Annotated in this window: 106 protein-coding genes, 1 tRNA gene, 1 other RNA gene and 2 pseudogenes (2 of these 110 running past the window's edge); 43 read left to right on the top strand and 67 right to left on the bottom strand. The window is 59.4% G+C overall.

Annotation, left to right across the window (positions count from 1 at the left end):
* The 4 genes and pseudogenes from ptsP to treP all read right to left on the bottom strand — a co-directional run.
* Window positions 1-1470, bottom strand: partial view of a phosphoenolpyruvate--protein phosphotransferase gene (gene ptsP, locus M0746_RS02565; protein WP_258448110.1) — the 5' portion only. It extends 1059 nt beyond the left edge of the window; only the first 1470 of its 2529 coding nucleotides appear in the window; it begins with the start codon at window positions 1468-1470; its stop codon lies off the left edge, out of view.
* Between the two features lie 62 nt (window positions 1471-1532).
* Window positions 1533-2755, bottom strand: a pseudogene (locus tag M0746_RS02560) (carbohydrate porin).
* 105 nt (window positions 2756-2860) lie between these two features.
* Complete coding sequence (gene treC / locus M0746_RS02555; RefSeq protein ID WP_258448109.1) at window positions 2861-4510, bottom strand: alpha,alpha-phosphotrehalase; 1650 nt, start codon at window positions 4508-4510, stop codon at window positions 2861-2863.
* Between the two features lie 21 nt (window positions 4511-4531).
* Entirely contained in the window at window positions 4532-5974 is a 1443-nt protein-coding gene (gene treP / locus M0746_RS02550; protein WP_258448108.1) for a PTS system trehalose-specific EIIBC component, read from the bottom strand.
* A gap of 235 nt (window positions 5975-6209) precedes the next feature.
* On the opposite strand from treP, the gene treR reads away from it, so the two are divergent.
* The 3 genes from treR to M0746_RS02535 all read left to right on the top strand — a co-directional run bounded on the left by treR (window position 6210) and on the right by M0746_RS02535 (window position 10161).
* Entirely contained in the window at window positions 6210-6914 is a 705-nt protein-coding gene (gene treR / locus M0746_RS02545) for a trehalose operon repressor (RefSeq protein WP_258448107.1), read from the top strand.
* Window positions 6915-7030: 116 nt separating this feature from the next.
* Window positions 7031-8971 (top strand): dermonecrotic toxin domain-containing protein, encoded by a 1941-nt coding sequence (locus tag M0746_RS02540; protein ID WP_258448106.1) that lies wholly within the window; start codon window positions 7031-7033, stop codon window positions 8969-8971.
* Window positions 8869-10161 (top strand): membrane-targeted effector domain-containing toxin, encoded by a 1293-nt coding sequence (locus M0746_RS02535; RefSeq protein ID WP_258448105.1) that lies wholly within the window; start codon window positions 8869-8871, stop codon window positions 10159-10161. Before M0746_RS02540 ends, M0746_RS02535 begins: the two co-directional genes overlap by 103 nt.
* A gap of 92 nt (window positions 10162-10253) precedes the next feature.
* Here M0746_RS02535 and guaA read toward each other — a convergent pair whose 3' ends face one another.
* The 4 genes from guaA to M0746_RS02515 all read right to left on the bottom strand — a co-directional run bounded on the left by guaA (window position 10254) and on the right by M0746_RS02515 (window position 14942).
* Entirely contained in the window at window positions 10254-11831 is a 1578-nt protein-coding gene (gene guaA, locus M0746_RS02530; protein WP_042608327.1) for a glutamine-hydrolyzing GMP synthase, read from the bottom strand.
* A 125-nt stretch (window positions 11832-11956) separates the two neighbouring features.
* Window positions 11957-13426, bottom strand: a complete 1470-nt coding sequence (gene guaB / locus M0746_RS02525) for an IMP dehydrogenase (RefSeq protein WP_016773343.1) — start codon at window positions 13424-13426, stop codon at window positions 11957-11959.
* Between the two features lie 105 nt (window positions 13427-13531).
* Window positions 13532-14080: a sugar ABC transporter ATPase gene (locus M0746_RS02520; protein ID WP_208939875.1), complete on the bottom strand. Its 549-nt coding sequence runs from the start codon at window positions 14078-14080 to the stop codon at window positions 13532-13534.
* Between the two features lie 94 nt (window positions 14081-14174).
* A complete protein-coding gene (locus M0746_RS02515) occupies window positions 14175-14942 on the bottom strand; it encodes a sulfite exporter TauE/SafE family protein (protein ID WP_258448104.1) in 768 nt (255 codons plus the stop codon).
* Between the two features lie 224 nt (window positions 14943-15166).
* Between M0746_RS02515 and xseA the strand changes: the two genes are divergently transcribed.
* The 3 genes from xseA to leuA all read left to right on the top strand — a co-directional run bounded on the left by xseA (window position 15167) and on the right by leuA (window position 19514).
* On the top strand, window positions 15167-16546 hold the full coding sequence (gene xseA, locus M0746_RS02510) for an exodeoxyribonuclease VII large subunit (protein WP_258448103.1): 1380 nt from the start codon (window positions 15167-15169) through the stop codon (window positions 16544-16546).
* Window positions 16547-16549: 3 nt separating this feature from the next.
* Window positions 16550-17371, top strand: coding sequence for a M23 family metallopeptidase (locus M0746_RS02505; RefSeq protein WP_203419383.1), 822 nt, complete (start codon window positions 16550-16552; stop codon window positions 17369-17371).
* Window positions 17372-17834: 463 nt separating this feature from the next.
* Window positions 17835-19514, top strand: a complete 1680-nt coding sequence (gene leuA / locus M0746_RS02500) for a 2-isopropylmalate synthase (protein WP_090286008.1) — start codon at window positions 17835-17837, stop codon at window positions 19512-19514.
* Between the two features lie 200 nt (window positions 19515-19714).
* Here leuA and M0746_RS02495 read toward each other — a convergent pair whose 3' ends face one another.
* The 21 genes from M0746_RS02495 to trmJ form a co-directional block, all read right to left on the bottom strand.
* The gene (locus tag M0746_RS02495) at window positions 19715-20506 is read right to left on the bottom strand and encodes an amidohydrolase (protein ID WP_258448102.1); all 792 of its coding nucleotides are present in this window, start codon (window positions 20504-20506) and stop codon (window positions 19715-19717) included.
* Entirely contained in the window at window positions 20494-21642 is a 1149-nt protein-coding gene (locus tag M0746_RS02490) for a pyridoxal phosphate-dependent aminotransferase (protein ID WP_258448101.1), read from the bottom strand. Before M0746_RS02490 ends, M0746_RS02495 begins: the two co-directional genes overlap by 13 nt.
* Before the next feature lie 153 nt (window positions 21643-21795).
* The gene (der, locus tag M0746_RS02485) at window positions 21796-23268 is read right to left on the bottom strand and encodes a ribosome biogenesis GTPase Der (RefSeq protein WP_090286015.1); all 1473 of its coding nucleotides are present in this window, start codon (window positions 23266-23268) and stop codon (window positions 21796-21798) included.
* Window positions 23269-23403: 135 nt separating this feature from the next.
* The gene (gene bamB, locus M0746_RS02480; protein WP_208939869.1) at window positions 23404-24555 is read right to left on the bottom strand and encodes an outer membrane protein assembly factor BamB; all 1152 of its coding nucleotides are present in this window, start codon (window positions 24553-24555) and stop codon (window positions 23404-23406) included.
* A complete protein-coding gene (locus M0746_RS02475; RefSeq protein ID WP_090286019.1) occupies window positions 24548-25189 on the bottom strand; it encodes a tetratricopeptide repeat protein in 642 nt (213 codons plus the stop codon). The genes bamB and M0746_RS02475 overlap by 8 nt, the downstream gene beginning before the upstream one ends.
* Window positions 25190-25230: 41 nt before the next feature.
* Complete coding sequence (hisS, locus tag M0746_RS02470) at window positions 25231-26520, bottom strand: histidine--tRNA ligase (protein WP_007964435.1); 1290 nt, start codon at window positions 26518-26520, stop codon at window positions 25231-25233.
* Window positions 26521-26542: 22 nt separating this feature from the next.
* Window positions 26543-27652, bottom strand: a complete 1110-nt coding sequence (gene ispG / locus M0746_RS02465; RefSeq protein WP_090286025.1) for a flavodoxin-dependent (E)-4-hydroxy-3-methylbut-2-enyl-diphosphate synthase — start codon at window positions 27650-27652, stop codon at window positions 26543-26545.
* 3 nt (window positions 27653-27655) lie between these two features.
* A complete protein-coding gene (locus tag M0746_RS02460) occupies window positions 27656-28696 on the bottom strand; it encodes a RodZ domain-containing protein (protein ID WP_258448100.1) in 1041 nt (346 codons plus the stop codon).
* Entirely contained in the window at window positions 28696-29454 is a 759-nt protein-coding gene (gene pilW, locus M0746_RS02455) for a type IV pilus biogenesis/stability protein PilW (RefSeq protein WP_090286029.1), read from the bottom strand. Before pilW ends, M0746_RS02460 begins: the two co-directional genes overlap by 1 nt.
* Window positions 29455-29466: 12 nt before the next feature.
* Window positions 29467-30615 carry a 23S rRNA (adenine(2503)-C(2))-methyltransferase RlmN gene (gene rlmN / locus M0746_RS02450; RefSeq protein WP_258448099.1) on the bottom strand — a complete coding sequence of 383 codons (1149 nt, stop codon included), beginning with the start codon at window positions 30613-30615 and terminating at the stop codon, window positions 29467-29469.
* Window positions 30616-30643: 28 nt separating this feature from the next.
* Window positions 30644-31069 carry a nucleoside-diphosphate kinase gene (ndk, locus tag M0746_RS02445; protein ID WP_024014216.1) on the bottom strand — a complete coding sequence of 142 codons (426 nt, stop codon included), beginning with the start codon at window positions 31067-31069 and terminating at the stop codon, window positions 30644-30646.
* Window positions 31070-31156: 87 nt separating this feature from the next.
* Window positions 31157-31357, bottom strand: coding sequence for a Fe-S cluster assembly protein IscX (gene iscX / locus M0746_RS02440; RefSeq protein WP_258448098.1), 201 nt, complete (start codon window positions 31355-31357; stop codon window positions 31157-31159).
* 14 nt (window positions 31358-31371) lie between these two features.
* Window positions 31372-31713: an ISC system 2Fe-2S type ferredoxin gene (gene fdx / locus M0746_RS02435; protein ID WP_016773327.1), complete on the bottom strand. Its 342-nt coding sequence runs from the start codon at window positions 31711-31713 to the stop codon at window positions 31372-31374.
* Window positions 31713-33578, bottom strand: coding sequence for a Fe-S protein assembly chaperone HscA (gene hscA / locus M0746_RS02430; RefSeq protein WP_258448097.1), 1866 nt, complete (start codon window positions 33576-33578; stop codon window positions 31713-31715). The genes fdx and hscA overlap by 1 nt, the downstream gene beginning before the upstream one ends.
* Window positions 33579-33629: 51 nt before the next feature.
* Window positions 33630-34151 carry a co-chaperone HscB gene (gene hscB / locus M0746_RS02425; RefSeq protein WP_186619860.1) on the bottom strand — a complete coding sequence of 174 codons (522 nt, stop codon included), beginning with the start codon at window positions 34149-34151 and terminating at the stop codon, window positions 33630-33632.
* A gap of 8 nt (window positions 34152-34159) precedes the next feature.
* Complete coding sequence (gene iscA, locus M0746_RS02420) at window positions 34160-34483, bottom strand: iron-sulfur cluster assembly protein IscA (RefSeq protein ID WP_010565230.1); 324 nt, start codon at window positions 34481-34483, stop codon at window positions 34160-34162.
* Window positions 34484-34517: 34 nt separating this feature from the next.
* Window positions 34518-34904 (bottom strand): Fe-S cluster assembly scaffold IscU, encoded by a 387-nt coding sequence (iscU, locus tag M0746_RS02415; protein ID WP_003227907.1) that lies wholly within the window; start codon window positions 34902-34904, stop codon window positions 34518-34520.
* A gap of 101 nt (window positions 34905-35005) precedes the next feature.
* On the bottom strand, window positions 35006-36220 hold the full coding sequence (locus M0746_RS02410; RefSeq protein WP_258448096.1) for an IscS subfamily cysteine desulfurase: 1215 nt from the start codon (window positions 36218-36220) through the stop codon (window positions 35006-35008).
* Between the two features lie 48 nt (window positions 36221-36268).
* Complete coding sequence (gene iscR / locus M0746_RS02405; RefSeq protein ID WP_003227911.1) at window positions 36269-36760, bottom strand: Fe-S cluster assembly transcriptional regulator IscR; 492 nt, start codon at window positions 36758-36760, stop codon at window positions 36269-36271.
* 238 nt (window positions 36761-36998) lie between these two features.
* On the bottom strand, window positions 36999-37775 hold the full coding sequence (cysE, locus tag M0746_RS02400) for a serine O-acetyltransferase (RefSeq protein WP_208939865.1): 777 nt from the start codon (window positions 37773-37775) through the stop codon (window positions 36999-37001).
* Between the two features lie 3 nt (window positions 37776-37778).
* A complete protein-coding gene (gene trmJ, locus M0746_RS02395; RefSeq protein WP_258448095.1) occupies window positions 37779-38549 on the bottom strand; it encodes a tRNA (cytosine(32)/uridine(32)-2'-O)-methyltransferase TrmJ in 771 nt (256 codons plus the stop codon).
* A gap of 145 nt (window positions 38550-38694) precedes the next feature.
* On the opposite strand from trmJ, the gene suhB reads away from it, so the two are divergent.
* Window positions 38695-39513 carry a type III secretion system regulator SuhB gene (gene suhB, locus M0746_RS02390; RefSeq protein WP_203419392.1) on the top strand — a complete coding sequence of 273 codons (819 nt, stop codon included), beginning with the start codon at window positions 38695-38697 and terminating at the stop codon, window positions 39511-39513.
* Between the two features lie 239 nt (window positions 39514-39752).
* Here the strand turns inward: suhB and M0746_RS02385 are convergent, their stop codons facing one another.
* From M0746_RS02385 to queA, 6 genes are all read right to left on the bottom strand, one after another.
* The gene (locus M0746_RS02385) at window positions 39753-40301 is read right to left on the bottom strand and encodes a glycine zipper 2TM domain-containing protein (RefSeq protein WP_007956693.1); all 549 of its coding nucleotides are present in this window, start codon (window positions 40299-40301) and stop codon (window positions 39753-39755) included.
* Between the two features lie 121 nt (window positions 40302-40422).
* Window positions 40423-41337 (bottom strand): protein translocase subunit SecF, encoded by a 915-nt coding sequence (gene secF / locus M0746_RS02380; protein ID WP_258448094.1) that lies wholly within the window; start codon window positions 41335-41337, stop codon window positions 40423-40425.
* 9 nt (window positions 41338-41346) lie between these two features.
* Window positions 41347-43215, bottom strand: coding sequence for a protein translocase subunit SecD (gene secD / locus M0746_RS02375; protein WP_258448093.1), 1869 nt, complete (start codon window positions 43213-43215; stop codon window positions 41347-41349).
* A 65-nt stretch (window positions 43216-43280) separates the two neighbouring features.
* The gene (gene yajC / locus M0746_RS02370; RefSeq protein WP_007916913.1) at window positions 43281-43619 is read right to left on the bottom strand and encodes a preprotein translocase subunit YajC; all 339 of its coding nucleotides are present in this window, start codon (window positions 43617-43619) and stop codon (window positions 43281-43283) included.
* A 43-nt stretch (window positions 43620-43662) separates the two neighbouring features.
* The gene (gene tgt, locus M0746_RS02365; protein WP_160768392.1) at window positions 43663-44778 is read right to left on the bottom strand and encodes a tRNA guanosine(34) transglycosylase Tgt; all 1116 of its coding nucleotides are present in this window, start codon (window positions 44776-44778) and stop codon (window positions 43663-43665) included.
* A gap of 14 nt (window positions 44779-44792) precedes the next feature.
* Window positions 44793-45857, bottom strand: coding sequence for a tRNA preQ1(34) S-adenosylmethionine ribosyltransferase-isomerase QueA (queA, locus tag M0746_RS02360; RefSeq protein ID WP_258448092.1), 1065 nt, complete (start codon window positions 45855-45857; stop codon window positions 44793-44795).
* A gap of 108 nt (window positions 45858-45965) precedes the next feature.
* On the opposite strand from queA, the gene M0746_RS02355 reads away from it, so the two are divergent.
* From M0746_RS02355 to M0746_RS02300, 12 genes are all read left to right on the top strand, one after another.
* Window positions 45966-46050, top strand: a tRNA-Leu gene (locus M0746_RS02355).
* A 164-nt stretch (window positions 46051-46214) separates the two neighbouring features.
* A complete protein-coding gene (locus M0746_RS02350) occupies window positions 46215-47456 on the top strand; it encodes a tyrosine-type recombinase/integrase (protein ID WP_258448091.1) in 1242 nt (413 codons plus the stop codon).
* A gap of 280 nt (window positions 47457-47736) precedes the next feature.
* Window positions 47737-48576 (top strand): hypothetical protein, encoded by an 840-nt coding sequence (locus M0746_RS02345; protein WP_258448090.1) that lies wholly within the window; start codon window positions 47737-47739, stop codon window positions 48574-48576.
* A 215-nt stretch (window positions 48577-48791) separates the two neighbouring features.
* Entirely contained in the window at window positions 48792-48989 is a 198-nt protein-coding gene (locus M0746_RS02340) for a helix-turn-helix transcriptional regulator (protein WP_254846392.1), read from the top strand.
* Complete coding sequence (locus tag M0746_RS02335) at window positions 48986-49594, top strand: hypothetical protein (RefSeq protein WP_258448089.1); 609 nt, start codon at window positions 48986-48988, stop codon at window positions 49592-49594. The genes M0746_RS02340 and M0746_RS02335 overlap by 4 nt, the downstream gene beginning before the upstream one ends.
* On the top strand, window positions 49591-49896 hold the full coding sequence (locus M0746_RS02330; RefSeq protein WP_047599285.1) for a hypothetical protein: 306 nt from the start codon (window positions 49591-49593) through the stop codon (window positions 49894-49896). Before M0746_RS02335 ends, M0746_RS02330 begins: the two co-directional genes overlap by 4 nt.
* A 528-nt stretch (window positions 49897-50424) precedes the next feature.
* On the top strand, window positions 50425-50709 hold the full coding sequence (locus M0746_RS02325; protein WP_073473331.1) for a hypothetical protein: 285 nt from the start codon (window positions 50425-50427) through the stop codon (window positions 50707-50709).
* Window positions 50706-50978, top strand: coding sequence for a DUF3077 domain-containing protein (locus M0746_RS02320; protein ID WP_102901546.1), 273 nt, complete (start codon window positions 50706-50708; stop codon window positions 50976-50978). The genes M0746_RS02325 and M0746_RS02320 overlap by 4 nt, the downstream gene beginning before the upstream one ends.
* The gene (locus tag M0746_RS02315; RefSeq protein ID WP_258448088.1) at window positions 50975-53881 is read left to right on the top strand and encodes a DUF927 domain-containing protein; all 2907 of its coding nucleotides are present in this window, start codon (window positions 50975-50977) and stop codon (window positions 53879-53881) included. The genes M0746_RS02320 and M0746_RS02315 overlap by 4 nt, the downstream gene beginning before the upstream one ends.
* A gap of 93 nt (window positions 53882-53974) precedes the next feature.
* Complete coding sequence (locus M0746_RS02310; protein ID WP_258448087.1) at window positions 53975-54904, top strand: chromosome segregation protein SMC; 930 nt, start codon at window positions 53975-53977, stop codon at window positions 54902-54904.
* Complete coding sequence (locus M0746_RS02305; protein WP_258448086.1) at window positions 54882-55070, top strand: hypothetical protein; 189 nt, start codon at window positions 54882-54884, stop codon at window positions 55068-55070. Before M0746_RS02310 ends, M0746_RS02305 begins: the two co-directional genes overlap by 23 nt.
* 65 nt (window positions 55071-55135) lie before the next feature.
* Window positions 55136-55501 carry a histone-like nucleoid-structuring protein, MvaT/MvaU family gene (locus tag M0746_RS02300; RefSeq protein WP_258448085.1) on the top strand — a complete coding sequence of 122 codons (366 nt, stop codon included), beginning with the start codon at window positions 55136-55138 and terminating at the stop codon, window positions 55499-55501.
* Window positions 55502-55777: 276 nt separating this feature from the next.
* On the opposite strand, the gene M0746_RS29095 is transcribed toward M0746_RS02300, so the two are convergent.
* On the bottom strand, window positions 55778-56710 hold the full coding sequence (locus M0746_RS29095) for a HEPN domain-containing protein (protein WP_258448084.1): 933 nt from the start codon (window positions 56708-56710) through the stop codon (window positions 55778-55780).
* A 284-nt stretch (window positions 56711-56994) separates the two neighbouring features.
* The gene (locus M0746_RS02290; RefSeq protein ID WP_258448083.1) at window positions 56995-58701 is read right to left on the bottom strand and encodes an AIPR family protein; all 1707 of its coding nucleotides are present in this window, start codon (window positions 58699-58701) and stop codon (window positions 56995-56997) included.
* Between the two features lie 1271 nt (window positions 58702-59972).
* Here M0746_RS02290 and M0746_RS02285 point away from each other — a divergent pair.
* From M0746_RS02285 to M0746_RS02275, 3 genes are all read left to right on the top strand, one after another.
* Complete coding sequence (locus M0746_RS02285) at window positions 59973-60617, top strand: hypothetical protein (protein WP_258448082.1); 645 nt, start codon at window positions 59973-59975, stop codon at window positions 60615-60617.
* A gap of 32 nt (window positions 60618-60649) precedes the next feature.
* A complete protein-coding gene (locus M0746_RS02280) occupies window positions 60650-61210 on the top strand; it encodes a hypothetical protein (RefSeq protein WP_258448081.1) in 561 nt (186 codons plus the stop codon).
* Window positions 61211-62091: 881 nt separating this feature from the next.
* Window positions 62092-62502: a response regulator gene (locus tag M0746_RS02275; RefSeq protein WP_122507812.1), complete on the top strand. Its 411-nt coding sequence runs from the start codon at window positions 62092-62094 to the stop codon at window positions 62500-62502.
* A 253-nt stretch (window positions 62503-62755) separates the two neighbouring features.
* Here M0746_RS02275 and M0746_RS02270 read toward each other — a convergent pair whose 3' ends face one another.
* The gene (locus tag M0746_RS02270; RefSeq protein WP_258448080.1) at window positions 62756-63016 is read right to left on the bottom strand and encodes a DUF6429 family protein; all 261 of its coding nucleotides are present in this window, start codon (window positions 63014-63016) and stop codon (window positions 62756-62758) included.
* A gap of 167 nt (window positions 63017-63183) precedes the next feature.
* Between M0746_RS02270 and M0746_RS02265 the strand changes: the two genes are divergently transcribed.
* The 6 genes from M0746_RS02265 to M0746_RS02240 all read left to right on the top strand — a co-directional run bounded on the left by M0746_RS02265 (window position 63184) and on the right by M0746_RS02240 (window position 67231).
* The gene (locus tag M0746_RS02265) at window positions 63184-63513 is read left to right on the top strand and encodes a hypothetical protein (protein WP_258448079.1); all 330 of its coding nucleotides are present in this window, start codon (window positions 63184-63186) and stop codon (window positions 63511-63513) included.
* Between the two features lie 171 nt (window positions 63514-63684).
* Window positions 63685-64050, top strand: a complete 366-nt coding sequence (locus M0746_RS02260; protein WP_258448078.1) for a hypothetical protein — start codon at window positions 63685-63687, stop codon at window positions 64048-64050.
* Window positions 64051-64149: 99 nt separating this feature from the next.
* Entirely contained in the window at window positions 64150-64557 is a 408-nt protein-coding gene (locus tag M0746_RS02255) for a hypothetical protein (RefSeq protein WP_258448077.1), read from the top strand.
* Complete coding sequence (locus M0746_RS02250; protein WP_258448076.1) at window positions 64520-64888, top strand: hypothetical protein; 369 nt, start codon at window positions 64520-64522, stop codon at window positions 64886-64888. The genes M0746_RS02255 and M0746_RS02250 overlap by 38 nt, the downstream gene beginning before the upstream one ends.
* A gap of 72 nt (window positions 64889-64960) precedes the next feature.
* Window positions 64961-66880 carry an alkaline phosphatase D family protein gene (locus M0746_RS02245; RefSeq protein WP_258448075.1) on the top strand — a complete coding sequence of 640 codons (1920 nt, stop codon included), beginning with the start codon at window positions 64961-64963 and terminating at the stop codon, window positions 66878-66880.
* Window positions 66881-67039: 159 nt separating this feature from the next.
* Window positions 67040-67231 (top strand): type II toxin-antitoxin system Phd/YefM family antitoxin, encoded by a 192-nt coding sequence (locus M0746_RS02240; protein WP_258448074.1) that lies wholly within the window; start codon window positions 67040-67042, stop codon window positions 67229-67231.
* On the opposite strand, the gene M0746_RS02235 is transcribed toward M0746_RS02240, so the two are convergent.
* The gene (locus M0746_RS02235; RefSeq protein ID WP_258448073.1) at window positions 67232-68413 is read right to left on the bottom strand and encodes an aspartate aminotransferase family protein; all 1182 of its coding nucleotides are present in this window, start codon (window positions 68411-68413) and stop codon (window positions 67232-67234) included. It lies immediately after the preceding gene.
* A 101-nt stretch (window positions 68414-68514) separates the two neighbouring features.
* On the opposite strand from M0746_RS02235, the gene M0746_RS02230 reads away from it, so the two are divergent.
* The 3 genes from M0746_RS02230 to M0746_RS02220 all read left to right on the top strand — a co-directional run bounded on the left by M0746_RS02230 (window position 68515) and on the right by M0746_RS02220 (window position 70704).
* Window positions 68515-69450 (top strand): LysR family transcriptional regulator, encoded by a 936-nt coding sequence (locus M0746_RS02230; protein ID WP_258448072.1) that lies wholly within the window; start codon window positions 68515-68517, stop codon window positions 69448-69450.
* A gap of 15 nt (window positions 69451-69465) precedes the next feature.
* On the top strand, window positions 69466-69870 hold the full coding sequence (locus M0746_RS02225) for a GNAT family N-acetyltransferase (protein WP_258448071.1): 405 nt from the start codon (window positions 69466-69468) through the stop codon (window positions 69868-69870).
* 132 nt (window positions 69871-70002) lie between these two features.
* Window positions 70003-70704: a hypothetical protein gene (locus M0746_RS02220; RefSeq protein ID WP_258448070.1), complete on the top strand. Its 702-nt coding sequence runs from the start codon at window positions 70003-70005 to the stop codon at window positions 70702-70704.
* 270 nt (window positions 70705-70974) lie between these two features.
* On the opposite strand, the gene M0746_RS02215 is transcribed toward M0746_RS02220, so the two are convergent.
* The 8 genes from M0746_RS02215 to hmpA all read right to left on the bottom strand — a co-directional run bounded on the left by M0746_RS02215 (window position 70975) and on the right by hmpA (window position 79288).
* Window positions 70975-71466: a RidA family protein gene (locus M0746_RS02215; protein WP_090286073.1), complete on the bottom strand. Its 492-nt coding sequence runs from the start codon at window positions 71464-71466 to the stop codon at window positions 70975-70977.
* A gap of 235 nt (window positions 71467-71701) precedes the next feature.
* A complete protein-coding gene (cyoE, locus tag M0746_RS02210; RefSeq protein ID WP_090286075.1) occupies window positions 71702-72589 on the bottom strand; it encodes a heme o synthase in 888 nt (295 codons plus the stop codon).
* Window positions 72590-72599: 10 nt separating this feature from the next.
* The gene (gene cyoD / locus M0746_RS02205) at window positions 72600-72935 is read right to left on the bottom strand and encodes a cytochrome o ubiquinol oxidase subunit IV (RefSeq protein WP_007916940.1); all 336 of its coding nucleotides are present in this window, start codon (window positions 72933-72935) and stop codon (window positions 72600-72602) included.
* Window positions 72935-73558, bottom strand: coding sequence for a cytochrome o ubiquinol oxidase subunit III (gene cyoC / locus M0746_RS02200; RefSeq protein ID WP_090286077.1), 624 nt, complete (start codon window positions 73556-73558; stop codon window positions 72935-72937). Before cyoC ends, cyoD begins: the two co-directional genes overlap by 1 nt.
* Window positions 73559-73561: 3 nt before the next feature.
* Entirely contained in the window at window positions 73562-75592 is a 2031-nt protein-coding gene (gene cyoB, locus M0746_RS02195; RefSeq protein WP_258448069.1) for a cytochrome o ubiquinol oxidase subunit I, read from the bottom strand.
* Window positions 75593-75595: 3 nt separating this feature from the next.
* A complete protein-coding gene (gene cyoA / locus M0746_RS02190) occupies window positions 75596-76537 on the bottom strand; it encodes a ubiquinol oxidase subunit II (protein WP_090286083.1) in 942 nt (313 codons plus the stop codon).
* 827 nt (window positions 76538-77364) lie between these two features.
* Complete coding sequence (locus M0746_RS02185; RefSeq protein ID WP_093098526.1) at window positions 77365-77874, bottom strand: disulfide bond formation protein B; 510 nt, start codon at window positions 77872-77874, stop codon at window positions 77365-77367.
* Window positions 77875-78106: 232 nt separating this feature from the next.
* Entirely contained in the window at window positions 78107-79288 is a 1182-nt protein-coding gene (gene hmpA / locus M0746_RS02180) for an NO-inducible flavohemoprotein (RefSeq protein WP_258448068.1), read from the bottom strand.
* 159 nt (window positions 79289-79447) lie between these two features.
* On the opposite strand from hmpA, the gene norR reads away from it, so the two are divergent.
* From norR to M0746_RS02155, 5 genes are all read left to right on the top strand, one after another.
* Window positions 79448-81004 (top strand): nitric oxide reductase transcriptional regulator NorR, encoded by a 1557-nt coding sequence (gene norR / locus M0746_RS02175; RefSeq protein WP_258448067.1) that lies wholly within the window; start codon window positions 79448-79450, stop codon window positions 81002-81004.
* Window positions 81005-81301: 297 nt separating this feature from the next.
* A complete protein-coding gene (locus M0746_RS02170) occupies window positions 81302-82204 on the top strand; it encodes a chemotaxis protein CheV (protein WP_090286091.1) in 903 nt (300 codons plus the stop codon).
* A 27-nt stretch (window positions 82205-82231) separates the two neighbouring features.
* Window positions 82232-82690 (top strand): GNAT family N-acetyltransferase, encoded by a 459-nt coding sequence (locus M0746_RS02165; protein ID WP_258451425.1) that lies wholly within the window; start codon window positions 82232-82234, stop codon window positions 82688-82690.
* Between the two features lie 144 nt (window positions 82691-82834).
* Window positions 82835-83161, top strand: coding sequence for a hypothetical protein (locus tag M0746_RS02160; RefSeq protein WP_258448066.1), 327 nt, complete (start codon window positions 82835-82837; stop codon window positions 83159-83161).
* An 83-nt stretch (window positions 83162-83244) separates the two neighbouring features.
* Entirely contained in the window at window positions 83245-83994 is a 750-nt protein-coding gene (locus tag M0746_RS02155; RefSeq protein WP_258448065.1) for a YkgJ family cysteine cluster protein, read from the top strand.
* Window positions 83995-84109: 115 nt separating this feature from the next.
* Here the strand turns inward: M0746_RS02155 and M0746_RS02150 are convergent, their stop codons facing one another.
* Both M0746_RS02150 and M0746_RS02145 read right to left on the bottom strand, forming a co-directional pair.
* Window positions 84110-84349 carry a hypothetical protein gene (locus M0746_RS02150; protein ID WP_093098509.1) on the bottom strand — a complete coding sequence of 80 codons (240 nt, stop codon included), beginning with the start codon at window positions 84347-84349 and terminating at the stop codon, window positions 84110-84112.
* 111 nt (window positions 84350-84460) lie between these two features.
* On the bottom strand, window positions 84461-84766 hold the full coding sequence (locus M0746_RS02145) for a type 1 fimbrial protein (RefSeq protein ID WP_208939841.1): 306 nt from the start codon (window positions 84764-84766) through the stop codon (window positions 84461-84463).
* 823 nt (window positions 84767-85589) lie between these two features.
* Between M0746_RS02145 and M0746_RS02140 the strand changes: the two genes are divergently transcribed.
* The 6 genes and pseudogenes from M0746_RS02140 to M0746_RS02115 all read left to right on the top strand — a co-directional run bounded on the left by M0746_RS02140 (window position 85590) and on the right by M0746_RS02115 (window position 94235).
* Window positions 85590-86750, top strand: a complete 1161-nt coding sequence (locus M0746_RS02140) for an efflux RND transporter periplasmic adaptor subunit (RefSeq protein WP_258448064.1) — start codon at window positions 85590-85592, stop codon at window positions 86748-86750.
* A complete protein-coding gene (locus M0746_RS02135; RefSeq protein ID WP_258448063.1) occupies window positions 86747-89848 on the top strand; it encodes a multidrug efflux RND transporter permease subunit in 3102 nt (1033 codons plus the stop codon). Before M0746_RS02140 ends, M0746_RS02135 begins: the two co-directional genes overlap by 4 nt.
* A 7-nt stretch (window positions 89849-89855) precedes the next feature.
* Window positions 89856-90533: a heavy metal response regulator transcription factor gene (locus M0746_RS02130; RefSeq protein WP_208939838.1), complete on the top strand. Its 678-nt coding sequence runs from the start codon at window positions 89856-89858 to the stop codon at window positions 90531-90533.
* Window positions 90523-91886: pseudogene (locus M0746_RS02125) on the top strand (heavy metal sensor histidine kinase). Before M0746_RS02130 ends, M0746_RS02125 begins: the two are co-directional and overlap by 11 nt.
* A 296-nt stretch (window positions 91887-92182) precedes the next feature.
* Window positions 92183-92404 carry a hypothetical protein gene (locus M0746_RS02120; RefSeq protein WP_208939836.1) on the top strand — a complete coding sequence of 74 codons (222 nt, stop codon included), beginning with the start codon at window positions 92183-92185 and terminating at the stop codon, window positions 92402-92404.
* Window positions 92405-92726: 322 nt separating this feature from the next.
* Complete coding sequence (locus M0746_RS02115; RefSeq protein ID WP_258448062.1) at window positions 92727-94235, top strand: sensor domain-containing diguanylate cyclase; 1509 nt, start codon at window positions 92727-92729, stop codon at window positions 94233-94235.
* Window positions 94236-94439: 204 nt separating this feature from the next.
* On the opposite strand, the gene lpxC is transcribed toward M0746_RS02115, so the two are convergent.
* The 18 genes from lpxC to rsmI all read right to left on the bottom strand — a co-directional run bounded on the left by lpxC (window position 94440) and on the right by rsmI (window position 114027).
* Complete coding sequence (lpxC, locus tag M0746_RS02110) at window positions 94440-95351, bottom strand: UDP-3-O-acyl-N-acetylglucosamine deacetylase (RefSeq protein ID WP_007916984.1); 912 nt, start codon at window positions 95349-95351, stop codon at window positions 94440-94442.
* Between the two features lie 112 nt (window positions 95352-95463).
* Window positions 95464-96660 (bottom strand): cell division protein FtsZ, encoded by a 1197-nt coding sequence (gene ftsZ, locus M0746_RS02105; protein ID WP_016986475.1) that lies wholly within the window; start codon window positions 96658-96660, stop codon window positions 95464-95466.
* A 103-nt stretch (window positions 96661-96763) separates the two neighbouring features.
* Entirely contained in the window at window positions 96764-98023 is a 1260-nt protein-coding gene (gene ftsA / locus M0746_RS02100; RefSeq protein WP_208939834.1) for a cell division protein FtsA, read from the bottom strand.
* Between the two features lie 15 nt (window positions 98024-98038).
* The gene (locus M0746_RS02095) at window positions 98039-98905 is read right to left on the bottom strand and encodes a cell division protein FtsQ/DivIB (RefSeq protein ID WP_073473459.1); all 867 of its coding nucleotides are present in this window, start codon (window positions 98903-98905) and stop codon (window positions 98039-98041) included.
* A 4-nt stretch (window positions 98906-98909) separates the two neighbouring features.
* A complete protein-coding gene (locus tag M0746_RS02090; RefSeq protein ID WP_258448061.1) occupies window positions 98910-99884 on the bottom strand; it encodes a D-alanine--D-alanine ligase in 975 nt (324 codons plus the stop codon).
* Entirely contained in the window at window positions 99881-101341 is a 1461-nt protein-coding gene (gene murC, locus M0746_RS02085; protein WP_090286114.1) for a UDP-N-acetylmuramate--L-alanine ligase, read from the bottom strand. Before murC ends, M0746_RS02090 begins: the two co-directional genes overlap by 4 nt.
* Window positions 101334-102404: an undecaprenyldiphospho-muramoylpentapeptide beta-N-acetylglucosaminyltransferase gene (gene murG, locus M0746_RS02080; protein ID WP_258448060.1), complete on the bottom strand. Its 1071-nt coding sequence runs from the start codon at window positions 102402-102404 to the stop codon at window positions 101334-101336. The genes murC and murG overlap by 8 nt, the downstream gene beginning before the upstream one ends.
* The gene (ftsW, locus tag M0746_RS02075) at window positions 102394-103611 is read right to left on the bottom strand and encodes a putative lipid II flippase FtsW (RefSeq protein ID WP_394506811.1); all 1218 of its coding nucleotides are present in this window, start codon (window positions 103609-103611) and stop codon (window positions 102394-102396) included. The genes murG and ftsW overlap by 11 nt, the downstream gene beginning before the upstream one ends.
* A complete protein-coding gene (gene murD / locus M0746_RS02070) occupies window positions 103608-104954 on the bottom strand; it encodes a UDP-N-acetylmuramoyl-L-alanine--D-glutamate ligase (RefSeq protein WP_258448059.1) in 1347 nt (448 codons plus the stop codon). The genes ftsW and murD overlap by 4 nt, the downstream gene beginning before the upstream one ends.
* Window positions 104955-104959: 5 nt before the next feature.
* Complete coding sequence (mraY, locus tag M0746_RS02065; protein ID WP_090286123.1) at window positions 104960-106042, bottom strand: phospho-N-acetylmuramoyl-pentapeptide-transferase; 1083 nt, start codon at window positions 106040-106042, stop codon at window positions 104960-104962.
* Window positions 106042-107409: a UDP-N-acetylmuramoyl-tripeptide--D-alanyl-D-alanine ligase gene (locus M0746_RS02060; protein WP_258448058.1), complete on the bottom strand. Its 1368-nt coding sequence runs from the start codon at window positions 107407-107409 to the stop codon at window positions 106042-106044. The genes mraY and M0746_RS02060 overlap by 1 nt, the downstream gene beginning before the upstream one ends.
* Entirely contained in the window at window positions 107402-108865 is a 1464-nt protein-coding gene (locus tag M0746_RS02055; protein WP_208939828.1) for a UDP-N-acetylmuramoyl-L-alanyl-D-glutamate--2,6-diaminopimelate ligase, read from the bottom strand. Before M0746_RS02055 ends, M0746_RS02060 begins: the two co-directional genes overlap by 8 nt.
* Window positions 108865-110604: a peptidoglycan D,D-transpeptidase FtsI family protein gene (locus tag M0746_RS02050; protein WP_203422138.1), complete on the bottom strand. Its 1740-nt coding sequence runs from the start codon at window positions 110602-110604 to the stop codon at window positions 108865-108867. Before M0746_RS02050 ends, M0746_RS02055 begins: the two co-directional genes overlap by 1 nt.
* Window positions 110604-110897, bottom strand: a complete 294-nt coding sequence (ftsL, locus tag M0746_RS02045; protein WP_016773269.1) for a cell division protein FtsL — start codon at window positions 110895-110897, stop codon at window positions 110604-110606. Before ftsL ends, M0746_RS02050 begins: the two co-directional genes overlap by 1 nt.
* The gene (gene rsmH / locus M0746_RS02040; protein ID WP_414872576.1) at window positions 110894-111841 is read right to left on the bottom strand and encodes a 16S rRNA (cytosine(1402)-N(4))-methyltransferase RsmH; all 948 of its coding nucleotides are present in this window, start codon (window positions 111839-111841) and stop codon (window positions 110894-110896) included. Before rsmH ends, ftsL begins: the two co-directional genes overlap by 4 nt.
* Window positions 111838-112293: a division/cell wall cluster transcriptional repressor MraZ gene (gene mraZ, locus M0746_RS02035; RefSeq protein ID WP_007917012.1), complete on the bottom strand. Its 456-nt coding sequence runs from the start codon at window positions 112291-112293 to the stop codon at window positions 111838-111840. The genes rsmH and mraZ overlap by 4 nt, the downstream gene beginning before the upstream one ends.
* 401 nt (window positions 112294-112694) lie before the next feature.
* Window positions 112695-113048, bottom strand: an RNA gene (gene rnpB / locus M0746_RS02030) — RNase P RNA component class A.
* Between the two features lie 73 nt (window positions 113049-113121).
* Window positions 113122-114027 carry a 16S rRNA (cytidine(1402)-2'-O)-methyltransferase gene (gene rsmI, locus M0746_RS02025; RefSeq protein ID WP_208939827.1) on the bottom strand — a complete coding sequence of 302 codons (906 nt, stop codon included), beginning with the start codon at window positions 114025-114027 and terminating at the stop codon, window positions 113122-113124.
* Window positions 114028-114204: 177 nt separating this feature from the next.
* On the opposite strand from rsmI, the gene M0746_RS02020 reads away from it, so the two are divergent.
* Window positions 114205-115343, top strand: the 5' portion of a protein-coding gene (locus tag M0746_RS02020; RefSeq protein WP_258448057.1) for a penicillin-binding protein activator. It continues 673 nt past the right edge of the window; 1139 of the gene's 1812 nt are visible here — the first part of the coding sequence; the start codon lies at window positions 114205-114207; its stop codon lies off the right edge, out of view.

Raw genomic sequence — 115343 nt, 5'->3', positions numbered from 1 at the left:
ACCTTTGTCGGCATCGAGCAAAACCTCGGTGCCGTTGCGCAAGGCGAGCATTTGCACCGGCACACCGCAGATCGACGGCAGGCCGCATGCCCGCGCGAGAATCGCCACATGGCTGGTCGCACCGCCACCGACCGTGGCGAAACCGAGCACTTTGCGGGTATCGATGCGGGCGGTTTGCGACGGGGTCAGTTGGTCGGCGATCAGAATGCTGCCTTCCGGCAAATCCAGCGTCTGCTCGTCGATGCCCAGCAGGCGCTTGAGCACACGCTGGCCGACATCGGTCAGGTCCGCCGCCCGCTCTGCCAGCAGCGCATTGCCGAGCTGGCGAAACATCGCTGCAGTGGTTTCGGTCGCCGTGCGCCAGGCGAAGGCCGCGCTTTTGCCCGTGTCGATCAGCGCCGCAGCCTGTTCGAGCAGGCCGGGGTCTTCGAGCAATTCCTGATGGGCCTTGAAAATCTCCGCTTCAGCCTCGCCCGCGGCGGTATCGCGCAGATGCTGCAAGGCCAGATCCGCTTCGATCAGGGCATTGGCCAGCGCTTCCCGCTCACTATCGGCATCGCCGCCGAACTCGTCGATGTCGAAGCTCGGTTCGCTGATCTGTACCACATGGCCCAGCGCCGAGCCGGGAGAGGCGCAAACCCCACGCAGCAGGGTCAGTGGCTCGGTGGCGGCGACCGCGACGGGCGCCTGCGCTGTCACCGGTTCACCGCAGCCCTCGGCCAACAAGCGGGTCAGCGTGTCGATGGCTGCCTGCGCATCATCGCCCACCGCACTGACCTGCACGCTGTCGCCAAACGCCGTTTGCAGCGCCATGAGCGCCACCAGCGATTTGCCGTTGGCTTGCGCTTGCTGTTTATGCAGATGAATGGTTGCGGTAAACGCCTTCGCTGCCTGGGCGAACACCGCCGCCGGGCGCGCGTGCAGGCCATTGCGGTTGGGCAGGATCAGCGCAGGCGAAAACAGCGCCTGGCCTTGTGGCGCGCTGGCTGTTTCGCTCAATCCTTGGGCAGCGCTGATTTCGAGCAACGGCTGGCCGCGTTCGACCAGTCCGCTCGGCTCGACCAGCCAGGTGAACGGCTCGCCGCTGACCACCAGCATCAAGGTCAGCAGGCTGCGGGCGTGGCGGGCGATGTAGTCGGCATCGAACTCGATCAGCGCCTGTCCGGCGGCGACCTGCTGCCCTTCTTCGACCAGACGGGTGAACCCCTGTCCGGCGAGGTTCACCGTGTCCAGACCGATGTGCATCAATACCTGCACGCCGTGCTCATCGGTGATGCTCACGGCATGCCCGCTGGCCTGCACGTTGCTGACCACGCCGGCCAGCGGCGCGCACAGGGTCGACGAGGTCGGATCGATGCACAGACCGTCGCCGATCACGCGCCCGGAAAACACCGGATCGGGCACCCGGTCCAGCGCCATCAGCACGCCGGACAAAGGCGCCAGCAGTTGTAAGGGTTGGGGTGTGGCCATGACGTCACCTGCAATTTTCATATTGAAGTACCGACGGAGCGCGACGCTGCCGTCAGCATCGCTTATTTCCACCAGTATTCGACCTGCAATCCGACGTTCGCACCGTGGCGAGCGTTGCCGAAAGCGCCGCTGTCAGACAGTGCCGAGCCTTTCGCCAGTAGATTGGCCGCGCGTTTTGCCGCCTCGTTCCACGTCGCATAGGTGTAGTACAACCGCACCTCGGGGCGCGCCCAGAAGGCCGGGCCTTTCGGCGACCAGGTCGGGGCGACGGTGAATTTGCTCAGCTTGCGTGTTCCCCCGGCGCATCGACCTGATCGTGGCCCAGCTCGGTGACCAGTTTGAACTGCTCGGTGAACGCATAAGCCGGCCGCACGCCCAGCGACAGCCAGTTCTGATCGGCACCCTGCGCACGCATGTCCTTTTGATACACCGCTGCGATCTGTCCGCCAAAACGCGGCGTCAGTTGCCAGTCGAAAAACTCGACGATGCGATAGCTTTTATTGCTGTCGTCGAGTTTCACATCGCCGGTATAACCCAACCCGGTGCCGGGCCCTTCGCCGTATTGCAGGGCCAGTTTGTTCTTGCCGCCGAGGAACTCGCTCTGCACATGTTGCGTGGTGATCGCCCAGCCGCGATGGGCGTCGCGGCTGTCGGGTTTGTCGATGAAGCTCAGTCCGAATTCCAGTTCGCCGCCCGGGTTGCTCTTGAATCCGCCTACGTTGAAATCGTGCCGATTGATGTAGTCCTTCTGGTACAGGTTGTCTTTGCGCGAGAACGCGTAGCTGTACTTCAGATCGCCGATCAACACATCTTCAATGCCGCCGCCGGTGGCGCTCTGGTTCCAGTAATAGAAGTCGGAAATGTGAATGTCGTTACGCTTGTAGTAACGGCGCCCGGCCCACAATGAACCACCGTTGAGCGCGGGCATTGCCGACCATTGCGCGTAGGCCTGGGGCAAGCGGATCGAACCGGTGTGGTCTTTGAATGCAGGTTTGCGGTCGTAGCGGTTGTACAGCGAAGCCATGCCGTCGACGCTCAACACCGAACCGTCCTCCAGCGTGTACAGATCCTGACGCAACTCCAGCTCGCCGTATTGTTCGCATTCGTTGCCCAAGCGATATTTGGTCTGCGCGCCGGGCAATTGAAAGCACGATTGACTACTGCTGTTGACCGACGTACCGACACCGCTGCGCAAGTAACCGCCGAACTCCAGCGCATGTGTCGACGCGGGTAACGCCAGGCAAAAACCTGTCACCGCAAGGCTGCGTTTTATTGTTGTTTTCATGAGCCACCCCATTTTTTTATTGTGTGGTTGCAAAAAATCAGCGCGCAAAGCTCCCCCGCGCAGTGTTCTGCGTGTTTTTTTCAAACGTGGTTTACGGGTTAAGAATCAGGGATCGATCAGGTGCACTACGAACGACTCGTAAGGTCGCAACGTCAGCTGTCGAGTGCGCGGCGCGGCGCCCGGGTAATTGCTGATCACGGTTCGCTGGTGCATGGATTCGTTGATGACGCTTGCGGGCAATTCGATCTCACACGGCGTGCCGTAGAAGTTGTTCACCACCAGCAAGCGCTCGGCGTCGCCCTCTCGCAGATACGCCCAGACTTGCGGATGCTCGGGCAATAACTGTCGGTACAGCCCGTCGGTGATCAATGGCTCGCTGCGACGCAGCGCGATCAGCGTGCGGTAGTGATGCAACACCGAATCCGGGTCATCGAGCTGCCCCGCGACGTTGATCAGCGTGGCATTGGCCGGCACACCGATCCACGGTTCGGCAACACTGAAACCGGCGTTCGGCGTCGCGTCCCAGTGCATTGGCGTACGCCCGTTATCGCGGGACTTCTGCATGATCGCCGCCATGTTGTCGGCATCGCTGCTACCCGCCTCGCGCTTGAGGCGGAAGATGTTCAGAGTCTCCACGTCGCGGTAATGCTCGATCGACTCGAACCCCGGATTGGTCATGCCCAGTTCTTCGCCCTGATACACAAATGGCGTGCCCTGCAGAAAGTGCAGTGCGGTGCCGAGCATCTTCGCCGACAGCTCGCGAAACTCGCCGTCATGGCCAAAGCGGGAGACCACCCGCGGTTGATCGTGGTTACACCAGAACAGCGCGTTCCAGCCGCCACCGGCCTGCATGCCGGTCTGCCAGTCCGAAAGAATCCGCTTGAGCTGAAGGAAATCGAAGTCGGCGCGAACCCACTTCTGCAGGTTCGGATAATCGACTTTCAGGTGATGAAAGTTGAAGGTCATCGACAGCTCTTTCGACTGCGGATTCGAATAGCGAATGCAGTGTTCGAGACTGGTCGATGACATCTCGCCGACGTTGATCAGGTCGTAGCCTTCGAAGACTTCGCGGTGCATCTGCTGCAAGTAGGCATGCACGTTCGGCCCGTCGGTATAGAAGCGCCGGCCATCGCTTTGGTCTTCGGGAAAGTCTTCGGGCTTGGAGATCAGATTGATCACGTCCAGACGGAAACCACCGACACCCTTGTCGCGCCAGAACTGCATCATTTTGAAGACTTCGGCGCGTACCTGCGGATTGTCCCAGTTCAGGTCGGCCTGAGTGTGGTCGAACAGGTGCAGGTAGTACTGACCGGTTTGCGCTTCGTATTCCCAGGCCGAACCGCCGAATTTCGACTCCCAGTTGTTTGGCTGATCGCGCCAGATATAGAAATCACGATAAGGATTGTCGAGACTGCTGCGCGCCTGTTGAAACCAGACGTGTTCGATCGAGGTGTGATTGACCACGATGTCGAGCATCAGCTTGATCCCGCGCTTGCCCGCTTCGGCAAGCAGCAATTCGCAGTCGGCCATGCTGCCGTAGCTCGGATCGATGGCGTAGTAATCGCTGATGTCGTAGCCATTGTCCCGTTGCGGCGAGCGCAGGAACGGCGTGATCCACAGACAGTCGACACCCAGCCAGTGCAGATAATCGAGCTTGGCGACAATCCCCAGCAGATCCCCGGTCGGGTTGCCGGCGTGGCTATGAAAACTTTTCGGATAGATCTGGTAGATCACCGAACGCTGCCAGTCCTGCATGGCACAACTCCTTCAGATATCTCAGGCAACCCGATAACCGGGGCGGACAATCTTCATGCTCAGCGCGCAGGTCAGAACGAACGGCACGAGCATGGCAATCAGCATGCCGACGACGAACATCGGGATGTACTGCGGAATGATCGAAATGAACCCCGGCAGACCACCGACGCCAATCGCCGACGCCTGGATGCGGTTCAACGAAAGGAATATGCAGCCGAGCGCAGAGCCGACCAACGCGGCATAGAACGGGAACTTGTAGCGCAGGTTGACGCCGAACATCGCCGGCTCGGTGATGCCGAAATAAGCGGAAATCGCTGAGGTCGAAGCCATGCTCTTGTCCCGCGCATTGCGCGTCATCCAGAACACCGCCAGCGCCGCACTGCCCTGAGCGAGGTTGGACATGACGATCATCGGCCAGATGAAGGTGCCGCCCTGGTTCGAGATCAATTGCAGGTCCACGGCGAGAAACATGTGGTGCATGCCGGTGATCACCAGCGGCGCATACAGCAGCCCGAAAATCAGACCGCCCACCAACGGCGCCAGATCAAACAGCATCACCAGACCTTCGGTAATGTAGATGCCGATATGCCGCGTCACGGGACCGATGATCGCCAGCGCCAGCACGCCGGTGACGACGATGGTGGTGATCGGCACCACCAGTAATTGAATGGCGTTGGGTACCCGGGCACGCAGCCATTTTTCAATCACACTCATGACATAAGCGGCCAGCAGGATCGGCAGGATTTGCCCTTGATAGCCGACTTTTTCCACCTGAAACAAACCAAGAATGTCGAAGTACGGCAGTTGCTGCCCATCCAGCCCGGCCACTGCTTTGCCGTAGTTCCAGGCGTTGAGCAGGTCCGGGTGCACCAGCATCAGGCCGAGCACGATGCCGAGAATTTCGCTGCCGCCAAAACGCTTGGCCGCCGACCAGCCCACCAGCGCCGGGAGAAACACGAACGAGGTGTTGGCCATCAGGTTGATCAGGCTCCACAGCCCGTCGAGTTTCGGATAGGCATCGAGCAGGGTCTGCCCGTCGATGAACATGCCTTTGGCGCCGAGCAGGTTGTTGATGCCCATCAGCAGGCCGGCAATGATCAGTGCCGGCAGGATCGGCATGAACACGTCGGAGAACACCCGCACCAGCCGTTGCATGGCGTTGATCTTTTCCGCGCTCTTCTGTTTAACGTCGGCAATGGTCGATGCGGCGAGACCGGTCTGCTTGCGCAGTTCGGCGTAAACCTTTTCCACTTCCCCCGGCCCGATCACCACCTGATAGAGGCCACCGGTGAAAAACGAGCCTTTGACCAGATCAATCTGGTTGAGCGTCGCGGTGTCGACCAGGCTCGGATCTTTCAGAGCCAGACGCAAACGCGTGACGCAATGGGCGGCTTGTTCGAGATTGTTGGCGCCCCCGAGGCTTTGCAGCAAGTCCCTGGCGATGTTCGGGTAGTCGTGGCTCATGCTCGTTCTTCCGCTGTGGATTGTTGTTATTGGCAGCACGCCGAAGCGAAAAATACTCGTACAGACGAGTTAATGCAACAACTCGTCTGTACGAGTTTGTTTATGCATATTCCCGCCAGACCAATCGCGAAATTTCCTACTTCTCCCTAAGCCGATTTCTATCGTCCACATGGACAAAGCCCTACCCTGGCCTTAAGGTTCGAAGCTTTGAGCAGCCTCGGCACCGAGCCCATCCATGAGCAAATACAACCAGATCTACAACGATCTGCTGGCCAGTATCACCACTGAACGTCTGGAGCGCGGTGCCCGCCTGCCGTCCGAAACCGAACTCATGGACAGCTATCAGGCCAGCCGCGGCACGGTGCGCAAGGCGATCGAACTGCTGCAGGAACGCGGCTTCGCGCAAAAGGTTCACGGCAAAGGCACCTTTGTGCTTTCGACCAACCCGATCGAGTTTCAGCTCGGCGGCATCGTCAGCTTTCAGGAAACCTACCCGCGCCTGGGCAACGACGTCAGCACCGAAGTGGTCGAACTGAGCCAGTTCGCCCTCGAAGGCGCCCTGCTCGACCACATCCACGCCGAACCCGGCAGCCTGATCACGCGGATCAAGCGCGTGCGGCGGATCGACGGCAAACGGGTGATCCTCGACATCAACCATTTCGTCAGCGACGTGATCCCCGGCCTGTCTCTGGACATCGCCGAGCAGTCGATCTACGCCCATATCGAGCAAACCCTGCAATTACAGATCGCCTATGCCCAGCGCACCATCGAGGCAGTGCCGCGCAGCAAGGACGATCAACTGCATCTGGACCTCGACGGCCAGAGCCACGTCATCGTGGTCAGCAACCAGACCTTCCTGCAGGACGGCCGGCAGTTCGAATACACCGAATCACGGCATACGCTGGACAAGTTCTTTTTTTCAGATGTGGCGCGGCGTTGATACACGCGACTGCATTCGTAGAACATCAACAGAACACCCGGCGATAGCCGGGTAACGCACTCGCCTCGGGCGCATCGGTCATGCTCGATCCTTGTTTTCTCAAGGATGAAAAACCCATGACCGTTCCCGAACGCCGTCTGCTGCCCAACGCCGCAGACAAAACCGCCCTGAAAACCCTCGCCACGACCCTCGTGAAAACCTGCCCGGGTCTGTCTGACGCCGCGCGTCAAGTTGCCAGCGAACTGCTGCTGGCCAAAGGTCTGTCCGGCCTCGATCCCGATCAAGTGTATTTCCATCGATTCAAAACCGCGCAGAGCAGCACGCTGTCGTTTACCGGTTGGGAACATCTGCTGGAAAAGCCCTACGAAACGCTGACCCTCACGCAACTGGTCATTCATCGCTTTCGCGCGACCGATCAAGACAACGCCGACCTGCTCGGTCTCTACTGTGGCTTCTATTCGGAGGGTCCGGACGGCGAAAATTTCAATCAAGGCAATGAAGTGCGCTTGCTGGGCAGCGATGTTCTGAAGGTGTTCTGGGAAGTCGACTTCAGCACGCGCTACAGCGAGCAATTGAGTAACTTCTGGCAAACCTCAGCGGATGATTTTCGTGTTCTGAGCAAGTGCAACTTCCTCAGTCAAGCGGTGCAGGCGCTGCAACAGCACGACCTTGAAGGCGATGATTTTCAGCGCATCATCGCCTCGGTCATCGGACCGATCACCTGGCCCGTTACTCTGCAAATGCTGCGAGCGACCTACCCGGTCGGCGCGCAAGTACGCGCGCTGGATCTCGATGGCCACGTCGCTACCGATGTGCTGCGTCTGGTCGAAGACAGCGGCCGGCAGACCCTTTACTTGCCAGGCGAAGCCCCGGCTTTTCGCTTGATGGAAACCGAGACGGATCTGCACGGGTGGCTGCTTGAGCAGATGAATGGCGAGGACAAACGCAGCGCATTGCTCAAGCATTTCCCGCTCGCCGAGAGTCACCGCATCAGCGAAAACCTCACCGATCTGATGAACCGCCTGGTGAGCACATGGGGACGCAGCGATCACCGAATGATCAATCGCAGCAACGTCGCCGTCGCCGGGGACGCGTTCACCTGGTTAAGCGAATCGACACGCAGCGCCATGGTTGCTGAAGCCCATCTGACGCTGACTTCCAACAGCGACCTGCGCAAAAAACTCTGGATGGGTTATCTAAGCGCGGGCCTGAAAGTCTTCGGCCCGATGGCGGCGGTGGGCTGGCCGGCGGCGTTACCGTTGATCGGCGCCAGCATTGCCAACATGGGACTGAACATCGATCAGGCCGTCAACGGTATCACCCCCGCCGAACGCAAAACGGGACTTACCAATGCGGTGCTAAACGCTATTGAAATCGTCCTGGACGTGCCGTTTCTGATCGGCACAGGCGCGCAACTGGAAGTCGGCCCGCAAGTCGAGTTTGCCGAGGCCGAAGAAATGGCCGGGTTGATCGAGTTCACTTCGTCGGGCACGCCTCTCCTGCCGCCTGTGGAGCCGCCCCCTGCCGCGCTGATTGAAGAAGCCAGCACCGAATTGGCCAACGACATTCCCATCGAAACGCCCTCCACCACATCCGTCCAGTCCTCGACGACTGCCGCTGCACAACAGGGCCCCTCCGCGCCGGGGATTCCCGCCCGCTATCGGTGCAACGAGGTACTTGTATCGGACGCCGTTGAGTCGGCCCCTGGAAATTTGAAGGTATCTACCGTCTCGACAAGGAGCCACGCTACGCGATCAGAATCGGTGACGACGCGTACTACGTGCACTACTTTGCCGATTCCGAGGAGAGCGGCCACTGGGCGGTCGTCAATCCCGAGCGTCCCAATCAGTTCGCTTATTCGCTGCCGGTACGCTTCGGTACTGGCGGCAAGTGGGAGCGCATCCCTGCGTTGCGGCTCAGGGGCGGCGGTCAATGCGTGGGCAAGTCGTGCACAATGGATATCGAAACGACACCCGAGCCGTCGACGACAACGCCCTCGGCGGAGTTGCCGCTGGTTGAACCGGTTCCCGGGTCTGCGCGTCCGCTGCGTCTGGTGACGCCCCTCCACGAGGTCATGGGGATGGACATGGCAGCGCTAAGAAGATGGGCGATGAATCTGCCTGAAACCTTCGCTACGCTGCCCAGCGCCGCTCACGGCAATCGACCGATTGCCGAGGTGTTTGCCGCCTACTTCGGGCAAAGGCGCGCCATTCTGCTCAACGAGGCCAAGGAGTTCTACTCGGAGCTGAACTGGACCAACCTGCCCGCCCGGCCGGTCATTCCGCCAGTTACCTCCACGATGACGATAGACGAACTGATCGACGGTATTTTTGCCAACAGCAGGGGGCTAGTGATTGGCGAGACGCTGGATCGCATCACCAGCATGGGGTTCATGATCGAAAACATGCCGGTGTTCGCACGGCACATCGATACCCTTTACGTGCGTGGATTGCTCAGTGATTTTGCTCAGACTGATCTCAACGACTTTCACGTGTCGGGAGAGATGTCACAGGATCTGCGTACCTATCTGGCCAGCCTTGGCACCGACCCCAATGAACGGTTCAACGTCCTTGAGCTGGTCAGGACCGCGCAGGCCAACGGCGTCCGGGTTCACGGCCTCGACGTGGCGCAAAATTACAAGCCGAAGGTACCGCTCACCTCGATTGAAGAACAGATGATGCACGCTCGCCTGACCACTCGAATCATGTGGGGTGACGAAATCCTCAACAAACCGGGCAAATGGGTTGTATTGAACGAAGCAACGAATACCAATAATTTCAGAAACCTGCCGGGCATCAGCGAACACATGGGCGGCATCGGTTTACGGATCGAAGAGGTTTCGCCTGCAGAGGAGGCAGGCGTCAGTATCGATCCCGGTGTGAAAATCGTGCGTGGCCCGTTTGACAACGGCGCATCGACCCGCGCCTCAGTCGACGTGCTCTACGCTGACCTGCGGTTGCAGATCAAATCAGCTGCGCCGCAATGGACGCCCGCGGCGCAGGAAAAGCTGCTGCATCGCAATGGCATGTTTCTGATCGAAAAGAGCCAAAATGCCTACACACTGGTACGTCGCGACAGCTCAAGCAACATCGTGCGAATTACAGTCAATCAAAGAAGGGATGGCCAGTTTTACATATGGGCGCAGTCGTTGCCTCGAATCAGCGGCATCATGTTTCGTGACATCGCTGCGTTATCCCAGCGGCTGATAGAAATCGGCCTGACCCTGCAAAGTCGCCTGCCTACCTGAGCCGTTTTTCGGGATCATCAAACGAAAAAAACCCTTGGCCTGGGGCCAAGGGTTTTTTGTTTACTCGATGCGCCGATCAGTGTGCAGCAGGATCACTCCCACTCAATCGTCGCCGGCGGCTTGCTCGACACGTCGTAAGTGACGCGCGAGATACCTTCGATTTCATTGATGATGCGGCCGGAGACGGTTTCCAGCAGTTCGTAAGGCAGGTGTGCCCAACGCGCGGTCATGAAGTCGATGGTTTCTACAGCACGCAGGGCCACGACCCAGGCGTAACGACGGCCATCGCCAACTACGCCCACCGATTTCACCGGCTGGAACACTACGAACGCCTGGCTGACCTTGTGGTACCAGTCGGCCTTGCGCAGTTCTTCGATGAAGATGTGGTCAGCGCGACGCAGCAGGTCGGCGTATTCCTTCTTCACTTCACCGAGGATGCGCACACCCAGGCCCGGGCCCGGGAACGGGTGGCGGTAGACCATGTCGTACGGCAGGCCGAGTTCCAGGCCCAGACGACGGACTTCGTCCTTGAACAGTTCGCGCAGGGGCTCGACCAGTTTCAGGTTCATCTCTTCCGGCAGGCCGCCCACGTTGTGGTGCGACTTGATGACGTGGGCCTTGCCGCTTTTCGCGCCAGCCGACTCGATCACGTCCGGGTAAATGGTGCCCTGAGCGAGGTACTTGATGTTTTCCAGCTTGTTGGACTGGGCATCGAACACATCGATGAAGGTGCGGCCGATGATCTTGCGCTTCTTCTCCGGGTCGGCTTCGCCGGCGAGGTTGTTGAGGAACTGCTCTTCGGCGTTGGCGCGGATTACCTTGACGCCCATGTTCTCGGCGAACATGGCCATTACTTGCTCGCCTTCGTGCAGACGCAGCAGACCGTTGTCGACGAACACGCAGGTCAGTTGATCACCGATGGCTTTGTGCAGCAGGGCGGCAACGACCGAGGAGTCGACGCCGCCGGACAGGCCCAGCAAAACGTTGTCGGTGCCGACCTGGGCGCGGATGTTGGCGATCGCGTCTTCAGCGATTTTCGATGGCGTCCACAGGGCTTCGCAGCCGCAGATGTCGAGCACGAAACGCGAGAGGATGCGGCCGCCCTGCTTGGTGTGGGTTACTTCCGGGTGGAATTGCACGCCGTAGTAAGCGCGATCGTCGTTGAACATGCCGGCGATCGGGCAGCTCGGGGTGCTGGCGAGGATGTGGAAGTCTTCCGGCATCTTCGTGACTTTGTCACCGTGGCTCATCCACACGTCGAGGCCGAACAGGCCATCGGCGTCGATGTGGTCTTCGATGCCGTCGAGCAGGCGGCTCTTGCCGACCACGTCAACGCGGGCGTAGCCGAACTCACGCAGCTCGGAACCTTCAACCTTGCCGCCCAGTTGCTCGGCCATGGTCTGCATGCCGTAGCAGATACCGAACACCGGCACGCCCAGATCGAACACGGCCTGCGGGCAGCGCGGGCTGTTGGCTTCGTGCACGGACTCGGGGCCGCCGGCGAGGATGACGCCTTTAGGGGCGAATTCGCGGATCGCATCTTCGTCCATGTCGAACGGGTGCAGTTCGCAGTACACGCCGATCTCGCGCACGCGGCGGGCAATCAGCTGGGTGTATTGCGAACCGAAGTCGAGGATCAGGATGCGGTGAGCGTGAATGTCGAGGGCCATGAAAGAAACTCTGAAAAGCAGTTGCAAGCTTCAAGCTGCAAGCTGCAAGTAATCGGAAGCCGAGCGGCCCTGCACTGATGCAGCACCGCTTGCAGCTTGTAACTTGTGGCTTAGAGCTGTCGGCGTCAGCCGACCCGATAGTTTGGCGCTTCCTTGGTGATCTGCACGTCGTGAACGTGGGATTCGGCCATGCCGGCACCGGTGATCCGCACGAACTCAGGCTTGGTGCGCATTTCTTCGATGTTGGCGCTGCCGGTGTAACCCATCGAAGAACGCAGACCGCCCATCAACTGGTGAATGATCGCGCTCAGGGTGCCTTTGTACGGCACGCGGCCTTCGATGCCTTCCGGTACCAGCTTCTCGGCGCCGGCCGAGGAATCCTGGAAGTAACGGTCGGAAGAACCCTGAGCCTGGGACATGGCGCCCAGCGAACCCATGCCGCGATAAGCCTTGTACGAACGGCCCTGGAACAGTTCGATCTCGCCCGGGGCTTCTTCAGTACCGGCGAACATCGAACCCATCATCACGCAGGACGCACCGGCGACGATGGCCTTGGACAGGTCACCGGAAAAACGGATACCGCCGTCGGCGATCAACGGCACGCCGGTGCCTTCAAGGGCGGCGGCGACGTTGGCGATCGCGCTGATTTGCGGCACGCCGACACCGGCGACGATACGGGTGGTGCAGATCGAGCCAGGGCCGATACCGACCTTGACTGCGTCGGCGCCCGCTTCGGCCAGCGCCTTGGCAGCGGCGCCAGTGGCGATGTTGCCGCCGATCACCTGCACTTCCGGGAAATTCTCTTTGACCCAGCGCACGCGGTCGATCACGCCTTTGGAGTGACCGTGCGCGGTGTCGACCACCACCACGTCCACGCCGGCGTTGACCAATGCGGTCACGCGATCACCGGTGTCTTTACCGGTGCCGACCGCAGCGCCAACGCGCAGACGACCTTGGTCATCCTTGCTGGCCAGCGGGTAGGCTTTGGCTTTTTCGATGTCGTTGACGGTCATCATGCCTTTGAGGGCGAATTTGTCGTCGACGATCAGCACGCGCTCGATGCGGTGCTTGTGCAGCAGCTCACGGACGTCGTTCTTGTCGGCGCCTTCCTTGACCGTGACCAGACGCTCTTTAGGCGTCATCACTTCGCGGACAGTGGCTTCCAGACGGTTTTCGAAACGTACGTCACGGGAAGTGACGATGCCGACCAGGTCGCCATCGTGCAGTACCGGAACGCCGGAAATGTTGTGCAGACGGGTCAGTTCGAACAGATCACGCACCGTGGCATCGGCCTCGATGGTGATGGGATCCTTGACCACACCGGCTTCGAACTTCTTGACCTTGCGCACTTCGGCAGCTTGCTGCTCGATGGTCATGTTCTTGTGGATAATGCCGATGCCACCTTCCTGAGCCATGGCGATTGCCAGACGGGCTTCAGTAACGGTGTCCATGGCGGCAGAAACCAGAGGAATATTCAGTTCGATGCCACGGGTAAGACGGGTCTTGAGACTGACTTCGTTGGGAAGTACCTCGGAATAACCGGGCACTAGGAGAATGTCGTCGAATGTCAGAGCTTCTTGGCTGATACGCAGCATCGCGGGGGCTCCCGAGCGGGAAAATGGAAGCGCGCCATTATAGTCAGACACCCCCTGCTGTTCAATGTAAAACTCAGCCTAATTGATAGAAGGAAAACACCGGCCCTACAGCTCTACCTTGACCCAAGAGACAGGTTGATCGAGCCAGTCGGCGAACTCGTCGATGAAGCTCTGCTTGAACCCGGCCTCCAGCCAGTTATTGAAGATGAAGCCAAGGTTGGAAAACGCGCATTCCTGCAAAAACAGGAACCCGTTGATGTCGTCTTCATGCCCGCATTCGGGGCAGGTGAAATTGTCAGTGCGGCCGGGAAACCAGTCTTCGAGACTTTCGAACAGCGCTTCGCCGACTTCACGGCGGCATTCGGCACAGCCGGCTTCTTCGAGGAAGCCTTTGGCCGGGGTATAGATGCAACGCTTGGTGACGATTTCCAGACCATTGATTGGCTCACCGAACGGCAGCGCCTCGGGGTGCAGCACCACCGCGCGGGCACCGTCGGCGATGGCGTGCGCCATGCGGTTGCCGGTGCGCCCGCAGGTGGTCAGTTGTTCTTCGACGATGTTCTTGCGCACCAGCCAACGCACGATCGCCCGCGCCCGGGGTTCGTGCACCGGCAGGGTGGAGATTTTCGGGACGATGATGCTTTGCGTGTTCATGGTCGAGCCTGCTGAAAATACCGGGACACCCCTGTAGGAGGCAAAGGCCTACAAAGGAAATGCGGCCGGCAGCTTAATCCCTGACAAAATCCGGTCAAGTGCTGAAATAGCGCACGATCAACGCGATGCCGCTGGCCAGCACCAGCCACGTCACCAGCCGCACAAACGCCTCGCGCGACAACTTCATGCTCAGCCGCCGGCCGATCCACAAGCCCAGCGCCATCGCCGGCAACAGGCACAGCGCCAATATCAACAAGGGTAGCTCGGCATACACCCCGGCGATGACGAAAAGACTCAGACGCACCACGGTGCTGCAACTGATCAGCGCACTCTGCGTGGCCCGCGCGGCTTCCTTGGATAAGCGGCTGTTGAGATAGATCGCGTAGAGAAACCCGCCACTGCCAAACAACGCACCGAACAATCCACCCACCGTGCCCATCGGCACGGCCCATGCCGCCGACAACTGCGCCGGCCGCGCTTTTACCCACAGGCTATAGACCGCATAGGCGCTGATAAACAGGCCCATCAATAACAGCAGCACATCGGACTTGAGGTTGAGCAGAAAGATCACCCCCAGCGTGCAGCCGATCGCCATGCACGGCAGCAACCGCAACAACTCGGGCCTGGCCACGTCGCGCCGCGACGGCAGCAGATTGCCGAACGCCGCGACGAAATCCAGCAGCACCAGCAGCGGCACGATTTTCGACAGCGGCATGAACACGATCAGAATCGGCCCCGCGACCAGCGCCGTACCGAACCCGGCGATGCCGAAGACGATGTAGGCCAAAGCAATGGCAAGCCCGATCGCCACCCAACCACCCGCGCCCCACGACCACGCCCCCAACAGCTCCATAATGTCCATCGGCCCGCATCCTTTATAAGACTGCGGTGACTGTAGCCAGTACCGAGGAGCACCACCAGATATCAAATGAACCCCATGTGGGAGCGAGCCTGCTCGCGAAAGCGATATTTCATCCACAGCAGTTGTTGGCTGACCCAACGCCTTCGCGAGCAGGCTCGCTCCCACATGGGGATTTATTGTCGTGTCGTGGTGATTGGCGGGCAAATGCCTTTAAACTGCGCCCTATGATTAAAGATCCCTTTGCAAGACTTGGCCTGGACCGTGAAGTCCTGACCGTCAGCCAGCTCAACGGCCGCGCGCGGGTGTTGCTCGAAGACGTGTTCAGCAACATCTGGGTCGAAGGCGAAATCTCCAACCTCGCCCGTCCGGCGTCCGGCCACGTCTATTTCACCCTCAAGGACAGCGGCGCCCAGGTGCGTTGCGCGTTGTTCCGGCAGAACGCCGCCCGCGTGCGTCAGGCGCTGAAGGATGGCCTGGCGGTGAAAGTGCGCGGCAAGGTCTCGCTGTTCGAAGGCCGTGGCGACTATCAGTTGATCCTCGACACCGTGGAGCCGGCCGGTGACGGCGCGCTGCGTCTGGCCTTCGATGCGCTGAAGGAAAAACTCAGCGCCGAAGGTCTGTTCAGTGCCGAACGCAAAGTGCCGTTGCCGGCGCATCCGCAGCGCATCGGCATCATCAGTTCGCCGACCGGCGCGGTGATCCGCGACATCATCAGTGTGTTCCGCCGCCGCGCGCCGCAAATCCAGTTGACCTTGATTCCCACCGCCGTGCAGGGCCGCGAAGCCACCGGGCAAATCGTCCGCGCATTGAAAATGGCCGACGCCCGCGGTTTCGATGCGCTGATCCTCGCCCGTGGCGGCGGTTCGCTGGAAGACCTCTGGTGCTTCAACGAAGAAGCTGTGGCGCGTGCCGTCGATGCCTGCGTGACGCCGATCGTCAGCGCAGTCGGCCATGAAACCGACGTATCGATCAGCGACTTTGTCGCCGACGTGCGCGCGCCGACGCCATCCGCCGCGGCCGAACTGCTTGCGCCGGATTCGAGCCATCTGATCCGTCAGGTCGAAAGCCTGCATCGCCGTCTGGTGATGCGCATGCGCGATCGCTTGATGCGTGACCGTCTGCGCCTGGAAGGTACGGCCCGGCGCTTGCGGCATCCCGGCGAGCGTTTGCGCCAGCAGGCGCAGCGTCTGGATGATCTGGACATGCGCATGCGCCGGGCATTCGAGCGCCATCTCAATACTCGCCGTGAACGCCTGATCCGTCTGGAAACCCGCCTCGCCGGACAACATCCGGGGCGCCAGTTGGCGATGCTGCGCCAACGCCTCGACAGCCTCGCCGAGCGCCTGCCCCGGGCCATGCGTGAAGGCCTGAAAAACCGTCGTCTGCAACTGCACAGCCAGATGCAGACGCTGCATGTGGTCAGCCCGCTAGCAACCCTCGGTCGTGGCTACAGCATTCTGCTCGACGAGCGCGGCCACGCGATCCGCGATGCCGCACAGACCCACACAGGCCAGCGCCTCAAAGCCAAACTGGGCGAAGGCGAACTGCAAGTGCGTGTCGAGGACAACCACCTGACGCCCGTCACCCTCTCTCTACTGGACTGATCCATGCCGCGCTTTCTCGCTCCGCTGCTGTTGCTGTGCCTGACCTTTAATGCCCACGCCGACAGTTACATCACTCGCCTGTTGAACAAACCGGTGCCGGGCGGCGTCGCGGTGGTGGATCTGGGCGCGGCAGCACAAGCGCCGAAAGCCACGTATCAGGGCAAACCGGTGCTGGTGGTGAAAGAACAGAACAACTGGCTGGCGATCGTCGGCGTACCGCTGACGGTCAAACCCGGTGCGCAGCAGATCAGCAGCGGCGGTCGGACTCTGCCCTTCACCGTGGGCAGCAAGAAATACCCGGAGCAGCGCATCACCCTGAAGAACAAGCAGCAGGTCAACCCGGACCAGTCGAACCTTAAACGCATCGAGGGTGAGCTGGCTGAGCAGATCAAGGCCTATCGCAGTTTCAGCCCGAACACGCCGAGCAACCTGCTGCTGGACAAACCGGTGAACGGGCCGCTGTCGAGCAAGTTCGGCGTGCGCCGCTTTTTCAACGGTGAAGAGCGCAACCCTCACGCCGGTCTCGACTTCGCCGTGCCGGCCGGTACGCCGATCAAGACCCCGGCGGCGGGCAAGGTGATTCTTATCGGTAACTACTTCTTCAATGGCAACACGGTGTTTGTCGACCATGGGCAAGGCTTTATCAGCATGTTCTGCCACATGTCTAAAATCGATGTGAAGAACGGCCAGCAACTGGCCCGTGGCGCGGTGGTCGGTAAGGTCGGCGCTACTGGCCGGGCGACCGGGCCGCACATGCACTGGAATGTCAGCCTGAATGATGCGCGGGTGGATCCGGCGATTTTCATTGGTGCTTTCCAACCTTGAATATGTGTTGAGGCGACCGGCCTCTTCGCGAGCAGGCTCGCTCCCACACTGGATCTTATTCACAACAAAGATCCCCTGTGGGAGCGAGCCTGCTCGCGAAGGCGGCCTATAAAACACCACCATACTCAATGAATTTTCAAAAATTCAATTGCGCCTCAATCTAGCCTCACGCAAACATCGAAAACTTCCTAGGCCTTAAGCGCAATAAATTCCTGCAAAACACGGCTTTCCGAGAATTCCTCTCAATTTTTTTCGACTGCTTGCCATCCTCCCCCCTCGCGGTTAGGGTTGAGGGCATGAAAACCTCTCACACCCTCATTCAGCTTCGCCAGCACCGCAGCCTGTGCCTCGTCAGCGCACGACTGCCAGGCTGAATCGCTGCGCCTCGTCCTACGCTTTTCCAAGAACATTCGTTCAACCGGCAGGCCGCCTCTTTTCGGCCCAGACAACAAGGAATTTCCCGATGAGCATGCTCAAAGACCCGTCTTCGAAATACCGCGCGTTTCCCGTCATCAACCTGCCGGATCGCACCTGGCCGTCGAAGACCATCGACACCGCGCCGATCTGGTGCAGCTCCGACCTGCGTGACGGCAACCAGTCGCTGATCGAACCGATGGACGCGGCGAAGAAGCTGCGCTTCTGGAAAACCCTGGTTCAAGTGGGCGTGAAGGAAATCGAAGCGTCGTTTCCGGCGGCTTCGCAAACCGACTTCGACTTCGTGCGCACCCTGATCGAAGAAGGCCACATCCCGGACGACACCACCATTCAGGTGCTGACTCAGGGCCGTGAAGACCTGATCGAGCGCACCTTCGAATCCCTGCGCGGGGCGAAGAAAGCCATCGTTCACCTGTACAACGCCACCTCGCCGTCCTTCCGCCGTATCGTGTTCAATCAGGACAAGGACGGCATCAAGGCCATCGCGGTCAACGCGGCCAAGCTGTTCGTCAAATACGCAGCGATGCAGCCGGACACCGAGTGGACCTTCGAATACTCCCCGGAAACCTTCAGCGCCACCGAGCTGGAGTTCGCCAAGGAAGTCTGTGACGCGGTGATCGAGGTGTGGAACCCGACGCCTGAGCACAAAATGATCCTCAACCTGCCAGCCACCGTTGAATGCGCGACGCCAAACGTCTACGCCGACCAGATCGAATGGTTCGGCCGCAACATCAACCGTCGTGACAGCGTGATCATCAGCCTGCATACCCACAACGACCGTGGCACGGGCGTCGCGGCCACCGAGCTGGGCCTGATGGCCGGCGCCGATCGTGTCGAAGGCTGCCTGTTCGGCAATGGCGAGCGCACCGGTAACGTCGACCTGGTCACCGTCGCGCTGAACATGTACACCCAGGGCCTCGATCCGCAGCTGGATTTCTCCGACATCGATGGCGTGCGCAAAGTGGTTGAGGAGTGCAACCAGATTCAGGTTCACCCACGTCACCCGTACGTTGGCGACCTGGTCCACACGGCGTTCTCCGGCTCGCACCAGGATGCGATACGCAAAGGCTTCTCCCAGCAGAAACCGGACGCTCTTTGGGAAGTCCCGTACTTGCCGATCGATCCGGCCGACATTGGTCGCAGCTACGAGGCGGTGATTCGCGTCAACAGCCAGTCGGGCAAGGGCGGTATCGCCTACCTGCTGGAGCAGGAATACGGCATCAGCCTGCCGCGTCGCATGCAGATCGAGTTCAGCCAGGTGGTGCAGCGTGAAACTGACCGTCTCGGCCTGGAAATGACCGCCAAGCAGATTCACTCGCTGTTGATCAGCGAATACCTGCAAGCCAACACCCCGTACGCGCTGGTCAGCCATCGCCTGCAGGAAGAAAACGGCAACAGCGCCGTCGAAGTGGAAGTGGCGAGCAAGGGTCAGGGCGAAACCAACCTGCACTGGCGCGGCAAGGGCAACGGTGCGCTGGAAGCACTGGTCGCCGGCCTGCCGGTTCCGGTGGAAATCATGGACTACAACGAACACGCGATTGGCGCCGGCACCAATGCCAAAGCGGCGGCCTACATCGAGCTGCGCGTGAACGGTGAGCGTGCGGTGCACGGCGTGGGTATCGATGAAAACATCACCACTGCCAGCTTCAAGGCACTGTTCAGCGCACTGAACCGCTCGCTGAGCCAGCCAGAGGCAAAAGCGGCGTAATCGACTGCTGAAATGCGAAAGGCCCCGGAGTGTGAGCTCCGGGGCCTTTTTGTTGAAGATAAAAAGATGCGATCGTTCCCATGCTCCGCGTGGGAATGCCTCAAGGGACGCTCTGCGTCCAGTGACGCGGAGCGTCACGGCTGCATTCCCCTGTGGGAGCGAGCCTGCTCGCGAAGCGGCCAGCGCAGGCAATGAATGGCTTAAGTGAACTCGAAGGTATCGGCATCCAGATTCGCCGGAAACCGCTCGCGATACGCCGCCAACGGCGCCGCCTCCAGCACCACCTTGAACACCCCGTCCGCCTCCCCCGCCGCCAGCAACGTCTCGCCCTGGAAATCCAGCACCTGACTGTCACCGGTGTAGGCGAAGCCTTTGCCATCGCTGCCGACCCGATTCACCGCCGCCACATAGCAAAGGTTTTCGATGGCCCGGGCCGGCAACAGACGATTCCAGTGCAGACGCCGCGCGCCAGGCCAATTGGCGGTGTACAGCAGCAGGTCGGTGTCCTGGGCATCGCGGCTCCACACCGGGAAACGCAGGTCGTAACAGATCAGCGGGCGAACGCGCCAACCTTTCAATTCGAACTGCACCTGACGCTCGCCGGGGGTGTAATGGTTGTGTTCGCCGGCCATGCGGAACAAGTGACGCTTGTCGTAATGCAGCACCTCGCCGTCCGGTCGCGCCCACAGCAGGCGGTTGCGGTGGCTGCCGTCGGCGGCCTGGATGATCACGCTGCCGGTGATCACTGCGTCGAGTTTCGCTGCCTGTACCCGTAGCCATTTGCTGGTCGGGCCGTTTTCGGCTTCGGCGAGGGTTTCCGATTCCATCGAGAATCCGGTGGTGAACATCTCCGGCAAGATAATCAGATCGGCGCCACGCGCCTGCTCCAGCAGTCCCTCGAAATGCTCGAGGTTGGCCTGGCGGTCATGCCAGGCCAGGCTGGTCTGGATCAGCGCCAGGGTCAGGTCCGGCAATGCACTCAGATCACGCATAGTTTTGCCGCCGCTTCACGCAGCGTCTCCTCGCGCTTGGCAAAGCACAGGCGCACCAGGCGCTGGCCCTGCGGTGGATTCTGATAGAACACCGACACCGGAATACTTGCCACGCCATGCTCGCGGGTCATCCACAGGGCCATCTCGACATCATTGAGGTCGGGGCGAATCTGCGAATAATCGACCAGTTGGAAATAGGTACCGGTGACCCGAGTGAAGCTGAAGCGCGACGGCGCCAGCAGATCGCAGAACAGGTCGCGCTTGGCCTGATAGAAACCCGGCAATTCTTCGACGTGTTCAGGGTGCTCGGCCATGTAATCGGCCAGTGCGTATTGCAGCGGCGTGACACCGCAGAAACTCACGTATTGATGCACCTTGCGCAGCTCGGCAGTGAGCGCTGGCGGTGCGACGACGTAGCCGGTTTTCCAGCCGGTGACGTGATAGGTCTTGCCGAACGAGCTGACCACGAATGCGCGCTGATACAGCTCCTCATGAGCCAGCACGCTGACATGCGGCACGCCGTCGAATACCAGGTGTTCGTAGACTTCGTCACTGATCACATAGATGTCGCGATCACGAATCAACGCGGCCAGTTGATCCAGTTCGGCACGACTGATCAGCGCGCCGCTCGGGTTGTGCGGGGTGTTGAGAATGATCATTCGTGTGCGCGGAGTCAGGGCTGCGCCGAGCTGATCGAAATCGATGGAAAAATCTTCCAGGCCCAACTGCACGTGGACGCAGCGGCCGCCGGCGAGTTCCACCGCCGGCTCATAGCTGTCGTAAGCCGGGTCGAAAACGATGACTTCGTCGCCGCTGTGGATAACCGCCTGAATGGCGCAGAAGATCGCTTGCGTCGCACCGGGCGTCACGGTCACTTCATGATCGGCATCGACCGTGGCGCCGTAACTGCGGGCGATCTTCGCGGCGATCTGCTGACGCAGCGCCGGCAGGCCGGTCATCGGCGAATACTGGTTATGGCCGCTGGCAATGTGCCGACCGACTGCGTCACGCAGCGACTGCGGGCCGTCGAAATCCGGAAACCCCTGAGACAGGTTGATCGCCCCGGTCTGCGCCGCGAGCTGAGACATCTGCGTAAAAATGGTGATGCCGACATTCGGCAGCTTGCTGGTGATCATCGGAAGCCCCTTGCAGGTGATGTGCAAGTTTCAAGCGTCAAGCTGCAAGCTGCAAGCAAAAACCCTCGCCCACAAAAAAAGGGCTCCTACAGAGCCCTTTTTGCGTTACCGCTTTCACTTGAAGCTTGCAGCTTGAAACTTGAAGCTGCTGTTTTATTTTTTGTCGCGGCGTTTCTTGCTGGCTTTCTTGTTGTGCGACATCAAGCGACGCTTCTTGTTGACCTGGCGGTCGGTCAGCGTGTTCTTGTTGCCTTCGTACGGGTTCTCGCCGCCCTTGAACTCGATGCGGATCGGCGTACCGACGAGCTTCAGCACACGACGGTAAGTGTTCTCCAGATAGCGCACATACGACTTCGGCACTTTCTCGATCTGGTTACCGTGGATCACGATGATCGGCGGGTTGGCACCACCCAAGTGCGCATAACGCAGTTTGATCCGGCGGTTGTTGACCATTGGTGGCGCGTGCTCGCCTACCGCGTCTTCCAGGATCTGGGTCAGACGGTTGGTCGGCCAGCGGGTGACCGCCGACTTGAACGAGTTCTGTACGGAAGCGTAGAGGTTGCCCACGCCCGTGCCGTGCAGTGCCGAGATGAAGTGGATGTCGGCGTAGTCAACGAAGAACAGACGACGTTGCAGCTCGACCTTGACGAAGTCGCGCTCGCTCGGCGTCATGCCGTCCCACTTGTTGATCGCGATGACCAGCGCACGACCCGACTCGATGGCGAAGCCCAGCAGGTTGAGATCGTGATCGACCACGCCTTCGCGGGCGTCCATCACGAAGATCACCACGTTGGCGTCTTTGATCGCCTGCAGGGTTTTGACCACGGAGAACTTTTCAACTTCTTCGTGGATCTTGCCGCGCTTGCGCACACCGGCGGTGTCGATCAGCGTGTACTTTTCTTCGTTGCGTTCGAACGGGATGTAGATACTGTCGCGGGTCGTGCCGGGCTGGTCATAAACGATCACCCGGTCTTCACCGAGCATGCGGTTGACCAGGGTCGATTTACCGACGTTCGGACGGCCGATGATGGCGATCTTGATCCCGTCTTTTTCGCTCGGGCCAGGAATGCGCTTGGCTTCCTCGCCTTCAGCAACGATCTCTTCCTCTTCGCCTTCAGCCGGCTCGTCATCATCACGCGGGAAGTCGCTCAGGGCGGCTTCGAGCAACTGCGTGATACCACGGCCATGGGCACCGGCGATCGGGATCGCGTGGCCCATGCCCAGCGGGGCAAATTCGGCGCGGGCCATCTCCGGGTCGATGTTGTCGACCTTGTTGGCAACCACGTGGGAACGCTTGTTACGTTTGCGCAGGTGTTCGGCGATCATCTGGTCGGCGGCGGTGAAACCGGCCTTGGCATCTACCAGGAACAGCACAACGTCTGCTTCTTCAATGGCCAGCAGCGACTGCTCGGCCATTTTTTCGTCCATACCATGTTCGTCACCGGAGATACCGCCGGTGTCGATCAGAATGTAGGAACGCCCTTGCCACTTGGCCTCACCGTACTGGCGATCACGGGTCAGACCGGACAGGTCGCCGACGATGGCGTCGCGAGTCCGAGTCAGGCGGTTGAACAAGGTGGACTTGCCGACGTTCGGTCGGCCCACCAGGGCGATTACGGGAACCATGCGGCTCTCCACTTCGTTATTTCAGAAAATACAAAAGCCGCTGCGAGGCAGCGGCTGGTGCTCGGGGCAACGCCTGATAGCGCTGCAAGCCCCATGAATCCGGGGCCGCCTGGGGGTTAACCCCAAGCATAGTTGTTACTTGATGGTCAGGGCTTCCAGTTTGCCGCTGTTGCCATACACATAAATCGTGTCACCCACCACCAGCGGACGGGCACGCAGGCCGTCGCTGTCGATGCGCTCACGGCCGACGAAACGACCGTCAACCTGACTCAGCAGGTGCAGATAACCTTCCAGGTCACCCACTGCAACATAGCTGGAGAACACTTCCGGAGCCGACAGCTGGCGGCGAGCCAGCGCATCGTTGCTCCACAATGCGGTGGTGGAACGCTCATCGACGCCTTCAACGGTGCCCGAGGACAGGCTCACGTAGACGCTGCCGAAACCCTGAGCGATACCGGCGTAGCTCGAGGCGTCGCGCTGCCAGAGTTGACGACCGCTTTCCACGTCCAGTGCCGCGACGCGACCCTGATAGCTGGCCACGTACAGCGTACCGCCGGACAGCAGCAGACCGCCGTCGATGTCGACCACGCGCTCCAGTTCCGAACGACCCTGTGGAATGGCGATGCGCTGTTCCCACACCGGCACGCCGTTGGAAATGTCCAGGGCGACCACTTTACCGGTCGACAGGCCAGCCAGCGCCAGGCGGTTGGTCACCAGCGGTGCACTGGTGCCCCGCAGGGTCAGTACCGCCGGAGTACTGTCATACACCCAGCGCTGATTACCGGTGGATGCATCCAGACCGATCAGACGATCGTCCTGGGTCTGCACCACCACTACGTCACCGTTGTTGGCCGGCGGCGCGAGGACTTCGCTGTTGACCCGTGCACGCCACTTCTCTTCACCGTTGCTGGTGTCCAGAGCGACGACTTCGCCACGCAGGGTGCCGATCAACACCAGACCGTAACCAACGCCAACGGCGCCGGAAACCGGCAGTTCAAGGTCCTGTTTCCATTTCACGTCGCCATTGCTGCGATCCATGGCCATGACCACACCAGTGACATCGGCGGCGTAGATGGTGTCACCATCGATCGCCGGCACCAGCATGTTGTAGGTTTCGCCCTGACCGTCACCGATCGAACGACTCCACTGCTTTTGCAGAACCACTTCTTCTTTGAAGTCGGTCAGTTCGGCCGGTGGCAATTCTTTCTTGCTGTTGCTGCTGCAACCCGCGGCCAGAAGGGCCAGAGCCAGCAATGCTGCATGCTTCCAACGGATCACGTCACGCATCCCCTTTGGCCAGGTCGTCGAGCTTGATTTGAAGGCCACCGACTGCCGCTTCATCCGACAGTGCCGCCTTGGCTTTTTGATACGCCTTGTTCGCGTCGTCAGTGCGGCCCAGCTTCACCAGCAGGTCGCCCTTGAGTTCTTCGCGAGTGGCCAGGAACGCTTTGTCGGCATCGCCGTCGAGCAGTTTCAGGGCATCTTCGGTCTTGTCCTGCGCACCCAATACCTGCGCCAGACGCTGACGGGCGATCTCGCCCAGCGCCGGGTTGGCCGGTTTGTCGACGATGGCTTTCAGCTCGGTGGCCGCGTCGTCCAGCTTGCCGCTGTCCACCGCGACCTTGGCGACGAACAGGCTGCCGTACTGCGCATAGGCAGAACCGCCGAATTCGCTGTTGAGCTTGCCGGCCAGATCCGCAACGCGCGCCGCGTCTGGCTTGCCGTCAGGCGTCAGGGTGGTTTCCAGCAGTTGCTGATAGAGCACCGAGGCACCTTGCGACTGGTTGCTCTGATACTTGTGATAAGCCTGCCAGCCGAACACGATGACCAGCGCCAACAGGCCGCCGGTGACCAGAGGTTTGCCGTTGCGTGTCCACCAGTCCTTCAAATCCGCCAACTGTTCGTCTTCGGTACTCGACACCCCAATACTCCTTAATCGCTAAATCGGCTGTTAAGACAGCTTCAACCCTGCACGACGCAGGTGGCCAGGTGAGCGGCGAGCGCATCCCAGGCAATGCTTTGTTGTTCGCCCTGGCCACGCAGGGGTTTGAAACCTACCACTTGCTGGGCCATCTCGTCGTCACCGAGGATCAGTGCGTACAGCGCACCGCTCTTGTCGGCTTTCTTGAACTGGCTCTTGAAGCTGCCGGCGCCGGCATTGACTTGCAGACGCAGGTTTGGAAGCTGATCGCGAACCCGCTCGGCCAGCGCCAGACCGGCCAGCTCAGCCTGCTCACCGAAGGCGCACAGGTAGACGTCGACCTGACGGGAGATTTCTTCCGGGATCTGCTCAAGGGTTTCGAGCATCAGCACCAGACGTTCAATGCCCATGGCGAAACCGACGCCGGTGGTCGGCTTGCCGCCCATCTGCTCGACCAGACCATCGTAACGGCCGCCCGCGCACACGGTGCCCTGGGCGCCGAGTTTGTCGGTGACCCATTCGAAAACGGTTTTGCTGTAGTAATCGAGGCCGCGCACCAGTTTCGGGTTGAGCACGTACGGAATGCCGACCGCGTCCAGGCGCGCCTTCAGACCTTCGAAGTGAGCACGGGACTCGTCATCGAGGTAGTCGGCCATTTTCGGCGCATCGACCAGTACCGCCTGAGTGTCGGCGTTCTTGGTGTCGAGCACGCGCAGCGGGTTGGTTTTCAGGCGGCGCTGGCTGTCTTCGTCGAGCTTGTCGTGGTGCGCCGAGAGATACTCGACCAGCGCTTCACGATAACGCCCGCGGGACTCGCTGGTGCCGAGGCTGTTGAGTTCGAGTTTGACCGCATCACGAATACCCAGCTCGCCCCACAGGCGCCAGGTCATGATGATCAATTCGGCGTCAATGTCCGGACCGTCGAGGTTGAACACCTCCAGACCGATCTGGTGGAACTGACGATAACGGCCTTTCTGCGGGCGCTCGTGGCGGAACATCGGGCCGATGTACCAGAGTTTCTGCACCTGACCGCCGCCGGTGATGCCGTGTTCGAGCACAGCGCGTACGCACGCGGCAGTACCTTCAGGACGCAGGGTCAGCGAATCGCCGTTGCGGTCCTCGAAGGTGTACATCTCTTTTTCGACGATATCGGTCACTTCACCGATCGAGCGCTTGAACAGCTCGGTGAACTCGACGATCGGCATGCGGATCTGCTTGTAACCGTAGTTGTCCAGCAGACGCGCAACAGTGCCCTCGAAATAACGCCACAGCGGGGTCTGTTCGGGCAGGATGTCGTTCATGCCACGAATGGCTTGCAGAGACTTGCTCACAAAAATTCCTTAATTCGTTCGATCAGCCGCGCGCGATAACCGCAGCGTCAGCTTCGACCTTCTCGGCCGCTTTCTCGCGGATCAGCCGTTCCAGCTCATCCACCAGATTATCATTCGTCAGTTTCTGCGACGGCTTGCCATCGATGTAAATCAGGTTTGGCGTGCCGCCGGTCAAGCCGATGTGGGCTTCCTTGGCTTCGCCGGGGCCGTTGACCACGCAACCGATCACCGCGACATCCAGCGGCACCAGCAGGTCTTCAAGGCGCCCTTCCAGCTCGTTCATGGTTTTCACCACATCGAAGTTCTGCCGCGAGCAGCTCGGGCAGGCGATGAAGTTGATGCCACGGGAACGCAGATGCAAAGACTTGAGAATGTCGTAGCCGACCTTCACTTCCTCGACCGGGTCGGCCGCCAGCGAGATGCGGATAGTATCGCCAATCCCTTCGGCGAGCAGCATACCTAGGCCGACGGCGGATTTCACTGTGCCCGAACGCAATCCACCGGCTTCAGTGATACCCAGATGCAGCGGCTGGACGATTTCTTTCGCCAGCAGACGGTAGGCTTCGACGGCCATGAACACGTCGGAGGCCTTCACGCTGACCTTGAAGTCCTGGAAATTCAGGCGTTCGAGGTGCTCAACGTGACGCAATGCGGATTCAACCAGCGCCGCCGGCGTCGGCTCGCCGTATTTCTTTTGCAGGTCTTTTTCCAGCGAGCCGGCGTTGACCCCGATGCGGATCGGAATGCCGCGATCACGCGCTGCATCGACCACCGCACGCACTCGGTCTTCACGACCGATGTTGCCCGGGTTGATGCGCAGGCAGTCCACACCGAGTTCGGCGACGCGCAAGGCAATGCGGTAATCGAAGTGAATGTCGGCAACCAATGGCACCTTGACCAGTTGTTTGATCTTGCCGAACGCCTCGGCGGCGTCCATGTCCGGCACCGAAACGCGGACGATATCGACGCCAGCCGCTTCCAGACGGTTGATCTGCGCAACGGTGGCGGCGACGTCATTGGTGTCGCTGTTGGTCATGCTCTGCACCGCGATCGGTGCGTCGCCGCCCACCGGTACGTTGCCGACCCAGATCTTGCGCGAAACGCGACGTTTGATTGGAGATTCGCCGTGCATGACTTATTGACCCAACTTCAGGCGAGCAGTCTCGCCACTGGTGAACGGAGCGATGTCGACCGGCTGGCCGTTGTAGCTGACCTGTGCGGCGCGAGCGACACCCAGACGAACGTTGAGCGGCGGCTTGCCAGCCACGGTCACGCTGTCGCCTTTATGTTTCAGACCGCTGAAAATCACCTTGCCACGGCCATCGGTCACCTGTGCCCAGCAATCGGCGCTGAACTGCAGCTGGACCTGACCTTCGCCGGCAACCGGGGCAGCCGCTTCAGGGCTGGCCGCGGGCGCAACGGGCGCGGTTGGAGCGGCGACGGTTGGCGCTGGCGTTGCGACGTTCGGCGCCGGAGCGGCGGGCGCGGCTACGGTTGGCGCAGGGGTATGAGCCGGGGCGGTCGGTGCGACGCTTGGAGCCGCCGGTGCTGCTGGCGCGGTGGCCGGCGCGGTGGTTTCGGCACCGGTCGATTCGGCGCTGGTTTCGGATTGTGGCAGCGCCAGCGCGGTCGAGCTGTCGGCCTGGTTCTCTTCGACAGCCTGGTCTTCCGGCTCGTCGATCGGATGAATCTGTGTGGTGCCGTCAGCGCCTTCAACTTCGACGTGCTCCGGTGCCAGAGCGGCCAGATCCTTGGTGCGCAGCGAGGTCTGATCCTGCCACCAGACGAAACCGCCGCCGATGACCGCGATCAGCAACAGCAGGCTGACGATACGCAAAATGGTGTGGGAAACCCGCACCGGCTCTTCGATACGGCCGAGGGCGTGAACATTGCTGCCCTGGGAATCGGTGCCGGTGGACTGGTCGAATTGCTGGACCAGCACGCCCTGGTCCATGCCGAGCAATTTGGCGTAGGCGCGAATGTAACCGCGGGCGAAAGTATGCCCCGGCAGCTTGTCGAACGCGCCGGCTTCAAGATTGCTCAGGGACGTCACGGTGAGGTTGAGCTTGAGGGCCACTTCGGCCAGCGACCAGCCATTGCTTTCGCGGGCCTGGCGCAGGGTCTCACCGGGGTTTACGCGATTCGCTGCTACAACTTCGGGATGCGCCGCTTTCATCATTGCTCCGACAGGTATTGCTGATATTCCGGCGTACCGGGATAGAGTCGTTTTAATTGCAGGCCGTAACTGGCGGCCTTGTCGCGATCTTCAAACACTTTTGCCAGCCGAACGCCGAGCAATAGACTACGGGCATTCTGTTCGGTCAACTGGCTGAAACGATCGTAAAAGTCACGCGCGGGCACATAATGCCTGTCTTCGAAGGACAACTCAGCCATTTCCAGCAGCGCGCGCGGTTGTTGACGGTTCAAACGCAGGGCTTTTTCCAGTTGCTGCTGCGCCAGATCGCGCTGACCCAGCTTCGCCGCGGTCATGCCGAGGTTTTCGAACACCCGCGAACGCTCAGGATACAGGGTATCGGCGGCGGCCTGTTCAAATCGCTCGTACGCTTCTTTATAGCGCTGTTCTTCGTAGAGAAAACTGCCGTAGTTGTTGAGGATGCGCGCATCGGCGGGACGTGAGGACAAAGCCTTGCGAAAGTGCTCGTCGGCCAGCTGGGGCTCCATCTCGGACTGAAACACCAGGCCGAGCGCGGCATTGGCATCAGGATCGGAGTCGTCGAGCTCCAGAGCCTTTTTCAACGGCACCTTGGCCCGCTCGGTCATGCCCTGCTGCAGGTAACCCAGCCCCAACTGCACGTAGGCAGCCCGCGCTTCATCGCGGCCCTTGCTGGTCTTCATCGGGTTGTAGTCACCCGACAGGACACAACCAGCACACAGGCTGGCCAACAGCAACAGCAGCGCAAAGCGCAGGGACATAGAGATCCTCTCTTAGTGAGTGTTCGTGGCGTTCTGAGCCAGATCGCTGTCGGCGCTCAACTCACGCACAGCGATGTAACGTTCACTGCGACGGGTGCGATCCAGCACCTGCCCTACCAATTGACCACATGCAGCGTCGATGTCTTCACCACGGGTGGTGCGCACGGTGACGTTGAAACCGGCCTGATGCAACTGATCCTGGAAGCGGCGAATGGCGTTGTTGTTTGGCCGCTCGTACCCGGAATGCGGGAACGGGTTGAACGGGATCAGGTTGATCTTGCACGGGATATCCTTGAGCAACTCGATCATTTCCACCGCGTGCTCAAGCTTGTCGTTGACGTCCTTGAGCAAGGTGTACTCGATGGTCAGCACACGCTTCTCGCCGAGGGCGGACATGTAGCGCTGGCACGACTCGAGCAGCATCTTAAGCGGATATTTCTTGTTGATCGGCACCAATTGGTTACGCAATGCGTCATTCGGTGCGTGCAGGGACAACGCCAGGGACACGTCGATGTGCTTGGCCAGCTCATCGATCATCGGCACCACGCCCGAAGTGGACAGGGTCACGCGGCGCTTGGAGATCCCGTAGCCGAGGTCATCCATCATCAGATGCATGGCGGCGACGACGTTGTCGAAGTTCAGCAGCGGCTCACCCATGCCCATCATCACCACGTTGGTGATGGCACGGTCGACGGTGGCCGGGACGCTGCCGAAAGATTTGTTGGCAATCCACACCTGGCCGATGACTTCGGCGGCGGTGAGGTTGCTGTTGAAGCCTTGCTTGCCGGTGGAGCAGAAACTGCAATCCAGGGCACAGCCTGCCTGGGACGAAACGCACAGAGTGCCGCGTTTGCCCTGGGGAATGTACACGGTCTCGACGCAGCTGCCGGACGCCACGCGCACCACCCATTTACGGGTGCCGTCGCTGGAGATGTCCTCGCTGACCACTTCCGGACCACGCACCTCGGCAATGGCCTTGAGCTTGTCGCGCAAGGCCTTGCTGACGTTCGTCATGGCGTCGAAATCATCGACGCCAAAGTGGTGAATCCATTTCATTACCTGACCGGCACGGAAACGCTTCTCCCCGATTGAGTCGAAGAATTTTTCCATTTCCGGCTGGGTCAGACCCAGCAGGTTGGTTTTCACAGTCGATGTCGTCATGGATTCACCTTCACTCTTAAGCCAATGCTTAGCGAGTGGTTACTTCAGTAGCTGCGAAGAAGTAAGCGATTTCGCGAGCAGCAGCGGCTTCGGAGTCCGAACCGTGAACGGCGTTGGCGTCGATCGACTCGGCGAAGTCAGCACGGATGGTGCCGGCAGCAGCTTCTTTAGGGTTGGTAGCGCCCATCAGCTCACGGTTACGAGCGATGGCGTTTTCGCCTTCCAGAACCTGAACGACAACCGGACCGGAAGTCATGAAAGCAACCAGGTCACCGAAGAAACCGCGCTCGCTGTGCTCAGCGTAGAAGCCTTCGGCTTCGGCTTTGGACAGTTGCTTCAGTTTCGAAGCTACAACGCGCAGGCCAGCGTCTTCGAAGCGAGTGGTGATCTTGCCGATCACGTTTTTAGCAACGGCGTCAGGCTTGATGATGGAGAAAGTACGTTGAACAGCCATGGTGTAACTCCAGAAACGGTAATTTGCGAAAAATTAAACCCGCGAATTATACGCGGGTTCTTGGGTATTGCCTAACCTGCGAGACGATCAGTCCAATTCTGCGGCCCAAAGCTCCTGAACCGCTTCGAGCACCTTCTCGCCGACCCGGCCAGAAGTAGCATCGAAGTCAGGCAGCTCAAGGATCATCTGCTGCAAGCGGACGAAACCTACCGAGTACGGATCGACGCCCTTGTGGGCCTCGGCCAGCTCTTCGGCAATGCGTTGAACATCATTCCAACCGTAGCTCATGACAGTCTTACCAGTCAGTGCGGCGCTTCGGCCGCATGGTTAAGCGAATATTTCGGAATCTCGACGGTGAGGTCTTCTTCACCGACGATGGCCTGACAGGCCAGACGCGATTGCGCTTCCAGACCCCAGGCACGATCGAGGAAGTCTTCTTCCAGCTCATCGGCCTCTTCCAGCGAGTCGAAACCCTCGCGGATGATGCAGTGGCAAGTGGTGCAGGCGCAGACGCCGCCGCAGGCACTTTCCATCTCGATGTGGTGTTCGTGGGCCAGTTCGAGAATCGACGTGCCGGGCGCAGCCTCGACGACCATGCCTTCAGGGCAGAACTTCTCGTGGGGCAGAAAAATGACCTGCGGCATCAGATATCCTCGATTTCATTCAGGTTGCGCCCCGACAGAGCGGCTTTAACCGTCTGATCCATGCGGCGGGCAGCAAAAGCATCGGTCACTTGCGACAGACGCTTGGTCTGCTGCTCAATGGCATAACCATCGGTGCCTTTCATCAGTTCGGCCAGTTCCTGCATTTGCAGGTCGATAACCATGCGCTCTTCGGCGTCGAGCAAACGCTCGCCATCCGCCTCCAGAGCCCCCTGCACCGCTTCGAGCAGGCGCTGGGCGTCGACTTGCTGCTCACGCAGAACGCGGGCGACCTTGTCGTCACTGGCGTACTGGAACGAATCTTTCAGCATCTTGGCGATTTCGCCGTCGGTCAGGCCGTAGGACGGCTTGACCTGGATGCTCGCCTCGACGCCCGAACCCAGCTCACGGGCGGAGACGCTGAGCAGACCGTCGGCATCGACCTGGAAGGTCACACGAATCTTCGCTGCACCGGCGACCATCGCCGGGATGCCACGCAATTCGAAGCGCGCCAGCGAACGGCAGTCGCTGATCAGCTCGCGCTCGCCCTGCAACACATGGATCGCCATGGCCGACTGGCCGTCTTTATAGGTGGTGAAATCCTGAGCGCGAGCGACGGGGATAGTGGTGTTGCGCGGGATCACCTTCTCCATCAGGCCGCCCATGGTCTCCAGGCCCAGAGACAATGGAATCACGTCGAGCAGCAGCAGTTCGCCGCCATCGCGCTTGTTGCCAGCCAAGGTGTCAGCCTGGATCGCGGCCCCGATGGCCACCACTTGATCCGGGTCGATTTCGGTCAGCGGCTGGCGACCAAAGGCTTCGGCAACCGCTTCGCGCACACGTGGCACACGGGTCGAACCGCCGACCATGACCACGGCATGCACGTCTTCGAGTTCGATACCGGAATCGCGAACGGCGCGGCGGCAGGCTTTCAGGCTGCGCGCGACCATCGGTTCGATCAGCGCATCGAAGGCTTCGCGGGTCAGTGGGGCTTTCCAGTCGCCATACGCCACTTCAACACTGGCTGCATCGGTCAGGGCTTCTTTTGCCGCACAAGCGGTTTGCAGCAGATTGCGTTGTGCGCCCGGATCGAGATCGGCGGACAGGCCGGCGCTCTCGATGATCCAGCCGGCAATCGCGTGATCGAAGTCATCGCCGCCCAGCGCGCTGTCGCCGCCAGTGGCCAGAACCTCGAACACACCGCCGGTCAGGCGCAGAATCGAAATATCGAAAGTGCCGCCGCCCAGGTCGTAGATAGCGACCAGACCTTCGGCGTGCTGGTCGAGACCGTACGCCACAGCAGCGGCGGTCGGCTCGTTGAGCAGACGCAGCACGTTCAGACCGGCGAGTTTTGCCGCGTCTTTGGTGGCTTGGCGCTGAGCATCGTCGAAGTAAGCTGGAACGGTAATCACCGCGCCAACCAGTTCGCCACCCAAGGTCGCCTCAGCACGCTGACGCAGGACCTTGAGGATATCGGCGGAGACTTCAACCGGGCTTTTCGGGCCCTGGATCGTGTCGATGAACGGCATGTGCGACTCGCCGCCGACAAAGCGGTACGGCAACTGCTCACCCAATTGCTTGACGTCGGACAGACCACGACCCATCAAGCGCTTGACCGACAGCACGGTATTCAAAGGATCAGAGGCGGCGGCCAGCTTGGCCGACTCGCCAACTTCGACGCGATCGGCGTGATAACGCACCGCGGACGGCAGGATGACCTGCCCGCTGGCGTCGGCCAGCGGTTCGGAGACACCGCTGCGCAGCGCAGCGACGAGCGAATTGGTAGTGCCCAGGTCGATGCCGACAGCCAGACGACGCTGGTGCGGTTGAGGACTTTGGCCGGGTTCGGCGATCTGCAGTAGAGCCATGGTAATCAGGTCTTGTCTGTCTATCAGGCGTGCAATCAGGGCAGCACTGGGTTAATCGTCGAGGCGCTCTTCTAGCTGGCGCACTTCGTAGGTGAGCTTGTCGAGGAACTGCATGCGCCGCATCAGGCGTTCGGCCTGTTCGCGCTGCGCTGCATCATCCCAACAGGCTGCGAAGCTTTCATTGAGCTGTTCCTGAGCGGCCTTGAGGCGACGCTTGAAGACCGCGACCCCCTCGAGATCGGCACTGTCCTGCAGGTCTTCGAGCTCTTCGCGCCATTGCATCTGCTGCAAAAGAAACTCGGGATCGTGGACAGTGACTTCCATCGGCACCTCATGCCCGCTGATTTTCAGCAGGTAGCGCGCACGCTGGGCTGGACTCTTAAGCGTCTGATAGGCGTCGTTGAGCCGTGCCGACTGCTCGAGCGCCGAACGCTGCTCGCGCTCGGAAGCGTCGGCGAAGCGGTCTGGATGAACCCCGCGCGCCAGCTCGCGATAGCGCGTGGCCAACTGCTCGAGATCCAGGCGGAAGCTCGGTTGCAGCTCGAATAAAGCGAAATGACAAGGAATACCCACGACAAGCCTCAGATGTTGAAGCTTTCGCCGCAGCCACATTCACCGCGTACGTTGGGGTTGTTGAACTTGAAGCCTTCGTTCAACCCTTCCTTGACGAAATCGAGCTCGGTGCCGTCCAGGTAGGTCAGGCTTTTCGGGTCGATGATCACTTTTTCGCCGTGACTCTCGAACACCTGATCTTCCGCAACCACCTCGTCGACAAACTCCAGCACGTAGGCAAGGCCGGAACAGCCTGTGGTGCGAACACCCAGACGAATCCCTTCACCTTTGCCGCGCCCGTCGAGGGAGCGCCGCACGTGCCGAGCAGCCGCTTCTGTCATGCTGATAGCCATCGTTGACTCCTTACTCGTCGCCAGATCCAGAAAGTCAGATCAAGCCTTTCTTCTGCTTGTAATCGCGAACAGCCGCTTTGATAGCGTCTTCAGCCAGTACCGAGCAGTGGATTTTCACTGGCGGCAGAGCCAGTTCTTCGGCCAGCTGAGTGTTCTTGATGGTTTCGGCTTCGTCCAGGGTCTTGCCCTTCATCCACTCGGTGGCGAGGGAGCTGGAAGCGATGGCCGAACCGCAGCCGTAGGTCTTGAACTTGGCGTCTTCGATAACGCCCTGATCGTTGACCTTGATTTGCAGACGCATCACGTCGCCGCACGCCGGAGCGCCGACCATGCCGGTGCCGACATCAGGATCTTCCGCGTTCATCTTGCCGACGTTGCGCGGGTTTTCGTAGTGGTCGATGACCTTTTCGCTGTAAGCCATGATTCTCAATCCTCACTCATCAGGGCCGCTCTTGAGACCCTGCAACTGCGCTGCGTGAACCGCCGCGTCGCTACAGGATCTGTACCCGGCGGCTTCTTTGGTTAGTGTGCCGCCCACTCGATTTTCGAGATATCGACGCCATCTTTGTACATGTCCCACAGCGGCGACAGAGCGCGCAGCTTGGTAACGGCCTCGCAGACTTTCTGCGCGGCGTAGTCGATTTCTTCTTCGGTGGTGAAACGGCCGAAGGTAAAGCGGATCGAGCTGTGTGCCAGTTCATCGTTGCGGCCCAGGGCGCGCAGTACGTACGAAGGCTCCAGCGACGCCGAGGTGCACGCCGAACCGGACGATACCGCCAGATCCTTGAGTGCCATGATCAGCGACTCGCCTTCAACGTAGTTGAAGCTCAGGTTCAGGTTGTGCGGAACGCGGGCGGTCAGACTGCCGTTGACGTACAGCTCTTCCAGATGCTCGACCTGCTTGTAGAAACGGTCGCTCAAGGCTTTGATACGGACGTTTTCAGCGGCCATGTCTTCTTTGGCCACACGGAACGCTTCGCCCATGCCGACGATCTGGTGAGTCGCCAGGGTGCCGGAACGCATGCCACGTTCGTGACCGCCACCGTGCATGGTCGCCTCGATACGCACACGCGGCTTGCGGCTGACGTACAGCGCGCCAATACCTTTAGGACCGTAGGTCTTGTGCGCGGAGAACGACATCATGTCGACTTTCAGTTTCTGCAGATCGATGTCGACCTTGCCAGTGGACTGAGCGGCGTCGACGTGGAACAGCACGCCCTTGGAGCGCAGCAGTTCGCCGATCGCAGCGATGTCGTTGACGGTGCCGATTTCGTTGTTCACGTGCATCACCGACACCAGGATAGTGTCTTCGCGCAGTGCCGCATCGATCATCGACGGAGTGATCAGACCGTCTTCGGTCGGCTCAAGGTAGGTCACTTCGAAACCTTCGCGCTCGAGTTGGCGCATGGTGTCGAGAACGGCCTTGTGTTCGATCTTGCTGGTGATCAGGTGCTTGCCCTTGGAGGCGTAGAAATGTGCCGCACCCTTGATTGCCAGGTTGTCGGACTCGGTCGCACCGGAGGTCCAGACGATTTCGCGCGGATCGGCATTGACCAGATCGGCCACCTGACGACGGGCGTTTTCGACCGACTCTTCAGCCTTCCAGCCAAATACGTGGGAGCGCGACGCCGGGTTGCCGAAGTTTCCGTCAACCAGCAGGCATTCACTCATTTTTTGCGCAACACGCGGATCAACCGGGGTGGTCGCTGAGTAATCAAGGTAAATCGGCAATTTCATGGACTATCTCCTAAATCAGGGCTGGCGTGCCGTTGGGCTCTCTGGCGGTCATTCGACGGCGGACGCTTCAATCTTGTCCAGGCGTGGCGCCTTGCTGTTGCAACGGCGCTGGTCCTGACGCTGGGCTACTTCTTGCACCTCACGGCGAGTCACAAGATCAGCCAAGCTGATACCACTTAGAAATTCGTGAATCTGCAGGCTCAGGTCGCACCACAGATGGTGGGTCAGGCAGGTGTCGCCGGAATGGCAATCGCCCTGGCCCTGGCACTTGGTGGCGTCGACCGATTCGTTCACCGCATCAATTACCTGGGCGACCTGGATGCCCTGCATGTCGCGGGACAACTGGTAGCCACCACCGGGACCGCGAACACTGGAAACCAGGTTGCTGCGACGCAGTTTGGCGAACAGCTGTTCGAGGTAGGACAGGGAGATGCCTTGGCGCTCGGAGATATCGGCCAGGGACACCGGCCCGTGCTGCGCGTGCAACGCCAGGTCAAGCATGGCGGTCACGGCGTATCGGCCTTTTGTAGTCAGTCGCATGGACAGTTACCACGGAGTTCAGAATGGGCGGGAGTATGCAATTCCCGAGCATTTAAGTCAACTATAAGACCTAGTGCTTTAGTCGGGTTTACCCGCAAAAGAGCGCGCGCACTATAGCAAAGGCCTGTGACGTACAGCCAGCGCAACCGTGTAATCGTTCATCGCGAGCAGGCTCGCTCCCACAGGTGATCGCATTTCAATGTGGAAGCGAGCCCGCTCGCGAAGGCCGCGCTGCGGTTTAGCCTGCTTTGGATTCGTCTTTGCCCTTCACACAGGCAAAGTCTTCTTCACGCAGCTCAGGCAGATCTTTCGCACAGTAATTGCTGCCCAGATCCTTCAACGCGCCGCACATGCCTTCCAGACGCCCGTCGACCGCTTGCAGGTGATCGAGCAACTGGCCAATGGCGCGCGCCACCGGGTCGGGCATGTCTTCGCTGACGCCATAGGCATCGAAACCGATCTTCTCGGCCATGGCCTTGCGCTTGGCGTCCTGCTCTTCATCGGACTTGACGATGATGCGCCCCGGAATCCCCACCACAGTGGCGCCCGGCGGCACTTCCTTGGTCACCACCGCGTTGGAACCGACCTTGGCACCGGCACCGACCGTGAACGGACCAAGGACCTTGGCGCCCGCGCCGACCACCACACCGTCACCCAGCGTCGGGTGGCGCTTGCCCTTGTTCCAGCTGGTGCCACCGAGGGTCACGCCCTGATAGATGGTCACGTCATCGCCAATCTCGGCGGTCTCACCGATAACGATACCCATGCCGTGGTCGATGAAGAACCGACGGCCGACCTTGGCGCCCGGATGAATCTCGATGCCAGTCAGCCAGCGACCGAAGTTCGACACCAGCCGCGCCAGCCACTTCAGATCGTTGCGCCAGAGCATGCCGGCCAGGCGATGAATCCAGATCGCATGCATGCCGGGGTAGCAGGTCAGGACTTCAAAAGCGTTACGCGCCGCCGGGTCTCGATGGAAAACGCTCTGGATATCTTCACGCAAACGCTCAAACATCATTCAGTCCTTCCGCTTAAGAAGCTCACCACGGGCCGCTTTCTGGGTTTCCGTGAGAATGCCCCGCAAAATATTCATTTCCGCCCGGCTGACCGAGCTGCGTCCGTACAACCGGCGCAGACGCGCCATCAAGTGCCGGGGTTTTTCCGGGTCGAGAAACTCGATCGCGACCAATGTCTGCTCCAGATGCTCGTAAAAGCGCTCCAGCTCATCCATGGTCGCCAGCTCGGCGCTTTTCACCGAAGCCACTTCTTCTTTTTCGACCTTGCTCGGCTGACCCTGCGAGGCCAGCCAGGACATGCGCACTTCATAGCTCAACACCTGCACCGCCGCCCCCAGGTTCAGCGAGCTGAACGTCGGGTCGGAAGGGATGTGCACGTGAAAGTGACATCGCTGCAGCTCTTCGTTGGTCAGGCCGGAATCTTCGCGCCCGAACACCAGAGCGATTTCGGCGCCCTGCCCGGCCTCTTCCACGACTTTGGTCCCGCATTCACGCGGATCGAGCAGCGGCCACGGAATACGCCGATCTCGCGCACTGGTGCCGAGCACCAGATTGCAGCCGACCAGGGCATCTTCCAAAGTGGCGACGACCTGCGCGTTTTCAAGGATGTCTCCGGCACCGGATGCGCGGGCATCGGCTTCGTGGTGCGGAAACTGGCGTGGCTCGACCAGCACCAGACGCGACAGACCCATGTTTTTCATGGCGCGCGCGGCCCCGCCGATATTGCCGGGGTGGCTGGTATTGACCAGGACGACACGAATGTTCTGCAGCAAGGGAGGCGCTCTCGGACATTGGAAAGGGGGGCAAATCTTACAGAACAGCCTACCGTTAAGCTATGAAAGCGAACAGCGTCCTTCACCTGAAGAAAAGTTCTGATAGAATGCGCGGCTTTCTTTAACAACCTTAGGTGACACATCCATGCAGCCCATGCTGAATATCGCGCTGCGCGCCGCCCGCAGCGCCAGTGAACTGATCTTCCGCTCCATCGAGCGCCTGGATACCATCAAGGTCGACGAAAAAGACGCCAAGGATTATGTATCCGAGGTCGATCGCGCCGCTGAACAGAAAATCATCGATGCCCTGCGCAAGGCTTACCCGAATCACTCGATCCAGGGTGAAGAGACCGGCCTGCACGCTGGCACCGGCATCGAAGGCGAAGAGTACCTGTGGATCATCGATCCACTGGACGGCACCACCAACTTCCTGCGTGGCATTCCGCACTTCGCAGTCAGCATCGCCTGCAAATACCGTGGTCGCCTGGAACACGCTGTGGTTCTGGACCCGGTGCGCCAGGAAGAATTCACCGCCAGCCGTGGTCGCGGCGCACAACTGAACGGTCGTCGCCTGCGCGTCAGCGGCCGCACCAGCCTTGACGGCGCCCTGCTGGGTACCGGCTTCCCGTTCCGCAACGACCAGATGGACAACCTCGACAACTACCTGGGCATGTTCCGCTCCCTGGTCGGCCAGACTGCCGGCATCCGCCGCGCTGGCGCAGCGAGCCTGGACCTGGCCTACGTGGCTGCCGGTCGTTTCGATGCGTTCTGGGAGTCGGGTCTGTCCGAGTGGGACATGGCGGCAGGCGCCCTGCTGATTCAGGAAGCCGGCGGCCTGGTGAGCGACTTCACCGGCGGTCACGACTTCCTTGAAAAAGGCCACATCGTTGCCGGCAACACCAAATGCTTCAAGGCAGTCCTGACGGCGATCCAGCCGCACCTGCCGGCTTCGCTGAAGCGTTAAGCTTCGGACGAATCAGAAAAGCACCCTTCGGGGTGCTTTTTTTATGCCCAATTTTCAGGCCTCGTAGATCTCATGTGGGAGCGAGCCTGCTCGCGAAGGCGGTGTATCAGCAAAATGGATCTTGAATGATGAACCGCATTCGCGAGCAGGCTCGCTCCCACAGAGGAGCATTGCTGAGCCATAAATTGCAGGCACAAAAAAGCACCCCGCAGGGTGCTTCTTTTCAAAACAGTGGCGCTTTACTGACCCGGCTCGTTCTGCGACAGGATCAGCTTGCCTTCCTTGTCGACCGGAATCTGGTTGCCCGGATCGCGGTCCATCCGCACTTTACCTTCCTTGCCATCGAGCGAGTAACGCACGTCGTAACCGACGACCTTGTCGCTGATGTCATTGACCGTGTTGCAGCGGGTTTGCGTGGTGGTGTAGGTGTCACGCTCCTGCATGCCCTCCTGCACCTTGTTACCCGCGTAACCGCCACCGACCGCACCGGCCACCGTGGCAATCTTCTTGCCGGTGCCGCCGCCAATCTGGTTGCCCAGCAAACCACCGGCCAGCGCGCCGACCACGGTCCCGGCGATCTGGTGTTGATCTTTCACCGGTGCCTGACGGGTCACCGTTACATCCTTGCATACTTCACGTGGAGTCTTGATCTGTGTCTTGACCGGCTCAACGGCTAGCACTTGCGCATACTCAGGGCCGCTTTTAACCAGGCTGTAGGTGGCAACAGCACCCCCGGCTGTAACACCGACAGCACCCAATACCGCACCAACCAGCAACGACTTGTTCACATGAACCTCCTGACCATCACATGCGGGACGCGCCCGCGCTTCTCCCAGCCTTGGAGCACAAAAAAAGGCGCGAGTTCAACTCGCGCCTTTCATGGGCTGACAGCCGGGATGTCGAGGGCCGTTATGGACGGTCGTCGACTTCCTGCTCGGTGTTCGCCGGAGGAATCAGGTCCTCAGTGGTCAGGTTCAGCCAGATCAGCACGACGTTGGCGATGTAGATCGACGAGTACGTACCCGCCAGCACGCCGATGAACAGCGCGATGGAAAAGCCGAACAGGTTGTCGCCGCCGAAGAACAGCAGCGCCGCGATCGCCAGCAAGGTCGAGATCGACGTCGCCATGGTGCGCAGCAGGGTCTGGGTGGTCGAGATGTTGATGTTCTCGATCAGCGACGCCTTGCGCAGGACACGGAAGTTCTCCCGCACCCGGTCGAACACGACGATGGTGTCGTTCAGCGAGTAACCGATGATCGCCAGTACCGCCGCCAGCACCGTCAGGTCGAAGGTGATCTGGAAGAACGACAGGATACCGATGGTCACGATCACGTCGTGGATCAGCGACACGATGGCGCCGACCGCGAACTTCCACTGAAAGCGGAAAGCCAGGTAGATCAGGATGCCGCCCAGCGCCAGGAGCATGCCGAGGCCGCCCTGGTCGCGCAGCTCTTCACCGACCTGCGGGCCGACGAACTCGACACGCTTGACCGTCGCCGGGTTGTCGCCGCCGACCTTCTGCAGCGCTTCCGCGACCTGATGGCCGAGCTGCGGGTCTTCACCCGGCATGCGCACCAGCAGGTCAGTGGTGGCGCCGAAGTTCTGCACGACGGCTTCGTGGTAACCCGAGGTCGCCAACTGCTCGCGGACCTTGGTGACATCGGCCGGACGCTCGTAGGTCAGCTCGATGAGCGTACCGCCGGTGAAGTCCAGGCCCCAGTTCATGCCTTTGGTGACAACGCTGAATACCGCCAGCAGGGTCAGAAAAACCGTGACGCCGAACGCGAAGTTGCGAACGCCCATGAAGTTGATAGTACGTAACATGGCAGCCCCTTAAATCCACAACTTCTTGAAGTCACGTCCGCCAAAGATCAGGTTGACCATTGCGCGGGTCACCATGATGGCCGTGAACATCGAGGTAAAGATCCCGAGGGACATGGTCACTGCGAAGCCCTTCACCGGGCCGGTGCCCATGGCGAAGAGAATGCCGCCGACCAGCAAGGTGGTCAGGTTGGCGTCGAGAATCGCGGTGAATGCCCGGCCGAAGCCTTCGTTGATTGCGCGCTGCACGGTCATGCCGGCGGCGATCTCTTCACGGATCCGCGAGAAGATCAGCACGTTGGCGTCGACCGCCATACCCATGGTCAAGACGATACCGGCGATGCCCGGGAGGGTCAGCGTGGCCCCCAGCAGCGACATCAGCGCCAGCAACAGCACCATGTTCACCGCCAGCGCGACGGTGGCGATAACGCCGAAGAAGCGGTAGATGGCGATGATGAACAGCGACACGAACAGCATGCCCCACAGCGATGCATCGATACCTTTGGTGATGTTGTCAGCACCCAGGCTCGGACCGATTGTGCGCTCTTCGGCGAAGTACATCGGCGCCGCCAGACCACCGGCACGCAGCAGCAACGCCAGCTCGGACGATTCGCCCTGGCCGTTCAGGCCGGTGATACGGAACTGCGCACCCAGCGGCGACTGAATGGTCGCCAGGCTGATGATCTTCTTCTCTTCCTTGAAGGTCTGCACCGGCACGTCTTTCTCGACGCCGTTGACCACCTGCTTGGTGTAAGTGGTCACCGGGCGTTGCTCGATGAAGATCACCGCCATGCTGCGACCGACGTTGGAACGGGTCGCGCGGCTCATCAGCTCGCCACCGTGGCCATCCAGACGGATGTTCACTTCCGGCGTGCCGTGCTCGCCGAAACCGGCCTTGGCGTCGGTGACCTGGTCGCCCGTGATGATCAGACCACGTTCGATCTGCGCCGGCGGACGATTGCCTTCACGGAATTCGAACGACTCGGAAGTGGCTTTCGAAGCGCCCGGCTCAGCGGCCAGACGGAACTCAAGGTTGGCCGTCTTGCCGAGAATACGCTTGGCTTCGGCAGTGTCCTGCACGCCCGGCAGTTCAACCACGATGCGGTTGGCGCCCTGACGCTGCACGATCGGTTCGGCAACACCCAGCTCGTTGACCCGGTTACGTACCGTGGTCAGGTTCTGCTTGATCGAGTATTCACGGATTTCCGCCAGCTTGGCCGGGGTCATCGCCAGACGCAGCACCGGTTGACCATTGAGGTCGGCCGGAACAATGTCGAAATCGTTGAAGTTCTTGCGGATCAGGCTGCGGGCCTGTTCGCGGCTGTCTTCGTCAGCGAAGCCCAGCTGGATGGCACCGCCCAGTTGCGGCAGGCTGCGATAGCGCAGCTTCTCTTTGCGCAGCAGGCTCTTGACGTCGCCTTCGTAAACTTTCAGGCGTGCATCGAGGGCTTTGTCCATGTCCACTTCAAGCAGGAAGTGCACCCCACCGGACAAGTCCAGACCCAGCTTCATCGGGTGCGCGCCCAGATTGCGCAGCCATTGCGGAGTGGTCTGTGCCAGGTTCAGCGCGACGACGTAGTCATCACCCAATGCCTTGCGCACAACGTCCTTGGCCGGCAGCTGGTCTTCAGCCTTGGCCAGACGGATCAGACCGCCCTTGCCGCCCGAGGTCAGCGTGGCCGCCTTGACGTTGATGCCGGATTCTTTCAGCGCCGTGCTGACGCGATCCAGATCGGCCTGATTGACCTGCAGGGCCGTGCTGGCGCCGCTGATCTGAATGGCCGGGTCATCAGGGTAAAGATTGGGAGCGGAATAAATCAGACCGATCGCCAGCACCGCCAGGATCAGAATGTATTTCCACAGAGGGTATTTGTTCAGCATCACGCCGCCCGTTATGAACGCGGGGCGCCTTGCGCGCCCCGTCGATTGAGTAGAAGTTGTTGCTCTTAGATCGCTTTCAGCGTGCCTTTTGGCAGCGTGGCGGCGATGGCGCCTTTCTGGAACTTCATTTCAACGGTGTCGGAGACTTCCAGAACCACGAAGTCATCGGCAACCTTGGTGATCTTGCCGGCGATGCCGCCAGTGGTCACGACTTCGTCGCCTTTCTGCAGGCTGCTCAGCAGGTTCTTCTGCTCTTTGGCGCGCTTGGCCTGTGGACGCCAGATCATCAGGTAGAAGATGACCAGGAAGCCGACCAGGAAAATCCACTCGAAGCCGCCGCCCATTGGGCCTGCAGCAGCCGGTGCAGCTGCGTCAGCCATGGCGTTAGAGATAAAAAAGCTCATTTAGCACTCCAGTTGCAAATGTTGAATCTTGGGGTCAGAAAACTCAGTCCAAAGGCGGAACGGGAAGTCCGCGTTTGGCGTAGAAGGCATCGACAAAGGCGGCCAATGTACCCTGTTGAATAGCCTCGCGCAAACCAGCCATCAGCACCTGATAATGGCGCAAGTTATGGATGGTATTGAGCATGCTGCCGAGCATTTCGCCGCACTTGTCCAGGTGGTGCAGATAAGCGCGCGAGAAGTTCTGGCAGGTATAGCAATCGCAGGTCGGATCCAGCGGCGATTCATCATGGCGATGGAACGCGTTACGGATCTTCAGCACGCCGGTATCAATGAACAGATGCCCATTGCGGGCATTACGGGTTGGCATCACGCAATCGAACATGTCCACACCGCGGCGCACACCCTCAACCAGATCTTCCGGTTTGCCAACGCCCATAAGGTAACGAGGTTTGTCAGCGGGCATCTGCCCTGGCAGGTAATCGAGCACCTTGATCATTTCGTGCTTCGGTTCACCCACCGACAGACCGCCGATGGCGAGGCCGTCGAAGCCGATCTTGTCGAGGCCTTCGAGCGAGCGCATGCGCAGGTTTTCATGCATGCCGCCCTGGACGATGCCGAACAGCGCCGCGGTGTTGTCACCATGGGCATTCTTCGAACGCTGGGCCCAGCGCAACGACAATTCCATCGATACGCGAGCGACGTCTTCGTCAGCCGGGTACGGCGTGCATTCGTCGAAGATCATCACGATGTCGGAGCCGAGATCGCGCTGCACCTGCATCGACTCTTCCGGGCCCATGAACACTTTCGCGCCATCGACCGGCGAGGCGAAGGTCACGCCCTCCTCCTTGATCTTGCGCATAGCACCGAGGCTGAACACCTGGAAGCCGCCGGAGTCGGTCAGGATCGGGCCTTTCCATTGCATGAAATCATGCAGGTCGCCGTGCTCCTTGATCACCTGCGTGCCGGGACGCAGCCACAGGTGGAAGGTGTTGCCCAGAATGATCTCCGCGCCCGTGGCGACGATGTCACGCGGCAACATGCCCTTGACCGTGCCGTAGGTGCCGACCGGCATGAACGCCGGGGTCTCGACGGTGCCACGGGGAAAGGTCAGGCGACCACGGCGAGCCTTGCCATCGGTGGCCAGCAGCTCAAAGGACATTCGACATTCGCGACTCATTCTGTTTCCTCTGGGCCTGATTGTTCAGGGGCAGTTGGAGCGGGATTGCGGGTGATGAACATCGCATCACCGTAGCTGAAAAAGCGGTAACCGTTGTCGACCGCGGCTTTGTAGGCAGCCATGGTTTCCGGGTAACCGGCAAACGCCGAAACCAGCATCAACAGCGTCGATTCCGGCAAATGGAAATTGGTCACCAGGGCATCGACCACATGAAACGGCCGGCCCGGGTAGATAAAGATGTCGGTGTCGCCACTGAACGGCTTGAGCACACCATCGCGCGCCGCACTCTCCAGCGAACGCACACTGGTCGTGCCGACCGCGACCACTCGACCACCGCGCCCCCGGCACGCTGCCACTGCATCGACAACGTCCTGGCCGACTTCCAGCCACTCGGTGTGCATGTGGTGATCTTCGATCTTGTCGACGCGTACCGGCTGGAACGTCCCCGCACCGACGTGCAGCGTGACGAACGCCGTCTCGACGCCCTTGGCCGCAATCACTTCCAGCAACGGCTGATCGAAATGCAGCCCCGCCGTCGGCGCCGCCACCGCGCCCAGACGCTCGGCGTACACGGTCTGATAACGCTCGCGATCCGAGCCCTCATCCGGGCGGTCTATATAAGGAGGCAACGGCATGTGCCCGACACGATCAAGCAGCGGCAGCACTTCTTCAGCGAAGCCCAGCTCGAACAGCGCATCGTGACGCGCCAGCATCTCGGCTTCGCCACCGCCGTCGATAAGAATCTTCGACCCCGGCTTCGGCGACTTGCTCGAGCGCACATGCGCCAGCACGCGGTGGCTGTCGAGCACGCGCTCGACGAGAATTTCCAGCTTGCCGCCGGACGCTTTCTGCCCGAACAGCCGCGCCGGAATCACCCGGGTATTGTTGAACACCATCAAATCGCCCGGGCGCAAATGCTCAAGCAAATCAGTGAATTGACGGTGTGCCAGGGCGCCGCTCGGACCATCGAGGGTCAGCAGGCGACTACCGCGACGCTCGGCCAAAGGATGGCGGGCGATCAGCGAATCAGGAAGCTCGAAAGTAAAGTCAGCAACGCGCATGATGGGGTTCGTCTAGCAGGGCCGGAAAGTCTAGCGGAAATATCAAAAATTGACCATGAAACGTGATTGACCAACGGTAATGACCTCTCTATACTTCGCCGCCATTGAGCCCTGATGGCGGAATTGGTAGACGCGGCGGATTCAAAATCCGTTTTCGAAAGGAGTGGGAGTTCGAGTCTCCCTCGGGGCACCACATAGCAGTATCTGAGAGTCTCTACCAGTCTCTCAGACCCAAAGAAACCGGCCACTTGGCCGGTTTTTTTGTGTCTGTCTGTCTACCCCTGTCCATCCTCATCCGTTGTATCCCTGTATCCCTGCTTGTATCCTGAGAAAAGTACCGAACTTTGGGATACAAGGATGAAGCGCGCAGATATCAAGCGTCGGCCTCTAGCAGATACCACACTCGCGGGGCTGGAGCCGGAATCAAAGGAATACCGAGAGCTGGATGGAAATGGCCTCTACTTCAGGGTCAAACCTGATGGGGGCAAATCTTGGCAGCTCCGCTATAAACGCCCGGCGGGTAATTGGGCTTGGATGGGGCTGGGGGGTTACCCAGAGGTAAGCGGCGCGCTAGCAAGAGACAAAGCTGCCGAGCTACGCAAAGTAGTGAGCAGTGGTGCCGACCCCCTCGAGCAAAAGCGATCGGCAAAAGCAGCAATTGATGCAGCTAAAAGTCGAACCTTCCGAGCGGCTGCTGACGCTTGGTTAAAGGCGAAAGAAGAAAAGGGTCTGGCTCCGTCCACCCTCAATAAGATTCGCACATACCTCGACAAGGACATTCTCCCAGCGCTCGGGGACAAACCTCTCGACGAAATCACCCGGACAGATTGCGCAGATCTGCAAGCATCCATAGAAGCGAGAGACGCTCACAACGTAGCGGAAAAGTGTCGCACCTGGATCAATCAGATCTTCGGTCGAGCGATTGGATTAGGCTTGACCGAGAACGACCCGGGAAGCCGACTTCGCGATATCGCCGCTCAAGCACCGAAAACTCAACAGCATCCTCATTTGCTGGAACCTGAGCTTGGCGACTTTTTGAACGCACTAAGGCACACCCCCAGCAGGCTAACGGCTCGAACAGCTGCATGGCTGTGCATATGGACGGCATCGCGACCGGGAATGGTCCGTTTAGCCGAATGGAAGGAGTTCGACCTTGATAAAGCGATTTGGACGACACCAGCCGCCAAAATGAAAATGCGCAGGGATTTCGTGTGCCCGCTCCCTAAGCAAGCGCTAATCGCCCTCAAGGAACTCCAGTGCCTAACAGGACGCAGTCGGTGGTTATTCCCCGGTGTCGGGGCCAAGAACCCGACAATCAGTGAAAACACAATCAACAAAGTCTTCGCGACGGTTGGCTACAAAGGTCGCTTGGTCGGCCACGGAACTAGACATACCGCTAGCACTTTGCTCAGGGAACACGGCTGGCCAAAAGAGCACGTAGAAGCACAGCTCGCTCACAAAGAAGAGGGAATTTCAGGGATTTACAATAAGGCTCAATATCTCGATCACAGAGTGAAGATGATGCAGTGGTACGCGGATTACCTGGACCAGTTAGCAGCCGGAAATGTCGTTCACGGGCATTTTGAAAAAGTGGTATGAACGTGCGTTTCCATATCCTCCCAAAAATTGGTGTTACAGGTGTTACGCATGTAACGACTGCTACCGAACGCCTGAATTTATTGACTCTAAGGCTTGTTACACGATTGCGCGGCTGCTCGTACACCCGATGTAACTCGGCACAAACGTGTAACGGCAAAGCGAGGCTTCGCCCTGCTGCGGGCCGCTGCTTGCCCCGCGCTGACAAAGGGCTTTCGCTGGTTACGCTCGCAAAATATAGGGCGTGGGATCAAAGCGGAGACGATGCGCGAGCCACTGACCAATGACTACTAACCAAAGCATCGCGCATTCGGCACTTACGTCTGGCTTGAGGGGTTTCCTATCTGACCAGTCGCTTTATGCCCTGTGCCGTGAACAGCTCACTGATGTGTGTTACTTGATCGATCAGTGTTGCCAGCGCATCCAGAGCAGCGGCATCAGCAGCGATCTCAGCAGTATGTGCATCAAGGCCACCGTGCATGAGGAAACCATTTTTCAGTACGCCTCTACCGACCACAGAGCGCGCCTCGCCCACTGGGTTCGACAATACAGCGGCTGTCATGCTGCTTCGGATCGAGAGGCTCATGCGGCCTACATAATGGCCTGCGCCGTGAAGGCGCTCGGGATCTTGAGCGATTGGATGCGTGAAGCAGATCAGAAGGTCTGGTCATACGTATCGAAGCATCCGACCGACTGGCCGTGGAGCTTCTACTGTAATTTCGTCGAGACTCAGATTGACCCGCGGGAACGCATTGAGGCGCTCGAGCAATATGTGCTTCATCTGGAGCCGATTACTTCACTCCCCTGCCTTATCGATGATGAGCTGACCCCGACTGCAGATAGAGCTATCAAAAACGCCATTCGCAAGAAAGGTGGCGTCGTCAGTGGGATAGGGCGAGCTCAAGACATGACCACTCGCGATGCGGCTATCACTAAGCAGGCCCTTCATTACTTGGCGAGCGGCATGTCACACAGGGATATCACCTCGAAGGTACATTCCTGGCTCGAGCTGGAAGTCGCAAAACCACCCGCGCAGCGCCCTGGGTGGATCGCCCTTGAAACCGAAAAGGCGTTGTCTCGTAAAAGTGTCGAGGCAATTCTCAAGCGCAACTTCGTGGTGTAAACCTGAAATTTCAAATGGAAGTGAACTGCTCACCGCCGCCCAATCTCTAGACCATTGCTCTCGTCAGTCCAAACCAATCGAGAGCAATACTAATGAGACAGAAATCCGCCCACGCACCCGCTCCAACCTTTTCAAATCTTTCCAGCCCCATTGACTGCACCTCCGCCGTACCAGACTTAGCCCTTCCATTTGACCCTGCCACTACCCTGATTCGCATGCCGAGTCTTGAGGTCGCTACGGGGCTCAAGCGCTCGACTCTCTACAAGCTGATGCAGGGCCCTGAAAGTGGTTTTCCACGACCGGTAAAACTGAGCAATAGCAACGCACGCGGTGCTCCTGTCGCGTGGGTTCTTTCTGAAGTCCAGAGCTGGGTCAAAAGCCGCATCGAGGCCCGTGATCAGGTGGCCGCATGAAGCGCAATTACTGCCCTTTCAAAGGGCCATTCTTCGACTCGTACAGCATCGGATTTCGCCTTTATCAAGCTAGTGAAATTAACTGGCGCCATCGCACTATTGCGGGTGTGAGCTGGAACGGCGAAGAGCAAGAAGCGTTCTTTTTCAGCCCTGACGGCCTAGTACTTCCACTCAAAGCCAACCCTTGGGAACTGCCCGAACTGATCCGCAAAAATGCGGTGCGCAGACAGTTTTCGAGCGTTCACGGCTCCGGCTATTTCGCCATGAGCGAAAGCCGCCTCGCCTCGCTGAAATCGCGCGGCATGGCCGACTGGGTTACCTACTGGCTCGTCGATCAATCAGCGGGATTCGCGAACGATCCGGCGGTATGGCAGCGCATCATGGATGAGGATCTCGCCCTCGAGAAGAAAACAAGCGAGCGCGCTCATCAAGATATGCGCTTGACCTCCGACCTGAACAGTTATGTCGAGGAGTGTGTTGCACAACGCCGCGAGCAAATGGCCGTTGTACACCGTCGCCGCTGTGCTGAAGACTGCAAGATCCTCGCTTGGCTCAAGGGCGAAACACCTCCTCCACTGTTCGCTAATACGCAGGAGGTAGCATGAATCGCAAGATCGCTGATAACGCCTTGATGCATCCGTTCTCCGTACTGCGCCGCATCGGATTTTCTACTCGCCTCATGCAGCGCCTTGAACGCCACCGCAGCCAACAGGAAAAGCGAGGCCGCGTGGTCAGCGTACTGAGTTGGGCCGACGGCACCTGGTGCGCCCTCTCCCTCCACTGCGAAAAAACCGGCGCGGTGATCGTCGACGAAGGCCAGCAAACCCAAGCCTACGAAGACGCCCGCTCGATGCTCAGCGGCGGCTTCCTACCCCTCCTATCCCTGCGCTGGGAAGCCCATGCCTGAAACGAAAACGCCTCCGGGGGCGATCCGGAGGCGTTGAGGTCAATCTACATGCACGAACAATTTATGCCGCACCTGAAAAAACCGCAAGCCATCAGCGCAGTTGCACTTTCGAAAAACGGACGTTACTCTTTGGCCGTCGCTGCAAACTCAGCGACCGGGCTTGGTAACCCGTTGAACAATAGGCGCAACAGCGCCCATATCTCTTTTGCAGGCGCTTTTTTTGCGCCCGCAAATCCGTTTTATGGCGGCTGTGCGTGGGAGACCTTCGGGTCTGCCGGGTTCCTATTGTCCCGGTTTACCAACCTGCGCACAGCTGCCACCCATTCGCTTGGTAACGAACGTGGCAGCTCCTCAACAATAGGAGCTTCGCCAGATGCACGCCCTCAATCCGTCCAAAATTCGCGCCGCTGCACACCGTGCAATGGCTCTCGCCGCTTTACACGCCAACTCCAGCCTCGCTACACGCCTCTCCCGTTACAACGCTCACATGGCCAAAGCCCGCGCACTCGAAACCGCAGGCGGTGCCCAATGAACAACGCTTTGAGTTTCGCCCTGCCCGAAGACCTGCTATGCGTGAATCCGACCGCAGAAGCCGGTGTGCCCATCGACGCCATTACCTGCGCAATTGCTCGCGCCGACTCGGTGCTGACGTTGCTTGAAGAACACTTTGAAAGCGACTCCTCGCGCCTTGCTAACCACGTTATCGCGGCCGTCCTCTGGGACGTGCGCGGCACTCTTGGTTTGATTAAAACACTGACCTTGCACGGCGACTCCACCTCGACGCCTGCTGCGCAGAAAGGCGGTGCGCTATGAACACCTCCACCACCCTCGGGCATGCCACCTTCACTCGCGTGAACGCCTCCGACTTGAAGTTGTTCCGGGTCAATGCCGGAGTACCGGTCGAGGACGCACTGGAGATGGTTTCCCTGCTGCAGCATCACGCCAACCAACTCAACTTCGACGCCGCCATGAGCGACAGCGGTGAGCGTTTCAGTTGGCCAGCTCTGTACCTTGGCGAGATGGCCAAAGCGCTGATTGATGACATCAACGACGCACTGTTTCTGCCGAGGGCTGACACATGAGCCAGCGCCCGAATAGCAACACCAAACGTCCAAGTTTTGCCGACGTGAAGGCCGCCGCGCTGAAAGACATCGATCGGGTCTTGTCGCACTGGCTGCCCAACGGCAAGCGCGTCGATGGCGGCAAAGAATACACCGCACCGAATCCAACCCGCAGCGACAAGCGCGCCGGTTCGCTGAAGATCAGTTTGAGCAAAGGCACATGGTCCGACTTTGCCACCGGGGACAAGGGTGGCGACCTGATTGATCTGGTGCGCTATCTGGACGGCGGCACCGACATCGAGGCCTGCAACCAACTCGCTGAATTGCTCAACGTGTCGCCCGGCGCCGCCCAGGCGAAGACAGCTCCTGCCAAAACAAAGGCACCTGAGTGGATTGCCATTCAGCCGATACCACCGGAGGCCATGAACAAGTGCCCGGCCAAGCATCGGCAGCACGGCGCACCGTCCAAGGTGTGGATCTACCGTGACGCTCAAGGTCAGCCGCTTATGGCGCTCTATCGCTTCGACCTCGCGCCCGATGAGGGCGGCAAGCCGAAGAAGGTTTTTGCACCCCTTACATGGTGCGAGCGCGCCGACGGCCAAATCAAGCAATGGCGCTGGCAGGGTCTGCCCGATCCACGTCCGCTGTTGCGACTTGATGAACTGGCTCAACGTAGTGATGCACCGGTAGTTTTGTGCGAAGGCGAAAAAGCTGCCGACGCTGCCGCCGAACTGCTGCCGAGCCACGTGGCCACCTGCTGGCCGAACGGTTCCAACTCTTGGCACAAAGCCGACCTGACACCGCTGAAAGGCCGAGACGTGCTGCTGTGGCCTGACAACGACGACAGCGGCAAAGCTTGCATGAAAACCGTCGCCGAGAAGCTGCGCGAAATCGGCGCCGCCTCGGTCCGTTTCATCGCTCTGGACTCGTTCAAACGCAAGCCCACGCTGAAGAGTGGCCGCGTCGCTTTCGCCAAAGGTGGTCAATGGGATGATGGTGATGACGCTGCCGATGCGCTCACCAAAAATTGGACAACCGCGCATTTCGCCGAGCTGCAAAGCAGCGGCGAGCTGTTTGGTTTGGTCGAGGAAAAACCATCCCCGGAGCAAACCGAAGCCAAGCCGGACGCGAAGACGAAACCCGCAGCCAAGCGCCCGACGAAATCGAAAACCGACTTGATGCCCGGCGGCTTTCGACTCACGTCCGAAGGCGTGTTTTATTCGGGCGACGACGGTGAGGCGCGTCCGGTGTGCTCGCCACTGGAGATCCTCGCCCGTACTCGCGACGACAAAGGACAGAACTGGGGCTTGTTAGTCGAATTCGACGATCCCGACGGCGCCAAGAAGCGCTGGAACATTCCGGCGCGCACCATGACCGGTGACTTCGGCAAAGATGTGCTGGGTCCGCTGGTGGACATGGGGCTACGCCTCGCAGGCAGTCGTTCTGGCCGCAATGCACGCAATGACCTGCAGAGTTATCTCGGCGGCTTCGACAGCGCGCAACGGGCTCGACTGGTCACGCGCTTGGGTTGGCATGACACTGCCTTTCTACTACCCGAGCAGCAGGTCGGCGCGCACAGCGAACACTTGCACTTCTACGAGGCCGGCTCGCAACTTCCGCCGATCAGCGAAGCGGGCACGCTTGAACAATGGCAGGAACAGATCGGCGCGCTGTGCATCGGTAATCACCGTTTGGCGTTTGTCGTCGGGGTGGCCTTCGCAGGGCCGCTGCTGCACATGCTTGGTCATGAATCGGGCGGCTTTCACTTGTACGGCGATAGCTCCGGCGGCAAGACCACGCACTTGCAAGTTGCCGCGTCAATCTATGGCGGACCGCGTTTGGTGCGTTCGTGGCGGTCGACCGATAACGCGCTCGAATCCATTGCCGCCGCGCATTCCGACGGCCTTCTGATCTTGGATGAAATCGGCATGTGTGACCCGCGCATTATCGGCGAGACGGTGTACATGCTCGGCAATGGCACCGGCAAGGCACGCGCCAACGATCGAGGCCAAGCTGGCCGACAGGTACAGGAGTGGCGCCTGCTATTTCTCTCCACCGGCGAGAAGACCTTGGCCCAGCACATGGCCGATGCGAACAAGGAACTGAAAGCGGGTATGGAAGTGCGCATGCTCGCTGTCCCGGCCGATGCCAGCAAAGGCCTTGGCATGTTCGATGTGCTTAATGGTTTTGAGGATGCGGCGGCACTGTCCGACGCGCTCAAGGCACGAGTAGCAAAATATTACGGTACTCCACTCACTGCATTCCTCACGGCGCTGTGCGAACCCGGCAAACGTCACGGTTGGTCCGCCATCCTGCGCCGCACGCTGGAAGGGTTTATCGCCCAGTCGCTCCCGGCCTCGGCCAGCGGACAGGCACACCGTGCAGCCGCTCGCTTCGGCCTCGCGGCCGCAGCGGGTGAGCTGGCCACCGCAATGGGTATCACCGGCTGGCCCGACGGAACCGCCACCACCGCTGCTCGCGTGTGCCTCAACGCATGGATGAACGAGCGAGGCGGCGCCGGGAACTTCGAGGGTGATGCGATCTTGGCGCGGCTGCGCCAGGTCATCGAGCGCTTTGGCGAAAGCAGGTTCACCCGCTGGGAATCGGCGGCGGCAAAGATCGACGAACACGGCCCGCGCACCATCGACCGTCTCGGTTTTCGCAAAACGCTGGAGCACGGCTTGGGCGACTCGTTGCACACCACCAACACCTATTACGTGCTGCCCGAAGCATGGCGCTCGGAGATCTTCCGGGGCATGAACATCAACGCCGTGAACAAGGAGCTGCTACAGCGCGGCGTTCTTGAGCCGGGAGGCGATGGTAAGGCATCGAGTTCGATCCGGTTGCCCGGTCTAGGCACGCAACGCTGCTACGTCGTGAAGACCATTCCGGGAATGGATGAGAGCGAGGCTCGGGCTGCCTGAGGGCATCTCTGCTGATCGAGGTAGCGCCGGCTTATTCCCGGCCTCGCCAGCCACTCAACCAACCCCCAATCGAATTGCACAGAGACTAAACACATGAACGAGATTCAAGACCTGAAAGACCGTCGCGACCAACTGCGCAGCGAGGCAGAACGGTTTCACGCCGAAATGCTGCCACTTGATACTGTGCTGGAAAGTGACGACCCCATTGAACCGGATCGGAAACGCGAACTACGGGATAAGTACAACGAGCTGAAACGGAATTTCGATTCGCGCAACAACAATGCCGACCTTTTGGATCGGAAGATCAGTCGCCGTGAGAATCTTCTCAACTGCGATTCCCTGATGGCGGGTTACATCGAGGCGATGGATAACTGGAAGGCTGATGAGCAGGAGCTAAACGAAAAGCGCCAGAGCCTCAGCACTCGCCTGGAGCAGATCCAACAACAGGCGGCGGAGGACATGATCAAAGCGCGTCAGGCGGAAACGGACGCTGCCACTGCGTACGCACAGGCCGTTGCATGGGGCGATACCGAAGGCGAGAAGACCGCCAACACCGACGCACAAAAGGCGGCGAAGAACCTGACAGCCGCCGCCGAACATGACCGTCGGCAACACCTGATCATGGCCGCTTTGGAGCAAGAGCTGCTCACCGTGGATAATTACATCGCTGAAGCGCAGGAAAAGCATAGGGCGATAGAACGCACCGCGCTTTGGCTCTCGCAGACGGTACTCGAGGAGCGATGGAACGAGGCCGCAAAAGCATTGTTCGAGGTGGGTGGAAAGCTGTGGGCTAATTACAAACTGCTGGATCTTGATCAGGTAGGGATGATGAATTTGGCCGTACCCGAACAAGGCGAAAATCATGGGCGATGGACATGGCACGAGCTCATAGACCGCTCTTACCAATACAGCGCGCGGGACTTAATCCAGCTCGACAGCCTGCCGGTGCAGCAGCAGCCCGAAAATATGAGCAATCTGGAACAACGCAAGGATGAACTTAATGAACAAGCCGATACAGAATAGTGCCAGTTGGTCTGACACGCTCAAAACTCGAAAGGCTCATCTCAATGCCCTACTGAAGACCATCAACGCAGGGCCGGACAAAACCAATCCGATACAAACGCTGACTATCAACGCGATTAAATCGGAAATGACGCATATTGAAAGCCAACTGAATCGCCGGAAATAGTGCTGAACTTGTAACCATCGTTACTATCCAAATGAGCATGCATCTCCTCACTAAAGGGAAACAACATGTCCAAACTCGCAGAATACCGTCAGTTGGAAAAACACCTCGCCGAGCAGCTCCAGGCACTGGAAGCACTAAAGGGTGATGACGGACTGAAGAAAGAAATCGAGTTCGAAACGAAGCTGCGCAAGCTGCTTGAACACTATGGTTTCAGCTTGAAGCACATCGTCAATCTGCTGGACCCTCACGCCTCAACGCGGCCGCAAACCTCTGGTTCGGTATCAGGCAAGCGCAAACCTCGCGAACTGAAGGTGTACAAAAACCCGAGTACCGGTGAATTGGTCGAAACTAAGGGTGGGAACAACAAAGTGTTGAAGGAGTGGAAAGCCAAACACGGCGCCGACGTCGTCGAGGGATGGTTGAAGAAGTAAAAGAAGCTATACCTAAAAAAGGGCCCAGACGGGCCCTTTTTGCTACTAGCACTCAGCTCAATATCGTCCGAAAGCTCCAACCAAGAGTGACGAAAGACATGCTCAGCAGGACATTTTAGCAGCAAAACTAGGGGCTGCTTTCGCTCAGCACCCACACAAGGATGGTGGCAATTATGGCGCATTTAAACTCATATAGATTAGCCACGCAATAACGGTATTCGATGCCGCACGCCCTGAACAGCTACGAGAAATCTAAATAAGTTAAAATGCAGGCGTTCAACTTATGCCAAAAATCATTCCTGCCAAGTGATTTGCAATCGTCTCTCTAGAGCTGTTGCTAAACATATCATAGAGCTTTTTATTGCCAAAAATCTTTAACAAACAAGCTCTAGCTAAATCATCACAATGAACGGCTAAGTTTTTGAGGTTCGCGACTGAACTGTCTAAATTATCTCCGTGCACTGCCTTAGATCGGACTGCGTACGCTTTTTTGGTTAGCTTGTACAATTCAATTCTTTTTTCAGGTTCATCGTGCAAGAAAAAAGCTATTCTTTGGGATAATTGATGAGACAGCTCTGCAGTATCGGTACTGAACAGCGATTCAAAAAAACTGCAGTAGCACGCAATTTTAAAACCTAAGTCCCGGTTATTTCGAGCGGCCTGCAAATGGTAAAGGCCAACATTTAGGCGCCCCATTGACTTCCTGAGCGAAGTTTGCTTCGGAATGGTGCGCTCTTTGAAACTATCAAACTGAACGATGCGCCCCTCAATCAATGCATGAAACTCTTCTGCTTTGACTGTTATATTGACGTCCTCTCCAGTAGCATTGGAGTTGAATACCGGCAGACAGTTTACTGATAGGGCTTCTATATCCACTGCGAGCGCAAATGCTTGTTGGCAATTTATGCTGTTATCACGCCACAGCCACATTTCCCCGCAAAAACTTTGGATCTCCCTAAGAAAATCCAATAGCATCTCTTCCATCGATTGTGGAGCAACAAGCTTGCGCTCAACGTAGAGAACAGGCCGACCGGAAATTAGATAATTGTACTCAAGCTTTCCAATCTGATTGATGTGAAAATCATTAATCAGAGCTGAAATTTTTTCACTATCATTGGTCAGGGTCAGCTTTCGTTCAAACCCTACAGTGCAGAAAATTTTTTGCTCTATATGAAAATAGTCGAGTGCAGCGATAAAAACAAAATTCACTATGGTCAACTTCCTACATGGCTACGCTTTTTATTAGAACATAAATTCATCATTGGATGACGACTAAAAATTAGCGCTCAAGTCTAATCCTTAGCTGGACACATCAGGCTCACAGAGGAATTCTTATAGAGCCTCTTATAACAGCCGTTTTGAAACTTAAAAAAGCTTCTTTCGAATAAATCATGAGATCGAAGCTTACGCTAGCGCTTCTCGGTAGCGGAGCAGTTTTAGGGAAGCCAGACCATTTCCTAACGGCCTAGCTTTTGCCTTCGGACAATAGAAAATTATTGCAAATCTCCCGGACTAATTCCGTATTTCGCAAGCTCCGCTGTGAAAGAAGTTGCTCGATCACGGCGAATGGCTTTGACATAGGAAGGGATAATTTGCTTTGAAAGTGCCTTTATCGCCGTCGGACTTTTCAGTTCTCGTTTATGGTCAAATGGGTTGCTTCCTTCTCTGCGCTCTTCAATCTCGGCATTCAAATCGGTTATGAGGTCAGCTACAATTGGCGCGAAAATTTTCAACGCATTATCAGCACCGACGATTTCTACTAACCGGCCCGCATTAGAGATAAAGGCTTTACCTGCATCATCTTCCTGCATCGCCTGACGGATAAGGTAAAGCATGAAAAATTGAACCAACTTATAATTCGCCACAAGCTGATCTCTAAACAATTCTAGAGAGTTTAATATTGCTAGATGCAGTATTTGAAGTGCTACGATCCTACCAGCTGTAACTTCGGGACGCCCGAAAATCTCACTATGTAGCTCATCGAACAATTTGTAAGATTGGTGACAGGACCACGGCTGTTGCAAATCAAATGCAAGTAGCAGTCTCGCTGCCTCTTCGTTAGTAATAACATTATCAGCTGTTAATTTTTCACCGCGTTTGATTTCGTAATCATACACTCCAGGAAAGTCATTACGAAATTCTGTCTGGAGTCTTTTTTGAATATTGCTATTGGATTGAAGGTCGCGTGCATTTATCGAGTTTTGGTTGTTGCTGTGTCGGGTGATTTTTGCTGCAAGTTCATTTTGCGGCGGCAGCATAATGATGCGAGCTAGCAGCCTCAGTTCATTAGTTATTTTTGCCCGCTGCTCATGAAGTGTTGTAAGGCTTTGGCAACCGTTAACAACAGTGTACCCGTCGATTGTTATATGGTCATTTTCGCGGATTACAGATTCGGCGAGTATGGTCAAGCCGTTGTGATATAGGATAAAGTTTTTATGCTCTGCTTGTTCGTTTACACTCTCCGCGATAGCTTTGTTTACTTTTGTTCTGCCGAGCGCTTTCCTTACGTTCCAAGCAAATAGCTCCCCGCTTTGGAGTCCAGGTAGAGCTACCAGTTCAGTAGCAAGAAGCGGTGCAACAAACACTTTAGCATCGGGCGTTGTGTATTCGATTGCCATTTGGCCGTCGAGACGAAAAGTCACAGAAGAATGAACGGGTGCAGACTCCCCGGCAGCCACCCAATCTTCAGACAATCTTAGTTGATCAAATATTACTATATCAGGTCGCTGAGCTATATAATTCTTTGCGTTATTATCAGCTTCAACATTTGTAATAAAGATTCCAGTTATTTTATAGCCTTTTTCCACCAAGTTGGCAATATCAAGATCCTTTATAAGACCTTTTAATTCAATATTAACCGTCGTTGCTACTAAGTTTTCGATACTGGCTTTGGACTTCAGCTGATCCATAGTGCCGGCAAACTCTTTAAGAGTAACATCACCCAGTGTTTTGCGAGTGTTTTGATAGAGCTTTGTTTGAAAAACTACAATTTTTTCAAAGTTTTCATCAACATAGATACCGTCTATACCCTTGTCGTCTGGGCCGTCACAGATGGTATCTTGAGAGTCAGATTCTTCCAATCGAAAGTAGTGTTCTAAGTACCACCCGAGAAAAGCACGAGATTCTGTCCGCCCAGCCAACAAGTGACGTCCAAACATTCCAAGAATTTCAGGATAAGTAAAAATAAGATTATTTTTCATTTGCTCTTCCGTGCCAATGGTTATTAATCGTGGTGATTTCGGAAAGTACGTCAATTCGCATGCTTTAAGCGATCGTCTAATTAAATCGCATTCATTTTAGGTGAATAAGACCCCAAAACGATTGGCGCTACAATACCTACTTGCATTTCTGTCTCGAAGCGCCTGCCGTGATGCGATATCGGTCACGTAAGGAAAATGACGGCGCGCGATGCCACCAATTGAATTTGTTAAAGAGCGGCTGGGGAGCGAAGACTGAATCGCTCCGTATCTGTACCACACATGACGACTACTTTTAGACGATAGCTGACTTTCACGAATGGCAGCTATTGGCCGGTTTCTGGCTATGGCAGGAGGCTGCACGCGCCCAAAAGCAGACAGTCGATGTTTGCAGGTTTGGTTTCGACCGATCCGTAGGGCATTGGAGCTTGCGCTATAGACGGCTATCGCCAGCATTAGAATCTGGCGCCGATTTTAGGGCACTCACTTTTTCGCGAGCAGTATAGTGAACCCGATCCTCATCCTATCGCTTTCTGATAATGAGCCGCCAAATAGATGGCTTTTGGCCGGATGGCTGATTAACATCGGGATGCCTCGCCTGCTTGCTGGTGCAGCCGCCTCACCGCACTGAACCAAGTTTGACAGACGCCAGCCATCTCTCTTCGGAGGTTGCTGTCCGGGTCGCGACCAAGATCGCCGTTAAGGCTTCGCGGTCTCCCGAAGGTAAAGAGCACCGCTCGACTGCTGCGTCAATAACCGTAACTCTGTCTGTACGTTGGGGTCACCAGACGGTTAGCAGCTTTATTTTCAGCGTGGTGTTCGATGTTCAGCCGCACGGCGTGCGCTTGACCGCGAAACCCAAAAAGGTACGATTTGCGCCTTGGCGGGGCCTTCGGTGGAGAAAGTGCGGTCGTGCAAAAACGTGCCAACCTGGTGCATAGCGCAAGCTTAACCGCGAGGCCCAAAAAGCTACGATTTATCGTATTTTGACGGAAACTTTGGGGGTAATCATGCGTTTATGCAAAAACGTGCCAGCTTGGCGCTCGCCGCACCACGGAGTTTCGTGACTGCGATCAGCCTCGCCTGCTTGCTGGTGCAGCCGCCTCACCGCACTGAACCAAGTTTGACAGACGCCAGCCATCTCTCTTCGGAGGTTGCTGTCCGGGTCGCGACCAAGATCGCCGTTAAGGCTTCGCGGTCTCCCGAAGGTTGAAGGTCCCCTGTAGCAGTTGGGTGAGAGTTCACTGGTGTCTCCCAACAAACAAGGAGTTTTTGTGACCTCATCGCTTTACCGTAGGATTTATAGCGGGGATTCGTTGTATGCGGCTTGGAGGAAGGTCAAAGAAAGTGCCTTTTCTTCATCGTCCGAAACTATCCGAAACGAAGCCAAGGATTTCGAGAGCCAACTCCCTCGGTCGCTTTCCGACATCCAGCGCGCGCTATCCAAGAAGACCTTCGCCTTCCAAAAGCAGACCGGCGTGGCAAAACTCAAAGCCAACGGAAATTCTCGCCCGATTGTGCTTTCACCTATACCCAACCGGATCGTCCAGCGGGCTCTACTTGAGGCCTTATCCCGTATTAAGTTCGTGAAAGAAGCGCTGGCTACCCCTACGAGCTACGGAGGCATAAAAAACAAACGAGTCTCGATGGCGATAGCCGATACCAAAGCAGTCATTGCAAAAGGTGCCACCTTCCATATCAGGTCAGATATCGCCGAGTTCTTCACTAAAATTGACAAGGCCCGTGTGATGGCACTCGTAGCCCCTCACATCACATGCCCTGATACGATTGCATTATTTCGAGCTGCGATCACTACTGACCTTGCGAACATTGACTTGCTTCGACGTCGGCGTCTGGATGAGATTTTCCCAATTGGGGTGGAGGGTATAGCTCAAGGATCCCCCTATCCCCACTCATAGCCAATTTGTACCTACGAGACTTTGACAGGGCCATGAACGATGGTGATGTCACGTGTCTGCGGTACATCGATGACTTCCTAATCCTCGGGGAGGACATGAGCTGCGTCGATCGTGCTTTTAACAAAGCACAGGCTGAGCTCAAAAAACTATCACTTGAAGCATACCGGCCCTCAGCGACAAGCGATAAAGCTTCAAGGGGCCTTACAGCTAAAGGATTCGACTTCTTAGGCTGCTTCGTTTCGGCAGGACTGGTTCAGCCATCTACAGCTACGAGGGAGCGATTCAAGGAGCGGATCAAGTCCGATTTAGACGCATCGATACGCATGATGAAATTCAGTGTCGAAGCTGGGGATATATCCCCAAAGGGATCCTACTCTGGCGCTTTACAGAATCTCGACCGAGTAATCCTGGGTTGGGGAAAAGCCTTTTGCTTTTGCAGCAATGGACAGTGGATAAAAAGTTTGGATGACTACATCACAAGTGCGTTGGCGCAGTATGAGATGGAGAAAGCGAATCTCTTCCAAAAAGCAAATGGCACGGCCCAGCGTACGATGCTGGGGGTAAGGCTGCTTGCAACGGTCCACTCGGAGTAGAGAAACGGAGCGACCGCTTTAGGCCGAAAGCAGACGCACGTAGGTGGCAGTTTTTGGCATTGACGGTCTTAACTGCGCTGCTTTGTCCGCCGAGATGCGCCGCTGCTTTATCCGTAGAAGGATCGAAACGTTACACCTTTCCTTAATGCTACACCTCATTCCGAAGAAATCCCCAATCAGTGTAACGCTAGTTTTATTCAATAAAATCAACCAGTTGGAATATAGCGCTACACCTGTAACACCCGTTACACGCTATTTTTTACATGTCTGCCCCACCCCCCATTAACATAAGATCCACCAGCGGAAAGATTCCAGCGGGAGCCGGGGGCCCCTGAGCAAAATAGACATACACGGGGTCGGAAACCCGCCGGACTTTGTTAGCGGACAGGTGCGCAGCTTAGTGAACAGGTGAACCGGGTGAACACACAGTTCACCAGTGCAATTGCACAAGGTGTTGAGAGGTCGCCGGGGACCCTGAGCATTTCCGAATGGCACGGGGCATAAAACCCGCGCGATCTTGGTAGTGGCTGAATTTTCTACATTGGTTGACAGGTTGACTCGGTTGACGGCCCAAGGTGTCCATAATCATCAACACAAAAGGCCATCGTTACCAATGCGGTAACGATGGCCTCTTTTCAGCAGAATTCTTTCGATTTCAATGACTGAAATTTCAGTAACTTTGAAAACCTTCCACTAACGAAGTCCCGCGGGTTTCCGACCCCGTGTCTACTCAATATCGCCAGGGGCCCCGGCTATTTTTCAATCGCCAGGCGATCCGGACCCGTTTTGCTCGTTGCCAAAGGTTCGGAAAACAAGCGAGGCAGTTTGGCGCTAGACTTCACCTTCACGTTCGTCCGCCTAAGGCGATGATAAGGCCATCTATGATCGCAAACTGGGAAGGAATGAGACGAATCGATGGTGAGATATTGATCATCGAGGACGATCCGACTCTGCGTAGGATTACCCAACACATCGTGGAGGAGTTAGGCGCGGAGGCCGTCACGTTTGAGTCAGCCGATGACGCGCTGGTGTATCTCTTGCAATCAAGCAAGCACTGCTGCCTTGTGATCGCTGACTACGGCGTGCCGGGCCAGCTCAACGGGATGGAGCTTATTCGACTGGTCAGAGAAAAGTGGCCGTCCGTCAAAACATTATTGATGTCCGGTTACGAACTCTTGCCTGCAACAGTGTCTGCTCCTACGGTCTACCTTCAGAAACCGTGGACGATCGATGAGCTCTTGGTTTCGATAGCTGATTTGCTACAACCCGACTTCCCTATACAGAAACTGTAGGTCGCAATCAGTCGTCGATACAGCCCGGCGAAAGGATGAGAAGGCTAACAGAGCACACCGTGTATCCCAGCTTGTATCCCAAACTTTCGGAATCCTCTACAGACCACAGGATATCTGGAACAAGCGAGTCTCCCTCGGGCACCAAAATTAAGAAAGGTCTTGCTTTGCAAGGCCTTTTTTTCGTCTGCAATAAAGTGGACGCGCAACGCTGAAGGCTCACCACCGCGCGGGTCGCACGTGACATAGTACGGACTCAGGTGTCGGAGTCGTTTGCAGGCTCAGCCTGAGCACTTCCCCCAAACAACCGCGCCGCCATCGCCCGCCCACGCTCCAACCCCTCCTCCGTCAACCAAACCGATTTGTTCCTGTTAACTGGATCACTGATCAAACCCTGCTCATGCAATCGATTCATGATCTCGAAGTCATAGCCTTTCCAGGTATGACCACGGTCGGAGGCGTAAGCCGCCAGGAGGGCAAGGACGGCGTCGTCGATCAATTGTTCGTCGTATTCCATGGTAGTTACTCCACTGATGTTCAACTGATCTAATCAAAGCGCCACAACAAAATGAATGTCAACGCTGCACCAGCGGCTCGTATAATCACGCCCGCGCTACAGGCTGCCGGCGGCATCTTCGTGTGCGCATCGGTTCCAAGTCCTCCATTCAACTGACAAGACACCCCATGGAAACCTCACTGGAAACCATCGCCCTCTTCTCTCTCAAACTCGCCTACGAGGAGGAAGGCCTGAGCCCGATTCTGCGTGATGACATGGTCATGGGCGATTACCAGAAGGACATTTTCGAGCTGTTGGTCAAGCGCGGCGATGTGCAGGCGATTCAGTTCAAGATGAGTGAATGCCTGAGCCTGGCGATGGATGCGTTGGGTGGGGTTGAGAAGCCGTTGGGGCGGGAGTTGAGCAAGTTGTCGGCGCAATTGAGTCAGGCGCAATCGCTGGAGCAGTTGGGGCAGCCGCTGCTCGCGATCACGGCGTATTTGCGCGACATTCTTTGAATGTTGCGCGGGCATTGCTTGAGAAAACATCCCGGTATTTCTTCTGATCAGCGACGCGCAGTCCATGACAGAGAAGGCATGGCGCGACGCTACTATTTTGCTATCTTGCCGTCCACTCGCTACTGACGCTTCCAGTCGTCGTCTCTGTCTCGTGGAAGGAAGGAAAATTCGATGGATGCTTTGTTGTGTGCAGGGGTCATGGCTGCCATGTGGTTTTGGGTGGTGCGGCAGCGTGGGAACTGGAATCTGCTGCTGGCGAACCTTGCCGGGGCTGGCAGTGCCGTGGTGGCGGGCATTGTCTTCACGCTGATTTATGACGGGCTGTTCGGCACTACCATGGCAACGCCGGGACTGCATGGCAGCCTGGTGAGTTTCATGACCAGCGCCGGCGTCCTGGCGGGGGTGTGGTTGTGGATGGCCAAGCGGCGACAGCCAGTGCATCCGGTCGCCCGGCAACTGCTCGCGGGGGTCTGTGGTTTCGCTGCGGGGATGGTCACGCTGATGTTTCTGGCGGCGAATTATTTTCCGCAACCATAACCGGACGGCGCGCCTATTTTGTTATCTTGCCGGCCATCTTTGGCACACACCGTCGATGAGTGCCGTTTCAGGTTATGAAGGTTCAAGGGAAAGGATCAAATGGAGTTTCTGCGTTTTCTGGCGTTTGTCGCGGTCTGGGGTTTGATGTGGCGCTGGGTGGTGAAGAACCGCGGTAGCTGGAATATTTTCTACAGCAACATCGTTGGCGCGGCGGGCGGTTTCATTGTCGGGTTGGTGGTGTTGTCGATCACGCTGTCGCTGTTTCCTTCTGCGTATAAAGACGAGCAGCCCGAGAGTGTCGTGGCGCAAAACGTCGAACCGACCTCTGTGTTGCCCGAAGCCGAGGCAGTCGCACCCGCCGCCGAGCTGAAAGATGCGCCGGCTTTTGCGGCCATCGAGCCGGACGCCGCGCCGTCCCCCTGCCGACTCGGCGTTGTTGCCGAACTACGCCAGCCGGGCGCCAAAAACCATGGCGGTGCAGACGGTGCTGAATCAAAGCGACTATGAGGGTCGCATGGCCCTGGCCGCGCTGAACAAGAAATTGCGCGGCGACGAACAGGCCGACAAGTCGATGATCGCCTATGTGATGTGCAGCCCGTTCGTGACCAGCACCCTGCGCTATCCCGCTTCGGCGCGTTTTGCCGATAGCAAAGCGCTGGTCAGCCATCGCTTCAAGAATCAGGTCTACACCTTCAGCAACAGCGTCACCGCGCGCAACATGAATGGCGACGATGTCACCTACCGTTTCGATTGCTCTGTGCAAGAGCAGCCACGGGTTGACGCGACGGCTGGCGAATGGCGCTTGCTGGCGCTGAAAGTACAAAAAGCCGCCTCTTAAGCCTCGCTTAAGCGCTCAAGGCGCCGGCTGCGTTATCATCGCCAGCCTGTGCGCCTTGAGCTTTGCCCTTCGATGTCTCGACACCTGACTGATCCCTCTTTGCTGCCGCCGGTGCTGGCCGGCCCGCTGTTGCGCCGTCTGCAGCCCACGCGGCTGGTCATGTGGCTGGTCGGCAGCCGTGAACTGGCGCTGACCTTGCGCCTGCAAGGTGTAGGAGACATTCCTCTCGATGCCGGGAAATGCACGGTCATTCCCGTAGGCCGTCACGCGTTTGTTCACCTGATTGATGTTGCCCTCGACAGCGCCCTGCCCTGCGATACGCGTATCGACTATGACCTGCTGATTGATAACGCCGCGGGTGTTGCCGACTGGGCGCCGCATCTGCTGTATGGCGAGGCGACGAGTCCGAACTTCGTCCTGCGCGCGCGGATCGATCAGTTGCTGCATGGTTCCTGCCGCAAGCCGCATCACCCGGCCACCGATGGCCTGCTTTGCGTTGATCAGCTGCTGGCTGAGGAAACCGAACCGCAACAACGCCCGACGCTGCTGATGATGAGCGGCGATCAGGTCTACGCCGACGACGTGGCCGGGCCGATGCTGCGGGCGATTCATGCGTTGATTGAACGGCTCGGCCTGTTCGACGAGCACCTCGAAGGCGCAGTCGTCAGCGACAGCGCCAAGCTCTACGAACACCCGGCCAGCTACTATCACCGCGCGGATTTGTTACCGGCGCTGGAGAGCAACGAGACGTTGCGCGAGCGATTTTTCGGCGGTGCGCGTAAGCCGATTTTCACCAGCAGCAGCGCCGACAATCATCTGGTGACCTTCGCCGAAGTCATGGCGATGTACCTGCTGGTGTGGTCGCCGACGCCGTGGTCGCTGATCAATCCGCAGGCACCGACGCTGACGCCGCCACGCCTGAAGCGCTACCGCCTCGAACAGACGCGCATCGATGCCTTCAAGGCCGGCCTGGGCAACGTCGCCCGGGCACTGGCGCATCTGCCGAGCCTGATGATTTTCGACGATCACGACATCACCGATGACTGGAACCTGTCCGCGCAGTGGGAAGAAACCGCCTACGGCCATCCGTTTTCCAAGCGCATCATCGGCAATGCGCTGATCGCTTATCTGTTGTGCCAAGGCTGGGGCAACAATCCCGATGCATTCAAGGACGTATTGGCCAAGACCCGACAGCTGAGCGCCAGCGGCGATGACGGTTATCTGGACCAACCGGTGCAGGACGATTTGATTGATCAGTTGCTGCGCTTTCAGCAGTGGCATTTCGTTCTGCCGAGCAGTCCGGCGCTGGTGGTGATCGACACGCGCACACGGCGCTGGCGCAGTGAAATGGCGCTCAAGCAACCTTCGGGTTTGCTCGATTGGGAAGCGCTCAGCGAACTGCAGCAGGAACTGCTCGATCACCCGTCGGCGATCATCGTTTCCCCGGCACCGATCTTTGGTGTGAAGCTCATCGAGACTGTGCAAAAGGTCTTCAGCTGGTGCGGTTATCCGCTGTTGGTCGATGCGGAAAACTGGATGGCCCATCGCGGCGCCGCGCAAGTGATCCTGAACATTTTCCGCCACTCGCGCACACCGGGAAATTACGTGGTGCTGTCGGGCGACGTGCATTATTCGTTCGTCTACGAAGTGCTGATCCGCCATCGCAAGGCCGGCCCACGCATCTGGCAGATCACCAGCAGCGGCATCAAAAACGAATTCCCACCGGCCCTGCTGGAATGGTTCGACCGCCTCAACCGCTGGCTCTACTCACCGCGCTCGCCGTTGAACTGGTTCACCAAGCGCCGGCAGATGCGCATCGTGCCGTACACGCCCGAACATGCCGAGGCAGGGGAACGGCTGTGGAATTCGGCGGGGATCGGACAGGTGTTTTTCAATGAACAGGGGCAGCCGAGCGAGATTGTTCAACACAATTCGAATGGGGCGGTGAAGACGCGGATGTTGGCGCCGGAGTTGGGGGATGAGCCGGATTAAGTGATGGCTGGTGAGGTGCCATCTAACGGCAGCCCAGTTGCTGACAAGTACTGGCGATCGGGATTACAAACCTCTCGGAAACGTCTCCAGAATACCTGGGTGATACTGAACACAATTGAATCCTGCCGAATTGTGCTCTACCCACCAAAGGTCTAACTCATGCAAACCATCGCCTACAGCAAAGTCCGAGCGTGCCTTGCAAAATCCATGGATCAGGTCATCAACGACCGCACGCCCCTGCTCGTTATCAGGCGAAGTGCCGATCCTGTGGTAATGATTTCCTTTGCAGATTACTGCGCAATGATGAATACAGCTGAAGCAGTAAGTGCTCCAGCTGTTGCGATGCCGTGATTACGACGATTGACTAGAGGCCAGTGCTCGCCCAACCCCTCTGACAATCATCCCCACCTCCCGCTCATCAATCGTCAACGGAGGCAGCAGCCGTATCGTCTTGCCGCGGGTGACGTTGATCAACAAGCCATGATCCCGTGCGGCAATCATGGTCAGGTCGCGCACCGGTTGTTTCAGCTCGATGCCGATCATCAGTCCCTGTCCGCGAATCGCCAGCACATTGGGGATGTCGGCAAGCTCTGCGCGTAACCGGGCCAACAGGCGCTCGCCCTGTACCCGCGCGTTGTCCAGCAGACCTTGTTCTTCGATGATGTCCAGCACGGTGCAGGCGACTCGGCAGGCCAGCGGGTTGCCGCCGAAGGTGCTGCCGTGACTGCCGGGGGTGAACAGGTCGGCCGCGCGGCCGCGTGCCAGGCAAGCGCCGATCGGCACGCCATTGCCGAGGCCTTTGGCCAGGGTCATGACGTCGGGAACGATGCCTTCGTGTTGAAAGGCGAACCACTGCCCGGTGCGGCCCATGCCGGTCTGGATTTCATCGAGCATCAGCAGCCACGCGTGGCGATTGCATTGATCGCGCAGAGCTTTGAGGTAACCGGGCGGCGCGACCTGCACGCCGCTTTCGCCCTGAATCGGCTCGACCAGAATCGCCACGATGCGCTCGCCGTGTTTACGCTGCACTTGCTCCAGCGCGGCGAGATCGCCGAACGGCACTTTGACGAAATCCCCCGGCAGTTCGTTGAAGCCCAGACGCACCGCCGGACCATCGCTGGCCGACAAGGTGCCGAGCGTGCGGCCATGAAACGCGTTGGCCATGACCACCACCAGCGGCTGTTCGATCCCCTTGCGCCAGCCATACAAACGCGCGAGTTTCAGCGCGGTTTCATTGGCCTCGGCGCCGGAGTTGTTGAAAAACGCGCGCTCCATGGCCGCCAATCTGGTCAGCCGTCTGGCCAACTGTTGCTGCCAGTCGATGCTGTACAGATTGGAGGTGTGCAGCAGCAATCCCGCCTGCTCGCTGATCGCCGCAACAATGCGCGGATGCGAGTGGCCGACGTTGGTCACCGCCACCCCGGCCACTGCGTCCAGGTATTCACGACCGGCCTGATCCCACAGGCGCGTGCCCAGGCCTTTGGTGAAGCTGAGGGCCAGTGGTTGGTAGGTGTTCATCAGCGCGGCGGTCATGACGTGAAACTCCAGTTCGGTCGGTGTGCTGGCAGTATGGTTAGCCAGCGAAACTGGATAAACTCGGCAAAACTTCAATCATTTAAAAGCCGGGCTTGATAATGGATTTGTTCCAGTCGATGAGCGTGTACGTCAAAGTTGTCGAGGGCGGGAGCATGACCGCAGCCGCTTTGCAGTGCGACATGTCGACGACCATGGTCGGCAATCACCTGCGCGCACTGGAGCAACGGCTCGGCGTGCAATTGCTGCAGCGCACCACCCGCCGCCAGCGGCTCACCGAGTTCGGCAGCGTCTATTACCAGCGCTGCCTGGACGTGCTCGGTCTGGTCGCCGACTCCGAACGCCTTGCCGAACAGGCCCTCGACGAGCCACGCGGCTTGCTGCGCATTGCCGCGCCGCTGACCTTTGGCGTCGAACGCCTGACCCCGGCGCTCAGCGAATATGCCCTGCTGTATCCGCAAGTGAAACTCGACGTGGTACTGACCAACGGCCGCCCGGACCTGCTGGAGAATGGCCTCGATGTCGCGTTTCGGCTGGGCAGTTTCGATGAGTCGTCCAACCTGATCGCCCGCCCCTTGATCGACTACACCCTGACGGTCTGCGCCTCCCCCGACTACATCGCGAGACGCGGCATGCCGCACACGCCACAGGACTTGCAGCAACACGACTGCCTGTCGTTTGCCTACCCTGCCGGTGATGACTGGCAATCGGTGGAAAAGCGCTGGCGCCTCAGCGGCCCGGACGGAGAAGTCCTCGTCGACGTGAGCGGGCCGCTGCTGATCAACAGTTCCGCCGGATTGCACCAGGCCGCGCGTAACGGCATGGGCATCATGATGCTGCCCGACGCACTGGTCGAACAGGACCTGCGCGAAGGCAAACTGGTCAAGGTAGTCGCCGATTACCCGCCACCGAGTCGGCCGATGCATTTGCTGTATGCCCCGGATCGTTATCGTTTGCCGAAGCTAAGAAGGTTCGTCGAATTTGCGATGCGCACGTGGGGGAAACCTGACGCAGGGCGCTCGACCATCGAAAGCTGAAAAGGACTTCAATCCATGCAGACCACGCTCAACGTTCGCAACTTGCGTCCCGATGAAACAGAGTCGGCACGGCTGTTTCTCGGCAAACATGGCTGGCGCCATCGCACCGGCGACGCCGAATCGTTCGCTCGCTTGATCGCCAATTCGCAACGCACAGCCGTCGCCCTGCTCGGCGATCAGATCGTCGGCTTCGCCCGCGGCATCACTGACGAAGTCTCCAATGGCTACCTGTCGATGGTGGTGGTTGATGCTCAGCATCAACGCCAGGGCATTGGCCGGGCGCTGGTTGAGCATGTGATGGGCGACAACCCTGACATCACCTGGGTGCTGCGTGCGGGACGCGACGGCGCGGAAGCCTTTTTCGCCAGTCTGGGCTTTGAGATTTCCGTGATTGCCATGGAACGTCCGCGTCAGAAATAGCAGCGGCCGGGAAAAAACCCGACCACCAGCCCGTTGCTCCGTGACAACGCCGCCCCGCTCCCCTAAATTAGTCGGCCTGAAAAAGCCCTGGGCTTGTTCGTCTCCATTCAAGTTAAAAGTAGTGAAATTTCAATGTCCGATTTCAACACCGCTGAATCCGTAGCCACCCAGTCGTCCAAAGCGGAATACGAAAACTCCATCAATCTTTCACAACACCTGCCACAAGCCAAAATCATCAGCGAGATGGTCCTCGACGCGTTCCAGTCGACGCGCGAGAGTGACCAGATCCGCGAACTGCGCGCCGCGATTCGTCAGGCCCACGACAGTTTCGATGACGACAAGGCCTACGAACTGATGGGCGAACTCAAAGCGCTGAAAGACGCCGAGGCTGCGGACCTCGCCGCGCTGGAAGACCTGAGCAGCAAGTTCTCGATCGGGCGCATTCTGTCCAGCTTCAAGGACGATCCGGCGTTTCAGGAAATCGTCTACGGCCTCGCGTTGAAAGTGCTGAACCAGACCCATCAGGCGATCAGCAATCCGGGCGGCGGCAAGGGCAAGGCTGCGAAGAAGAAAGAAGTCGAAATCTTCACCATCAGCAAGGACGGCGCCAGCGTGACCCTGCCGCTGCGCACGCCGCGTTCGCGTCTGAACGTAGATCGTGAAGCGCTGGAATTCCTTGGTTTCACCTTCGTCGGTGAAGGCGATGAAGCCGAGCTGGAAAGCGAAACCTTCCTGGACAATGCCGGGACGGAACAGGCTGTGAACCGTAAGAACATCATTACTGCGTTGCAGCAGAAGACGGCGTTTGAGGGGTACAGCATCGCGGCGCAGTAAGCCGCAGAGTGCTTGTGAAGAAGCCCCGCGCTGAGTGATCAGGCGGGGCTTTTTTTTCGGCTGGGGATTGGTGGTGTTGAATCGATCGCCGCCCCTCACCCCAGCCCTCTCCCGAGGGAGAGGGAGCCGATTCAGGCTGTTTTCAAGATTGCGGTTCACTCAATATTCAGGTCGCCGTAGTTTCAGAGAACGACTCGGTCAGTCCCCTCTCCCTCCGGGCGGTCCGACGTTTCGGGAGGGTTAGGGTGAGGGAAACAGGCACCACAGACCTCAAGCCGAAGCATGCACCGCCGCAATCATGTCCACTTCAATCGCCGCATTCTTCGGCAACTGATACACACCAATGGTGGTGCGCGTATGCCGCCCAGCATCGCCCAGCACATGGCTGAACACATCCGAAGCGCCGTTGGCTACTTCGCTCAGGTCGACGAAATCAGCCGTCGACTTCACATACACCGTCACCCGCAACAACGCGCGGATCTTGTCCAGCGACCCCACCGCATCGACGATCAACGCCAGGCAACGCATGGCGCTGATGCTCGCGGCGGCTTGCGCGTCCTTCAGGGTCAACTCCAGCCCGACCCGACCCGGATAGAGAATCTTGCCATTGACCCGCGGCACCATCCCGCTGATGTACAGCTCATCATGATGCCGAATCAACGGCGCGTAATTGCCACCGGCGGTGTTCTCGCCATAGATGTCGTAGTTCAGTTCTTCGGCCAGGGCGATAAAGCGCTCATCGCAGGTCATCCGTTCGGTCATTGCGCCCAGCCTTTTGATCAATGCACGGGTTGAGACAGTCGAGCACCGAAGGATGGCTTGGAGCTACTACTGTCGGGGTTGGATCCGAATCTAGGTCTTTTACCGAATGGCCGCAACCGCAAACTGTGGGAGCGAGCCTGCTCGCGAATGGCAGCACCCCGAACGAGCATATTTCAGCCAACAAAAAACCCACACATCTCTCAATGTGCGGGGTTTTTCGTGAAGCCTGTAAACCTTACGGCGCGTACGTCAGCAGCAGCTCGCTTGGCACCTTGAAGTCCAGGGACATCATGACGCTCAGCGCGGTGATGGTGAAGATCGAGAACACGAACAGCTTGCGTGCCCAGACCGTGTCATCCACTGCCTTGTAGCCGGTCCAGGCCATGTACAGCCAGTACATGCCCATGGCCGCGGCGACGGCGAGGTAGCTCATGCCGGCGTAGCCGCTGAAGGTCAGCATCAGGGTCGCTACGAGGAACGCCAGGATGTAGAGCAGGATGTGCTTCTTCGCCACTTGAATCCCGCGCTTCACTGGCAGCACCGGAATCGAGGCGGCCAGGTAATCGTTGAAGCGGAAAATCGCGATGGCGTAGGAATGCGGCATCTGCCACAGGCTGAACATCACCAGCAGGGTCAGCGCGGCCATGTCGAAGCTGTTGGTTACGGCGACGTAACCGATCACTGGCGGCATGGCGCCCGACAGACTGCCCACCAGCGTGCCGTGAACCGACTTGCGCTTGAGGTACAGGCTGTAGAAGCCGACGTAGATGATGAAGCCGATTACTGCGAACAAGGCAGCCAACGGGTTGGCCACCTTGTACAACAAGGCAACGCCGAGAACACCCAGAATGGTCGCGTAAACCAGTGCCAGTTTCAGGGAGATCAAGCCCTGGACCAGCACGCGGTTCTTGGTGCGTTCCATCTTCAGGTCGATGTCGCGGTCGATGCAGTTGTTGAACACGCAACCGGAGGCCACGACCAGGGAAGTACCGATCATGGCGGCCAGAAACACCGCCAGATCGACATGCCCTTTCGAGGCCAGGAAGAACCCGCCTGCCACAGAAAGCACGTTACCGAAAATGATCCCCGGTTTGGTGATTTGGATAAAGTGCTTGAGCGACATCGGGTCTACCTCACTTCGCCATCATGTACGTGTGGATGCTGAACATGATCCACAGCGACAGGCCAACCAGCAGCACGATCACGATCGCCGTAAAGACGAATGCGATCACGTTGTTGCGCTGAGCAATGGAACGGTCCAGGTGCAGGAAGTAATACAGGTGAACGATCACCTGGATCACTGCGAACAACAGCACGATTGCCAGCGTCGTCGCCTTCGGCAGGCTCGGGTACATCACCAGGCCGAACGGGATGACGGTCAGGATCACCGACAGGATGAAGCCGATGGCGTACGACTTAACGCTGCCGTGGCCAGCATCATGGCTGTCATGGGAGTGTGCATTAGCCATTACAGAGTCCCCATCAGGTAAACAACGGTGAATACGCAGATCCACACCACGTCCAGGAAGTGCCAGAACAGGCTCAGGCAGCTCAGACGGGTCTTGTTGGTCGCCGTCAGGCCGTGCTTGTTGACCTGGTACATCATCACGCCCATCCAGATCAGACCGGCCGAAACGTGCAGACCGTGAGTACCGACCAGGGTGAAGAACGCCGACAGGAAGCCCGAACGGCTAGGACCGAAGCCCTCGGAGATCAGCAGGTGAAACTCGTTGATCTCCATGGCGATGAAGCCCGCGCCGAGCAGGAAGGTCATGAACAACCAGCCCAGGACCGCCTGCTTCTTGCCTTTGTACAACGCCAGCATGGCGAAGCCGTAGGTGATCGAACTGAACAACAGCAGAGCGGTTTCGCCCAGCACGTAAGGCAGTTCGAAGATGTCGTGGCCCGATGGGCCACCGGCAACGTTGTTTACCAGTACTGCGTACACCGCGAAGATCGACGCAAACAGAATGCAGTCGGTCATCAGGTAGAGCCAGAAACCGTATACGGTCATCTCGCCCGAGTCGTGGTGATGGTCATCGTGCCCATGGTCACCATGGGCGTGTCCAACATTGGTCACTAAGTTCGACATGGTTTAAGCCTGTTCCAACGAGGTTTCAACACGGGTGGCACCGGCCGGGATTTTCCCTGCCGCGACCAGACGCTTGTGCTGCTCGGCTTCGATACGCTCGATCGTTTCAACCGGAACCATATAGCCCTGGTCGTCACGTGCAGCGTGGATCACGAAGTAGATGACGGTGCCGGCCAGGCTGGCGATTGCCAACCACCAGATGTGCCAGATCATCGCGAAACCGAAGACGGTCAACAGTGCGCCCATCACCACGCCAGTGGCGGTGTTGTTCGGCATGTGGATCGGCTCGTAATTGGCCGGACGCTGGTACGCAGTACCGTTTTCCTTGGCTTCAGTGAACGGGTCGATGCAGTCAGCCTTAGGCAGCACAGCAAAGTTGTAGAACGGTGGTGGCGACGAGGTCGACCATTCCAGGGTGTGTGCATTCCACGGGTCACCGTGATCGCAAACGTTCTCTGGCTTGTTGCGGTCACGCACACTGACGTACAGCTGGATCAGTTGGCAGGCGATACCGACAGCGATCATCACCGCACCGAACATGGCAACGTACAGGTACGGTACCCACTCAGGGTTGGTGGTGGCGTTCAGACGACGGGTCATGCCCATGAAGCCCAGTGCATAGAGCGGCATGAACGCGACGAAGAAGCCCGAGATCCAGAACCAGAACGCTGCTTTACCCCAGCCTTCGTGCAGCTTGAAGCCGAACGCTTTCGGGAAGTAGAACGCGAAGCCAGCGATGTAACCGAATACCGCACCGCCGATGATCACGTTGTGGAAGTGCGCGATCACGAACAGGCTGTTGTGCAGCACGAAGTCAGCACCCGGGATGGCCAGCAGTACGCCGGTCATGCCGCCGATGGCGAAGGTCACCATGAAGCCCAGGGTCCACATCACCTGGCTGGTGAAGCGCAGACGGCCCTGGTAGATGGTGAACAGCCAGTTGAACAGTTTCACACCCGTCGGGATGGAAATCAGCATCGTCGCCAGACCGAAGAAGGCGTTGACGCTGGCACCCGAGCCCATGGTGAAGAAGTGGTGCAGCCAGACCATGAAGCCCAGTACCGAGATCGCGCCCGAGGCGTAGATCATCGAGTGATGGCCGAACAGTTTCTTGCCGGTGAAGGCCGAGATCACTTCCGAGAAGATGCCGAAGGCCGGCAGGATCAGGATGTAAACCTCAGGGTGGCCCCAGGCCCAGAACAGGTTGACGTACATCATTGGATTGCCACCAAGTTCATTGGTGAAAATGTGGAAATCCATATAACGGTCAAGGGTCAGCAGTGCCAGGGTCGCGGTCAGGATCGGGAACGAAGCCACGATCAGAACGTTGGCCCAGGTGCAGGTCCAGGTGAAGATCGGCATGTCCATCAGTTTCATGCCAGGGGTACGCATTTTCAGTACGGTCGCGAGGAAGTTGACCCCCGTTAGCGTCGTACCCAATCCGGACAGCTGTAGCGCCCAGATGTAGTAGTCCATCCCCACGCCAGGGCTGTATTGCAGACCCGACAGCGGTGGATAGGCAACCCAACCGGTCTTGGCGAATTCACCGACGCCCAGCGACAGGTTGATCAGCACAACGCCGGACACCAGCAGCCAGAAGCTCAGGGAGTTGAGGAACGGGAACGCCACGTCACGCGCGCCAATCTGCAGCGGCACTGCAAGGTTCATCAGGCCGGTGAAGAATGGCATCGCCATGAAGATGATCATGATCACACCGTGAGCGGTGAAGATCTGGTCATAGTGTTCAGGTGGCAGGTAGCCAGGCGAACCTTCGGTGGCCATGGCCAACTGGGTACGCATCATGATCGCGTCGGCAAAACCGCGCAGCAGCATGACCATGGCGACGATGATGTACATCACGCCGATTTTCTTGTGGTCGACCGACGTCAGCCACTCGGTCCACAGGTACGTCCACTTCTTGAAGTAAGTGATCGCAGCGAACAGCGCCAGACCACCGAGGGCGATCATGGCGATGGTCACCATCACGATCGGCTCGTGGAATGGGACTGCTTCCCAACTTAATTTACCAAACATCGTTTACTCCTCTGCCCCGGCAGCTGAATGCGAACCCGCGTCAATATCCGTGGCCGCCACTTCTTTCTCTTTCTTCTCGTGCTTCAGCGGCTTGCCCGGCTTCATACCTTCGTACTTGTCGACGATGATCTGGAACTGGTTCGGCGTGACCGACGAGTAGAGCTCGACTGGGTTGTTCTGGCTCGGTTTGGCAAGGGCCGCGTACTCAGCTTGATCAAGCTGTTTAGGTGACTTCTTGACTTCACTTACCCAGGCGTCGAAATCTTCCTGAGTGGTGGAGATAGCCTTGAATTTCATACCGGTGAAACCGGCGCCGCTGTAGTTGGCGGAGATACCGTCCATTTCAGCGTTGCGGTCGGCGATCAGGTGCAGCTTGGTCTGCATGCCCGCCATCGCGTAGATCTGGCCGCCCAGACCCGGGATGAAGAACGAGTTCATCACAGCGTCAGAGGTGATCTTGAAATTGATTGGCGTGTGCGCCGGGAACACGATCTTGTTGACCGTGGCGATGCCTTGTTCCGGGTAGATGAACAGCCACTTCCAGTCCAGCGCGACCACTTCGATGGTCACAGGCTTGACGTCGGACTGGATCGGACGATACGGGTCCAGTTCGTGGGTGGAAATGTAAGTGATGTAACCCAGAGCGATGATGATCAGGACCGGAATGGTCCAGACCGCCACTTCGATCTTGGTCGAGTGCGACCATTTCGGGGTGTAGACGGCGTTCTTGTTCGACGCGCGGTATTTCCAGGCGAACAGGAAGGTCATGACGATAACCGGCACCACGACCAACAGCATCAGCAGGGTCGCGGTGATGATCAGGTTTCGCTGTTCCAGGCCAACCTGGCCCGTTGGATTGAGCAAGGTCATGTTGCAGCCTCCCAGCAACAACGTGCCGAGCAGCGGCACTAGGCCTAGTAATCTGGGGTACCTGTTTTTACTCATCTCACGACCTCTAAAGCAGCTTGCGCAATGCAGTTGGGTTTTGATCGCCAACACTTCACCCTGCCAAGGGTTGGCATTTTCTTTGGATTGAATAAGGGCCGCCCGTCGCGCGCAAGACGCTCGACAAAACCTTGGGACAGCGTTCAGTTCTTATTCGAATTCGTGGTCAAAGGCCTTGTTACAGACCAATTCCATTTGGTGCGGAAAGTTGGAAAGGCACCGACACCTGGGTGTCTCGAAAGCCTCGCGGCTTGCTCGACACCCGACCTTCTGATCAGTTCCTTAATAAAGGCTGAACAGCGCCGGGAATTCAGTGCGGGCGATTGTAGATAGGTAGCGCCCTATACACCATGTCTTATCCCGAAATAATTTTTATCTTTTACGGCAACAATCCCTCGCCATTTTTGCAAAAGTGTCGCGCGTTGTTGAAAGGCGTTCTCAACAAATTTCGCAAAACCTGTCAGCGCACCCGCGTCAGTTCAGACAGCTCCGAAGGTTTTTTCCGTACAGCGGAACGGCGCAAAGCCCGATAACCCAAGGCTTCTGGCCATCTGCCTGAAGCTGTTAAAACTGCCTGCTCTGGCACTTGCGTCCTAAAGCAAAAAAACCCTCAGACCGACCAATCCTTTTTTGTAACAACGACGCAATCGGAGTCTGTGGGCGCCTCTGCGACACCCCCTGTGTGACAACATGTCGCACACTTGTCACACCCTCGCTTGCCGTCCGTCAGGATGAGTTCAGCCTCACTCTGAAACGTGCAACGCCCCGATTGGCTGAACCGCCAATCGGGGCGTTTTGTGTATCGGCCACGCTTGCGAAAAGTTGATTCAGCGCAGTGCTTTTCGATTACGCGAGGTCAGCAACGGCACCAGAATCACCACCAGCACGAACGCCACCAATGCCCACTGCGCCAGCGACAGGCCGAGGATCGGCGGGTATGGCGTCGAACAGAAGCCGTCGACCTGAAAGCCCAGGGGGAAGATTTTCGCCAGCGGCAGATCATCGACAATCGGTTGCAGCACATCGACGCCACAGCTGACGGCCGGGTAGAACTGCGTGTACACGTGATGCCCGGCGACCGCGGCGCCAGCAAGCGCACAGAGCACCACCAGCGCTTCGAACACGGTAATGCTGCGACGACTGCGCATGGCTGCGCCGATGAACGCGAACAGCGCGATCAGCAGCAACGCATAACGCTGCAGAATGCACAGCGGGCACGGCGCTTCGCCGAGCACGACCTGCATGTACAGGGCACCACCGATCAGCGCCAGGCAGATCACGCCCAGCAGCACCAGAAAGCGCCGCTCACGGCCCAATCGAATCGTTTCCTCGCTCATTGCCTTTCCCTTGTTTGTCCATGGTTCAGCTGGCTTGCGGCTGAAAGTCGCCGCAAGTCTACACCGGGGCAATAAACGATAGAGCGGTTAAGGAACCATTAACCCACAGGTGCATGGATTTTCGCCGCACAAAAAGCTTTGCGAGCAGGCTCGCTCCCACACTGGATCTGCGTCGAACACAAATCCGGTGGGAGCGAGCCTGCTCGCGAATGCAGGCGACTCGGTTTTCAGATCACTCCAGAGCAGAAGCCGGCCCGAAGAACTCATAACGGCTCTGCTTCTCCGGCACTCCCAGCGCTTTCAGATGGCGCTTGATTGCGCCCATGAAGCCTTTGGGCCCAAGGAAATACGCATCGACGTCACGTTGCGCAGGCAGCCACTCGCCGAGCTGCTCCTGACTCAGCATCCCGACCTTGTCCGCCGCCGGGCTGACGCCGTCATCTTCGGCGTAGCAGTAAAAACGCTTGAGCTGCGGATGGCGCGCGGCGAGGTCGTCGATCCAGTTGCGGAAAGCATGCACGCTGCCATTGCGCGCGCAGTGGATGAAATGCACCGGCCGCTGGGTTTGCAGCGCCGCTTCGAGCATCGCCAGGGTCGGGGTGATGCCGACGCCGCCGCTGATCAGCACCAGCGGTTTATCGCTGGCCGACAAGGTGAACTCGCCCGATGGCGGGAACAGTTCAATGCTCGCGCCGACGTGGAGTTGATCATGCAAATGATTGGAGGCGCGGCCACCCGGTTCGCGCTTGACGCTGATGCGGTACTGGCCGTTGTTCGCCAGTGCCGACAGCGAATAATTGCGGCGGATCTCTTCACCGTCGAGGATCAGCTTCATGCCGATGTACTGACCGGGTTCTGCGGCGAGAATCGGGCCCTTGTCGGCCGGTTCGAAGTAGAACGAAGTGATCTCCGCACTCTCCTCGACCTTGGCCGCAACGATGAACTCACGCGCCCCGCGCCAGCCGCCAACCGCCTGTTCTTTCTCATCATAGATGGCGGTTTCGGCGCCGATCAGGATGTCCGCCAACTGGCCGTACGCCGCGCCCCAGGCACTCATCACTTCCGGCGTGGCGATTTCATCGCCGAGCACTTCGGAGATCGCACGCAGCAGACAGGTGCCGACGATGGGGTAGTGTTCCGGAAGAATCTGCAGGGCGACGTGCTTGTTGATGATTTTCGCCACCAGATCGCCCAGCTGATCGAGCTGATCGATGTGGCGGGCGTACATCAATACGCCGTTCGCCAACGCGCGCGGCTGATCACCGCTGGCTTGGTGAGCCTGGTTGAACAACGGGCGCACCTCTGGATATTCGGAAAGCATCATGCGGTAGAAGTGGGTGATCAACGCTTCGCCGCCGCTTTCCAGCAGAGGCACGGTGGATTTGACGATGGCACGATCCTGAGCGCTAAGCATGAGGTGACTCCTGAGCTTTATTGAAGTTATCTGTGGAGTATCAGTTTTCGTGCCAGTTTTTTTCTCTTATAAATCAATCGCTTGTTTTTTATGTAGTCATAACGACCCAAGCCGACTTATAGTCTTTGCGACTACATCAGGTCCATTTGACTACACACCATGACTGCCAAATCCCTGCTCACCGCATTGCTCCCCCTGGTTGCCGATCTGTCGCGCGAACTGCCCGAAGGCGAACGCTATCGGCGCCTGCTCGAAGCCATGCGCGCCCTGTTGCCCTGCGACGCTGCAGCGCTGTTGCGCCTGGATGGCGAATCGCTGGTGCCGCTCGCCGTCGACGGCTTGAGCACCGACACCCTCGGCCGCCGTTTCAAGGTCAGCGAACATCCGCGCTTCGGCATTCTGCTGGCCGGTGCCGGGCCGACGCGCTTCGCCGCCGACAGCGAACTGCCTGATCCTTATGACGGACTGGTCGATGGTCTCGACGATCATCTGCAAGTGCACGACTGTCTCGGCTGCCCGTTATTCGTCGATGAAAAACTGTGGGGCCTGATCACCCTCGACGCGCTCGATCCCGAACGTTTCGAGCCGATCGAACTCGACGCCCTGCAAGCTTTCGCCAGCCTCGCCGCGGCCACGGTCAACGCCGCCGAACGCATCGAACGGCTGGCCAATCGCGCCGAAGACGAGCATCAGCGCGCCGAGGTCTATCGTCAGGCCAGCGGTCAGCAGCAGCGCGAGATGATCGGTCAGAGTAAAGCGCATAAACGCCTGGTCGAGGAGATCAATCTGGTCGGCGGCAGCGATCTGACCGTGTTGATCACCGGCGAAACCGGGGTCGGCAAAGAGCTGGTCGCGCAGGCGATTCACGCCGCCTCGGCGCGTGCCGACAAGCCGATCATCAGCCTCAACTGCGCCGCGTTGCCGGATACGCTGGTCGAAAGCGAGCTGTTCGGCCACGTTCGCGGTGCTTTCACCGGCGCGACCAGCGACCGCCGTGGCAAGTTCGAGCTGGCCAATGGCGGCACGCTGTTTCTCGACGAGGTCGGCGAACTGTCACTGACCGTGCAGGCGAAATTGCTGCGGGTGTTGCAGAGCGGGCAGTTGCAGCGCCTGGGCTCGGACAAGGAACATCAGGTCGACGTGCGCCTGATCGCCGCGACCAACCGCGACCTCGCCGAAGAAGTGCGCAGCGGCCGCTATCGTGCCGACTTCTATCATCGTCTCAGCGTCTACCCGCTGAAGGTCCCGGCGCTGCGCGATCGCGGACGCGACGTGCTGCTGCTCAGCGGCTTCTTCCTCGAACAGAACCGCTCACGGATGGGCCTCAACAGCCTGCGCCTGAACAGCGACGCCCAGGAAGCGCTGCTCGCCTATACCTGGCCGGGCAACGTGCGCGAGCTGGAACATCTGATCGGCCGCAGCGCGCTGAAGGCGCTGGGCAACTGCAAGGTGCGGCCGAAGATTCTCAGTTTGAGTGCGGCGGATCTGGACTTGCCGCGTGAGGTTGTGGATAACTCGGTTGCGATGGAGGTTGATGTGCGGGAATTGCCTTCGATCAGCGGCGACCTGCGCAGCGCGACCGAGCAGTTTCAGCGCCAGTTGATCAGCGCGGCACTGGAGCGCAATCAGGATAACTGGGCGAGTGCGGCGCGGGAGTTGGGGGTTGATCGGGCGAACCTTGGGCGGATGGCCAAGCGGTTGGGGATGAAAAGCTAAAAGCACACCCTCACCCCAGCCCTCTCCCGGAGGGAGAGGGAGCCGATTGGGGGATGTTGTAGTAATTCACCGGCCTGAACCTGATCTGCCGAATCCATAATCGACGCGTTTTTTCAGGTCGACGTATAACGCAATACAACTCGATCGGCTCCCTCTCCCTTTGGGAGAGGGCTGGGTGAGGGGCTTTTGATCTGTGACGACAAATCTAAAGCCCACCCCAATCAAGCCGATAACCCGGCATCAATGGTTTCTGGCGATTCCACCTTCGCCCATCACCTTTTTCCACAGAAGGTCCAAATGTCCTCGACAAAAGCCCGCGCAGACTCACTTTCGCTTCTTCTGTTTACCTTGCGCAGCGGCAAGCTGATGGCGATCAACCTGCTCAAAGTCAGCGAAATCATCCCCTGCCCGCCGCTGACCAAGCTGCCGGAGTCGCACCCGCACGTCAAAGGCATCGCCACCCTGCGCGGCGCCTCGCTGTCGGTGATCGACCTGAGCCGGGCTATCGGCGAGCGGCCGCTGGAAGACCCGAACGGCGGCTGCCTGATCGTCACCGACGTCAGCCGTTCGAAGCAGGGTCTGCACGTTCAAGCGGTAAGCAAGATCGTCCACTGCCTGACCACCGACATCAAACCGCCGCCGTTCGGTTCCGGCGGTTCGCGCGCTTACATCACCGGCGTGACCTCGGTGGACGGTACTTTGGTGCAGGTGCTGGATATCGAAAAAGTTATCCACAGCATCGCCCCGGCGCAGATCGAAATGGCCCCGACCGACCTGACCATGGAAGACGCCGAAGTGCTCGGCAACGCGCGGATTCTGGTGGTCGACGACAGCCAGGTGGCGCTGCAGCAATCGGTGCACACCCTGCGCAACCTCGGCCTGCAATGCCACACCGCACGCAGCGCCAAGGAGGCCATCGACTGCCTGCTCGACCTGCAAGGCACCGCGCAACAGATCAACCTGATCGTCTCCGACATCGAAATGTCCGAGATGGACGGCTACGCCTTTACCCGCACGCTGCGGGAAACACCGGACTTTGCGCATTTGTATGTGCTGCTGCACACCTCGCTCGACAGCGCGATGAACAGCGAGAAAGCGCGGCTGGCCGGGGCCAACGGCGTGCTGACCAAATTCTCCTCGCCGGAACTGACCCACTGCCTGATCGAAGCGGCCAAACACGTTGCGGCGCAAGGTCATTGAGTTTTGACTGAAACATTCTGCTTGCTGATGCGCCGCGATCTGCGCGCAGATCTGCCGGACATCCGCTGGCCGGACGGTGTCGAGGTCAGCACTTACCACCCCCAAACCGCAGCCGCCGTGCACGCGCTGATGCAACTCGGCTACTGCGAGGGCGGTGGCCGGGTGCCGGCGCTGGAGGTCTGGCAGCAGCGTTTTGAAAGCGACCCCGAATACGATCCGGCGCTGTGCTTTGTCGCCAGCGATGCCGATGGCGTGGCGGGTGTGGCGCAGTGCTGGACCAGTTCGTACATCAAGAATCTGGTGGTGCATCCGCGACTGCAAGGGCGCGGACTGGGCCGGGCGTTGCTGCTCAATGCGTTCAAAGTGTTTCAGCAGCGGCGCGAAGGGTTTGTTGATCTCAAAGTGCTGGAGGACAACCTGCGGGCGCAGCGGCTGTATGAGAGTGCCGGGATGTATGTGGTTCGCCGGGAATTGGTGGCGGACTGACCCACCGATTTCGCGAGCAGGCTCGCTCACTTTTGAAATGCATTCCAGACTGCAGGAGTGAGCCTGCTCGCGATGCGGCCGGCACTGGCAACTTCTAACCCTCAGGCATACTCCAACCTTGGCCAATAACAAGGATGCCTCACCATGAAAGCCCTCATCGCCAGCCTGCTCTGCCTAACCGCCCTTGCCTCCCAGGCCCACGCCTCCAGCCCCGACGCCTGGGCCGCCTACGACAAAACCGTGCTCGCCAGTTGCACCAAGGCCAGCGGCCTGAAAAACGCCAAACCGGTCGGCACCCCGGCGCAATTCGATGACCGCGTCGGTTACACCGCCGTGCTCATGCAAGGCCAGTACCCGCAAAAACACATGAAGGGCCAGCAAGGCACCGAGCTGTGCCTGTACAGCAAATCCGCGAAAACCGCGTTCGTCACCGAGTGGGACTCGATCCGCCCGACCGCCAAAAGCCGCTGAGTGGCGCACAACTTGCTTCGATGCAGGCCTGTACGGTGGTTTTCCGCCGCCGGTTCACACCCTGATTGAAGACAGATCGCTCAATGAATACGACGTTTTCCTGCGTAGGCTGCGGTAAATGCTGCACCGACCACCATGTCCCGCTGACCCAGGCCGAGGCGCGCATGTGGGCGGCGGATGGCGGTCAGGTGATCGTGCTGGTCGAGGCCTTCCTCGGCAACGGCCTCGGTCTGCCGATGGCGCAACGCGAGCACGCCGAACGCCGTTCAGTGCGGGTTCGCAGCGGCAGCACCGATGCCCATGTGGCGATCACCTTCGCCGCTTACAACGTCGGCCCCTGCCGGAATCTTGACGAAGACAAGCTCTGCCGGATCTATGAGCGGCGACCGCTGGTGTGCCGGATCTACCCGGCGGAGATCAACCCGCACATCCCGCTCAACCCAGCGGCCAAGGATTGCCCGCCAGAATCCTGGGAACAGGGACCCTTGTTGATTGCCGGCGGCCAATGGGTTGATCAGGAATTGATCGAGTTGATCCAGCGTTCGCGTCAGGCCGATCGCGATGACATTCAAAGCAAGGATGCGATCTGCGCATTGCTCGGGATTCGCACCACGGCGCTGAAGGGCGACGGGTTCACGGCGTATCTGCCGAATATGAGCGCGTTTGCGGAGATAATCGATCAGGTGAGCGAGCAACCCTTAACGACTGCGTCGAGTGAGTGGCTGTTTCATTTGTCGGGAGAGGATGTGACGGGGCAAGTCGTGGCGGCCGGAGCGCAGGTGGTGACCGAACCGGCGCAGACGTATGCGTTCATATCGCTGCGGGCGGCTTGATGCGGGTTCTCTAGCGCTTATCCGGGCCTCTTCGCGAGCAGGCTCGCTCCCACAGGAATTTGTGTCGTACACAAATTTCATGAACAACCGAAAAACCTGTGGGCGCGAGTGAACCTCAGCGCTTGCCCATCGAACGACGCGTACCCGGCGGCGCCATGCCCGGGGTTTTGGTGTGGCCGTTCTTCGCGCCGTTCTTGTACCACGGCTGATTGGAGCCTTTGGCAGCGGCCAGGTCACCCGGCTTGAACGGGAATTTGAATGCCGGGATTTCGGCTTTGGTGTCGTTGGCGTCGGCCAATTCAACCGGGACAGCGCTCACAGCGTCGTCAACCGGTGGCAGGGTCGGGGAAGTCATAAAAGCTCCGCAAAGCAGCAAGTCGGGCCCGATCAGTGAGCCGCGAAGGCGCGCAGTATACCCGCACGCCCTGGCTCGGCACCTGAAGAATTGCATCGAACGCCGAACGGTTTACAGATACGAGACGGTGACGATGCCTTTGTCGCTGGAAGTCTTCAACGCTTCGTAACGCATGGAAATCGGCAACGACTGCCCGCTGCACGCATTGCGATGGGTATCGACATCGAACGCCAGCCCCGGCTGCAGCTCCACCCGCCGCGACTCATTCCCCGCCAACGCCCCGACCCGCCCGACCGCACAGCCCGCATCGACAATCTGCCCGCTAAAACGAATCTCCCCTGACTGACTGCCAGGCGCGGCCAACGCGGTCAATGGAAGCAAGAGAAGCACGTACGGCATTACGGTTTTCAGCTTCATATCAAGGTCACCCCGCAGTGATCGGCCCGGAGAAAATCCGAGCTATACAAGCGTTATCCGCGTTTGAGAGCGAATCTTGAGAAGCGTAGTGGGTTAATCGGCTTGGGACCGGCAATGCTCAGCGTTTTTTTGCACCGCTGGAGAAAAAGGCAGAACCTTCGGCTGGCAAATATGTGCAGGATGAAACACAAGATTTAACGGCCAAAAACCAACCTCACACCTAGCCCTCTCCCGGAGGGAGAGGGGACTGACCGGGGTGGATGCGAGAGCAACGCCGACCTGAAATACCGAGTCGAACACAAACTCAGAAGCCAACCAAAATCGGCTCCCTCTCCCTCGGGAGAGGGCTGGGGTGAGGGGCAGCCACACCACAAAACCAAAGCCAACCACCCGCTTCTAACCACTCAACAATGAGCGTTAGCTCGAGTGCTTTTGATCTTGATCCACCAGCGACATCGGAAGGCTGAGCGCAGGGATTGATCCGGGCGTGGGAGCGCAGTGACCGTCTGGCGCAGCCAGACACAGCGGACGTAGGTGCAGCGCAGCAAACCGTAGCCGCTGCGCCCGGATCGATCCCGGAGCGAAGGAACCCGAGCCTGCGAGGGCCGAACGTAGGAGCAAGCGTTTTTTGCTTACTTTTTTAGGCGCTTGTAAAAAAGTAAGTCGCCGTCAGGCGAAACCGCCAGCGGCCGCTACCGCAGCAACGGATAAACACCCAAACGAAACTGACAGCGCTGTCAGCCAGCCGTCACCCTCCTGACCCCCAAACCCGTATATAAAGCTCCAACCTGCCCAAACTCCAGACCCATCGGCGCCACACCGCATGCGAATCGAAAAAAACAAAGCCCTGCTCGCCACCCTTCTGATCCTGCTGGCAGCCACAGGCCTCTGGTTTGCACTCAAACCGACCCCGACCAAACTGGCGACCCCCACCGCGATCCCGGTGCGGGTGGTAACGGTCAGCGCCAAAGACGTCCCCCGCTACACCAGCGGCATCGGCTCGGTCCTCTCCCTGCACAGCGTGGTGGTGCGCCCACAAATCGACGGCATCCTCACCAAAATCCTCGTCAAAGAGGGCCAACGGGTCAAAACGGGCGACCTGCTGGCGACCATTGACGACCGCTCGATCCGCGCCAGCCTCGATCAGGCCCGCGCGCAATTGGGCGAAAGCCAGGCGCAACTGCAAGTCGCGCTGCTCAACCTCAAACGCTACAAACTGCTCAGCGTCGACGACGGCGTTTCAAAACAGACCTACGACCAGCAGCAAGCACTGGTCAATCAGCTCAAGGCCACCGCCCAAGGCAATCAGGCCTCAATCGACGCAGCACAGGTGCAACTGTCCTACACGCAGATTCGCTCGCCAGTCACCGGCCGCGTCGGCATTCGTACGGTCGATGAAGGCAACTTCCTGCGCATGACCGACACCGCCGGCCTGTTTACCGTGACCCAGATCGACCCGATCGCCGTCGAGTTTTCCCTGCCCCAGCAAATGCTGCCAACCCTGCAAAGCCTGATCAACCATCCGCAGCGCGCGCCGGTCAAGGCCTACATCGGCGCTGACACCGATGGCGAAACCGCCAATCTGCTCGGCGAAGGTCATCTGACCCTGATCGACAACCAGATCAACGCCAACACCGGCACCATTCGCGCCAAGGCCGAATTCGCCAACGCCAGCCAGAAGCTCTGGCCCGGCCTGCTGGTCACGGTAAAAATTCAGACGGCGCTGGACAAGGATGCGCTGGTGGTTCCGCCCACGGTCGTACAGCGCGGCCTCGATCAACACTTCGTTTACCGGGTCAACGGCGACAAGGTTGAAGCCGTGCAGGTGCAGATGGTTTATCAGGGCAGCGGTCAGGACATCATCAAGGGCGTAAACGCCGGCGATGTGCTGGTCACGGATGGCCAGTCGCGACTCAAGCCCGGTTCGACCGTGCAAGTCATGAGCGAACCGCCGCAAGTGGTGCAAGCGGAGCCGGGCCGATGAAAACGCACAAAGGCGTTTCGACCTGGTGCATCGATCACCCGGTCGCGACCATTCTGTTGACCATCGCGCTGGTGCTGGTGGGCGTGATTGCTTTCCCGCGCTTGCCGATTGCACCGCTGCCGGAAGCCGAATTCCCGACCATCCAGGTGTCGGCGCAGTTGCCCGGCGCCAGCCCTGACACCATGGCGTCATCGGTGGCCACGCCGCTGGAGGTGCAATTCAGCGCCATCCCCGGCATGACCCAGATGACCTCGAGCAGTGCGCTGGGCTCGTCCCTGCTGACCTTGCAGTTCACCCTCGACAAAAGCATCGACACTGCCGCCCAGGAAGTACAAGCGGCGATCAACACCGCCGCGGGCAAGTTGCCCAAGGACATGCCGACGCTACCAACGTGGAAGAAGGTCAACCCGGCCGACAGCCCGGTGCTGATCCTCAGCGTCAGCTCGACGCAGATGCCCGGCACCGAACTCAGCGATCTGGTGGAAACCCTGTTGGCGCGTCAGATCAGTCAGATCGACGGCGTAGGCCAGATCAACATCACCGGTCAGCAACGTCCGGCGATTCGCGTGCAGGCCTCGGCGGATAAGCTGGCGGCAATCGGCCTGACCCTCGCCGACATTCGGCTGGCGATCCAGCAGACCAGCCTCAACCTCGCCAAGGGTGCGCTGTACGGCGAGTCGAGCATTTCCACGCTGTCGACCAACGATCAGTTGTTCCACCCCGAGGACTACAGCCAGCTCATCGTTTCCTACAAGGACGGCGCCCCGGTGCACCTGCGCGATGTCGCCAAAGTCGTCAACGGTGCCGAAGATGCCTACGTGCAGGCCTGGGCCGGTGATCGTCCGGGCGTGAACCTGGTGATCTCGCGCCAGCCCGGCGCCAACATCGTAGAAACCGTCGACCGCATCCAGGCCGCCCTGCCCGGCCTCGAAGCCATGCTGCCGGCTTCGGTGCAGGTGAAAACCCTGATCGACCGCACCCAGACCATCCGCGCCTCGCTGCATGAGGTCGAGATCACCTTGTTGATCGCGATCCTGCTGGTGGTCGCGGTGATGGCGTTGTTCCTGCGCCAATTGTCGGCAACGCTGATCGTCTCGGCGGTGCTCGGCGTGTCGCTGGTGGCCAGTTTCGCCTTGATGTATGTCCTCGGGTTCAGCCTGAACAACCTGACACTCGTGGCGATCGTCGTCGCGGTGGGTTTCGTGGTTGACGATGCGATTGTGGTGGTGGAAAACATTCACCGGCATCTGGAGGCCGGTGATGACATGCGCGAAGCGGCGATCAAAGGCGCGGGCGAGATCGGTTTCACCGTGGTGTCGATCAGCTTCTCACTGGTGGCGGCGTTCATTCCGCTGCTGTTCATGGGCGGTGTGGTCGGGCGGTTGTTCAAGGAATTCGCCCTGACCGCGACCTCGACCATCATGATTTCCGTGGTGGTGTCGCTGACGCTGGCGCCGACCCTCGCCGCGCTGTTCATGCGCAAACCGACGCACCACGCCCACGACAAACCGGGCTTCAGCGAACGCTTGCTCGGCTGGTATGAACGCGGCCTGCGCCGCGCCCTCGCCCATCAGAAGTTGATGATCGGCGTGTTCGGTCTGTCGCTGGCGCTGGCGATCGGCGGTTACATCTTTATCCCGAAAGGTTTCTTTCCGGTACAGGACACCGGTTTCGTTCTCGGCACCACCGAAGCGGCGGCGGATATCTCCTACGGCGACATGGTGAAAAAACACCTGGCGATGGCCGAAATCGTCGCCGCCGACCCGGCGGTGCAGGCGTTTTCCCATTCGGTAGGAGTCTCCGGCAGCAACCAGACCATCGCCAACGGGCGCTTCTGGATTGCCCTGAAAAAACGCGGCGATCGCGACGTCAGCGCCAGCCAGTTCATCGACCGCATCCGCCCGCAATTGATGAAAGTCCCCGGCATCGTCCTGTATCTGCGCGCCGGTCAGGACATCAACCTCAGCTCCGGCCCGAGCCGTGCGCAGTACCAATACGTACTCAAGAGCAACGACGGCGCGACCCTCGCGACGTGGACGCAACGCCTGACCGAAAAACTGCGCAGCAACGCGGCGTTCCGCGACATTTCCAATGACCTGCAACTGGGCGGCAGCATCACCCACATCAGCATCGACCGCAGCGCCGCCGCGCGTTTCGGCCTGACCGCCAGCGATGTCGATGAAGCGCTGTACGACGCGTTCGGCCAACGGCAGATCAATGAATTCCAGACTCAGGTCAACCAGTACAACGTGATCCTCGAACTGGATACCAAGCAGCGCGGCAAGGCCGAAAGCCTGAATTATTTCTACCTGCGATCACCGCTGAGTGGCGAGATGGTGCCGCTGTCGGCGCTGGCGCGCTTCGATGCGCCGACCATCGGCCCGTTGTCGATTGCTCACGACGGCATGTTTCCGGCGGCCAACCTGTCGTTCAACCTCGCCCCCGGTGTGGCGCTGGGTGATGCGGTGATTCTGCTCAATCAGGCCAAGGCAGAGATCGGCATGCCGACCGCGATCAGCGGCAATTTCCAGGGCGCGGCGCAGGCGTTCCAGAGTTCGCTGGCCAGTCAGCCGTGGCTGATTCTCGCGGCGCTGGTGGCGGTGTACATCATTCTTGGCGTGCTTTATGAGAGTTTCGTGCATCCGCTGACGATCATTTCGACATTGCCGGCGGCGGGTCTCGGCGCGGTGATCATGCTGTGGATCTGCGGGCAGGACTTTTCGATCATGGCGTTGATCGGGCTGGTGTTGCTGATCGGCATCGTCAAGAAAAACGGCATCCTGATGATCGACTTCGCGCTCGAAGCGCAGCGTCATCGGGGCCTGTCGCCGCAGGAGGCGATTTTCGAGGCGTGCATCACGCGGTTCCGGCCGATCATCATGACCACCCTCGCCGCCCTGCTCGGTGCCCTGCCGCTGATGCTCGGTTACGGCACCGGCGCCGAATTGCGCCAGCCGTTGGGGATCGCCGTGGTCGGCGGTTTGCTGGTCAGCCAGATGCTGACGCTGTTCACCACGCCGGTCATATACTTATGGCTCGAGCGGCTGTTCCACCGGCCCCGTCCTGTGCCGGCAACGGCATTGGCGACCACAGACTGAGGCGGTCATGCGCGTTCTGATTATCGAAGACGAGGAAAAAACCGCGGACTATCTGCACCGCGGCCTCACTGAACAAGGCTATACCGTGGACGTCGCCCGCGACGGCGTCGAAGGCCTGCATCTGGCGCTGGAAAGCGATTACGCGGTGATCGTCCTCGACGTCATGCTGCCGGCGCTCGATGGCTTCGGCGTGCTGCGTGCCCTGCGTGCGCGCAAGCAGACCCCGGTGATCATGCTCACCGCCCGCGAGCGCGTCGAGGACCGCATCAAGGGCCTGCGCGACGGCGCCGACGATTACCTCGGCAAACCGTTTTCCTTCCTCGAACTGGTCGCGCGCCTGCAAGCGCTGACCCGCCGCAGTGGCGGCCACGAACCGGTGCAAGTGAGCATTGCCGATCTGTGGATCGATCTGATCAGCCGCAAAGCCACCCGCGCCGGCACCCGGCTGGACCTGACCGCCAAGGAATTCTCGCTGCTCAGCGTGCTCGCCCGCCGCCAAGGGGAAATCCTCTCGAAAACCGCGATTGCCGAGATGGTCTGGGACATCAATTTCGACAGTGACGCCAATGTCGTCGAAGTCGCGATCAAACGCCTGCGCGCCAAACTCGACGGTCCGTTCGATGAAAAACTGCTGCACACCATTCGTGGCATGGGGTATGTGCTGGAGAGCCGTGGTGCCCAGTAACTCGATTGCCCTGCGCCTCAGCGCAATGTTCACGCTGGTGGCGCTGCTGGTGTTTGTGTTGATTGGCGGCGCGCTCTATCAACAAGTCGACAAGGGCCTGGGTCTGCTTCCCGAGGCCGAACTCGACGCGCGTTACAGCGTGCTCGAATCCACCGTCGGCCGTTACGGCACGCCGGAGCACTGGGTGAAAATCAACAACAAGCTCAAGCTGCTCGGCGAGGAAGACAAACGCATCAGCTTCTGGATTACCAGCGGCAACCCGCAATACGAATACGGCAACCTCACGCCACAGATCCGCGCGGTCGCCAACGGCCCGCTGGGCATGCGCGACCTGCAATTGCCGGATCAGCCCGCGCCGCTGAAAGTGCTGGTCAGCCAGTTCCCGGCCAAGGACCAGCGCCCGCCGCTGCGCTTCATGATCGGCATCAACACCGAGACCTTTCACCAGACCCAACATCAGTTGCTGATTGCCTTGGTCAGTCTGGCGATCGTCGGCGTGCTGCTGGCGTCAGCGCTGGGCTATTGGGTGGCGCGAATTGGCCTCCAACCGTTGATCAAACTGTCCCAGGAAGCCCAGCGTCTGGCGCCGCCGTTGAGGGCCGGGCGCTTGCGGTTGTCGCCACTGCCGCCGGAGCTTGCGCAGTTTGTAGAGTCGTTCAACTCGACCCTGGAGCGTGTCGAACTGGCCTATTCGCGCCTGGAATCATTCAACGCCGACGTCGCCCATGAGCTGCGTTCACCGCTGACCAACCTGATCGGCCAGACGCAAGTGGCGCTGACTCGCGGGCGTTCGGCCGAACACTATTTCGAAGTGCTGCAATCGAACCTGGAAGAGCTCGAGCGACTGCGCTCGATCATCAATGACATGTTGTTTCTGGCCAGCGCCGACCAAGGCAACAAAGCCACCCGACTGACTTCGACCTCGCTGGCCGATGAAGTGGCAACGACACTGGACTATCTGGATTTCATTCTCGAAGACGCGCAGGTGCAAGTGCGGGTCAGCGGCGATGCGCAGGTGCAGATCGAAGTCGCGCATTTGCGCCGGGCGTTGATCAATCTGCTCAGCAACGCCGTGCAGCACACCGAGCCGGGTGAGGTGATCGAGGTGTGTATCGAGGCCGAGGAGCATCAGGTGAGCATTGGGGTGGCGAATCCCGGGTCGCCGATTGCCAGTGAACATTTGCCACGCTTGTTCGAGCGTTTTTATCGGGTCGATGCGTCGCGTCGTAACAGTGGCAATAACCATGGGTTGGGACTGGCGATCGTCAAGGCGATTGCGTTGATGCACGGCGGGGATGTGTTTGTGCGCAGTGATCGGGGGTGAATACCTTTGGAATGTATTTACCGACCTGAAAAGCCCCTCACCTAGCCCTCTCCCAAAGGGAGAGGGAACTGACAGTGGTGTCCTACCGATCATTCCCACGCTCTGCGTGGGAATGCAGCCCGGACGCTCCGCGTCCCTTTTCAAGCCGAACGCAGAACGTCCGTGAATACATTCCCACACGGAGCATGGGAACGATCAGTTACACGCGATTGATCTTTGCTTTTGCTGTAACAGTCATTTATGAAAATCACGCTGTTTCCCAACGCCCGGCAACCTTATCTTTGCCCGCACCAAACAGCACTCGCCAAGCGAGAAGGTTTTCAAGATGTCCAACAGTATGGGTATTGCCAGCGCGTTCGTTCTGTCCTCATTGTTCCTGTCGCCGATGGCCATGGCTGAAGAATCGCAAGCGTTCGTGGCGCACAATATCGCCCGCGCGCAAGCATTCGATCAGCATCAGGCCGAAGTGATGGCCAAGACACAAGACGCCTCGCAAGCCCCGCAAGCCGCGACCTCCCAGTCTCCAGTCGGCGAAACCGACAGCTGATTGGCGCACCGCGCCACCGTTTCCCTCGACGCGGTTGTTTGGCTCTTCCCGTTCAACCGTCGTCATTGCAGGCCGCTGATTTTCAGCGGCCTTTTTCGTTTTGGTCTGAGCACGATGCACTTGCTCTGTAACGACTGGAACACACCATCTCAAGACATCCGGCGTGTCATTTGCCTTGGCGAATGACCTCGCAAGCGCGCCCTACCCGTCCGTTTCACCGTGCTGTTCATTGCAGCTGGCGCAATTATCGCAGCCGCCCGCGCTCTCCCCTGTGGTGTGTGTTTAACTAAGCTAAGTAGACCATCCCAACCGACATCTCATCATGATCGTAAGCCGTACCCCGTCCACCACGGGCAAGTCCAAACGCTCCGAGCGGCTGCTGATCTGCGGCAGTCTGCTCAGCGTGATCGCGATTGTATGCATCGTCACCTTTCTGCTCATCCGCGAGCATGCCAGCGCTCAGGAGTCCGCTACCCGCAGCGCCACGACCATTGCGCAACTGATCGACGCCGATGTATTGCGCACGGTCGAGCTGTACGACCTGACGCTGCAAGGCCTGATCGCCGCCGCGCAACGGGATGACCTGCAAAACGTCTCGCCACAAATACGTCATTTGGCGCTGTTCGACCGCTCGACCACGGCGCGCTACAAGGGCGATATCCTGCTGCTCGACAAGCTTGGCAATGTCGTCGCGGACTCTTCGCGGGTCGAGCCGAAGCCGGGCAATTTTGCCGACCGTGATTATTTTCTCGCCCACGCCTTCAACCGCGATATCGGCATGTTCATCAGCCGACCGTTCCAGACACGCTGCGACTGCGATGAAGCCAATCAGTGGCGGATCAGTTTCAGCCGCCGGATCTCCACGCAAACCGGCGAGTTCGCCGGGGTGGCCGTGGCGTCGCTGAAGCTCGATTACTTCGATCAGTTGTTCAACAGCCTAGACATCGGCACAGACAGCACCCTGAACATCATCAACAGTGACGGCGTACTGCTCGCGCAGAAGCCGTATCTGCAAAGTGACTCGGTCGGCAAGAGCTTCGGCAACCGTCCCAATGTGGTGAAAATCCTCAGCGACAAGGACGGCAAAGGCAGTTTCACCAGCACCTCGAGCATGGATCAGCAACAACGTCTCTATACCTATTCGCGAGTCGGCAATCTGCCGCTGACGGTGATGGTCGCGCTGTCCAGCGACGAAGTGTTCGGCACCTGGCGGCGCACCGCGCTGCTGATCAGCGGTGCCACCGGCGTGTTGTGCGTGGGCTTGCTCTGGCTGACCTGGCTGCTCGCTCGCGAGTTGCGCTTGCGCCAGCGTGCCGAACGCGAACTGGCGCAACTGGCGGCCACCGACGATCTGACCGGCGTGGCCAACCGACGCATGCTCGATCAGACCTTGCGCCATGAATGGTTTCGCGCCCAACGCTCAGGCCAGCCGTTGTCAGTGATGATGATCGATGCCGACCACTTCAAGGCCTTCAATGACCGGCATGGGCATCAGGCTGGGGATCAGGCGCTGAAAACCCTGGCGCGGGTGATTGGCGAAAACGTGCGACGCCCGGCGGATCTGGTGGCGCGCTATGGCGGTGAGGAGTTTTCAGTGATTCTCGCCGAGACCGACAGCCAGGGCGCGCAGCGCATTGCCGAGCATATTCGCCAGGCAGTCGAGCAACTGCCGCGGGTGGACGAGGCTGAACGGGCGATGACGGTGAGTATCGGCATTGCCACCTGGACGACAGACAGCGAGATGACGCTGGAGCAGTTGCTGTTTGCGGCGGACAAGGCGTTGTATCAGGCCAAGGAAGGGGGCCGTAATCGGGTGGTGGTATCAACCTGAAGCCTTGCGGCGGTGGTGATGGCCCCATCGCTGGCAAGCCAGCTCCCACAAGGATTTGAGGTGTGCTGCAAATTTTTGTCTCACCCGTAAACCTGTGGGAGCTGGCTTGCCAGCGATGAGGCCAGTGCAGGCAACACAAAAACCACAGGCATAAAAAAAGGCCATCCGAGGATGGCCTTCAAAAAAACTAGAGAGGTTTTTTACTTACACCGCCGCAACCGGGCGCATGTAAGAGATCGGTGCGGTGCTGGCGTCTTCGAACGTCACCACTTCCCAAGCGTCTGTCTGCTCAATCAACTTGCGCAGCAGCTGGTTGTTCAGTGCATGACCGGACTTGAAGCCTTTGAACTCACCAATCAGGCTGTTGCCCAGCAGGTACAGGTCGCCAATTGCATCGAGGATCTTGTGTTTGACGAACTCGTCTTCATAACGAAGACCGTCTTCGTTCAACACGCCATCGGCGTCGACCACGATTGCGTTCTCAACGCTGCCGCCGAGTGCGAGGTTGTGCTTGCGCAGGTACTCGATGTCACTCATGAAACCAAAGGTACGTGCGCGGCTGACTTCTTTTACGAACGAAGTGCTGGAAAAGTCCACGCTTGCACTCTGGGTGCGGTCCCGGAAAACCGGGTGATCGAAATCGATCTCGAAGCTCACCTTGAATCCTTCGAAAGGCACGAAAGTGGCGCGCTTGTCGCCGTCTTCCACTGTCACTTCACGCAGGATGCGGATGAATTTCTTGGCGGCGTCCTGTTCTTCCAGGCCTGCCGATTGAATCAGGAATACGAAGGGTCCAGCGCTGCCATCCATGATCGGGACTTCGGACGCGGAGAGCTCGACGTAGGCGTTATCGATGCCCAGGCCAGCCATGGCCGAGAGCAAGTGCTCTACCGTGTCCACTTTGACGTCGCCATTGATCAGCGTCGTCGACATAGTGGTTTCACCGACGTTTTCCGCGCGGGCAGGAATCTGCACCACAGGGTCGAGGTCAGCGCGACAAAACACAATGCCAGTGTCGACAGGCGCAGGCTTGAGGGTCAGGTAGACCTTCTCACCGGAGTGCAGGCCTACACCTGTGGCACGGATAATATTTTTCAGTGTGCGTTGTTTAATCATGGCTTGGGCCGCTTCAGCGCAAATTGCGAACTGGTATCAACAAAGGCTGGCGATGATAGCAGACCATGCCTTTGCTGAACACCAATCACCTTCATAGGCCTGATACATTCCATCAATCGGCCTGACGACGCAGGAATGCCGGGATGTCCAGGTAGTCCAGGTCATCTTGCGGATTCATCTTCGCGGCAGCCGCAGCACCGGCCTGAGCCTGGTTGCGCATGACGGTCGGACGGTCCAGATCACGGTAGTTCACCGCTGGCGCTTCCTGACGGGCCGGAGCCGGTTGTTGCACCTGCGCCGACGCCATGGAGGTGTGAACGGTGTTGTCGATGACCTTCACAGGCTTCTCGATTTTCGCGCCCAGACCGGTAGCGACTACGGTGACGTGCAGCTCGTCGCGCATGTCCGGATCGATAACGGTACCGACCTTGACCATCGCATGCTCGGAAGCGAAGGCTTCGATGATCGAACCGACGTCGGAGTACTCACCCAGCGACAGGTCAGGACCTGCGGTGATGTTCACCAGGATGCCGCGTGCGCCTTGCAGGTTGACGTCTTCGAGCAGCGGGTTGCGGATGGCCGCTTCAGTCGCTTCACGCGCACGGTTCGGACCGCTGGCGCAGCCAGTGCCCATCATCGCCATGCCCATTTCGCTCATCACGGTACGCACGTCGGCGAAGTCGACGTTGATCATGCCCGGACGCTTGATGATGTCGGAGATACCGCGAACGGCACCGGCCAGTACATCGTCGGCCTTGGCGAAAGCCGACAAGAGGCTTGCGTCTTTACCGAGGATGGTCAGCAGCTTCTCGTTAGGAATGGTGATCAACGAGTCGACGCTTTCCGAGAGCATGCGGATGCCTTCGTCGGCGATCTGCATACGCTTGCGGCCTTCGAACGGGAACGGACGGGTCACGACCGCAACGGTCAGGATGCCCATTTCCTTGGCCACTTCGGCGATGATCGGGGCTGCACCGGTACCGGTACCGCCGCCCATGCCCGTGGTGATGAACACCATGTTGGTGCCCTGCAGCACTTCGGCAATGCGCTCGCGGTCTTCCAGCGCGGCCTGACGACCCACTTCAGGGTTGGCGCCCGCGCCCAGACCTTTGGTCACGCCGGTGCCCAGTTGCAGGATGGTCCGCGCGCCGATGTTTTTCAGCGCCTGAGCATCGGTGTTGGCGCAGATGAATTCAACGCCTTCGATGTTGCTCTTGACCATGTGATTGACAGCGTTGCCGCCGCCACCGCCGACACCGATAACCTTGATTACCGGGCTTGCGGGGATGTTGTCTACGAGTTCGAACATTTTCCCTCTCCTTACATTCTCTAGTTTTTTCGCCTACTGCTGTTTGTTGCGGTGTATCTACTGCAGTTGCTTGCCGCTTGAAGCTTGTCGCTTCAAGCTGCTTTTAAAAGTTGCCCTGAACCCACTTCTTCAAGCGGTCCAGCAACGGTGCCTGCGGCTCGTCGTTGCTGTAGCTGTCGCGGCTGCCGATGCCGGAGAACGAAACCCCGTCGGACTGCTTTTGCAGGCCGTACATCAACAAGCCGACGCCAGTGGAATAGATCGGGTTGCGCACCACGTCATCCAGGCCCTTGACGCCATGCGGTACACCGAGGCGTACCGGCATGTGGAAGATTTCCTCGGCCAGTTCGGTGGCGCCTTCCATCTTCGAGGTGCCGCCGGTCAGCACGATGCCGGCCGGGATCAAGTCTTCGTAGCCGCTGCGACGCAGCTCGGCCTGAATCAGCGTGAACAGTTCGTCGTAACGCGGCTCGACCACTTCGGCCAGGGCCTGACGCGACAGTTCGCGCGGAGGACGGTCGCCGACGCTCGGCACCTTGATGGTTTCGCCGGCACCGGCCAGTTTGGCCAGGGCGCAGGCGTAACGGATCTTGATCTCTTCGGCGTACTGGGTCGGGGTGCGCAACGCCATGGCGATGTCGTTGGTTACCTGATCACCGGCAATCGGGATCACTGCGGTATGGCGGATCGCGCCTTCGGTGAAGATCGCGATGTCGGTGGTGCCGCCGCCGATGTCGACCAGGCACACGCCCAGCTCTTTCTCGTCGTCGGTCAGTACCGAGTAGGCCGAGGCCAGTTGCTCGAGAATGATGTCGTCGATTTCCAGACCGCAGCGACGCACGCATTTTTCAATGTTCTGCGCGGCGTTGACGGCACAGGTGACCACGTGAACCTTGGCTTCCAGACGTACGCCGGACATGCCCAGTGGCTCGCGCACGCCTTCCTGGTTATCGATCACGTAATCCTGCGGCAAGGTGTGCAGCACGCGCTGGTCAGCCGGGATCGCCACCGCCTGAGCGGCATCCAGTACACGCTCAAGGTCCGCCGAGCTGACTTCACGATCACGGATCGCAACGATGCCGTGGGAGTTCAGGCTGCGGATGTGATTGCCGGCCACGCCGACGAACGCCGAGTGAATGCGGCAGCCGGCCATCAGCTGGGCTTCTTCGATCGCGCGCTGAATCGACTGCACGGTGGACTCGATGTTGACCACCACGCCCTTCTTCAGGCCACGGGACGGATGGGTACCGATCCCGACGATTTCCAGCGAGCCGTCGTCGGAAACCTCGCCGACCAGCGCCACCACCTTGGAGGTGCCGATATCGAGACCGACGATCATTTTGCCGCTTTGCACGTTTGCCATGGGTCCTGCCTCTTCTTAATTCTTTGCGACAGCGGGTTGGGCTGTCGTCGGCGCTACGGGTTCCCGCCAGCCAACAGCGAGGCCGTTGGCGTAGCGCAGATCGATGCGCGCAATGTTCGTAATCTGCTCTTTCAGCGTCTTGTCATAGATGGCGATGAAGCGGCGCATCTTTTCCACCAGGTTGCCGCGTCCCAGCAGCAACTCGATGCCGGGGCCGGAACTGCCGGCACCGGTGGTCAGGAACCAGCTGCCGCGCTCACGCAATTCCAGGCGTGCAATCGAGAAACCCAGCGGCCGCAGCATCTGGCTCAACACCTGGTATTGCTGCATCACTTGCTGCTGCGCCCGTTGTGGGCCGAACAGCTGTGGCAGGTGTTCGTAGTTCGCCAGTTCCTTGGGCGTGAACGCCTGGCCCTGGTTGTTCAGTAACGACTCGTCGCCCCAACGCGCGACCGGCAGTTGCTCTTCAAGGCGGATCACCACTTGATCGGGCCACACGCGACGCACTTCGGCGTGGGCGATCCATGGCATCTGTTCAAGCTCGGTGCGCATCCCGGCCAGGTCGATGGTGAAGAAGCTCGACGCCACGAATGGCGCGATGCGCTGCTGCACCGCCTGCTGGCTGATGTAGCTCAGGTCGCCCTGCACCGCGATCTTGCTGATCGGCCGGTCGGCGTACGGCAACAGACGCTGCGCGCCTTCGTATGTACCGAAGCCCAGCGCCACCAGCAGCACTGGCCAGAACAGGCTTTTCAGAAAGCCGAAATTGGCTTTCGGCAGGCGCGCGGACATCGGCTCTTTCGCCACCATTCGGCTGGCGCCACGCGGCACCGGCTTGCGGCCGGGTGCGGGTGGCTGATGTCGCAGATGAGCGCCTTGCATGGTCTTAACCTCGCGCCTCTTCAGTGCCGGCGTCTTCAACGCTGGCCGCCAGAATGGCCAGTACCAGTTGCTGGAAATCCAGACCGGCAGCCCGCGCCGCCATCGGCACCAGGCTGTGATCGGTCATGCCCGGTGCGGTATTGACTTCGAGGAACCAGAACTGCCCGTCGGCGTCCTGCATCACGTCGGCCCGGCCCCAACCGGCGATACCCAGCGCCTCACAGGCCTTGGCCGTGAGATCCATGAGTTCCTGTTCCTTGGCGGCATCCAGTCCGCACGGAATGCGGTACTGGGTATCGTTGGCGATGTATTTGGCGTCGTAGTCGTAGAACGAGTGCGGTGTACCCAGGGCGATAGGAGGCAACACCTGGTCACGCAGAGTGGCGATGGTGAACTCCGGACCTTGAATCCATTGCTCGACCAACACTTGTGAATCGTAGGTACTGGCCGCTTTCCATGCGTCGATCAACTCGGACGCAGAACTCACTTTGGCCATCCCGATACTTGAACCTTCATGCGCCGGTTTGACGATCAAAGGGAAGCCCAGTTCCGTCGCTGCCGAAATACAATCGGCTTCGCTGCACAGCACGGCGTGACGCGGCGTCGGAATCCCGAGGCTGTGCCAGACCTGCTTGGTGCGCAGTTTGTCCATCGCCAGTGCCGAGGCCAGAATGCCACTGCCGGTGTACGGAATGCCCGCGCACTCGAGCAGGCCTTGCATGCTGCCGTCTTCGCCGCCACGACCGTGAAGAATGATGAACGCACGGTCGATCTTTTCGCTGAGCAGACGCTGCAGGAAGTCTGCGCCGACATCGATGCCGAACGCGTCCACGCCGGCGCTCTGCAGCGCTTCGAGCACGGCGTTACCGGATTTCAACGAAACCTCACGCTCAGCACTCAGGCCGCCGAAGAGCACGGCGACGCGGCCGAAGTCTTTCGGCGCGATGGTGGAAAACAGCTTGGCGTAGGCAGCAGTCATTTCAACTTCCCCTCGACCGACGCCGCCACGGCGCCAGCGAACAATTCACTTTTCAACAGCTTCGGCGCGAGCCCGCCGATATCACCGGCGCCCTGGCACAGCAGGATGTCACCGGCACGCAGCAGCGGCTTGACCAGCGGCGCCAGATCAACGCCACGCTCGATGTAGATCGGGTCGAGCTGGCCGCGCTGACGGATGCTGTTGCACAGCTTGCGGCTGTCGGCACCGGGGATCGGCTCTTCGCCGGCCGGATAGACTTCCATCAACAGCAGCACGTTGGCGTCGGCCAGTACATTGACGAAGTCGTCGTACAGGTCGCGGGTGCGGCTGTAACGGTGTGGCTGGTAGACCATCACCAGACGGCGCTCCGGCCAGCCACCGCGCACGGCTTTGATCACTGCGGCGACTTCAGTCGGGTGATGGCCGTAGTCATCGACCAGCATCACGTTGCCGCCGTCCACCGGCAGTTCGCCGTAGACCTGGAAGCGCCGACCCACGCCCTGGAAACCCGAGAGGCCCTGAACGATGGCTTCATCGCTGACGCCCTCGTCGGTGGCGATGCAAATGGTCGCCAGCGAGTTGAGCACGTTGTGGTTGCCGGGCATGTTCACCGACACTTCCAGCGGCTCGCGATCCGGGCGCAGCACGGTGAAGAAAGTCTGCATGCCCTGCTGGCGCACATTGATTGCGCGCACGTCGGCGTCTTCGCTGAAGCCGTAGGTCACGGTCGGACGCTTGACCAGCGGCAGGATTTCACGCACCACCGGATCGTCCAGGCACATCACCGCCAGCCCGTAGAACGGCAGGTTGTGCAGGAACTCGACGAAGGTTTTCTTCAGTTTGTTGAAGTCGCCGTCGTAGGTCGCCATGTGGTCGGCGTCGATGTTGGTGACCACGGCCACCAGCGGTTGCAGATGCAGAAAGCTCGCATCGCTCTCATCGGCTTCGGCGATCAGGTAACGGCTGGTGCCGAGCTGGGCATTGGTGCCCGCCGCATTCAACCGGCCACCGATCACGAAGGTCGGATCGAGGCCACCGGCAGCAAACACCGAAGCGATCAGGCTGGTCGTCGTGGTTTTACCGTGGGTACCGGCGACCGCGATGCCGTGGCGATAGCGCATCAGCTCGGCGAGCATTTCCGCACGCGGCACCACCGGGATACGACGCTCAAGCGCAGTCGCGACTTCCGGGTTGGACGTGTTCACCGCGCTCGACACCACCAGCACATCGGCAGCGGCGGCGTTCTCGGCACGGTGGCCGATGAAGATCTGCGCGCCAAACGATTCCAGGCGCTCGGTGACCGGCGAGGCTTTCAGGTCGGAACCGGAGACTTGATAGCCCAGGTTCAACAGCACTTCGGCGATACCGCACATGCCCACGCCGCCGATACCGACGAAGTGGATGCGGCGGATGCGGCGCATTTCCGGTTGTGGCATGGCTTTCTGATTCTCAACCATGGGCCACCTCCAGACAGGTATCGACCACGCTACGGGTGGCATCGGGTTTGGCCAGACGGCGGGCCGCTTGGGCCATTGCTTCGAGTCGTTGCGGTTGCATCAAGACCTCTGTCAGGCGCGCGGCAAGGTCCGCGGCGCCAGTCGTTCTTTGCGGCATCAGGAAGGCAGCGCCTTCGCGGGCCAAATAATCGGCGTTGCGGGTCTGGTGATCGTCGATCGCGTGGGGCAAAGGCACCAGCATCGAGGGCAGACCGGCGGCAGCCAGCTCACTGATGGTCAACGCGCCTGCGCGGCACACCACCAGGTCAGCCCAGCCATAGGCTTGAGCCATGTCTTTGATGAACGGCTGCACTTGCGCTTCCACACCCACGGCGTGGTAACGCTCGGCAGTCACTGCATCGTGATTCTTGCCGGCCTGATGAAACACTTCCGGGCGCAGGTCCGCAGCGACTTGGGCCAGGGCTTCAGGCAGCAATTTGTTCAACGGTTCTGCGCCCAGGCTTCCGCCGAGGATCAGCAAACGCGCTTTGCGCCCGGCCAGAGCAGGACGCGAGGTATCGAGGAACAGCTCGCTGCGCACCGGATTGCCGGTGGTACGGCGGTTGTCCGACAGAGTAAAGGTGTCGGGGAACGCTTCACACACTCGGGCGGCGAACGGCACCAGCAACCGATTGGCGGTGCCGGCGACGGCGTTCTGCTCGTGAACGATCACCGGCACGCCGGCCAGTTTCGCGGCGAGGCCACCGGGGCCGGTCACATAACCACCGAAGCCAACCACACACACCGGCTTCAGACGACGCATGATCGCCCGCGCCTGCCACACCGATTTCAGCAACATGAACGGGGCCTTGAGCAACGACAGCTTGCCCTTGCCGCGCAAGCCGCTCGCGTTGATCCGATGCAGCTCCAGACCGGCCGCCGGGACCAGTTCGTTTTCGATGCCGCGTGGCGTGCCGAGCCAGTGCACGGTGTAGCCGCGCGCTTGAAACTCGCGGGCACAGGCCAGCGCCGGGAACACGTGGCCGCCGGTACCGCCGGCCATGATCAGTACGTTAGCGCCCATGAGTCGGCTCCTCGGCGAAGTCGCTTTCATGGAATTCCATCTCTTCGCTGCCCAGGTGGGTTCGACTCTCCCACTCGATGCGCAGCAACAAGCCCAGACAGGCGCAGCAGATCACCAGCGAACTGCCGCCGTAACTGAGGAACGGCAGGGTCAGACCCTTGGTTGGCAGCAGGCCGACGTTCACGCCGATGTTGATCAGGAACTGACCGATCCACAGGAACGACAAGCCATACGCCATGTAAGCCGCGAAGAACTGCTTGGACTTTTCGGCCCACAAGCCGATGTACATGCCGCGAATACACACGAACACGAACAGCGCCACGGTGCACAGCGAACCGACCGCGCCGAGTTCTTCGGCCAGGACCGAGAACACGAAGTCGGTGTGCGCTTCCGGCAGGTAGAACTGCTTCTGCACGCTGTTGCCCAGGCCGACGCCCAGCCATTCGCCGCGACCGAAGGCGATCAACGCTTGCGACAGTTGATAACCGGCGCCGAACTGGTCGGCCCACGGGTCGGCGAAGTTGGTCAGACGCGCCATCCGGTAAGGCTGCATCTGGATCAGCAAGACCACGGCGCCGACCGCCAGCACCACCATCAGCGAGAAGCGGAACAGCCCGACCCCGCCCAAAAACAGCATCGCCGCCGCTGCACCCATCATTACCACGGTGGCGCCGAAGTCCGGCTCCATCAGCAGCAGACCGGCCATTGGCAGCAGCACGATGAACGGCTTGAAGAAGCCCATCCAGCTCTCGCGCACTTCTTTCTGGCGACGCACCAGATAACCGGCGAGGTAAATCACCACAAACACCTTGGCGATTTCCGAGGGCTGCACGTTGAAGAAGCTGAAACCGATCCAGCGCATCGACCCGTTCACTTCGCGGCCGATGCCGGGGATGATCACCATCACCAGCAGGCCGAACGCACCGATCAGCATCATCCAGCCGAGGCGCTGCCAGGTGGCGATCGGGATCATCATGGTGACGATGCACGCGCCCAGGCCCAGCACCACATAGATAAGGTGGCGAATCATGTAATACAGCGGGCTGCCCGACTGCGCCGCCGCCACTTCGGTGGACGCAGAGGCAATCATGATCAAACCGAGACCGAGCAGCGCCAGACACCCGGCGAGCATCGGGAAATCGAGGTCGATGCCACGCCCGGTGATCAACGGCGACGGGTACGGTTTGATGATGTTTCTCAGGTTCATGCCAGTTCCTCCACAGCGCGGACGAACTGGTGACCACGGTCTTCATAATTCTTGAACATGTCGAAACTGGCGCAGGCCGGCGACAGCAGCACTACATCGCCCGGTTGCGCGGCGGCGCGGCATTGCGCGACGGCATCGACCAGCGAGGTCGCGCGAATCAGAGGCACGGCATCGCCGATCGCTTCGCCGATCTTGTCCGCGTCGCGCCCCATCAGGACCACGGCGCGGCAGTTGGCCGCCACCGGCTCACGCAGGTCATTGAACTCGGCACCCTTGCCATCGCCGCCAGCGATCAGGATGACCTTGCCGTCGATGTCCGCACCGAGGCCTTCGATGGCGGCCAGAGCGGCGCCTACGTTGGTGGCTTTGGAATCGTTGTAGTAGGCGACGCCATCGAGATCACGCACCCACTGGCAGCGATGTTCGAGGCCGGTGAAGTTGCGCAGGGCCGACAGCATGGCGTCGAACGGCAGGCCAACCGCATGCCCCAGCGCCAGCGCCGCAAGAGCGTTGGACTGGTTATGCGCGCCGCGTACTTTCAACTCACGCACTGGCATCAGGTTCTGGAATTCGAACGCCAGGTATTTCTCGCCGCCCTCTTCACGCACACCGAACGCTTTGAAATCCGGTTTGTTCAGGCCGAAGGTCCAGCACGGCTGGCCCTCGCCGATCAACGGACGGCTCAGCGCATCCTGACGATTGACCACAAACTGCTTCGCGCCCCGGAAGATCCGGTGCTTGGCCAGGTGATAAGCCGGCAGACCGCTGTAGCGATCCATGTGGTCTTCGCTGATGTTCAGCACGGTGGCGACTTCAGCATTGAGCTGGTCGGTGGTTTCCAGCTGAAAGCTCGACAGCTCCATCACGTACAGCTCGACGTCGTCGCTGAGCAGATCCAGCGCCGGGGTGCCGAGGTTGCCACCAACGGCGACGCGTTTGCCGGCCGCGGCGGCCATCTCGCCAACCAGCGTGGTGACGGTGCTTTTCGCGTTGGAACCGGTGATCGCAACGATCGGCGCCCGCGCGTTACGCGCGAACAACTCGATGTCGCCGGCCATTTTCACGCCACGCGCCGCAGCGGCTTGCAGGGCCGGAGTCGCCAGCGCCAGGCCGGGGCTCACGTAGAGCTCGTCGGCACGGCAGAGGAATTCGACGTCCAGCTCGCCACAACGCACTTCCACGTGCGGATAGTCACGCTTGAGCGTGGCCAGTTCCGGTGGATTGTCCCGCGTGTCGGCCACGGCAAACGCCACGCCCCGGTTCGCCAGGAAGCGAACCAGGGACATGCCGCTCTTGCCGAGGCCGACAACGATGCGGAAGTGGTCAGAAGCGATCAGAGACACTCGTTCTACCTCAGCTTCAGGGTGGCAAGGCCAACCAGCACGAGAATCACGGTGATGATCCAGAAACGGACGATCACGCGCGGCTCGGGCCAGCCCTTGAGTTCAAAATGGTGATGGATCGGTGCCATGCGGAACACACGGCGACCGGTAAGCTTAAAGGACGCAACCTGAATGACCACTGACAGGGTTTCCATCACGAACACGCCGCCCATGATGAACAGGACGATTTCCTGACGGACGATCACCGCAATGGTGCCCAGTGCCGCGCCAAGTGCCAGGGCGCCAACATCGCCCATGAACACTTGTGCCGGATAGGTGTTGAACCACAGGAAGCCGAGGCCGGCGCCGATCAGCGCGCCGCAGAACACGATCAGCTCGCCCGCGCCCGGTACGTAAGGAATCAGCAGGTATTCAGCGAATTTCACGTTACCCGACAGGTAGCAGAAAATCCCCAGACCGCCGCCAACCATCACCGTCGGCATGATCGCCAGACCGTCGAGGCCGTCAGTCAGGTTGACCGCGTTGCTCGAACCGACGATCACGAAGTAGGTCAGCACGATGAAACCGGCGCCCAGCGGAATGCTGTAGTCCTTGAGCATCGGCAGGATCAGCGTGGTTTCCACCGGGGTGGATGCGGTCATATAAAGGAAGATCGCTGCACCGAGGCCGAACACCGATTGCCAGAAATATTTCCAGCGGCTCGGCAGGCCACGCGAGTTCTTCTCGATGACTTTGCGGTAATCGTCGACCCAGCCGATGGCGCCGAACAGCAGCGTGACCAGCAACACCACCCAGACGTAACGGTTGCTGAGGTCGGCCCAGAGCAAGGTGCTGACGCCGATCGACGACAGGATCAGCGCGCCGCCCATGGTCGGCGTACCGGATTTGGACAGGTGCGATTGCGGGCCATCATTACGCACGGACTGGCCGATCTGACGGTTCTGCAGGGTGCGGATCATCCACGGGCCATAGCACAGCGACAAGACCAGCGCGGTCAGCACACCGAGAATCCCGCGCAGGGTCAGGTACTGGAAGACCGCGAAGCCTTTGTAGAACTGTTGCAGATACTCCGCTAGCAGCAGCAGCATTAATGTTTCTCCAGACTGGACCCGCACAGAGCCGCAACGATGTTTTCCATCGCTGCACTGCGCGAACCCTTGATCAAAATGGTGGTGTTTGTGTCCTGCTCGGCGTCGAGGGCCTGGATCAGTTCGGCTTGCGTGCCGAAGTGATGCGCCTGTTCACCGAAAGCGTTCACGGCGTGGACCATGTTCGGCCCGACAGCGTATAGCGCGCAAACCTTGCCTCGGGCGTACTCGCCCACGTCGCGGTGCCCCTGCTCCGCCCACTCGCCCAACTCGCCGATATCTCCGAGCACCAGGACGGTGCGGCCGGAAAAGCCGGCGAGTATATCAATGGCGGCGCACATCGAGGTGGGGTTTGCGTTGTACGTGTCATCGATCACGCGCATGCCGTTTTTCGCCAGTTGCGCGACGGTGCGGCCCTTGACCGGTTGCACAGCGCCAAGGCCGGTGGCGATGCCGAACAGTGACACGCCAAGAGCGTGAGCGGCAGCAGCGGCGGCCATGGCATTGGCGACGTTATGGGTGCCAAGCAGGTTCAACTGCACACGCTCGCTACCTTCCGGTGTATGCAGATTGAAGGCTGGGCAACCGCGCGCATCGGTGCTCAAGTCGCTGGCGTAGAAATCCGCCTGAACGTTGCTCAGAGCGAAGGTCAATACTTTGCGAGCGCCTGCACGGGTCTGCCAGATGCCAAAGGCCTTGTCATCAAGGTTGAGCACGGCGATGCCATCGGCCGCGAGCCCGTCGATGATCTCGCCTTTGGCTTCGACGATTTTTTCCGGCCCGCCGAACTCGCCAACGTGGGCGGTACCGGCGTTATTGAGGATCGCGACGTGCGGCTTGGTCAGACCCACGGTGTAGGCGATTTCGCCGAGACGCGAGGCGCCCAGTTCGATCACTGCCGACGTATGTTCAGGCGCCAGTTCGAGCAAGGTCAGCGGCGCGCCGAGGTCATTGTTCAGATTGCCACGGGTGGCCAGCACCGGACCGCGGGTGCGCAGGATGCTCGCGAGCATTTCCTTGACCGTGGTCTTGCCACTGGAACCGGTCACGGCGGCTACCGGCTGGGTGAACGCGGCACGGTTCAACGCCCCCAACTGGCCGAGCGCCTGACGGCTGTCCTTGACCAGCAATTGCGGCAACGCACTGTCGGCGACTTCGCGCTCGACCAGTGCAGCAACGGCGCCTTTGCCAGCGACGTCGTTCAGATAATCATGACCGTCGAAACGCGGACCGGTCAGGGCAACAAACAATTGGCCCGGCTGGATCGCGCGGCTGTCGATGCTGACGCCATTAAAGCTGGCATCGCTGCCGATCAGGCGGGCGTCGAGGACGTTGGTCAGTTCGCTGAGTGTCAGGGCCTTAAGCATGGGCCACCTCCCACGCGGTCAGGGCATGATCAGCCTCGACCAGATCGGAAAAGGCATGGCGCACGCCGTTGATTTCCTGGTAATCCTCGTGACCTTTGCCCGCGAGAACAATCACGTCGTCAGCCGTCGCGCCGGCAATCAATTGCGCAATCGCCTGACCACGGCCGGCAACGAAGGTGACTTTATCCACAGCAGTGAAACCGGCGCGGATGTCATCGAAGATCACCGCCGGGTCTTCGGTGCGCGGGTTGTCATCGGTGACCAGAACCTGATCAGCCAGGCGCTCGACCACTTCGGCCATCAACGGACGCTTGCCGCGATCGCGATCACCGCCGCAGCCGAACAGGCACAGCAACTGACCTTTGACGTGCGGGCGCAGTGCGCTCAGAACTTTTTCCAGCGCGTCCGGAGTGTGGGCGTAATCGACCACCACCAGCGGCTGCGTGCCGCCGCCCAGACGCTGCATGCGCCCGGCCGGACCTTCGAGTTTCGGCAGCACTTTGAGAATTTCGTCGAGGGCGTAATCCAGACCGAGCAAGGCGCCGACCGCCGCCAATACATTGCTCAGGTTGAAACGCCCGAGCAGGGTGCTGCGCAGGTGATGTTCGCCCTGCGGCGTGACCAGCGTGGCGCGCACGCCGTGATCGTCGAACTGCGCTTCGCGGCAAAACAGGTACGCGCTGCTGTCGAGCAGACTGTAAGTGATCAGGCGCGATTCGCGTTTGTCAGCGGCCAGTTGCCGGCCGAAATCGTCGTCAAGATTGACCACGCGGCATTTCAGATCATTCCAGGCGAACAGCTTGGCCTTGGCCTCGGCGTACGCCTGCATGGTGCCGTGATAATCCAGATGATCGCGAGACAAGTTGGTCATCACTGCCACGTCAAACGCCAGCGCGGTCACGCGGCCCTGATCCAGACCGTGGGACGACACTTCCATGGCCACGGCTTTGGCGCCGGCCTTTTTCAGGTCGCCCAGGGTTGCCTGCACGGCGATCGGATTCGGCGTGGTATGCAGACCGCTTTCCAGTGCGCCATAGAAGCCAGAACCCAGGGTACCGACAATGCCGCAATGCTGGCCGAGCAGATCCAGCGCCTGCGCAACCAATTGGGTCACGCTGGTCTTGCCGTTGGTGCCGGTCACGCCGATCAGATTCAGGTGATGGCTCGGCTCGCCATAAAAGCGCCCGGCGATGTCCGAGAGCTGCGCTGCCAGACCTTTGACCGGAATCAGCGGCACATCGGTAATCGGCAGCACGGTGGCGCCTTCCACTTCATACGCCACGGCGGCCGCGCCGCGTTGCAGGGCATCGGCGATGTGCGCACGGCCGTCGAATTTGCCGCCGGGCACGGCGAGAAACAGATCGCCGGCGCGCACGTTACGGCTGTCCAGCGCCAATTCACGGATCAACAGATCGTGGCCGGCGTGGGGGAATATCTTGTTCAGACTCAGTGACATCAGCCGCGCCCTCCATTGGCTTTCAGCGGAATGACCGGGGTGGCGTTGGCCTGTTGCGTGGTCGGCAGGTTGTCCGGGGTCACATTCATCAGGCGCAGGGTGCCGGACATCACACGGCTGAACACTGGCGCCGAGACCAGACCACCGAAGTAACCGGCTTTGGTCGGCTCGTCGATCACGACGACGATGGCGTAACGCGGATCGCTCATTGGACCGAAACCGGCAAACAGCGAGCGGTACGAGTTTTCGGCGTAGCCCTTGGTGCCGACCGAAGTCTTACGCGCCGTACCCGACTTGCCGCCGACGTGATAAGCCGGCACCTGCGCACGGAACACGCCGCGCGGCGCTTCGATCACTTGCTGCAACATGCCCTGCATGGTTTTCGCCACGGCTTCGGGCAGCACTTGCGTGGTCTGCGGCATCTTGTCGGTTTTGATCAGGGTCAGCGGTGCGAGGCGGCCGTTGTTGGCCAACGCCGAGAACGCATGCACCAGCTGGATCGCGGTCACGGAAATGCCGTAGCCGTAAGACAAGGTTGCAGTTTCAGCCTTGCGCCACTCGCGGTAGTTCGGCAGATTGCCGACACGTTCGCCGGGGAAGCCCAGGCCGGTGTCCTGGCCGAGGCCGACTTTCTGCGCGAGGCGGAAGATCGTCTCGCCGCCAATATCGAAGGCGACTTTACTCATGCCCACGTTACTGGAATTGATCAGAATGCCGGTCAGGTCGAGCACCGGGCCTTCGCTCTTGGACACGTCTTTGATGGTGTATTTGCCGATCTGCAACGAGCCCGGATACACCTCGACGGTGTCGCTCGGTTTCCAGCGGCCGGTTTCGATCGCCGCGCTCATCGAGATGGCTTTCATCGTCGAACCCGGTTCGAACACGTCGATCATCGCGCGGTTGCGCATCATCGCCGGTTGCAGGTTGCGACGGTTGTTCGGGTTGTAAGTGGGCTGGTTGACCATGGCGAGAATCTCGCCGGTCTTCACGTCCATGATCACCAGACTGCCGGCCTTGGCGCCGTTCTCGATGATCGCGTTGCGCAGCTCGCGGTTGGCCAGGTATTGCAGACGCAGGTCAATCGACAACGCCAAGGGCTTGCCGGCCTTGGCGTTTTTGGTGACCTGGACATCCTTGATCAGCCGTCCGCGCCGATCCTTGATCACTTGTCGTTTGCCCGGCACGCCGGCCAGCCATTCGTCGTAAGCCAGCTCGACACCTTCGCGGCCGTGATCGTCGATATCGGTAAAGCCAACCATGTGCGCGGTGACTTCGCCGGCCGGATAGAAGCGGCGGAACTCTTCGATGCCGTAAACGCCCGGCACTTTCAGGTCGAGCACAGCCTGGCCTTGCTCGGGGGTCAAGCCGCGCACCAGGTAGATGAATTCTTTATTGGCCTGGGCTTCGAGGCGTTCGGCCAGGGCTTTCGGGTCCTGCCCCAGCGCAGCGGCGAGTGCCGGCCACTTCTCTTTCGCCGACTGCATTTCCTTGGCGTTCGCCCAGAGAGTAGTCACCGGGGTACTCACGGCCAGAGGTTCGCCATTACGGTCCGTGATCAGACCACGGTGCGCAGGAATCGGAATGTGCCGCAGACTGCGGGCGTCGCCCTGCCCTTTGAGGAAGTCACGGTCGACCACTTGCAGATCGATGATGCGCCAGCAAATCGCTGCAACCATCAGGCCGAGCAGCGCCACCATCAGGCGGAAGCGCCACGGGAACAGTGCGCCTTCGAGTTTCATCATGGCGCCACCATCTTCACGTCAGCCGCGCCGGGAATGTGCATCTTCAGTTGTTCGGTGGCCAGCACTTCGATGCGGCTGTGCGCGGTCCAGGTGCTCTGCTCGAGAATCAGCCGGCCCCACTCGGCCTGCGCCTTGTCGCGCACGCTGAGTTCGTTATAAAGAGTGTTGAGCAACTGACGGTTCCAGTGCGCGCTGTACGACACGGCGATGGCCGAAAAAAGCACGCCGATAAACAGCAGCAGCATCAGAAAGCTGCCGCCAGGCAATGGCTTGGCGAAAAGCTTGCTCACCGCAACTTCTCCGCGACACGCATGACCGCACTACGGGAACGTGGGTTGGCTTTGAGTTCGGCGTCGGAGGCCGTCTGCGCTTTGCCATGGATTTTGATTTTCGGTTCGAAGGCAACGTGGCGCACTGGCAGGTTACGCGGCAGATTGTCAGCTTCGCCCTTGACCAGTTTGCGCATGAACAGTTTGACGATGCGGTCTTCCAGCGAATGGAAGCTGATCACCACCAGACGACCGCCGACTTCCAGCGCCTCCAGAGCGGCATCGAGGCCGGCTTCCAGATCACCGAGTTCGTTGTTGACGTGAATGCGCAGCCCCTGGAACGCGCGGGTCGCCGGGTTCTTGCCCTTTTCCCACGCCGGGTTGGCGACTTTCAGCACTTCGGCCAGATCGGCGGTGCGCTCGAACGGCTTGATGTCGCGACGCTCGACCACGGCACGGGCCATGCGCCCGGAGAAGCGCTCTTCGCCGTATTCCTTGAACACCCGGGCGATTTCTTCAGCCGGCGCGGTGTTGACGAATTCCGCTGCGCTGATGCCACGGGACGGGTCCATGCGCATGTCCAGCGGGCCGTCGTTGAGGAAACTGAAACCGCGCTCGGCATCGTCCAGCTGCGGCGACGATACGCCGAGGTCGAGCAGAATGCCGCTGACCTTGCCGGTCAGGCCCTGCTCGGCAACCACCGAACCGAGCTCGGCAAAGCTGCGCTGCACAACGACAAAGCGGCCGTCTTCGGCCGCTAGCGTTTGCCCGGTGGCAATCGCTTGAGGGTCCTTGTCGAATCCGATGAGCCGACCGTCCGTGCCGAGCTGGCTCAGGATCAACCGGCTGTGCCCGCCGCGCCCGAACGTGCCGTCCAGATAGCAGCCATCAGGACGTACGGCGAGAGCCTCGACGGCTTCGTCAAGCAGTACGGTGATGTGGTTAAAGCCGCTATCAATAGTCACAGGATCAAATCACGCAGTTCATCAGGCATCGCGCCCGGTTGTTGAATAGCAGCAAGGTCAGCGGCAGACACCGCGTTCCATGCATCCTCGTCCCACAATTGGAACTTGTTCAGTTGGCCCACCAGCATTGCGCGCTTATCGAGCTTGGCGTACTCGCGCAGACGCGGTGGAACCAGAAAACGACCACTGCCGTCGAGTTCGAGGTCGACGGCATTACCAATCAGCAAACGTTGCAGGCGACGGTTCTCTTCGCGAAGCGAAGGCAGTGCGCGCAACTTGGTTTCAATGATTTCCCACTCGTCGAGCGGGTAGACACACAAACATGGATCTACGGCATCAATGGTCACGATCAATTGGCCAGAACTGCGCGAATCGAGCTCGTCACGGTACCGGCTCGGCATGGCGAGACGGCCCTTTGCATCGAGACTGATAGCGTTAGCTCCGCGAAACACGTCTGCGTTTCTCCAATTTTTATCGTTTTGAGCTCAAAAAACCCACTTCATGCCACTTTCCGCCACTTGCGCACACTATAGGAATGCGCCCACCACACCGTCAAGGCGCGGATTAAAGGAAAACCCTTACAGAACGGAGATTTAGCAGCTTAAAAGGAGGCACAACGAGAATCTGACGGCGACTTTTGACCCATAACCTGATGCAGCACTGAAAGCTGCGCTCGAAAGTTAAAGTAGTTTGTTAAGAGTAAGATTTTTTCGGTATTACAAATGCGCTTCTGCTGTTGATTGAAGCACGGTGGGAAATGGCTATTACTGCGTTTGCCGCTGCCGGACTTTCAGCCCAGGCCTGCTGATATTACACAGCCCTGTTGCCATTGATTCAAGCAGGGAAAGAAAAGGTGGAGAGTCGATCTGTAAGCCGGGTTCTGTCTTGAACAGTCATTCGTCTACGATGGCCATCACTGGACATCTTTAGCAACCTACCCGGTCCCAGCGCGGGCCACGCCTTGGGACCCTATTTGGTCTTGCTCCAAGTGGGGTTTACCTAGCCACGAACTGTTGCCAGACGTGCGGTGCGCTCTTACCGCACCTTTTCACCCTTACCGGCGCTTGCGCGCTTAGGCGGTTATTTTCTGTGGCACTTTCCGTAGGCTCACGCCTCCCAGGCATTACCTGGCACTTCGCCCTATGGAGCCCGGACTTTCCTCCCCCCCCTAATTTTCATAGAGGGCAGCGACTGTCCGATCGACTCTCCGCCGCGAAGGTTAACGGCAGAGCGGCCGAAGAACAAGCGCTAAAACCCGCAAGACCGCTATGGGCGACGGCTTACACGCCTTTCTGTTTATCCAGCGCGACCTGATAAAGCACGTTTTTGCGTTCACCGGTGATCTGCGCGGCAAGCGCAGCGGCGCGCTTGAGCGGCATTTCCTCAAGGAGCAGATCGAGGATGCGCATCGCCTCGCTGCTGACCGCGTCTTCGGACTCCGGTGCGGTCCAGCCCGCCACCAGCACCACGCACTCGCCGCGCTGCTGATTGCTGTCTGCTTCGACGAATGCGCGCAGCTCGGCGAGCGGCAAACCCTTGAGCGTTTCGAAGGTCTTGGTGATTTCCCGGGCCAGCAACGCCTGGCGCTCGCCGCCGAACACGTCTTCCATGTCCTGCAGGCATTCAAGAATGCGGTGCGGGGCTTCATAGAAGATCAAGGTGCGCGGCTCTTCCTTGACGGCTTCGAGACGCGCCTTGCGCCCCACCGACTTGGCCGGCAGAAAACCTTCGAAGATAAACCGGTCGGACGGCAGACCGGCCGCCGACAGCGCCGCGATCAATGCGCAGGCGCCCGGCACCGGCACCACATTGATGCCCGCCGCGCGCGCCTGGCGCACCAGGTGATAACCCGGATCGGAAATCAGCGGCGTGCCGGCATCGGAGATCAGCGCGACATTGTCACCGGCCAGCAGACGGGTGATAAACCGGCTACCTTCATCCCGTTCGTTGTGTTCGTGGCAGGCCGCCAGTGGCGTACCGATGCCGAAGTGCTGCATCAGCCGCGCCGAGTGGCGCGTATCTTCGGCGGCAATCAACGCCACTTCGCGGAGAATTTTCAGGGCCCGGGCGCTGATGTCGTCCAGGTTGCCGATGGGCGTCGCCACCACATAAAGCGAGCCAGCAGCGGAATTCAGGGAACCTGGAGCAGTCAAAGCGCACACCTCGTGATCGGTAAAAGCGGCCATTGTAGCGCGTCACGAGGCTTGCGACGTGCTCGCGCCGAGCGCGGTTTTTCGCACAGTTGTGGGCCGCCGCAACATTTACTCCAGCTAAATTGCCCGTTTCACGCCAGTAACATCGCGCCCCGGCCAGTGCTTGGGTACAATTCCACGCTAATTTGATCGAGTATCAGGAACACTTACATGATCGCTTGCCTGCGGCTGTTCACTGCCCTCTGCCTCGCTGCCTTGTTGGCGGCTTGCGCCAGCTCCCCTTCCTCCAGCCTTGGCGAACTTCCACGGACTCCGGATGCCAGCATCGAGCAACTGCTCGAACAGGCGACCCAGGCTAAAACCCCGGAAAAAGCCGCACTGTTGCGCTTGAGTGCCGCTGACCTTGCTTATCGTCAGGGCAATGCCGGCCAGTCCGCGCAAATCCTGCAACAAGTGCCGGTCGAGCAACTCAAGCCCGGCCAGCAGATTTTCGCCAACACGCTTTCCGCCGAACTGGCCATGACTCGCAATCAGCCGAAAGCTGCGCTGACGGCCCTGAGTCATCCAAGCCTGCAGAAACTCGGCGAGATGCCGGAAGAACAGCAAGTGCGTACCGGCACTGTTCACGCCCGCGCTCTTGAAGCCGATGGCCAGACCCTGGCCGCCGCCCGTGAACGCGTGTTCATCGCGCCGATGCTGGAAGGTGAAGCCGCGAGCAAGAACCACGAAGCGATCTGGACCCTGATCGGCTCGCTGCCGGCCGACCAGCTGCAAGCCAACAGCACCGACGACCTCGGCGGCTGGATGGCCCTGGCCCTGGCGGTAAAAACCGCTGGCACGCTGGAGCAGCAGCAAGCGGCGATCGACAACTGGCGCGCGCAGAACCCCAAGCACCCGGCCGCAATCAACCTGCCGCTGCCGCTGACCAAACTCAAGGAGCTGGCCAGCCAGCCTCTGAGCAAGATCGCCCTGCTGTTGCCCCAGGACGGCCAACTGGCCGCGGTCGGCAAGGCCCTGCGTGAAGGCTTCATGGCGGCGCACTACCAGGCGCAACAGGCCGGACAGAAACCGCCAGCCATCGAGTTCTACGACAGCTCCAAGCTGACCTCGATGGACGAGTTCTACCGCAAGGCCCAGGCTGACGGCGTGCAGCTGGTGGTCGGTCCGCTGGAAAAACCGCTGGTCAAGCAACTGAGCACCCGCCCGCAACTGCCGATCACTACCCTTGCGCTGAACTACAGCGAAGGCGATCAAGGCCCGGCGCAGTTGTTCCAGTTCGGTCTGGCCGCTGAAGACGAAGCCCGCGAAGTGTCGCGCCGTGCCCGTGCCGATGGCCTGCACCGCGCCGC

Origin of the sequence: Pseudomonas sp. S11P7 (assembly GCF_023195435.1) — a bacterium.
Lineage (GTDB): Bacteria > Pseudomonadota > Gammaproteobacteria > Pseudomonadales > Pseudomonadaceae > Aquipseudomonas > Aquipseudomonas fluorescens_G.
The sequence above is the reverse complement of the archived record's forward strand: the minus strand, read 5'-3'. Positions and strand labels throughout refer to the sequence as shown.

What these genes read in the sequence shown, in the direction of transcription:
- queA (WP_258448092.1), bottom strand. Translation starts at nt 45,857, where the DNA reads ATGCGCGTTGCTGACTTTACTTTCGAGCTTCCTGATTCGCTGATCGCC.
- secD (WP_258448093.1), bottom strand. Translation starts at nt 43,215, where the DNA reads ATGCTGAACAAATACCCTCTGTGGAAATACATTCTGATCCTGGCGGTG.
- lpxC (WP_007916984.1), bottom strand. Translation starts at nt 95,351, where the DNA reads ATGATTAAACAACGCACACTGAAAAATATTATCCGTGCCACAGGTGTA.
- M0746_RS02215 (WP_090286073.1), bottom strand. Translation starts at nt 71,466, where the DNA reads ATGACCGAACGGATGACCTGCGATGAGCGCTTTATCGCCCTGGCCGAA.
- cyoB (WP_258448069.1), bottom strand. Translation starts at nt 75,592, where the DNA reads ATGTTTGGTAAATTAAGTTGGGAAGCAGTCCCATTCCACGAGCCGATC.
- M0746_RS02335 (WP_258448089.1), top strand. Translation starts at nt 48,986, where the DNA reads ATGAAGCGCAATTACTGCCCTTTCAAAGGGCCATTCTTCGACTCGTAC.
- M0746_RS02275 (WP_122507812.1), top strand. Translation starts at nt 62,092, where the DNA reads ATGATCGCAAACTGGGAAGGAATGAGACGAATCGATGGTGAGATATTG.
- M0746_RS02280 (WP_258448081.1), top strand. Translation starts at nt 60,650, where the DNA reads ATGAACGATGGTGATGTCACGTGTCTGCGGTACATCGATGACTTCCTA.
- M0746_RS02270 (WP_258448080.1), bottom strand. Translation starts at nt 63,016, where the DNA reads ATGGAATACGACGAACAATTGATCGACGACGCCGTCCTTGCCCTCCTG.
- hmpA (WP_258448068.1), bottom strand. Translation starts at nt 79,288, where the DNA reads ATGCTTAGCGCTCAGGATCGTGCCATCGTCAAATCCACCGTGCCTCTG.
- M0746_RS02115 (WP_258448062.1), top strand. Translation starts at nt 92,727, where the DNA reads ATGATCGTAAGCCGTACCCCGTCCACCACGGGCAAGTCCAAACGCTCC.
- pilW (WP_090286029.1), bottom strand. Translation starts at nt 29,454, where the DNA reads ATGTCCCTGCGCTTTGCGCTGCTGTTGCTGTTGGCCAGCCTGTGTGCT.
- fdx (WP_016773327.1), bottom strand. Translation starts at nt 31,713, where the DNA reads ATGCCGCAGGTCATTTTTCTGCCCCACGAGAAGTTCTGCCCTGAAGGC.
- cyoC (WP_090286077.1), bottom strand. Translation starts at nt 73,558, where the DNA reads ATGTCGAACTTAGTGACCAATGTTGGACACGCCCATGGTGACCATGGG.
- M0746_RS02260 (WP_258448078.1), top strand. Translation starts at nt 63,685, where the DNA reads ATGGATGCTTTGTTGTGTGCAGGGGTCATGGCTGCCATGTGGTTTTGG.
- M0746_RS02220 (WP_258448070.1), top strand. Translation starts at nt 70,003, where the DNA reads ATGTCCGATTTCAACACCGCTGAATCCGTAGCCACCCAGTCGTCCAAA.
- M0746_RS02055 (WP_208939828.1), bottom strand. Translation starts at nt 108,865, where the DNA reads ATGTCACTGAGTCTGAACAAGATATTCCCCCACGCCGGCCACGATCTG.
- M0746_RS02155 (WP_258448065.1), top strand. Translation starts at nt 83,245, where the DNA reads ATGAATACGACGTTTTCCTGCGTAGGCTGCGGTAAATGCTGCACCGAC.
- M0746_RS02250 (WP_258448076.1), top strand. Translation starts at nt 64,520, where the DNA reads ATGGCGGTGCAGACGGTGCTGAATCAAAGCGACTATGAGGGTCGCATG.
- M0746_RS02300 (WP_258448085.1), top strand. Translation starts at nt 55,136, where the DNA reads ATGTCCAAACTCGCAGAATACCGTCAGTTGGAAAAACACCTCGCCGAG.
- cyoE (WP_090286075.1), bottom strand. Translation starts at nt 72,589, where the DNA reads ATGTCGCTCAAGCACTTTATCCAAATCACCAAACCGGGGATCATTTTC.
- M0746_RS02340 (WP_254846392.1), top strand. Translation starts at nt 48,792, where the DNA reads ATGCCGAGTCTTGAGGTCGCTACGGGGCTCAAGCGCTCGACTCTCTAC.
- M0746_RS02330 (WP_047599285.1), top strand. Translation starts at nt 49,591, where the DNA reads ATGAATCGCAAGATCGCTGATAACGCCTTGATGCATCCGTTCTCCGTA.
- rlmN (WP_258448099.1), bottom strand. Translation starts at nt 30,615, where the DNA reads ATGACGACATCGACTGTGAAAACCAACCTGCTGGGTCTGACCCAGCCG.
- xseA (WP_258448103.1), top strand. Translation starts at nt 15,167, where the DNA reads ATGATTAAAGATCCCTTTGCAAGACTTGGCCTGGACCGTGAAGTCCTG.
- iscR (WP_003227911.1), bottom strand. Translation starts at nt 36,760, where the DNA reads ATGCGACTGACTACAAAAGGCCGATACGCCGTGACCGCCATGCTTGAC.
- leuA (WP_090286008.1), top strand. Translation starts at nt 17,835, where the DNA reads ATGAGCATGCTCAAAGACCCGTCTTCGAAATACCGCGCGTTTCCCGTC.
- mraY (WP_090286123.1), bottom strand. Translation starts at nt 106,042, where the DNA reads ATGCTGCTGCTGCTAGCGGAGTATCTGCAACAGTTCTACAAAGGCTTC.
- norR (WP_258448067.1), top strand. Translation starts at nt 79,448, where the DNA reads ATGACTGCCAAATCCCTGCTCACCGCATTGCTCCCCCTGGTTGCCGAT.
- M0746_RS02120 (WP_208939836.1), top strand. Translation starts at nt 92,183, where the DNA reads ATGTCCAACAGTATGGGTATTGCCAGCGCGTTCGTTCTGTCCTCATTG.
- M0746_RS02325 (WP_073473331.1), top strand. Translation starts at nt 50,425, where the DNA reads ATGAACAACGCTTTGAGTTTCGCCCTGCCCGAAGACCTGCTATGCGTG.
- ftsW (WP_394506811.1), bottom strand. Translation starts at nt 103,611, where the DNA reads ATGAACCTGAGAAACATCATCAAACCGTACCCGTCGCCGTTGATCACC.
- iscU (WP_003227907.1), bottom strand. Translation starts at nt 34,904, where the DNA reads ATGGCTTACAGCGAAAAGGTCATCGACCACTACGAAAACCCGCGCAAC.
- M0746_RS02540 (WP_258448106.1), top strand. Translation starts at nt 7,031, where the DNA reads ATGACCGTTCCCGAACGCCGTCTGCTGCCCAACGCCGCAGACAAAACC.
- tgt (WP_160768392.1), bottom strand. Translation starts at nt 44,778, where the DNA reads ATGTCCTTTGAGCTGCTGGCCACCGATGGCAAGGCTCGCCGTGGTCGC.
- ispG (WP_090286025.1), bottom strand. Translation starts at nt 27,652, where the DNA reads ATGCACGGCGAATCTCCAATCAAACGTCGCGTTTCGCGCAAGATCTGG.
- ndk (WP_024014216.1), bottom strand. Translation starts at nt 31,069, where the DNA reads ATGGCTGTTCAACGTACTTTCTCCATCATCAAGCCTGACGCCGTTGCT.
- M0746_RS02170 (WP_090286091.1), top strand. Translation starts at nt 81,302, where the DNA reads ATGTCCTCGACAAAAGCCCGCGCAGACTCACTTTCGCTTCTTCTGTTT.
- der (WP_090286015.1), bottom strand. Translation starts at nt 23,268, where the DNA reads ATGGTTCCCGTAATCGCCCTGGTGGGCCGACCGAACGTCGGCAAGTCC.
- yajC (WP_007916913.1), bottom strand. Translation starts at nt 43,619, where the DNA reads ATGAGCTTTTTTATCTCTAACGCCATGGCTGACGCAGCTGCACCGGCT.
- M0746_RS02535 (WP_258448105.1), top strand. Translation starts at nt 8,869, where the DNA reads ATGGATATCGAAACGACACCCGAGCCGTCGACGACAACGCCCTCGGCG.
- M0746_RS02150 (WP_093098509.1), bottom strand. Translation starts at nt 84,349, where the DNA reads ATGACTTCCCCGACCCTGCCACCGGTTGACGACGCTGTGAGCGCTGTC.
- M0746_RS02290 (WP_258448083.1), bottom strand. Translation starts at nt 58,701, where the DNA reads ATGAAAAATAATCTTATTTTTACTTATCCTGAAATTCTTGGAATGTTT.
- M0746_RS02160 (WP_258448066.1), top strand. Translation starts at nt 82,835, where the DNA reads ATGAAAGCCCTCATCGCCAGCCTGCTCTGCCTAACCGCCCTTGCCTCC.
- M0746_RS02490 (WP_258448101.1), bottom strand. Translation starts at nt 21,642, where the DNA reads ATGATCACCAGCAAGCTGCCGAATGTCGGCATCACCATTTTTACGCAG.
- M0746_RS02320 (WP_102901546.1), top strand. Translation starts at nt 50,706, where the DNA reads ATGAACACCTCCACCACCCTCGGGCATGCCACCTTCACTCGCGTGAAC.
- M0746_RS02305 (WP_258448086.1), top strand. Translation starts at nt 54,882, where the DNA reads ATGAACAAGCCGATACAGAATAGTGCCAGTTGGTCTGACACGCTCAAA.
- cysE (WP_208939865.1), bottom strand. Translation starts at nt 37,775, where the DNA reads ATGTTTGAGCGTTTGCGTGAAGATATCCAGAGCGTTTTCCATCGAGAC.
- M0746_RS02255 (WP_258448077.1), top strand. Translation starts at nt 64,150, where the DNA reads ATGGAGTTTCTGCGTTTTCTGGCGTTTGTCGCGGTCTGGGGTTTGATG.
- ftsZ (WP_016986475.1), bottom strand. Translation starts at nt 96,660, where the DNA reads ATGTTCGAACTCGTAGACAACATCCCCGCAAGCCCGGTAATCAAGGTT.
- secF (WP_258448094.1), bottom strand. Translation starts at nt 41,337, where the DNA reads ATGTTACGTACTATCAACTTCATGGGCGTTCGCAACTTCGCGTTCGGC.
- M0746_RS02235 (WP_258448073.1), bottom strand. Translation starts at nt 68,413, where the DNA reads ATGACCGCCGCGCTGATGAACACCTACCAACCACTGGCCCTCAGCTTC.
- cyoD (WP_007916940.1), bottom strand. Translation starts at nt 72,935, where the DNA reads ATGGCTAATGCACACTCCCATGACAGCCATGATGCTGGCCACGGCAGC.
- M0746_RS02410 (WP_258448096.1), bottom strand. Translation starts at nt 36,220, where the DNA reads ATGAAATTGCCGATTTACCTTGATTACTCAGCGACCACCCCGGTTGAT.
- iscA (WP_010565230.1), bottom strand. Translation starts at nt 34,483, where the DNA reads ATGGCTATCAGCATGACAGAAGCGGCTGCTCGGCACGTGCGGCGCTCC.
- ftsA (WP_208939834.1), bottom strand. Translation starts at nt 98,023, where the DNA reads ATGGCAAACGTGCAAAGCGGCAAAATGATCGTCGGTCTCGATATCGGC.
- M0746_RS02460 (WP_258448100.1), bottom strand. Translation starts at nt 28,696, where the DNA reads ATGAAAGCGGCGCATCCCGAAGTTGTAGCAGCGAATCGCGTAAACCCC.
- suhB (WP_203419392.1), top strand. Translation starts at nt 38,695, where the DNA reads ATGCAGCCCATGCTGAATATCGCGCTGCGCGCCGCCCGCAGCGCCAGT.
- M0746_RS02520 (WP_208939875.1), bottom strand. Translation starts at nt 14,080, where the DNA reads ATGAACACGCAAAGCATCATCGTCCCGAAAATCTCCACCCTGCCGGTG.
- cyoA (WP_090286083.1), bottom strand. Translation starts at nt 76,537, where the DNA reads ATGAGTAAAAACAGGTACCCCAGATTACTAGGCCTAGTGCCGCTGCTC.
- treR (WP_258448107.1), top strand. Translation starts at nt 6,210, where the DNA reads ATGAGCAAATACAACCAGATCTACAACGATCTGCTGGCCAGTATCACC.
- M0746_RS02265 (WP_258448079.1), top strand. Translation starts at nt 63,184, where the DNA reads ATGGAAACCTCACTGGAAACCATCGCCCTCTTCTCTCTCAAACTCGCC.
- hscA (WP_258448097.1), bottom strand. Translation starts at nt 33,578, where the DNA reads ATGGCTCTACTGCAGATCGCCGAACCCGGCCAAAGTCCTCAACCGCAC.
- M0746_RS02225 (WP_258448071.1), top strand. Translation starts at nt 69,466, where the DNA reads ATGCAGACCACGCTCAACGTTCGCAACTTGCGTCCCGATGAAACAGAG.
- rsmI (WP_208939827.1), bottom strand. Translation starts at nt 114,027, where the DNA reads ATGGCCGCTTTTACCGATCACGAGGTGTGCGCTTTGACTGCTCCAGGT.
- bamB (WP_208939869.1), bottom strand. Translation starts at nt 24,555, where the DNA reads ATGCGTGACGTGATCCGTTGGAAGCATGCAGCATTGCTGGCTCTGGCC.
- M0746_RS02145 (WP_208939841.1), bottom strand. Translation starts at nt 84,766, where the DNA reads ATGAAGCTGAAAACCGTAATGCCGTACGTGCTTCTCTTGCTTCCATTG.
- M0746_RS02240 (WP_258448074.1), top strand. Translation starts at nt 67,040, where the DNA reads ATGCAAACCATCGCCTACAGCAAAGTCCGAGCGTGCCTTGCAAAATCC.
- iscX (WP_258448098.1), bottom strand. Translation starts at nt 31,357, where the DNA reads ATGAGCTACGGTTGGAATGATGTTCAACGCATTGCCGAAGAGCTGGCC.
- M0746_RS02310 (WP_258448087.1), top strand. Translation starts at nt 53,975, where the DNA reads ATGAACGAGATTCAAGACCTGAAAGACCGTCGCGACCAACTGCGCAGC.
- guaA (WP_042608327.1), bottom strand. Translation starts at nt 11,831, where the DNA reads ATGGCCCTCGACATTCACGCTCACCGCATCCTGATCCTCGACTTCGGT.
- M0746_RS02090 (WP_258448061.1), bottom strand. Translation starts at nt 99,884, where the DNA reads ATGACTGCTGCCTACGCCAAGCTGTTTTCCACCATCGCGCCGAAAGAC.
- M0746_RS02230 (WP_258448072.1), top strand. Translation starts at nt 68,515, where the DNA reads ATGGATTTGTTCCAGTCGATGAGCGTGTACGTCAAAGTTGTCGAGGGC.
- M0746_RS02245 (WP_258448075.1), top strand. Translation starts at nt 64,961, where the DNA reads ATGTCTCGACACCTGACTGATCCCTCTTTGCTGCCGCCGGTGCTGGCC.
- treP (WP_258448108.1), bottom strand. Translation starts at nt 5,974, where the DNA reads ATGAGCCACGACTACCCGAACATCGCCAGGGACTTGCTGCAAAGCCTC.
- M0746_RS02165 (WP_258451425.1), top strand. Translation starts at nt 82,232, where the DNA reads ATGCGCCGCGATCTGCGCGCAGATCTGCCGGACATCCGCTGGCCGGAC.
- M0746_RS02050 (WP_203422138.1), bottom strand. Translation starts at nt 110,604, where the DNA reads ATGAAACTCGAAGGCGCACTGTTCCCGTGGCGCTTCCGCCTGATGGTG.
- M0746_RS02345 (WP_258448090.1), top strand. Translation starts at nt 47,737, where the DNA reads ATGACTACTAACCAAAGCATCGCGCATTCGGCACTTACGTCTGGCTTG.
- murG (WP_258448060.1), bottom strand. Translation starts at nt 102,404, where the DNA reads ATGGGCGCTAACGTACTGATCATGGCCGGCGGTACCGGCGGCCACGTG.
- M0746_RS02140 (WP_258448064.1), top strand. Translation starts at nt 85,590, where the DNA reads ATGCGAATCGAAAAAAACAAAGCCCTGCTCGCCACCCTTCTGATCCTG.
- treC (WP_258448109.1), bottom strand. Translation starts at nt 4,510, where the DNA reads ATGCAGGACTGGCAGCGTTCGGTGATCTACCAGATCTATCCGAAAAGT.
- M0746_RS02495 (WP_258448102.1), bottom strand. Translation starts at nt 20,506, where the DNA reads ATGCGTGATCTGAGTGCATTGCCGGACCTGACCCTGGCGCTGATCCAG.
- M0746_RS02515 (WP_258448104.1), bottom strand. Translation starts at nt 14,942, where the DNA reads ATGGACATTATGGAGCTGTTGGGGGCGTGGTCGTGGGGCGCGGGTGGT.
- M0746_RS02130 (WP_208939838.1), top strand. Translation starts at nt 89,856, where the DNA reads ATGCGCGTTCTGATTATCGAAGACGAGGAAAAAACCGCGGACTATCTG.
- M0746_RS02315 (WP_258448088.1), top strand. Translation starts at nt 50,975, where the DNA reads ATGAGCCAGCGCCCGAATAGCAACACCAAACGTCCAAGTTTTGCCGAC.
- M0746_RS02350 (WP_258448091.1), top strand. Translation starts at nt 46,215, where the DNA reads ATGAAGCGCGCAGATATCAAGCGTCGGCCTCTAGCAGATACCACACTC.
- M0746_RS02185 (WP_093098526.1), bottom strand. Translation starts at nt 77,874, where the DNA reads ATGAGCGAGGAAACGATTCGATTGGGCCGTGAGCGGCGCTTTCTGGTG.
- guaB (WP_016773343.1), bottom strand. Translation starts at nt 13,426, where the DNA reads ATGCTGCGTATCAGCCAAGAAGCTCTGACATTCGACGACATTCTCCTA.
- M0746_RS02135 (WP_258448063.1), top strand. Translation starts at nt 86,747, where the DNA reads ATGAAAACGCACAAAGGCGTTTCGACCTGGTGCATCGATCACCCGGTC.
- M0746_RS02505 (WP_203419383.1), top strand. Translation starts at nt 16,550, where the DNA reads ATGCCGCGCTTTCTCGCTCCGCTGCTGTTGCTGTGCCTGACCTTTAAT.
- M0746_RS02060 (WP_258448058.1), bottom strand. Translation starts at nt 107,409, where the DNA reads ATGCTTAAGGCCCTGACACTCAGCGAACTGACCAACGTCCTCGACGCC.
- M0746_RS02095 (WP_073473459.1), bottom strand. Translation starts at nt 98,905, where the DNA reads ATGCAAGGCGCTCATCTGCGACATCAGCCACCCGCACCCGGCCGCAAG.
- murC (WP_090286114.1), bottom strand. Translation starts at nt 101,341, where the DNA reads ATGGTTGAGAATCAGAAAGCCATGCCACAACCGGAAATGCGCCGCATC.